The sequence below is a fragment of the Streptomyces sp. NPDC051051 genome, from assembly GCF_040682975.1.
GTDB lineage: Bacteria > Actinomycetota > Actinomycetes > Streptomycetales > Streptomycetaceae > Streptomyces.
In genome coordinates this window covers 1-110,336 of the sequence record NZ_JBFBCB010000025.1, presented here as the reverse complement: position 1 = coordinate 110,336, position 110,336 = coordinate 1, and the positions used below count along the sequence as shown (strand labels likewise).

The window sequence follows — 110,336 nt, the reverse complement described above, 5'->3', positions numbered from 1 at the left end:
ACCGGCCTGCCGTCGCGCAGGGCGCACACCCGCACCGAGTCCGTCCCGAGGTCCACGCTGACCAGCCGGCGTCCGCTCGGGTCGGCCTGGACCTGCCACAAGCGTTGACATGCCCGGACCCTGATTGGAGACCGCATGTTCCTGCACAGCCGCAAGCCCCAGCTCCCGACCCCCGAGCAGGCTCTGCCCGGCCGTACCGAGCCGGCCTTCTCCGTCCCCGACCGCCACACCGTCCTCGGCACCCCGCTGCTCGACCCCCACCCCGAGGGTCTGGAGACCGCCGACTTCGGCCTGGGCTGTTTCTGGGGCGCGGAGCGCAAGTTCTGGCAGCTCCCGTCGGGTGTGTGGACGACGCTGGTCGGCTACCAGGGCGGCCACACCGAGAACCCCACGTACGAGGAGGTCTGCTCGGGCCTGACCGGCCACACCGAGGTGGTCCGCGTGGTCTTCGACCCGGACGTCATCTCCTACGAGACCCTCCTGAAGACGTTCTGGGAGTCCCACGACCCCACCCAGGGCTTCCGCCAGGGCAACGACGTCGGGACCCAGTACCGCTCCGCGATCTACACCCACACCCCCGCCCAGTCCGCCGCGGCCGAGGCCTCCCGCGATGCCTACCAGCAGGTCCTCACAGCGGCGGGCCACCCCACGATCACCACGGAGATCCTCCCGGCGCGGGACCGGACGTTCTACCCGGCGGAGAGCTACCACCAGCAGTACCTCTCCGACGCCAAGAACCCGAACGGCTACTGCGGCCTCGGCGGCACCGGGCTGTCGTGCCCGATCGGTCTCGCCGAGGTCGAGGGCTGAGTCCTTGAATCGGTGGCCGCCCGGACCGGGCGGCCACACGCTGTACGGCAGGGAAGAACCGCGACGCCGGATCCGCGCCGTCCACACGGAGTCCACGGTCACCGTCTGCCAGGCGTACCCGCCGGAGATCGGCGTACCCGCCGCCCGCGACGGCCGCTTCCCCGCCGCGTGGAAGCGGGACCGGATGACCTGGGTCATCAAGCCGCGTTCACAGATTGCAAGGGCACGGGCTCGAGTGCTGGGTTGCGTCAACTCCGTTGGGTGGGCCCGCCGAAGCGTGGATCATGGAGCCGTGACGAAGTGGACGAAGAAGGCGGCTCCGGCCGAACAGTCGGAGCATGAGCCCGAGCTCTCGGCGTACCAGCAGGCGATGCGGAACCGGCTTCTCGCGGCCCCCGTGGTGCCCGCTCCTGAACCCTGGCGGCCCGTCTTCGAGTACACATACGGCGTCGCTGTCGGCGGACTGCTCGGGATCGGTTTCGCGACGCATCCCGACAGCGGCCACGATCTGGTGATGGTCGTCTCCTCCGGCGGTCACGGTCTCTTCGACGCCGTCACCGGGGAGAAGATCGCCAGGGACCGCGATCCCGACCCCGAGGACAGCACCCCCGACGCGGTTGCAGACCTGTCGTGCCCAGGGCTGGGACCAATTGCCGGGAGCCGCGTGCGCATTGCGGGGCTCTTCGGCGGAGGGCTGCACACCACCACCGGGGACGGCTGGACTCTGGAGGTCGTCACGCCGGCCTGGCCGAACGACCGTGTCCTACTGTCCAGCGACGGCGGGCTGCCCCACGCCGGTCCGCACGGAGAGCAGTGGTGGCACATCTTCCACTCGAACTACTCCACATTCCGCACAGCGGGCTTCTCGCCCTCCGGACAGACCATCGCCGTGGCGACGAGCAGCGACCTTTCCTTGTGGACACGTAGGCCGGACGACACCCTCTTCGGTAGCACCGGAGCCTGACCGAGCCGGCCTGCGCATCAAGTCGTGGGACCCCTCCGGCAATACGCTCTGCAATCTGTCGGCATACGTGTCTTGCGGGCAGCGATGGGACGAAGCGAGATCACACGTCGAACTGGTTCCACTCGACCGCGGCATTGGCCAGCGGGGCGAGAGCGCTGCGGTGGGTGGCGCCGGCCCAGACGCTGAAGCTGTCATCGTCTGCTGACCCCGAGACGTGCAGGACGAGCCCCGGGGCCACATAGAACTGGGTGGGGTACCAGGGGCAGAAGGGACGCAGGGGCACGCGGTGCAATCCTTTGGTGAGCAGCCGGACCTGTTGCCCCGTCGGTTCGTAGGGGAGCGCCAGATAGTCGGCGCCCATTGCGGCTTCGAAGAGGGCGAACTGGAGGAGGAAGCCGCTGAGCGGCTCCTGCTCGGCGATCGGAGGTTCGTCGTACCCCCGGAACCAGACGGTCGGATCGGCTTCTGGGCCGTCCGGTGTCTGCGGCAGTGACCAGACGAACCCTCCCTGGTTCTCCTCGCCGAAGACGATCATCTCATTCGGATCCACCCGGAGCTTGGATGCGGGGATGATCCGGTTCTGCACTCCGAGGGAAGCCGGGTGGCGCCGAGCCAGGTCGTAGAAGTGCCTCAGTCCCTCCGGCAGATCGAGTGTGGGTGCCTGTACCGATGGTTGTTCGGGAGCCTCAGACACCACGGGATGCCAGCCGGTGATGAACTGTTCGAGCGCGGTCGCTCTGTCGCCGTTCACGTTGCTCAGCCACTCCAGGCCCGGGAGAGCCGGCGGAGGGAGGGGAGGGCGCACAAGGTCCAGGCCGAGCCTGCTCAAGGGGGTGTCAAGCCGGAAGGCGCAGTCGGTGAGAACGTGCTCGGTATGACCCGGGCACAGTTTCGTTCCCGCCCGGGCCACGCTGCCGGTGCCGAGGTACACGAGGCCTTCCCGTACCCGGGCAGTCAGATGGACAGGCAGCCTCATGTCGGCTGTACCCCGCTCCCAAAGCTGATCCACAAGCCTTTGCCCGACCGGCGTCGGTGCCGGCCCGAGGAGACGGACCTCCTCGGCGTTCCACACGCTGCTCCTGTCGAGCGCGTCCCCCGCTTCCACGATGATCACTGTCCCGACGTCGCCGATGACGGCGGTGGCGCTGCCGAAGGTGTAGTCGTCCCGGGTCGCCGCGTCACCGGCGAGCCCAAACGCCTGCATGTCGTTCAGAAGTGACATGAGAGGTATCGCGGAAGAGTGATCAACCATGCGCACATCTTCCAGGACGGTCGGATGGCTCCTTCCGCTGCGTGTGCGGTTGGCTGCCCGCAGCTCGGTGAGGTTTGTCAGTGCGGCTTGACCTGGATCAAGCCATCGTTCCTGTGGATGATGTACCGCTGCGGCTGGGGCGCCGAGGCCGGGCAGGAGAAGGTCCTCGCCGTCGAGATCACCCGCGACGGCTTCGACTGGGCGCTGCGGCACGCCTGTCTGTCGAGCCATGTGCACGGAGTGCACGCCGATCGTGCCACCTGGCAGCTTCAGCTGAAGCGCGCGCCCGCTCGCGTGCAGTGGGATCCCGAGCGGGACCTGCACCTGCGGCCCCTGCCGTACCGGTCGCTGCAACTCGGCCTCGCAGGGGAGGCCGCACGGCGCTACGCGGACGCGTGACGGTCGCCGTCCGCGACGTGACCCCGCTCGCCCACGAGATCCACGCACTCGTCAGCGGTGGCGACCCGGACTCTGCGGCCCGACTCCTCCCGCCCGAACGCCCCTGCCCTGCCCCGGACGAACTCCTGGCCGGTCTGTGCGGGTGACGTGCCCGCACCGTCGGGCCGAGCCGCCCCGGTTGCCGCAGCACAGTCGAAGTGTCGGCGTCAGCGTGAGTGGGACGGAGCGGTCAGGGCCGCCCGCGCCCGCGTACCCCCGACGGGGCGGAAGTCGGGGTTCGTCACGCAGCCGAGGTTCTGGTAGATGCTGGCGTTCGTCTGGGGGTCGAGGCCGGCCCAGTGGTACTGGCACGCCCCTTCGATGAACCTGCCCTGTACCCCGCCCGGGAAGTCGATCTCCTTGTTCCACAGGTACGGCGACTGGATGCCGGTCATCCGGGCGGTGGCGTTCACGTCGATCCCGCCGGGGGCCTGGATGGCGTACACCCAGCCGTCCTTCCCACCCCCGGTGGCGAATCCCTGCGCCACCCACCGGTCACAACTGGTGCTCACGTGCGCACTGTTCTGGCCGCCGCCCCCGGTGATCCACTTCGACAGCGGCGTGAGGTCCGTACCCAGCGGGGTGAAACCGCTCCGGAAGATCACCTGCGGGTCCGGCCGGGTGTCTCCCCGCCACAGTGTGTTGTCGTCGTGCCGCCAGTACCAGCCCTCGCGCACCGCGGCGAGGTCCACCTGAGGCTTGATCGTGCGGTCCGTCGTGGTCTGCGCCCACTCCGACGGCCGGTACCCGCCGGTCGGGCCGCAGGGCCCGGTGTCGCGGATCTGCTCGGGGGTCCCCGGGAACGGGTCCGCCGATGCGGCGGCCGAGGGAACGAAGGACAACGAGGTGACAACAAGCGCAGTGGCGGAAGCGATCCGCAGCGCGGTCTTCTTGAACATGGTCGGGCCAATCCCTCACTCGGCGACACGGCTCGTGCTTCCTATCGGGTAATGCCGGGAGGCGAGGCCCGACGTTCGCAGGGGGGTCACCCGTCGGCACCACGCGTTTCACTCACCCGGCGCACGCTCCCCGCGACGGCGGCGCGCATGCCGTCCTCACCACGTCCGCCGAACCGGACCGCCTGCGCGCCCGCCACCCCGACCGGCTCTCCATCCGCCCCCGGCGGCTGCTGAACCCGTGACCCGCACCCGGCAGGGGGCTCAAAGAAATGCGGCGGCACACGGCCGCTCGTTCGTGAGTTACTGCGCAGGCAGTCGGTTCGACCACGGCTGCGTCCGCATCCATCCACGTCGTCCGTACCGACCCAGGGGAGATCCGCATGAATGGCAGCAGTGACGTGTTCCTGATCGGTGGGGGGCGGGACGAGTCGGCCGCCGGCGCCGTCTACGGCCCCTTCCTGCGCGCCGCCTCCGCGGCCGCGCCCCGGGTGCTGTGCGTCCTCGTCGACGAGGGCGACGGCGCCGACCTGTTCGCCCGCTACGACACCCTGCTGCGCAAGGCCGGCGACTGCGCCCCGGTGCCACTGCTGCTGCCGCTCGGGGAGCCGTTCGAGCCGGGGGCGCTGGCGGCGGACGTGGACGCACTGCTGGTGTGCGGCGGGCTGACACCGGCCTACCAGGAGGCGTTCGCCGGCAGCCGCGACGCGCTGCCCGCGCTGCTCGCCGAGCGGGGTGTGCCGTACGCCGGCTACTCCGCGGGAGCCGCGATCGCGGCGCGGGACGCGGTGGTCGGGGGCTGGCTGGCGGACGGGGTGGCGGTGTGTCCGCCGGACACCGCGGAGGACCTGGAGGAGATCGAGGTGCGGCCCGGACTGGGGCTGGTGCCGTTCGGGGTGGACGTGCACGCGGCGCAGTGGGGGACGCTGGCGCGGCTGGCCGCGGTCGTGGCGGGCGGGCGGCTCGCGCACGGGGTCGCCGTCGACGAGAACACCGTGGTGCGGGTGGCGGGCGGACGGGCGCGGGTCGCGGGACTCGGCCGCGCCCACTCCGTACGGCCCGCGCCGGCCGGCGGCGCGCTCGTGCGGTCGTACGGCGCCGGTGAGTCCTTCTCCGCGGGCTGAGGCCGGCCGGGCCCTCCCGGTCGGGCCCTGCCCGCCGGCGGCCCGTGTCCCGGTCCGGCCGTGCTCGCCTGCCCGTACCCCGCCGTGGTCGTCGCCGGGCGGGTGGACGACGTACGACGAGGGTCCCCGACGCCGCGTGCGGCCGGGGACCCGTCGAAGGTGACGTGGGACGTCAGATGGTCGCCGTGTCGATCACGAAGCGGTAGCGGACGTCGCTGGCCAGCACCCGCTCGTACGCCTCGTTGATCTCGGAGGCGCTGATCAGCTCGATCTCGGCGCCGAAGCCGTGCTCGGCGCAGAAGTCCAGCATCTCCTGGGTCTCCTGGATGCCGCCGATCCCGGAGCCGGCGAGGGTCTTGCGGCCGCCGATCACCGAGAACAGGTTGAGCGCGACGGGCTCCTCGGGGGCGCCGACGTTGACGAAGGCGCCGTCCGTGCGCAGCAGGGCCAGGTAGGCGTCCAGGTCGAGCGGGGCGGAGACGGTGGACAGGATCAGGTCGAAGGTGCCGGCCAGCTCCTCGAAGGTCTCCGGGTCGCTGGTGGCGTAGTAGTGGTCGGCGCCCAGCTTCAGGCCGTCGTCCTTCTTGCGCAGCGACTGGGAGAGCACCGTCACCTCGGCGCCGAGGGCGTGTGCGATCTTGACGCCCATGTGGCCGAGGCCGCCCATGCCGAGGACGGCGACCTTCTTGCCGGGGCCGGCGTTCCAGTGCTTCAGCGGGGAGTAGGTGGTGATGCCGGCGCAGAGCAGCGGGGCGGCCACGTCGAGGGCGAGGCCGTCGGGGATGCGGACGACGAAGTTCTCGTCGACGACGATCTTCTCCGAGTAGCCGCCGTAGGTGGGCTCGCCGTCCTTGCCGACGGCGTTGTACGTGCCGACGCTGCCGCCGGTGCAGTACTGCTCCAGGCCGGCCTTGCAGTTGTCGCACTCACGGCAGGAGTCGACGAGGCAGCCGACGCCCACGCGGTCGCCGACGGCGAACCTGGTCACACCGGGGCCGACCTCGGAGACGACGCCCGCGATCTCGTGGCCGGGCACCATCGGGAAGATGGCCTCGCCCCAGCCCTCGCGGGCCTGGTGGATGTCGGAGTGGCAGATGCCGGCGAACTTGATGTCGATCAGGACGTCGAACTCGCGGACCTCCCGTCGCTCGATCGTCGTGCGCTCCAGCGGAGCCTTGGCGGAGGGTGCGGCGTACGCGGCAACAGTGGTCATGCCGGGGTTCTCCTAGCAGTCGTACGCCCGGTCGGCCTTCGGACCGGGCATGGCGTCCAGCCTGCCCCGTATCGCGGCGTCCACCCAGGCCTCACCTGTGCCTACGTCCGCCGTGCCTACCACTGGCGGGGTCAGGTTCGCCTGCGTACGACCGTGAATACTGGACGCATGGACGAACAGGCCGATGCCGTACCGCAGCCCGGCGGGCGTCTGGACCGGCGTGCCGAACTCAGCGAGTTCCTGCGCACCCGGCGCGCCCGGCTGAAGCCGGGGGACGTGGGGCTGCCCGACTTCGGGCGGCACCGCCGGGTGCCGGGGCTGCGGCGCGAGGAGCTGGCGCAGCTGGCCGGGGTGTCGGTGGCGTACTACACGCGCCTGGAGCAGGGCAACGGGCGGAACGTGTCCGCGGAGGTGCTGGATTCGATCGCCCGCGCGTTGCGGCTGACCGATGCCGAGCATGCGCACCTGACCCATCTCGCCAAGCCGAAGCGGCACAAGAAGAAGCCGGCGGCGCGGGGCCGGCAGGTGCGGCCGGCGCTGCGGGAGCTGCTGGACCAGATGGACGGGGTGCCCGCGTACGTGATCGGGCGGCGGTCGGAGATCCTCGCCTGGAACCGGATGGCGGCGGCCGTGTTCGGGGACTGGGGCGAGCTGCCGGTCGCCGAGCGGAACTGGGCGCGGCTGGTGTTCCTGCGGCCCGACTACCGCGATCTGTTCGTGGACTGGGAGCAGAAGGCGATCGACATCGTGTGCGCGCTGCGGATGGACGCCGGCTGCCATCCGGACGACCCGCGGCTGTCGGCCCTGGTGGGTGAGCTGTCGGTGAAGAGCGACGACTTCCGGCGGCTGTGGGCGACCCACGACGTCAAGGACAAGGCCTACGGCGTGAAGCTGCTGCACCATCCCCTGGTGGGTGAGCTGTCCCTGAACTTCGAGGGGTTCCGGCTGCTCGGGGAGAGTGAGCAGACGATGGTGACGTATCACGCGGAGCCGGGGTCGCCCTCGGCGGAGGCGCTGCGGCTGCTGGCGAGCTGGGGGACGGACGCGAGCCGGGTGGGGGCGGGCTCCCCGTCGTCGGTGTGACGACGCCCGTGATCGGTGTGACGACGCCCGTGCCTTCCTGAGCCGGCGCGGACGGCCCGCCGGAAGCCGGTGTTCCGGGGGCCGTTCGCCCGGCGCGTCGTGTCGCGGGGGCGCCGTACCGCGTCAGGAGACGGCGTTCTCCTTGACGGTGATCCTCCCCTTGCGGATGGTGGCCACGCGCGGGGCCCTCTTCGCGATGGTGGAGTCGTGGGTGACCATGATGAAGGTCAGGCCGTGCTCCTTCCACATGGTGTGCAGTACGTCCATGATCTCGTCGCGCATGCCCTCGTCGAGGTTGCCGGTGGGCTCGTCGGCGAGCAGTACCTTGGGCTGCTTCACCAGCGCGCGGGCGATGGCGACGCGCTGCTGCTGGCCGCCGGACATCTCGCCGGGGAGGTGTCCGAGCCGCTCGCCGAGGCCGACGGACCGCAGGGCCTCGGCGGCCCGTTCGCGCCGCTCCCCGCCCTTCACGCCGAGCGGGACGAGGGCGGTCTCGACGTTCTCCTGCGCGGTGAGCGTCGGGATGAGGTTGAAGGCCTGGAAGACGAAGCCGATGTTCTCGCTGCGCACCTTCGTCAGTCTGGCCTCGGACAGTGCGGCCAGGTCGGTGCCGTCGAGGACGACCTCGCCCGCGCTGGGCCGGTCGAGGCCGCCGAGCATCTGCAGGAGGGTGGACTTGCCGCCTCCGGTGGGGCCCTGGATGACGAGCCGGTCGCCGTCCGGGATGGTCAGGTCGACCCCGTCGAGGGCGTGGACGGTGTCCTTGCCGCGGGTGTAGCGCTTGGTGACGCCTCTGAGTTCGTACATGGGGGCAACAACTCCTGGGATGGGTGGGGTGGGTTGGCTACTCGACGCGTCGCAGCGCGTCGGCCGGCCGCAGCCGGGACGCCCGCCAGCCACCGAACGCCCCCGCGATCAGACCGCCGGCGACGGCGAGTCCGACCGCGACGGCCACCGTCGTGACGCTCACCGGCGCCGTCAGCGCCACGTCGAGGGTGCGGGCCGCGGCCTGCCGGCCCGGACCGCCGAAGCCGCCGCCACCGGGACCGCCCTGGCCGCCGCCGACGGAGCCGCCCGTCTCGGCCTGGAGGGTGGGGCTGACGGCGGTCACGACGTAGGCGCCGCCGAGGCCCAGCGCGATGCCCAGCGCGCCGCCGAGGAGGCCGTTGACCATGGCCTCGCCGACGACCTGCCGGGTGACCCGGCCGGACTTCCAGCCGAGCGCCTTGAGCGTGCCGAACTCGCGCACGCGCCGGGACACCGCGGAAGAGGTGAGGAGTCCGGCGACCAGGAACGCGGCGAGGAGGACCGCGATGGACAGCCACTTGCCGACGCTGGTGGCGAGCGAGGAGGCCGTGGAGAGGGAGCCGGAGACGGTGTCGGCGAGGTCCGCGGAGGTCGTCACCGTCGTGCCCGAGACGTTCTTCTGGATCGCGGACTTGACGCTGTCGATCTTCTGCGAATCGGTCGCCTGGACGTAGATCGTGGTGACCTTGTCCTTGGATTCGCTGAGCGTCTGAGCCTGCGTCAGCGGGATGTAGACGTTGGCGGCGGACTCCCCGCTGTCGGCGGTGGCGATGCCGATGACGCTGAACTCGACGCTCTTGATGGTGACCGTCGAACCGGCCTTGAGCTTCTTCTCCTTGGCGTAGGCCGAGTCCACGACGGCGACCTTCGCGTTCGCCTCGGTGGTCTTGAAGGTACGGCCGCTGGTGATCTCGGAGGAGGTCAGCGGGCCGAGCGCGGGCTCGGTGACGTCGGTTCCGTAGACGGAGTAGTTGTCGACGTCGAAGTCGGCGCCGCCGCCCTGGACCTCGCCCTGCGGCTGGCCGTTGCCGCCGCCGGGTCCGCCCGGCCCGGCACCCTCGCCCTGCTGGAACTGGCCGCGGGTGAACTGGCCGTTGACCTTGATGACCGTCAGGCTCAGTCCGCCGACGGCGTCGGAGACGCCGCTCTGCTTGCCGACCTCGGTGACGGTGGCGGCCGACAGGGTCTGGAAGCCCTGGACCATGACGCGGTCGCTGCTCTGCTCGGTGTCGGAGTCGCCGTCCTGCGCGTCGAACCGGAACCGCGGACGTTCGGAGGTGTTGGCGGTGGGCTCGGCCGCCTTGGTGACCGTCATGTCCGTGCCCAGGCCGTAGAGGGACTGGAGGACCTTGTCCTGGGCCTTCCCCATGCCGGCGGACACGGAGGTGACGACGATGACCAGCGCGATGCCCAGGGCCAGTCCGGAGGCGACGACGAGGGCCGCTTTTCTGCGGCGGCGCAGTTCGCGCCTCAGGTAGGTGAAGAACATGGCCGCAAGCTAGGTACGGACCGTGATGAAGGCGTAAGGCTGACATAAGAGAAGCATGAGAAGGCTGTGCCCGGCCCCGGAAACACCGGTGCCGCCCCTGGGGGCGGCACCGGTGGACTGTGGGCGGGATGTGCGTCAGGCGGCCGAACCGGCCTTCCACTGCGCCCAGTCCATGTTCCAGCCGTTGAGGCCGTTGTCCGGCGAGACGGTCTTGTCGCCGGTGTTCTGGACGACGATCACGTCACCGACGATCGAGCTGTTGAAGAACCAGGCGCCCGGGGTGTTCGGGTCGTCGGCGCCCTTGGTGTCGGACAGGCCGACGCAGCCGTGGCTGGTGTTCACCGAGCCGAAGATGGACTTCGCGCCCCAGTAGTTGCCGTGCACGAAGGTGCCGGAGTTGGTCAGGCGCATGGCGTGCGGCACGTCCTTGATGTCGTACTCGCCCTTGCCGTCGTCGTCGGTGAAGCCGACCGTCGCGCCGTTCATCCGGGTCTCCTTGAACTTCTCGGAGATCACCATCTGGCCCTCGTACGTCTTGTTGTCGGGCGAGCCGGCCGAGATCGGGATGGTCCGCACGGTCTTGCCGTCCTGCGTGACCTTCATCTGCTTGGTCTTCGCGTCGACGTACGTGACCTGGTTGCGGCCGATCTTGAAGGTGACGGTCTTCTGCTGGACGCCGAAGACCCCGTCGGCACCCTCGACCCCGTCGAGCGCGAGCTTCAGCGTGACGGTGGAGTTCTCCTGCCAGTAGTCCTCGGGCCGGCAGTCCATGCGGGTGGTGCTGAACCAGTGGCAGGCGACTTCCTGACCGCTGGTGGTGTTGACCGTGATGCCCTTCTGGACGGCGGCCTTGTTGGTGATCTCCTTGTTGAAGTTGATGGAGACCGGCATGCCCACGCCGACGGTCGAGCCGTCCTCCGGCGTGAAGTTGCCTATGAAGCTGTTGTCGGGGGAGACCGTGGTGAAGGAGGAGTTCTCGTGGGCCTCCAGGCCCTTGGAGTCCTTCGCGGTCGCCGCCAGCTTGTAGGTGGTCGAGCGCTCCAGCTGCCCGCTGGGCTTCCAGCTGGTCTTGTCGGCGGACAGCTCGCCCGCGACCGTGCTGCCGTCGGCCGCGGTCATCGTCACCTCGGTGAGCGTGCCCTTGCTCACGGTGACGGTCGCGGAGTTGTTGATGGAGGCGTTGTTCGAGCCGTCCGCAGGTGTGATCTTGATCTGGGCCTCGGAGGACTTCTGGGCCGCCGCCTCGTCGGCCTGGGCCTGTGAGGATCCGCCTCCGCCGTCGGCCGCGTCACTGTCGCCGCTCGAGCACGCAGAGAGCACCAGAACACCACCGAGCAGTGCGGACGCGGTCATGAGACCCCTGCGCCGCCTACCGTCCGTCATCACACGCTTCTCCATCGTCGCCGATTCCCGGTAACCCCCGGGAGTCCCCGTCAAGACCTTCAACGCTACGACCGGTTCGTCCCGTTCCACATATGCCTGATGTGTGGGCCACACCACGTCCGCGGGCGCTCGGTCCCCCCGGGGCCCCTGGTTGCGGGTGTCGGTCAGTGCGTCCCCTGAGACGACGAAACCCCGGGCGGCGGTTGCCCCCCGGGGTCACGAATTCCCCGAGACGCTCAGCCGATGCCGCCCGCGCGGCCGTCCTCCCCGGCGTCCGCCGCGCCGTCGTGGTCGTCATCATCCTCGTCGAGGTCCCAGTCCGGCGCATCGGGGTCGTACTCGACGGGCTCGGTGGACCAGGAGGCCTGCTGGAGTTCGACGCCGGGGATCTCACCGACCAGGTCGAACGGGTCCACGAGGCAGGCGAGGGCCTCGGCCGTGTCTTCCGTCACAGCACTCTCGGCCTGCGCGCGCTCACTCTCCGGAACCTCCGGGTCCGCGGCCTCCTCCGCGAGTCGTCGCAGCGCGGCCGCGGTCAGGGCGCCCTCGTCGTCGATCTCCAGGACGAGTTCAAGACGAAGGCGGACAAAATGGGATGTCTTTTCGGTAGTCACCCCCGGAGCGTACGGCTAACGGCGCCCGCGGCTTTCCCGCGACCCACGCCGTTCATTAGCATCGGGGCACACGGCCAATTCGCCAGCGCCACAAGGGGATCGATATTCCGTGTCATCCGCTCGCCGTCCGTTGCTGACCGCCACCGCCGCGGGAACCCTGCTGGGTGCCCTGTGGTTCGTCCCGAACGCCCAGGCGACCCAGGACGAGCCCACCAGAACGGCCGTGACGACGCAGGTCACCACCCAGGCGCGGGCCGCGTCCACGGACATCACCGGCACCGCTCTCACCGACACCGCTCTCACCGGCGACCTCTCCGACGGCGCCCGCCTCGCCGACACCGGAAGCTTCGACACCACCCCGTACATCGCGGGCGGGACGACCCTGCTCGCCCTCGGCGCCGGTTTCGTGGTCTATTCCGTGCGCCGGGAACGTCTGGGTTTCTGAATTGATTTGACGCTTACTTGACCCGACCTTCATAGTCCGCTCATGAAGAGATCATCGGGGGCGCGGCTGTGCGCCACGGCCGCTGTCGGCGCACTGTCGCTCGTCCTCATCACGGGCTGCTCGGACGAGGGGTCGAAGAAGGACTCCAAGGGAGCCTCGAAGGGTTCCGGTTCCTCGGCCCCGGCCGCGAAGGCGCTGACCGCGGCCGAGCTGGAGAAGCTGTTGCTCGCCCAGGGCGAGGTCAAGGGCTACAAGGTCGACGCGGGCGACGCCAGTCTGCCGAAGTCCAAGAGCGCGGTGAAGGTCGACAAGGCCGCGTGCGAGCCGCTCGTCTACGCCATTTCCGCCCTCCCGCCGGGTGACACGGATGTGAGCGCGCGGAACACCGTCACGGAGGACAAGTCGGCCCAGGCGAGCACCAAGTCGCCGGAGGACATCAGCGAGTCGGACATCGAGGACGCCTTCAACGTCACCACCACGCTCGTCGGTCTCTCGTCCTACGAGGGCGACGGGGCCGAGAAGGCCATGAAGGCCGTCACCGACAGCGTCACGGCCTGCTCCGGCGGGTTCAGCATGACGGCCGACAGCGAGACCCAGAAGGCCACCAAGGTCACCTCGGCCAAGGCCTCGGGGCTCGGCGAGGAGTCCGCGGCCTTCACCGTGGTCGCCGACATGGACGGCGAGGGTACGGCCAACTTCCAGGTCGAGGTGGTGCGCAGCGGCAGCACGGTCGCCACGTTCTACGGCATCAACCTCGGCGCGCTGGCCAAGGGCGGGGATTCCGAGGTCCCGGCCGCCGTCTCCCAGGCGCAGGTCGCCAAGCTCAAGTAGGCGCACCGGGCCCTGCCGCAGGTGCGCACGCGCCTGCGGCAGGGCCCTCTCGTGCCGTCTAGCGGAGCGGCCCCGTCACCGTCTCCACGGCCGCGACCAGCCGTCCGTCGCGCACGACGGCGTCGGCCGCGGCGAGGTCGGGGGCGAGGAAGCGGTCCGGTCCCGGGCCCTGGACTCCCGCCCCGCGTACGGCGGCGAGGACCGCGCGGGTCGCGGGCGCCGGCGTCAGCCCCTCGCGCAGCTCGACGGCGCGGGTGGCGGCGTACAGCTCGACGGCGAGGACGCGCGTGAGGTTGTCGACGGCGGTGCGCAGCTTGCGGGCCGCCGACCAGCCCATGGAGACGTGGTCCTCCTGCATCGCGGAGGACGGGATGGAGTCGGCGGAGGCGGGCACGGCCAGCCGCTTCAACTCGCCGACCAGCGCGGCCTGCGTGTACTGGGCGATCATCAGGCCCGAGTCGACACCGGCGTCGTCGGCGAGGAAGGGCGGCAGGCCGTGGCTGCGGTTCTTGTCCAGCAGCCGGTCGGTGCGGCGCTCGGCGATCGACGCGAGGTCGGCGGCGGCGATGGCGAGGAAGTCGAGGACGTAGGCCACCGGGGCGCCGTGGAAGTTGCCGTTGGACTCCACGCGGCCGTCGGCCAGGACGACCGGGTTGTCGACGGCGGAGGCCAACTCCCGTTCGGCGACGAGGCGGGCGTGGGCCATGGTGTCCCGTCCGGCTCCGGCGACCTGCGGGGCGCAGCGCACGGAGTAGGCGTCCTGGACGCGGGGCGCGTCGTCCTGGTGGTGCCCGGTCAGCTCCGAACCGGCCAGCACGGCCAGCATGTTGGCGGCGGAGTCGCCCTGACCGGGGTGCGGGCGGATGGCGTGCAGCTCGGGCGCGAGGACCCGGTCGGTGCCGAGGAGTGCCTCCAGCGTCAAGGCGGCCGTGACGTCGGCGGACTTGTAGAGGCGGTCCAGGTCGGCGAGGGCCATGATCAGCATGCCGAGCATGCCGTCGGTGCCGTTGAGGAGGGCCAGGCCCTCCTTCTCGCGCAGTTCGACGGGGGCGATGCCGTGCTCGGCGAGCAGTTCGCCGGCGGGCCGTACGGTCCCGTCCGGGCCCTCGGCGTCCCCCTCGCCCATGAGGGTGAGGGCGCAGTGGGAGAGCGGGGCGAGGTCGCCCGAGCAGCCGAGGGAGCCGTACTCGTGGACGACCGGGGTGATGCCGGCGTTGAGGAGGTCGGCCATGGTCTGCGCGACCTCGGGCCGTACGCCGGTGTGTCCGGAGCAGACGGTCTTCAGGCGCAGGAACATCAGGGCGCGGACGACCTCCCGCTCGACGCGCGGTCCCATGCCGGCGGCGTGCGAGCGGACGATGTTGCGCTGGAGACGGCCGCGGAGTTCCGGGCTGATGTGCCGGGTGGCGAGGGCGCCGAACCCGGTGGAGACGCCGTAGACGGGCTCGGGCTTGGCCGCCAGCGCCTCGACGATCCCGCGTGCCGCGGCGAGGGCCGCCACCGCCTGCTCGGAAAGCTCGACCCGGGCGCCGTCGCGCGCCACGGCGAGCACGTCGGACGCGGTCACGCCGGACGTCCCCACCACCACAGTGTGCATATCCATATTCAGGAGCGTACGCAGTGAAGATGAAGATGTCACCAGTGGGGGCGGGCTTCGCCCCTTACCGGTGCGTCACAGCCGCTCGGCGACGTGCCGCAGCCGTTCACCGCTGCGTCGCGGCCGCTCAGTGCCGCCCGCGGAAACGCCGCCGCTCCCCGGCCGGGCCGTGCGGCGGCTCGTCGGCGAGGCGGACCACCGGGTCGTCGGGCCCCTGCCGCCCCGCGACGACCGGCCGGGCGGCCCGGACGGCCTTGGCACGGTACTGGGCCGCGTCCGCGAGCCGGAAGAGACGGCGGGCCGACCGTACCGGCCCGATCGGGTCCCCGGTGGAGGCGACCCCGCAGGCCACGCCCTCGCCCAGCTCCAACTCGGCAGCCCGGCGGCACAGTTCGTCGGCGACCTTCACCACGTCGTCGGCGGCCGGGCCGACGGCGAGCAGGCAGAACTCGTCCCCGCCGAGCCGGGCGGCCAGCCCGCCGGGCAGCATCGCCCCGCACAGCGACAGCACGGACCCGAACCGTTCCAGGAGCCGGTCGCCGACGGCGTGCCCGCAGGTGTCGTTCACCCGCTTGAGCCCGTTGAGATCGCACACGACGAGACTGACCACGTCCCCGTGCGTCCGGTGCCGCTCCACCGCCTCCTCCAGGCGTACGTCGACGGCGCGGCGGTTGGCCAGGCCGGTCAGGGCGTCCGTGAAGGCGAGCCGGCGGGCCTCCTCCAGCCGCTCGGTCTGCGCGAGCCCGGCCGCGACCACGGCCGCCAGGACGGTCGCGAAGTCGGCGTCGCCGCGGTCGAAGACGGGGGTGCCGGAGGAGCGGGCCACGTACAGCTCGCCCCACGCCCTGCCGTGCAGCACGATCGGCGCGACCACGCAGGAGCCGCGCCCACGCCGGCGCAGGGCGGCGACACGCTGGTGGCAGTAGCCGGGGCGGCCGGCGGCCGGCCCCTGGGCCGTCTCCACCCAGGCGTCGGGCTCGCCGCCCGCCATCCAGCGTTCGTGCAGGAACTCGGTGATCTCCGGGAACCGGTGCACCGGATAGGCCTCGTGGTCCGGGAACTCGTCCTCGTCCGGCGCCCGGTCCCCCACGTTCACGAGGACGCGCAGCCGCCCGAGGTCGCGCTCCCAGACCGACAGCGCGGCGAAGCCGCCGGCCAGCGCCCGGCAGGCGCCGAGAGCCGCGGCGCGCCACGACTCGCGGGGCGTGCGCGCCGCCGCCATCCCCTGCGCCAGCGCCACCACGGCCGCGAGGCGTCTGTCCTCACCCATCTCCCCAGGCTAGGGATATTCGATGACAAAGGGGACTCGGGGCGATGCCGCGAGTGACGGCCCCGCCTCCCCGGACCGGTTCACTCCCCCGGCCACTGCGGCTTCCGCTTCTCGTTGAAGGCCGCGACGCCCTCGGCCCGGTCCCCCGAGAAGGCCACCGTCCGCCAGGCCGCGTCCTCCACCTCCAGCCCCGCCCGCAGGTCCAGCCCCTGCCCCAGCCGCAGGGCCCGCTTGGCCGCCCGCAGCCCCACCGGCGAGTTCGCCCCGATGCGCTCCCCCAGCGCCAGCGCCTCCTCCCGGTCGCGCCCCTCGTCCACCAGGACGTCCACCAGCCCCAGCTCCCGCGCCTCGGCGGCCTCGACCCGCCGCGCGGAGAAGATCAGCTCGGCCGCGCGGGCCGCGCCCACCCGGCGGGGGAGCAGCTGGGTCCCGCCACCGCCCGGGATCACCCCGACCGACACCTCGGGCAGCCCCACCACGGCCGTCCGGTCGGCCACGATCACATCGCAGGCCAGCGCCAGCTCGAAACCGCCGCCCAGCGCGAACCCGTGCACCGCCGCGACCGTCGGCACGGGCAGCTCCAGCACACCGGTGTACGCCCCCCGCGCGACCGGCCGCTGCCGCACCAGTTCGGCGTCGGAGAAGGAGTTGCGCTCCTTGAGGTCGGCCCCGACGCAGAAGGCCCGCTCGTGCGTCGAGGTGAGCACGACCACCCGTACGTCCCGGTCGTCGCCCAGTGCCGCGCAGGCGGCCCCGACGGACCGGGCCATCTCGGTCGACACGGCGTTCATGGCCTTGGGCCGGTCCAGGGCCAGCTCCGCGACATGCCCGTCACCGTGCCGCCGCACCAGCACGAACTCCCCGAACCGTTCCTCGCCCATGACATCCTCCGGGTTAACGCGGGTTAACAGACCTGGCTCGCCCGATCATCGCAGCCGCGCCGCGCCGGGAAAAGGCCCGGCCTCGTCCCTCCCGCGTCGCGCTCGGCCCCCGCCCACCCGTTCGAGTGACATCCCGCCCGACTCCGCCCGCACCGCCCAAGGGAGCGCATAACGTGCGTCCGCCACGGCGCAGAGGGGGCGCGACGACATCGGGAAGGGCACGCGATGACGACCACACCGGTGAGGACCCGGACCGCAAGCGCGAGAGCGGACTGTGCCGGGGAGGCCGCGGAGGCGGCGGAGGCGGCGGAGACCCGCCTCGGGCCGCCCCGCCGCCCCCGCGGACGGCATCGCCGGCCCCGGCCCCGGAAGGCGCTGTTCGCCGCGGGCGGGTTCGCGCTGGCGGTGGGGGCCCTGAGTCTGCTGCGGCCGGGCTCGGACTCCGGTGTGGACACCGCCGAGGCCGGGCCCCGGCTCCAGCCCACCGCGGACACCAGGCCGGAGACGGCCACGGGCCACCCGGCCGGCGCGGCCGTCACGGTCTCCCCGGCACCCGGCCCGACGCCCACCGCCCCCGTCCCGATGGGCGCCTCCCCCGCCTCCCCCGCGGCCCCCGCCGCCTCCCCGACCTCCGCGGTCCACGCCCCCAGCGCCCCCTACGGCCCGCGCACGACGCCACCGGCCGGGGCGCGCCCGCGCACACCGGCACCCACGTCCTCCCGGAGCGCGACCCCCCGGCCGCCCCGCGATTCCGGGCCTTCCGGGCCCACGGCGCCCGGCCCGGCCACCGTCCCGCCGCCTCCCGGGCCGACGGGCGGTCCCGGACTCTGCCTGCCGGTCGTCGGACTCTGCGTGGACACACTGACCGGTCCGGCGGACTGAACCGAGGAGCGGGACCGGAGCCGGTCCGGCAGGTCGTACCGGAGACGCGGAACCCGGAGCCGGTCCGCCGGCTCGTGCCGGGGACGCGGGGTCCGGCACGCCTCCTCCGGACAGGTGCCCCAGCGGCGCCGTCCTCGGTCGCCCGCTCCCCCACGCCCGGTCGCGTCCGCGCGGGGGCCCCACCGCGACGGCGGGCTCGTCCGCCGCGCAGCCGGACGTACCGGGCCCCGCTCACCCGGGCCGGAAGGCGCCGCCGGTTCCTCCGGCTCGATCCGCCGGTTCACCCGACTCGATCCGCGGGGCCGGGCCTACGCGCCGCCGCCGTTGCGCCGCGTGAGCAGCCAGGGCTCGACCACGCCGAGCCCGCGCACGGGCCGCTGCCACATCGGCTGGAGCGCGAACCGGTACCCGGGCGGCTCCTCGCCCTCCTTCTCGGCGGCGGCCGCGGCCTCGGCGGCCGCCGCCTCCGAGGCGGGCGCGTCGCCGGTGCGGACCAGTTCCTCGGCGAAGGCGCTGTCCACGAGCACGGCGTCCCGGGGCGCTATCGACGTCAGCCGGGAGGCCAGGTTGACCGTCGTGCCGAAGACATCGCCCATCCGGGTGGTCACCGTGCCGAAGGCCATGCCGACCCGCAGTTCGGGCATCGTCGGGTCGTTGCTCATCGTCTCGACGAGCAGCAGCGCGATGTCGGCGGCGGTGCCGGCGTCGTCGGCCGCGTACAGCACCTCGTCGCCGAGGGTCTTGATCAGCCGTCCGCCGCGGGCCGCGACCAGGTCGGCGGCGGTGGTCTCGAAGGCCTCGACCAGTTCGCCGAGCTCCTCCTCCTCCATGCGGCGGGTCAGCCGCGTGAAGCCGACGAGGTCGGCGAAGCCGACCGCGAGCCGGCGGTCGACCATCTCCTCGTCGTCCGCGGCCTGCACGACCCGCCCCGCCGAGGCGGCGAGCTGCCGGCGCCACACGTAGACGAGGAACTCCTCCAGTTCGGGCAGCAGCAGCTCGACGATCGGATACGTCACCTCGGTGCGGGTCATCCCCGGCTCGGGCGGCTCGGTCAGCCCCTCCAGGAAGGAATCGATCTGCCACTCCGCCAACCGGGCGGTGGTCTGCCCGGTGGACCGCGCGACCTGCACCGCCATGGCCTCGCTCAGCAGCCCCGCCTCGACGAGACCGGCGAGACGGCGCAGGGCCAGCACGTCGGCCTCGGTGAGCGCCTTGGCCTGCCCGATGTCGGCGAAGCCCATGGCCCGCCAGAAGCGGGAGGCCAGCTCCATGGAGACACCGGCGCTGCGGGCCGCCTGGAAGGGGGTGTAGCGGCGCTCGGCGCCGAGGATGAGCTGCTCGAGGCGCAGGGCGAGAGGGTCGTCGCCGGGGTCGGCGGCCGGCACGTCAACCCGGCCGTCCGCGCCCTCGTCGGAGCCCGTGTCGTCGACGCTCACGCCTGCTGCCCTTCCGATCTATCGCGGTCAGGTTTCGACCGGCCCCAACTCTACGGCAGGTGTGCGCCAGCTCACTCCGTTCGGAGAGGCGGCCCGTCCCGCCACGGACCGGGTCGGTCGGCCGGCGACGGCCGGGTGTCCCGGTCCGTCCGGGGCCGTCCCCTCGGAGGAATCCGGGACGAGGCCGCCCGGGCACGGCTCACGCCGGCCGCAGGTGCACGATGTCGCCCGCGCCCACCGGCTCCCGCACCCCTTCCCCCGTGGCGATGACCAGCCGCCCGTCCCCGTCCACGGCCATGGCCTCCCCCACCACCGAGCGCTCCCCGGGCAGCTCCGCCCGCACGGTCCGCCCCAGCGTCGCGCACCCCGCCGCGTACGCCTCCTGCAGCCCGGACAGGGACGGGTCCCCGCCGGCCCGCCGCCACCGCCCGTACCACTCCTCCAGCGAACGCAGCACCGCCCGCAGCAGCGGATCGCGGTCCGTGCTCACCGCCCCGGCCAGCGCCAGCGACCCCGCCTGCGGCACCGGCAGCTCCCCGGCCCGCAGGGTGACGTTGATGCCGACGCCCACCACGACCCCGTCCGTCCCGGCCCGCTCCGCCAGGATCCCCCCGGCCTTGCGCTCCTGGCCGCCGACGGTCACCAACAGGTCGTTGGGCCACTTCAGCGCCGTGTCGACGCCCGCCGCCCGGGACAGGCCGGTGGCGACCGCGACGCCGGTCAGCAGCGGCAGCCAGCCCCAGCGCGCCACCGGCACCTCGGCCGGCCGCAGCAGTACGGAGAAGAAGAGCCCCGACCGCGGGGGCGCCGTCCAGCGCCGGTCCAGCCGCCCCCGGCCGGAGGTCTGCTCCTCCGCCACCAGGACGGTGCCCTCGTCGGCCTTCCCGGCGGCGGCGAGCGCGACCAGGTCGGAGTTGGTGGACCCGGTGCGGGGCACGATGTCGACCGCCGTCCACAGCCCGCCCTCGCGGAGGAGTCCGCGCCGCAGCGCGACGGCGTTGAGGGGCGGACGGTCCAGATCGGACCACCGGCTGCTGTCTCCGGGATTTCCTGCTGCATCTCGCGGCGTCATGCAAGCCACCCTAGGTGTGGTAAATGCCGCACTGCCGATCGGTGGGGCCGCCACTACTCTACGAATGAGTAACCGTCCCCCCTTTTGAGCAGGCAGGGAGCCGCATCCCGATGTCCGAGTCGGAAGAGATCGACATCCACACGACCGCGGGAAAGCTCGCGGATCTCCAGCGCCGCGTCACGGAGGCGACGCACGCCGGCTCCGCACGCGCCGTCGAGAAGCAGCACGCCAAGGGCAAACTGACGGCCCGTGAGCGCATCGAACTCCTCCTCGACGAGGATTCGTTCGTGGAGCTGGACGAGTTCGCCCGGCACCGCTCCACCAACTTCGGCCTGGAGAACAACCGCCCGTACGGGGACGGGGTCGTGACGGGGTACGGCACCGTCGACGGCCGGCCCGTCGCCGTGTTCTCGCAGGACTTCACCGTCTTCGGCGGCGCTCTCGGCGAGGTCTACGGTCAGAAGATCGTCAAGGTCATGGACTTCGCGCTGAAGACCGGCTGCCCGGTCATCGGCATCAACGACTCCGGCGGCGCCCGCATCCAGGAGGGCGTGGCCTCGCTGGGGGCGTACGGCGAGATCTTCCGCCGCAACACCCATGCGTCCGGGGTGATCCCGCAGATCAGCCTGGTCGTCGGGCCGTGCGCGGGCGGCGCGGTCTACTCGCCCGCGATCACCGACTTCACCGTCATGGTCGACCGGACCTCGCACATGTTCATCACCGGTCCGGACGTCATCAAGACGGTCACCGGCGAGGACGTCGGCTTCGAGGAACTGGGCGGCGCGCGCACCCACAACTCCACGTCGGGTGTGGCCCACCACATGGCGGGCGACGAGAAGGACGCCATCGAGTACGTCAAGCAGCTGCTGTCGTACCTGCCGTCGAACAACCTCTCCGAGGCCCCGGCGTTCCCGGAGGAGGCGGACCTCGCCGTCACCGACGAGGACCTGGAGCTGGACACGCTCGTCCCGGACAGCGCCAACCAGCCGTACGACATGCACACGGTGATCGAACACGTCCTGGACGACGCCGAGTTCTTCGAGACGCAGCCGCTGTACGCGCCGAACATCCTGACCGGCTTCGGCCGGGTGGAGGGCCGTCCGGTCGGCATCGTCGCCAACCAGCCGATGCAGTTCGCGGGCTGCCTGGACATCAAGGCCTCCGAGAAGGCGGCCCGGTTCGTGCGCACCTGCGACGCGTTCAACGTCCCGGTCGTCACCTTCGTGGACGTGCCCGGCTTCCTGCCCGGCGTGGACCAGGAGCACGACGGCATCATCCGCCGCGGCGCCAAGCTGATCTACGCCTACGCGGAGGCGACCGTCCCGCTGATCACGGTCATCACCCGCAAGGCCTTCGGCGGGGCGTACGACGTCATGGGCTCCAAGCACCTGGGCGCCGACCTCAACCTGGCCTGGCCGACCGCCCAGATCGCGGTGATGGGCGCGCAGGGCGCGGTCAACATCCTGCACCGCCGCACGATCGCCGAGGCGGAGTCCGCGGGAGACCTCGACGCGACCCGCGCCCGGCTGATCCAGGAGTACGAGGACGCGCTCCTCAACCCCTACATCGCCGCCGAACGCGGTTACGTCGACGCGGTGATCATGCCGTCGGACACCCGTCGGCACATCGTGCGGGGCCTGCGTCAACTGCGCACCAAGCGGGAATCCCTCCCTCCGAAGAAGCACGGCAACATCCCTCTGTAAGGAGCCTCTGTGATCAAGGTCGTACGGGGCAATCCGACCCCGGAGGAGCTGGCCGCCGCACTGGCGGTGGTGCGCGCCCGCGCCGCGGCGGCGACGGCCGAGCCGTCCGGCGCGCAGGACGCCGGGGACTCCTGGTCGGACCCCTCCCGCATCGCGGCCCGCCGCCTGCCCCGTCCGGGCCCGGCCGCCTGGGGCCGCACGTACTGGCCGGGCTAGTCCGGCCGCCCGCCCGTCACAGACGGGCGGCCACGGCTTCGGCCATCACCGCGTATCCCGCGTCGCCCGGGTGCAGGTGGTCGCCGGAGTCGTACGCGGGGTGCAGCCGGTCCGGGTCCGCCGGATCGGCCAGTGCCCGGCGCAGGTCCACGACCGCGTCGTAGGCGCCGGAGCCGCGCACCCACGCGTCCACCTCGCGGCTCACCCCGGCCGCGTGCTCGCCCCAGTGGTCCGAGCCCCCGAACGGCAGCAGGGTCGCCCCGATCACCCGCAGGCCCCGCCCGCGCGCCTGCCGTATCAGCTCCCGGTGCCCCGCGATCAGCTCGTCCGCCTCCACCACGGGGGCGGGCTTGTACGTCGGCTGCTCGTCCGTCTCGCCGAAGCCGATGTCGTTGAGGCCGAGGAGCACCACGAGGGTGTCCACGCCCGGCCGGTCCAGCACGTCGCGGCGCAGCCGGTGCAGGGCCTTCTCGCCGTACCAGGCGGAGTCGTTGAGCAGCAGGTTCCCGCCGATCCCGGCGTTGAGGACGGGTCGTCCGGTGCGCCGGGCCAGCTGGTCGGACCAGCGCCGGTCGGCGCCGGGTGTCGAGCCGAAGCCGTCGGTGAGGGAGTCGCCGAGGAGGGCGATGCCGTCCGCCCGGCCCGCGTCGGTCTCGACGGCGGTGAGGAAGTACCAGGACTCGCTCCTCGCGTCGAAGCGCTCCCCGCCCGCGTCCGCCGTGAGGTCGCCCTCGCCGCGGTGGCTGGTGGTGAAGGCCTGCGCGTGGAAGGTGGCGGGGCCGGTGACCGCGTCGAAGTGCAGGGTCAGCGTCAGCGCCTGTCCGGGGGCCACGGCGAGGGGGGCCGGGTCGCTGAGCAGGTGGCCCCGGGCCGGGATCGCCGTGGGCCCCGCGCCCCCGAAGGTGAGGTGGGTGACGGAGTCCGGCTCGACGGCGGCGCCCGCGGCCGTGCGGGCCACGGTGGCGGCGGCGACCCGGACCGGGGAGGTGCCGTAGGCGTTCGACAGCCGGATGCGCACCCGGTCGCCGCCCGCCGTCAGCCGGACGGTCTGGCGCACGGACTGGCGCCAGAAGCCCTCGCGGGACCAGTTGGGGGTGAAGCCCTCGCTGGGGAGCTGGGGCGGGGCGGTCCAAGCGGTGGTGAACACGGACGTGTCCTCTCGTCGGCCGGCACAACGCGAGCCTTAATGAAACCACAGTCCCGTTTAGAGAAGTTGAGTACGCGTACTCAGGCGTCCGGCATCGCGTCGCCGCAGGCTGGACGGCATGCTGTGGTCCGACCCCGAGAACGAACCGCCCGAGGAACTGCGCGACATGCAGGAGATGTTGCGGCGGCTCGGGGTCCTCATGGCGCTGGCCATGGTGCTCGCGATGATCGTCATCGGCCTCGGGTGACCGGGATGAACGCGGCGCGGCACGCCGATACCCTGACCGCATGACCGATCAGCCGCGCCGCCGTCTCGTGCTCGCCTCCCAGTCCCCCGCCCGGCTGGGCCTGCTGCGCCAGGCAGGACTCGACCCCGAGGTGATCGTCAGCGGGGTCGACGAGGACGCCGTGACCGCCCCCACCCCCGCCGAACTGGCACTCGCCCTCGCCGAGGCCAAGGCCTCCGTCGTGGCCGCGAAGCCCGAGGTCCGGGGCGCCCTGGTGATCGGCTGCGACTCGGTCCTCGACCTGGACGGCGAGGCCCTCGGCAAGCCCGCGGACGCCGAGGAGGCCACCGCCCGCTGGAAGTCCATGCGCGGCCGCGTGGGCACGCTGCAGACCGGCCACTGCGTCTACGACACCACGACCGGGCGCTACACCTCCGCCGTCGCCTCCACCGTCGTCCGCTTCGGCGAGCCCACCGACGAGGAGATCGCCGCGTACGTCGCCTCCGGCGAACCCCTCCACGTCGCCGGGGCGTTCACCCTGGACGGCCGCTCGGCGCCGTTCATCGACGGCATCGACGGCGACCACGGCAACGTGATCGGCATCAGCCTGCCGCTCGTACGCCGACTGCTGGCGCAACTGGACGTGGGCATCACGGAGTTGTGGGCGCCGGCGGACCGCTGACCGGGGCCGGCCCCTGGTCCTGCGGCCCCTCGTCCCGGGGCCCGGCGGCGGGCGCGGCGGGCCCCTCCCGGCGGTCGTACGTCATCAGCAGCAGCACGATGAGCGCGAGCACGACGACCATGGACAGGAACGCGGGCCACCCCACCAGCCCCCACGCGACGGCGGCCAGCAGCCCGTGCACCACCGCGGCGCTGATCAGCAGGACGCGGCCGAAGCCGGCCGGCGGCCGGTTGCGGACCGCCACCAGCAGGGCGACCAGCCCGCAGAAGGCGAAGTAGAGACCGAAGACGATCCCGCCGGCCTTCGAGGACGTCGACATCATGTCCGGATCCAGGCCCGCCAGGGACATGTCCTGACGGTCGACGACGATCCCGAGGAACCAGTTCAGCGCGGCGACGCCGAGCGCCTCCACGAAGAGCACGACCGCCACGACGACTGCCACCGGTCTGCGCACCACCGGTCCCACCCACTTTCGACCCGGCCCGTACGGGACCCCTAGTTACCCCGAGTAGCGTTCGAGACGTCGTGAACGCTACTAACGGGTAAACCCTGGGGCAAGGGTTCCGCCCGCGGCAAAGAATCATTGGGCCATTCGTAGGGACTCCACAAAGAATCGGAGTGGGCCGCAGCACGTGCTCACAGAGACCTTGGCCACAGTGGAGGGCTAGGGTTTCCGGAAGGAGTGCTGCGTACGGCGGTGCTGCAAGGGATTTCGCAATCGAGTGAGCTTGCCATCACGCTGCGTGTGGGCAAGCTCACCATCGAGGACGGGTCGATGAGTCGTGTCGGCAGTCCCTAAACTCGGCTTGTTTCAAGGAGGGAGCCTCAATCGTGCGCAAGGTGCTCATCGCCAACCGTGGCGAAATCGCAGTCCGCGTGGCCCGGGCCTGCCGGGATGCCGGTATCGCAAGCGTCGCCGTGTATGCCGAACCGGACCGGGACGCTCTGCATGTCCGCGCCGCGGATGAGGCGTTCGCCCTGGGCGGTGACACTCCCGGCACCAGCTACCTCGACATCGAGAAGGTGCTGAACGCCGCCCGCGAGTCCGGGGCGGACGCGATCCATCCCGGCTACGGATTCCTCTCGGAGAACGCCGAGTTCGCCCAGGCCGTCCTGGACGCGGGCCTCATCTGGATCGGCCCGCCGCCGCAGGCCATCCGCGACCTCGGCGACAAGGTCGCCGCCCGGCACATCGCCCAGCGCGCCGGTGCGCCGCTGGTGGCGGGCACGCCGGACCCGGTGTCGGGCGCCGACGAGGTCGTCGCCTTCGCCGAGAAGCACGGCCTGCCCATCGCGATCAAGGCCGCCTTCGGTGGCGGCGGACGCGGCCTCAAGGTCGCCCGCACCCTCGAAGAGGTCCCCGAGCTGTACGACTCGGCGGTCCGCGAGGCCGTCGCCGCCTTCGGCCGCGGCGAGTGCTTCGTCGAGCGCTACCTCGACAACCCCCGGCACGTCGAGACCCAGTGCCTCGCCGACAGCCACGGCAACGTCGTCGTCGTCTCCACCCGTGACTGCTCCCTGCAGCGTCGGCACCAGAAGCTGGTCGAGGAGGCCCCGGCGCCGTTCCTCTCCGACGAGCAGATCGCCGAGCTGTACTCCTCCTCCAAGGCCATCCTCAAGGAGGCCGGCTACGTCGGTGCCGGCACCGTGGAGTTCCTCGTCGGCATGGACGGCACGATCTCCTTCCTGGAGGTCAACACCCGTCTCCAGGTGGAGCACCCGGTCACCGAGGAGGTCGCCGGCATCGACCTGGTGCGCGAGATGTTCCGCATCGCCGACGGCGAGGAACTCGGCTACGACGACCCGGCGTTGCGCGGCCACTCCTTCGAGTTCCGCATCAACGGCGAGGACCCGGGCCGCAACTTCCTTCCGGCCCCCGGCACCGTCACCACGTTCGACGCCCCGTCCGGGCCGGGTGTGCGGCTCGACGCGGGCGTGGAGTCCGGCTCGGTCATCGGCCCGGCCTGGGACTCCCTGCTGGCCAAGCTGATCGTCACCGGCCGCACCCGCAAGGAGGCCCTCCAGCGGGCCGCCCGCGCCCTGGAGGAGTTCCAGGTCGAGGGCATGGCCACGGCCATCCCCTTCCACCGCACGGTGGTGAAGGACCCGGCGTTCGCCCCCGAGCTCACCGGCTCCGACGCCCCCTTCACGGTCCACACCCGCTGGATCGAGACGGAGTTCGTCAACGACATCAAGCCCTTCGCGGCCCCCGCGGACACCGAGGCCGACGAGGAGGCGGGCCGCGAGACGGTCGTCGTCGAGGTCGGCGGCAAGCGCCTGGAGGTCTCCCTCCCGGTCTCGCTCGGCATGTCCCTGGCCCGCACGGGCCTCGCGGCGGGCGCCAAGCCCAAGCGGCGCGCGGCGAAGAAGTCCGGCCCCGTCGCCTCCGGCGACACCCTCGCCTCCCCGATGCAGGGCACGATCGTCAAGATCGCGGTCGAGGAGGGCCAGGAGGTCAAGGAGGGCGACCTGATCGTCGTCCTGGAGGCCATGAAGATGGAACAGCCCCTGAACGCGCACCGCTCCGGCACCGTCAAGGGCCTCGCCGCGGAGGTCGGCGCCTCGATCACCTCGGGCGCCCCCATCTGCGAGATCAAGGACTGACCGGACCGTCCCGCCTCGGAACCCCGTGCCCCGCAAGAGGGCGCGGGGTTCCGTCGTCACACACCTCCCGCCGGTCGGCCAACGTCCCCCATGCCCACCCCGGAGGCGCGGGGAACTGCGCGGCCGGCCACATCAAACCGCCACCCGCCAACGCACCCTCACCGCCCACGGCGACAAGGCGCATCCTCCAGTCGCCGGAGGCAACCGCTACCGCCGTCGCATGTCCGCGACCCGCGCCCGCTCGCCCCCCGGGGCCTGCTCCCCCAGTACCGCGGCCGCCCGCAAAGCCGCCGCGGCGCCCTGCATCTGCCCCCGCCGGGGGGCCGGCAACGGTACGTCCCGACGCTGCTGCCGCCGCGCCGGGACGGCCTCACCCCCCGGGTTCCCCGCCGCCCCCGCCACGGCGATCTGCACCCCCTGGTCGGCGAGAGCCTGGAGTTCGGTGCCGGCCCGGTCCTCGTGCGCCGGCGGCTCGTCGGTCACCAGGCGGGTGATGACGTCCGTCGGCACCGTCTGGAACATGGTGTCGGTGCCGAGCTTGGTGTGGTCGGCGAGCACGACGACCTCGGCGGCGGCCTGGACGAGGGCCCGGTCGACCGACGCCGACAGCATGTTGGAGGTGGACAGACCGCGCTCGGCGGTCAGGCCGCTCCCGGACAGGAAGGCCTTGGAGACCCGCAGTCCCTGGAGGGACTGTTCGGCTCCGCTGCCCACGAGGGCGTAGTTGGAGCCGCGCAGGGTGCCGCCGGTCATCACGACCTCCACGCGGTTGGCGTGCGCCAGCGCCTGGGCCACCAGCAGGGAGTTGGTGACGACGGTGAGTCCGGGGATCCGGGCGAGCCGACGGGCCAGCTCCTGGGTGGTGGTTCCCGCCCCGACCACGACGGCCTCGCCCTCTTCGACGAAGGTGGCGGCCAGGTCGGCGATGGCGGTCTTCTCGGCGGTCGCGAGATGGGATTTCTGCGGAAAGCCGGACTCGCGGGTGAAACCGCCCGGCAGTACCGCACCGCCGTGCCGGCGGTCGAGGAGTCCTTCTGCCTCCAGTGCGCGCACGTCCCGCCGTACGGTCACTTCGGAGGTCTGGACGACGCGGGCGAGTTCACGGAGCGACACGGCTCCGTTGGCTCGCACCATTTCGAGGATCAATTGGCGACGTTCTGCAGCGAACACGAAACTGACAGTAACGCGGGCGACCGTCTGCTTTCAGCTCTTTGCGCCGAATAGCGGAAGTTGTTCGCACAGTGGCACACGAAGTGGTATACGGCCCCGGTCGTCCCGCCCGTGTCGCGCCCGCGCCACAACTCCCCGCGAACAGCGGGGAGTCGGTGCCGGCTGCCGGATCGGCCCTACGCGTCGCTGCCCGTCTTCCGGGTGTGCAACTGACGTGCCACTTCGGCGATCGAGCCCGAAAGGGACGGGTACACCGTGAAGGCGTTCGCGATCTGCTCGACCGTCAGGTTGTTGTCGACGGCGATCGAGATGGGGTGGATGAGTTCGGAGGCGCGCGGCGCCACGACGACACCGCCGACGACGATCTCCGTGCCCGGACGGCAGAAGATCTTGACGAAGCCGTCGCGGATGCCCTGCATCTTGGCGCGCGGGTTGCGCAGCAGCGGCAGCTTCACCACGCGGGCGTCGATCTTCCCGCTGTCGACGTCGGCCTGGGAGTAGCCGACGGTGGCGATCTCGGGGTCGGTGAAGACGTTCGACGAGACGGTCTTGAGGTTGAGCGGGGCCACCGCGTCGCCGAGGAAGTGGTACATGGCGATACGGCCCTGCATGGCGGCGACGGAGGCCAGCGCGAAGACGCCGGTCACGTCACCCGCGGCGTACACGCCGGGGGCGGTGGTGCGGGAGACCCGGTCGGTCCAGATGTGGCCGGACTCGCGGACCCTGACGCCGGCCTCCTCCAGGCCGAGGCCCGCGCTGTTGGGGATGGCGCCGACGGCCATCAGGCAGTGCGAGCCGGTGATGACCCGGCCGTCGGCGAGGGTGACCTCGACGCGGTCGCCGACGCGCTTGGCGGACTGGGCGCGCGAGCGGGCCATGACGTTCATGCCGCGGCGGCGGAAGACGTCCTCCAGGACGGCGGCGGCGTCCGGGTCCTCGCCGGGCAGCACGCGGTCGCGGGAGGAGACGAGGGTGACCTTGGAGCCGAGGGCCTGGTAGGCGCCCGCGAACTCGGCGCCGGTGACGCCGGAGCCGACCACGATGAGTTCCTCGGGCAGTTCGCGCAGGTCGTAGACCTGGGTCCAGTTGAGGATGCGCTCGCCGTCGGGCTGGGCGTCGGGCAGTTCGCGGGGGTGACCGCCGGTGGCGAGGAGGACGGCGTCGGCGGTGAGGGTCTCCTCGGTGCCGTCGGCGGCGGTGACGACGACCTGGCGGGAGCCGTCGAGGGCCTGCATGCCCTGGAGCCGGCCGCGGCCGCGCAGGACGCGGGCGCCGGCCCGGGTGACGGAGGCGGTGATGTCGTGGGACTGGGCGAGCGCGAGCCGTTTGACGCGCCGGTTGACCTTGTCGAGGTCGACGCCGACCACCCGGGCCGACTGCTCCAGCGGCGGGGTGTCGTCGGCGACGATGATGCCCAGCTCCTCGTAGGAGGAGTCGAAGGTGGTCATCACCTCGGCCGTGGCGATCAGGGTCTTCGACGGCACGCAGTCGGTCAGCACCGACGCCCCGCCCAGACCGTCGCAGTCGACGACGGTCACCTCCGCGCCGAGCTGGGCGGCCACCAGGGCCGCCTCGTATCCGCCGGGTCCGCCACCGATGATCACGATCCGAGTCACGTACTCCATTGTCCTGCACGGGCGGGGGTGCTACTTCCCCGGGGGGCCGGGGGAGGTACGCCCGTTGCCGGAGGGACCCCGGACGACGGCCGTGGCGTGCGGACCGGCTGCCGTAGTCTCGTCGCATGTCGCTCTACGCCGCGTACGCCGGCAACCTCGACGCGCGGCTGATGTCCCGCCGCGCTCCGCACTCGCCGTTGCGCGCCACCGGCTGGCTGAACGGGTGGCGGCTGACGTTCGGGGGCGAGCAGCTGGGCTGGGAGGGCGCGCTCGCGACGATCGTGGAGGATCCCCTCTCCCAGGTCTTCGTCGCGCTGTACGACCTGGCGCCGCCGGACGAGGAGTCGCTCGACCGGTGGGAGGGCGTGGGCCTCGGCATCTACCGCCGGATGCGGGTGCGGGTGCACACCCTGGACGGCGAGGAACAGGGCTGGGTGTACGTCCTGAACGGCTACGAGGGCGGGCTGCCCTCCGCCCGCTACCTGGGCGAGGTGGCCGACGCGGCGGAGTCGGCGGGGGCACCGCACGACTACGTGATGGAGCTGCGCAAGCGCCCCTGCTGAGGTCCCGGCCCCTTTCGCCCCCCTCCCCGCCGTCCTTGTCGGAAACGACAAGACAACGATCGCCATCCCGTGGGCTCTGTCATCTACGCGCGTAGGCCCGGACCGGCTACCCTCATCGCGTGAACGCATCTCTTCTCCCGGACGACATCCAGGGCGACCCCCACACCGCCGCCGACGCCGCAGCCGCGCGCCTGCGCGAACTGACGGGCGCCGAGACCCACGACGTCGCCCTCGTGATGGGCTCCGGCTGGGCACCGGCCGTGGACGCCCTGGGCGCCCCCGACGCCGAGTTCCAGGTCACCGAGCTGCCCGGTTTCCCGCCGCCGGCGGTCGAGGGCCACGGCGGCAAGATCCGCTCGTACCGGATCGGCGAGAAGCGCGCCCTGGTGTTCCTGGGCCGCACGCACTACTACGAGGGCCGTGGGGTGGCCGCCGTCGCCCACGGCGTCCGTACGGCGGTGGCGGCCGGCAGCAAGACGATCGTGCTGACCAACGGCTGCGGCGGCCTCCGCGAGGGCATGCGGCCCGGTCAGCCCGTGCTGATCAGCGACCACATCAACCTCACGGCGACGTCCCCGATCGTCGGCGCGAACTTCGTCGACCTGACGGACCTGTACTCGCCGCGGCTGCGGGCGCTGTGCAAGGAGATCGACGACACGCTGGAGGAGGGCGTCTACGCCCAGTTCCCCGGCCCGCACTACGAGACGCCGGCGGAGATCCGGATGGCCCGGGTGATCGGGGCGGACCTCGTGGGCATGTCGACGGTGCTGGAGGCCATCGCGGCGCGCGAGGCCGGCGCCGAGGTGCTGGGCATCTCCCTGGTGACCAACCTCGCCGCCGGGATGACCGGCGAGCCGCTGAACCACGAGGAGGTCCTCCAGGCCGGCCGCGACTCCGCGACCCGCATGGGCGCCCTGCTGACCCGGGTCCTCGACCGGCTGTAAGGGGCACCGGCCCTTGGCCCCCGGCCCGTGCCCGCACTTCCCCGTCCCGGCTCGTCGAGCCGAGAAGCGACGACGGGGCGATCCAGCCCGTCCGGCGCTCGAGGACAAGGCCCGTTCAGGGCCGACAGCGGGGACCCGGGGGCGGCAGCCCCGGATCCGGGAAGGGAAGGGGCGGCGGGGGCGAGACAACGCACGTACGACTCGAGAGGTTGACCACCCGTGCACGACGACCTGATCGCTCGCGCCCGCACCTGGCTCGCCGAGGACCCCGACCCCGAGACCCGCGAGGAACTCGCGGCCCTCCTCGACGCCGGGGACCACGCCGAACTCACCGCCCGCTTCGCCGGCACCCTCCAGTTCGGCACCGCCGGCCTGCGGGGCGAACTCGGCGCGGGCCCCCTGCGCATGAACCGCGCCGTCGTCATCCGCGCCGCCGCCGGCCTCGCCGCGTACCTCCGCAAGCAGGGCGGCCACGACGGCCTCGTCGTCATCGGCTACGACGCCCGCCACAAGTCGGAGGCGTTCGCCCGCGACACCGCCGCCGTGATGACCGGCGCGGGCCTGCGCGCGGCCGTCCTGCCCCGCCCGCTGCCGACGCCGGTCCTGGCCTACGCCATAAGGCACCTGGGCGCGGTCGCCGGCGTGGAGGTCACCGCCAGCCACAACCCGCCCCGCGACAACGGCTACAAGGTCTACCTGGGCGACGGTTCGCAGATCGTCCCGCCCGCCGACGCGGAGATCGCCGCCGAGATCGACGCGATCCGCTCCCTGGCCGACGTACCCCGTCCGGACGGCGGCTGGCAGGTCCTGGACGACTCCGTGCTCGACGCCTACCTGGCCCGCACGGACGCCGTCCTCGCCACCGGCTCGCCCCGCACCGCGCGCACCGTCTACACGGCGATGCACGGCGTGGGCAAGGACGTCCTGCTGGCGGCCTTCGCCCGGGCGGGGTTCCCCGAGCCGGTCCTGGTCGCCGAGCAGGCCGAGCCGGACCCGGAGTTCCCGACCGTCGCGTTCCCCAATCCGGAGGAGCCCGGCGCGATGGACCTCGCGTTCGCGAAGGCCCGCGAGACCGACCCCGATCTGGTCATCGCCAACGACCCGGACGCCGACCGCTGCGCCGTGGCCGTCAAGGACGGCGACCGGTGGCGGATGCTGCGCGGCGACGAGGTCGGCGCCCTGCTCGCCGCGCACCTGGTGAGCCGTGGGGCGCGCGGGACGTTCGCCGAGTCGATCGTCTCCTCCTCCCTCCTCGGCCGGATCGCCGAGAAGGCCGGCCTGCCGTACGAGGAGACCCTCACCGGCTTCAAATGGATCGCCCGCGTCGACGGCCTGCGCTACGGCTACGAAGAGGCCCTCGGCTACTGCGTCGACCCCGACGGCGTACGCGACAAGGACGGGATCACCGCCGCGCTCCTCGTCACCGAGCTGGCGTCCGAGCTGAAGGAGCGCGGGCGCACGCTGCTCGAACTGCTGGACGACCTCGCCGTGGAGCACGGGCTGCACGCCACCGACCAGCTGTCGGTGCGGGTGGAGGACCTGACGGTCATCGCCCGTGCGATGGAGCGGCTGCGCGAGAAGCCCCCGACCGAGCTGGCCGGGCTGGCGATCACCCGCGCCGAGGACCTCACCCTGGGCACGGACCGGCTGCCGCCCACCGACGGGCTGCGCTACACGCTCGACGGGGCCCGCGTGGTCGTACGCCCCAGCGGCACCGAGCCGAAGCTGAAGTGCTACCTGGAGGTCGTGGTGCCGGTCGGCTCGCCCGACGGCCTCCCGGCGGCCCGCGCCCACGCGACCGAGCTGCTCGCGGCCGTGAAGCGGGACCTGTCGGCGGCGGCCGGCATCTGAGCCGTGCGGTCGGGGTGCCGCCGGGCGGTGGCACCCCGGCCCGCGTCCGGGCCGCAAGGGCGCAGGGCGCCGCCGGGCGACCGTACCCCGACCGGCAGCCGAGCCGTAGGGGCAAGGGTTCCGCCGGGCGGCCGCGACGCACCCTGCATCCGGGCCGTAGCGGCAGGATGCAGGGTGCCGCCCGCATCCCCGCCGGCAGCTGAGCCGTAGGCACGGGGCGCCGCCGGGCAGCGGTACCCCGACCCGGCATCCCGGCCCTGGACGGAGAACGCCGTCAGACCGCGGCACTCCGCCCCGCGTCCCAACCGCAGGCACGGGACGCCTCCGGGCGATGGCAGCCCTTCGACGGATCGCGCGGGCCGCGCGCCCGGCCCTCGGCGCGCGCGTCGGCCCTGGCGGCCGAGCGCGCCACCACCCCGGTGGGGCCGCACCCCGGCACCACGAGGCGCCGACGGCGTGGCCCCGCCGCCCGGGCCGTCCGGCGCCGGGCCCCGGAGGCACGCGACGGCGCGGCCTCACTGCCGCGGCCGTCCCGCGCCGGGCCGATCAGTGGGGCGGCGCGGCAGTGCGGCCCCTGCCGTTCGGCAGGCAGGACCCCGTGCCCTCAGCCCCGCCGAGGGCGCAAGGTCATCCCACGGCCAGCAGGATCGCCAGCAGCAGGGCGCCGGCGGCGGCCGGGCCCATGATCTCCCAGGCCCAGCGCACGGTCACCTCGCCCTGCGCGGACTCCTCCTTCTGCCGCACTTCCCACAGGTTCCGCAGTTCGTCCATGGCCTTGTCGGACTCGGCGCGCGCGGGCCCCTCGGGAACGTCCGGGCCCGCGTGCGGGGACAGCCCGCCCCCGAACCCGGCCGGCCCTCCGAAGCCGCCGCGCCTGCGGCGCGGCCGCCCCTCGTGCTCGGCGGCCCGGTCCGCGGCGAGACGGTCCTGCTGCCGGGCGGCCCGCTTGCGCGCCCGCAGCGAGACCGGGATCGACCAGAGCTGGAACTTCTGCCCGGACTCGGCGACGACCTCGTTGGAGTACGCCGACCGCAGGGAGGCGACCTGCCCCCAGGGCAGCACGACCACGCGGAACGGGTTGCGCACCCGCAGCCGGTCGTCACCGGCGTACACGGCCGGCCGCAGGGTGAAGGCGGTGACCAGCGGCACCAGCAGGATCAGCATGGCGAGCGCCAGCCAGGGCGTCCGGCCCTGCCCGGCGACGATCGCGTCCACACCGAGCCAGCCGACCAGGCCGAGCAGCAGCACCCCGCCGGCCAACCCCGCGGGCGACCGGTACACCCGGTCCTTGACCCCAGCCGCCGGCACCGACCCCTGCTCATCCGAACTCGTCATACCCCCGATTCTGCCCGACCGCCCGAACCGCCTCCCCCGACGCCCCCGCCCGGCGGCCCGCCCCGGCCGCCGGGCGCGGCCCGAGCCCACCCCCGCAGCCTCGCCCCCGGCCACCGCGCCCGCCCCCTCGTCCCCACCGCCCCCGGGACCCGTCGAGGGCTGTACACCCGCTACGCGCGTAGATATGCTCGTCTGGTGACCATGCCCACCAACGCACCCGCACCCACCGCGGCACCTCCCCTCCCGGACGTCACCACGTCCGACGCCACGCTGCGCCGCTTCCTCCACGGGCTCCCCGGCGTCGACGCGGTCGGCCTGGAGGCGCGCGCCGCGGCCCTCGGCACCCGTTCCATCAAGACGACCGCGAAGGCGTACGCCATCGACCTCGCCATCTCGATGGTCGACCTGACGACGCTGGAAGGCGCGGACACCCCGGGCAAGGTCCGGGCGCTCGGCGCGAAGGCGGTCCACCCCGACCCGACCGACCGCACGACCCCCTCGACCGCCGCGGTCTGCGTGTACCCGGACATGGTCGCCACCGCGAAGGCCGCCGTCGCCGGCTCGTCCGTCAAGGTCGCCTCCGTCGCCACCGCCTTCCCGGCGGGCCGCGCCGCCCTCGGCGTGAAGCTGGCGGACGTCCGCGACGCCGTCGCCGCGGGCGCCGACGAGATCGACATGGTCATCGACCGCGGCGCGTTCCTCGCGGGCAGGTACCTGAAGGTGTACGACGAGATCACCGCCGTGAAGGAGGCCTGCGGCACGAGCGCCCGCCTGAAGGTCATCTTCGAGACGGGCGAGCTGTCGACGTACGACAACATCCGCCGCGCCAGCTGGCTCGGCATGCTCGCCGGGGCGGACTTCATCAAGACGTCCACCGGCAAGGTCGCGGTGAACGCGACGCCCGCGAACACCCTCCTGATGCTGGAGGCCGTCCGCGACTTCCGCGCGCAGACCGGCGTGCAGGTCGGTGTGAAGCCGGCCGGCGGCATCCGCACCACCAAGGACGCCGTCAAGTTCCTGGTCCTGGTCAACGAGACCGTGGGTGAGGACTGGCTGGACAACCACTGGTTCCGCTTCGGCGCCTCCTCGCTGCTGAACGACCTGCTGATGCAGCGTCAGAAGCTGGCCACCGGCCGCTACTCCGGCCCCGACTACGTGACGGTGGACTGATCACCATGGCTTCTCTGTTCGAGTACGCACCGGCGCCCGAGTCCCGCTCGGTCGTCGACATCGCGCCCTCCTACGGCCTGTTCGTCGACGGCGAGTTCACCGAGGCCGCCGACGGCAAGGTCTTCAAGACGGTGTCCCCGTCGACCGAGGAGGTGCTGTCCGAGGTCGCCCGGGCCGGCGCCGAGGACGTCGACCGCGCCGTGCGGGCGGCCCGCAAGGCGTTCGAGAAGTGGTCGGCGCTGCCCGGCCCGGAGCGCGCGAAGTACCTGTTCCGCATCGCCCGGATCATCCAGGAACGCAGCCGCGAACTGGCCGTCCTGGAGACGCTGGACAACGGCAAGCCGATCAAGGAGACCCGCGACGCCGACCTCCCCCTGGTCGCCGCGCACTTCTTCTACTACGCGGGCTGGGCCGACAAACTCGACCACGCCGGGTTCGGTGCGAACCCGCGCCCGCTGGGCGTCGCGGGCCAGGTCATCCCGTGGAACTTCCCGCTGCTGATGCTGGCCTGGAAGATCGCCCCGGCGCTCGCGACCGGCAACACGGTCGTCCTGAAGCCCGCCGAGACCACCCCCCTTTCGGCGCTGTTCTTCGCGGACATCTGCCGCCAGGCGGGTCTGCCCAGGGGCGTCGTCAACATCCTTCCCGGCTACGGCGACGCGGGGGCGGCTCTGGTCGCCCACCCGGATGTGAACAAGGTGGCCTTCACCGGCTCCACGGCGGTCGGCAAGGAGATCGCGCGGACCGTCGCGGGCACCCGCAAGAAGCTCACGCTCGAACTGGGCGGCAAGGGCGCGAACATCGTCTTCGACGACGCCCCGATCGACCAGGCCGTCGAGGGCGTCGTCAGCGGCATCTTCTTCAACCAGGGCCAGGTCTGCTGCGCGGGTTCGCGTCTGCTGGTCCAGGAGTCGATCCACGACGAGCTGCTGGACTCCCTCAAGCGCAGGCTCGCCACCCTGCGCCTGGGCGACCCGCTGGACAAGAACACCGACATCGGCGCGATCAACTCCGCCGAGCAGCTCGCGCGCATCACCTCGCTGGTGGAGCGCGGCGAGGAGGAGGGCGCGGAGCGCTGGTCCCCGGAGTGCGAACTGCCCACCTCCGGCTTCTGGTTCGCCCCGACGCTGTTCACGAACGTCACGCAGGCGCACACGGTGGCCCGCGACGAGATCTTCGGTCCGGTGCTGTCGGTCCTCACCTTCCGCACCCCGGACGAGGCCGTCGCCAAGGCCAACAACACGCCGTACGGCCTGTCGGCGGGCATCTGGTCGGAGAAGGGCTCCCGCATCCTCGCGGTCGCGAGCAGGCTCCGGGCCGGTGTCGTCTGGTCCAACACGTTCAACAAGTTCGACCCGACCTCGCCGTTCGGCGGCTACAAGGAGTCGGGCTTCGGCCGCGAGGGCGGCCGCCACGGCCTGGAGGCGTACCTCGATGTCTGACCGTTTGAGCGTCTTCAAGACCTACAAGCTGTACGTCGGCGGGAAGTTCCCGCGTTCCGAGAGCGGCCGGGTGTACGAGGTGTCGGACTCGAAGGGCAAGTGGCTGGCGAACGCGCCGCTCTCCTCCCGCAAGGACGCCCGTGACGCGGTCGTGGCCGCGCGAAAGGCGTTCGGTGCGTGGTCCGGCGCGACGGCCTACAACCGGGGCCAGATCCTCTACCGGGTCGCCGAGATGCTGGAGGGCCGCAAGAGCCAGTTCGTGCACGAGGTCGCGGACGCGGAGGGCCTGTCGAAGTCGAAGGCCGCCGAACAGGTCGAGGCCACGATCGACCGCTGGGTCTGGTACGCGGGCTGGACCGACAAGATCGCCCAGGTCGTGGGCGGCGGGAACCCGGTGGCGGGCCCGTACTTCAACCTGTCGTCCCCGGAGCCGACCGGCGTGGTCGCGGTCCTCGCCCCGCAGGAGTCGTCGTTCCTGGGCCTGGTCTCGGTGGTGGCCCCGGTCATCGCCACGGGCAACACGGCGATCGTGATCGCGAGCGAGCGGTCCCCGCTCCCGGCCCTGTCCCTGGGGGAGGTCCTGGCCACCTCCGACCTGCCCGGCGGCGTCGTCAACGTCCTCTCGGGCCGTACGGCGGAGATCGCGGCGCCCCTCGCGGCGCACCAGGACGTCAACGCGATCGACCTGGCCGGCGCCGACGACGTGCTGGCGAAGGAACTGGAGGTCGCGGCGGCCGACAACCTCAAGCGCGTCCTGCGTCCACAGCCTGTGGACGACTGGCGGGCGACGCCCGGCACCGACCGCATGACGGCGTTCCTGGAGACGAAGACGGTCTGGCACCCGACGGGTTCGCTGGGCGCGTCCGGCTCGTCCTACTGAGCCGTCGCGAGAGGCCGGAGGGCCGCGCCCTCTCCCCGTCCGGGGAGGCCGCGGCCCTCTTCCGCACGCGTGCGCTACGACCGGCCGCCCAGCAGCCCCGTCACCTGCCCGAGCACCGGGACGGACCCGATCGACTGCGCCTGCGCCACCGGCCCCGTCAGGGCCTGCGAGGTGAGCGGCCGGAAGTCGCCGAGCTGGGTGCCGACGCCGTTGTCGAGCGGGTCGACGCCGGTGCCCGCGAGCGGGTTGGGCTTGAGGTCGGCGAGCGGGCCGGTCACGTAGCCGACCGTGCCGGTCAGCGCCCGCAGGCCGGCCTGCGGGTCCACGTCGCCGAGCGAGGTCGGGCGGGTGTGCACCACGCCCGCCACCGTCTCCGCCGCGTCCGCGGACGCCGTCGTCGCGCCCGCTCCCAGCGCCACTCCGACGGTCGCGAGGGCGATCAGGGCGCGTTGGGCGGTGGGGCTGTGGGGTGAGGCGTGTCGGGCCATCGGCGATGCCACCTTCTGGTGCGCTGGGTGATCCGGTCGACACGTAGGGTAGTTGCGGTGTGATGCGCGCTGCAAAGCCGACCCGCGGGGTCGTGACCGGCCCGGCCGATGCCTCACACTGGTGTCCCGTGAGTCCCCATCCGCCCGTACCCACGCGAGTCGTGCTGCTCTGCGGCCCTTCCGGCTCCGGCAAGTCCCTCCTCGCGGCCCGCTCCGGCCTCCCGGTGCTGCGCCTCGACGACTTCTACAAGGAGGGCGACGACCCGACGCTGCCGCTGGTCGCGGGAAGCTCCGACATCGACTGGGACGACCCCGGTTCCTGGGACGCGGACACGGCCGTCGCCGCCATCGTCGACCTGTGCCGCACGGGCCGTACCGAGGTGCCCGTGTACGACATCTCGCTGAGCGCCCGCACCGGCACGGAGAGCGTCGAGATCGGACGGACCCCGCTGTTCCTCGCGGAGGGCATCTTCGCCGCCGAGATCGTCGACCGCTGCCGTGAACTGGGCGTGCTGGCCGACGCGCTGTGCCTGAGCCGCGGCCCGGTGAGGACGTTCCGCCGCCGTTTCCTGCGGGATCTGCGAGAGGGCCGCAAGTCCGTGCCGTTCCTGCTGCGCCGCGGCTGGCGCCTGATGCGCGCCGAACGCTCCATCGTGGCCCGCCAGAGGGCGCTCGGCGCCCACGCCTGCGACCGCGACGAGGCGATGGGCCGCCTGGCGTCCGCGGCGGCCGGCCACCGCGCCCCGGCGGCCCGTACGGCGGCCTGACTCCCGTCGGGCGCGGGGGGAGCCGGGAACACCCGCCCCAAGACGCGGGAAAGCGGGACTGGACGGACCCCCCGGCCCTCCAGCCCCGCTCCCCTTCGTGCTCCCCCGTGTCCCCCGGGTGGTGCTCCCCCGTGCACGTGCGCGGTACCGCTCGTTCCCCACGTCCCCCGTCGGGCCCCCCGGTACCGCTTCCCCCGTTTCCCCCGTGCACCGGCTTCCGTGACCGGAAGCCGGATCCCCCGTGCGCCTCAGGCGACCAACTCGCCGAAGGCGTCCTCCTCGTCACGGCCGAAGCTGAGGACCTCGTCCTCCCGCAGCCGGCGGAGCGACCGCCAGATGCTGGACTTCACCGTGCCGACACTGATGCCGAGGATGCCCGCGATCTCCGGGTCGGTGCGGCCCTCGTAGTACCGCAGGACCAGCATCGTCCGCTGGAGTTCGGGCAGCCGGGCCAGTGCCTGCCACAGGACCGTGCGCAGTTCGGTGCCGCGCATCGCGTCCGTGTCGCCGGCCGTCTCCGGCAGTTCCTCGGTCGGGTACTCGTTCAGCTTGCGGCGGCGCCACGCGCTGATGTGCAGGTTGGTCATGGTCCGCCGGAGGTATCCGCCGACAGCCGCCTTGTCGCTGATCCGGTCCCACGCCCGGTAGGTCGAGAACAGCGCGCTCTGGAGCAGGTCCTCGGCCTCGAAGCGGTCACCGGTGAGGTGGTAGGCGGTGGCGTACAGGGAGGCGCGGCGCTCCTGGACGTAGGCGGTGAACTCCGCTTCCGACAGCGAACGGCGCTCCCCCGAGTCCTCCCTGTACGCGGCTCCCCCGGCCGCACCCGTGGCGGCTCCCGCCGCGGGCGTCTCCCCCGTGTTCGCGTCGACCACCGTCATGAACCCGGTGTGCTGACGCCCGGTGCCGCGGGCGCACCCCCGCCCCCCGCGCTCGAAGGCCGCGCGGGAGGGACCCCCGTCGGCACCGGACCTCTCCGAACCCCGGTTCACGTCGTGCAGGCGCGTGATCACTGCGCTGGTGTTCAGGCTGTGCAGCGTGTTCATCTCGCGCCCCCCGTCGTGGACTTGCGGTGATTCGGTCTGTCGTTCCGGGCTCGGCGTCCTGCTTCCCTGCCCGTGCCGAGAAGCTTGCCGACGCCACTTCATCGCCGTGTCCGTCGACTGTCACAGACCTGTCACAGGGGCCCGTCACGGCGACACCACAGATCCCGCAAAGGCGTTGCCGGTGGCCGCGGGTGCGGCTTCGCTCGGGTCGGCGCGGGAATGCCGGCGGGGACGACCGGCCGGGCGGCGAGGGCCGGCCGGTGCTCCGCGGCCCGGCCGGACGCGTCGGTCCGCGCATGCGCGGCGCCGGCACCGCGCCCGGCCCGTGACACGTACCGCCGCCCTTGGTCCGCGCACGCCCGGCGGCTGCCCGAAACTGTTCGAACAGGCAGGTCCGCGGGCCGGCGGCGGACCGGGGCCCGGCCTCCGTACCGGCGCTCGCGGGGCGCCCCGCGAGCCGCCGCGCGCCGCGCGCGGCGCGGAAACCGCGCACCTGCGGCACCCGGGCCCGGACCACGGGTCGAACGACAGCCCCTCCATGGGCCAGAATGAGCCCGTGCCTTCCCTGTTGCTGATCGAGGACGACGACGCCATCCGCACGGCCCTGGAGCTCTCACTGACGCGCCAGGGACACCGGGTGGCGACCGCTGCGAGCGGTGAGGACGGTCTGAAGCTGCTGCGCGAGCAGCGGCCGGACCTGATCGTGCTGGACGTGATGCTGCCCGGCATCGACGGGTTCGAGGTGTGCCGCCGTATCCGGCGCACCGACCAGCTGCCGATCATTCTGCTCACCGCGCGCAACGACGACATCGACGTGGTGGTGGGACTGGAGTCCGGCGCCGACGACTACGTCGTCAAACCGGTGCAGGGGCGGGTCCTCGACGCCCGGATCCGGGCCGTGCTGCGGCGCGGGGAGCGCGAGTCGAACGACGCCGCGACCTTCGGCAGCCTCGTCATCGACCGTGCGGCGATGACGGTGACGAAGAACGGCGAGGACCTCCAGCTCACCCCGACCGAGCTGCGGCTGCTGCTGGAGCTGAGCCGGCGCCCCGGACAGGCGCTGTCCCGGCAGCAGTTGCTGCGGCTGGTATGGGAGCACGACTACCTGGGCGACTCACGGCTGGTGGACGCGTGTGTCCAGCGGCTGCGCGCCAAGGTCGAGGACGTGCCGTCCTCCCCCACCCTCATCCGCACCGTGCGCGGAGTCGGCTACCGCCTGGACGCCCCTCAGTGACACGAGCGCAAGGGGGGGTCCGCGGCTGGTCCGCGGCGCGCAAGGGACATCTTTCACGGCTGCGGTTCACCAGCCTGCGGCTGCGGCTCGTCATGGTCTTCGGGGCGGTGGCGCTGACCGCGGCGGTGTCCGCTTCGGGCATCGCGTACTGGCTCAACCGCGAGGCCGTGCTCACGCGCACCCAGGGCGCGGTGCTGCGGGACTTCGAGCAGGAGATGCAGAACCGGGCGGGCTCGCTGCCCGAGCACCCGTCGCAGGACGAACTCCAGCACACCGCCGGGCAGATGGCCAGCAGCAGCCAGCGCTTCAGCGTGCTGCTCGTCGGCGAGGACGCCACCGGCACGACCGTGTACGGCAACTCCGGGGGCCTGAACGGCTTCTCCCTGGAGGCCGTGCCCGAGTCGCTGCGCGCGGCCGTCGACAAGAAGCAGGACGCCTCCTCCGGCGACAAATCGCCGTACCACCTGTACTGGCAGCGGGTGGTCGACCACGGCACGCCGTACCTGGTGGCCGGCACGAAGGTGATCGGCGGCGGTCCGACCGGCTACATGCGCAAGTCGCTCGAGCCGGAGGCCAAGGACCTCAACTCCCTCGCCTGGTCGCTGGGTATCGCCACCGGCCTCGCGCTGATCGGCGCGGCACTGCTCGCGCAGGCCGCCGCCACGACCGTGCTGAAGCCGGTGCACCGCCTCGGCGTGGCCGCCCGGCGCCTCGGCGAGGGCAAGCTGGACACCCGGCTGCTGGTCTCGGGCACGGACGAACTGGCCGATCTGTCGCGCACCTTCAACAGAACGGCCGAGGCCCTGGAGAAGCGGGTGGCGGACATGGCGGCCCGCGACGACGCGTCCCGCCGCTTCGTCGCGGACATGAGCCACGAACTGCGCACCCCGCTCACCGCGATCACCGCCGTCACCGAGGTGCTGGAAGAGGAACTGGACGCGGAGTCCGGCAGCATCGACCCGATGATCGAACCGGCGGTCCGCCTCGTCGTCAGCGAGACCCGGCGCCTCGGTGACCTGGTCGAGAACCTGATGGAGGTCACCCGCTTCGACGCCGGAACGGCCCGCCTGGTCCTGGACGACGTCGACGTCGCCGACCAGATCACCCACTGCATCGACGCACGCGCCTGGCTCGACGCGGTGGAACTGGACTCCGGGCGCGGCATCCACGCCCGCCTCGACCCGCGTCGCCTGGACGTGATCATGGCCAACCTGATCGGCAACGCCCTCAAGCACGGCGGCTCGCCGGTACGCGTCTCGATCCGGGAGTCGGAGGACGAGGTCGTCATCGCCGTCCAGGACCACGGCCCCGGCATCCCCGAGGACGTCCTCCCGCACGTCTTCGACCGCTTCTACAAGGCGAGCGCCTCCCGCCCCCGCTCCGAGGGCAGCGGCCTGGGCCTGTCCATCGCCCTGGAGAACGCCCACATCCACGGCGGCAGGATCACGGCCGCCAACTCCCCCGACGGCGGCGCGGTGTTCACCCTGCACCTGCCACGGGACGCTTCGGAACTGGCGGAACAGTCCGAGAAGGACAAGGGGGACGCCTCATGAAGAGGGGCCGTGCACGCCGTCTGCTCGCCCTCCCCCTGCTCGCCGGGCTGCTCACCGGCTGCGGGATCCGGGCCACGGAGGTGCCGACCGACTTCGGCCCGGCACCGTCACGGGTGCGCTGCTCCCTCGCCGAGCCCGAGGCGACGACCCAGACCGCGCGGGGCGTCCCGGTCCAGGTGTTCCTCCTGTGCGGCTCGTCCCTGGTGGCCGTGGACCGCGCCCTGCGGGTGCCCGACGGTACGACGGACTCCGGACGCCGGGTCCTGGTGGCCCAGGGTCTCCTGGACGAACTGGCCGAGTCGCCGTCCGCCGCCGAGAAGGAGGCCGGCTACAGCACGGACGTGCGCGGCGGGACGAAGGTGAGCGGCCCGGCTCCCGGGGATCCCGACGACACCCTGCGCCTGAGCACCTCCCCCGGCGCTCTGACGTCGTACGCCCTGGCCCAGCTGGTGTGCACCTTCTCCGATTCGGCGGCGGCGGAGGGCGACGGCTCGGTGGTGCTGGGCGGCCCCGCGCCGGAACGCCCCCGCCGCTACGAGTGCACCGACGAGGTCCGCTCCCGCCCCGGCTCGGCGGAACCCCCGTCGACGGACGCGGCGAACAGCTGACGCCGGACGGCGTGAGGCACGCCCCTCCCGCCCCGGAACCGATCCCGCCGCCTTCCGCGTCTAGGGGAACGTGCAGCGTCAAGGCATCGGCGGCAGCGCCGTGATCCGCATCCGTGCGGCCGGGAGTGTCCTCCTGGTCGTACATCTCCTGTTCGTAGCCTGGCTCACGCTGCGCCCACTGGACGTCCCCTGGGTGATGCCGACCAACCTGCATCCCTTCGCGGGCATCCGGGCGGACCTGAGGCTGGGCCGGTCCGAGGCGGTCCGCCGCATCGGTGAGGACCTGGCCCTGCTGGCTCCGCTCGGCGCCCTCCTCCCGCTGGCGCACGGCAGGCTGGCCGTCTCCCCGCTGGCCTCCCTGGTCCGCACGGTCACGGCGGGCACCCTGCTGTCCCTGGCGATCGCCCTGCTCCAGACGGGTGTGCCCGGCCGCGTGGTCGACGTCGACTCGGTGCTGCTGAACGCGACGGGCGTGGCCCTGGCCCACGTGGCGCTGGTCCCGGCGGCCCGGTCCCGGCTGCGCCGGCGCGGTGCGCGGCGGGGGCCGTACGGCGCGGGCCCGGAGGAGCCGGCTCAGGGTCTGACCCCGACGATTCCCAGGGTCGGGATCGCCCCGTAGAGCGACGTTTCATCCGCTTCGTCTTCGTAGTGTGGTGTTCACCGGGGGCGGCCGACCAGGACCCGCCCCGGACCGACGCTCACGAAGGAGCCGCAGATGTCCAGCAGTCTCGCCCGCCCCACCCACGGCCGCATGATCGGCGGAGTGTGCGCCGCGCTGGCCCGCCGCTTCGGTACGTCCGCCACGACCATGCGCGTGATCTTCCTGCTCTCCTGCCTCCTGCCGGGCCCGCAGTTCCTGCTCTACATAGCGCTGTGGATCTTCCTCCCCTCCGAGGACAAAGCCCGCACGGCCTGGTGAGCGCGCACGCCGTCGGGGCGCATCCGGGAAACCGGATGCGCCCCGACGGCGTGCGGGCGGGGTCGGTTCAGCCCAGCGGGATCCCGTTCACCGGCAGCCCGTGCGTGGGCAGGCCCTGGAGCGGCAGACCGCCGAGCAGACCCGCGACGGGGGCGGTGGGACCTTGGGCGAGGAGCTGCTGGGCGACGGGCTGGGCGGCGGCCAGACCCGCACCCAGCGCCGGCTGGGCCTGCGTCAGCGCGTCCCCTGCGACCGGCAGGGCCTGGGCGACGTTCTCCGCCGGCAGCGTCCTGGTGACGCCGTCCAGGGTCTGGGCGGCGTCCGGTACGGCCGGCGCGGCGTTGGCGGCACCCGCGCCGGCGGCGGCGAAGGCGGCGCCGAGGGCGGCGACACCGAGGGTCTTGACAGCAGACTGCTTCATGATGAATGCGTCCTCGAATACGGGGAGATGAGCGGTCCATGACCGTAGACACGGGATACCGGTCACCGCAAACATCGAAATGCGGACGGATCGTGAAGACCCGTCCGCACGAAAAGCCCGGGGAAACGGGCGCTCAGCCCTCTTCGCCGGAAGAACCGCTGGTGGATGCGGTCTGCCGGAACAGCCATTCGGACTTCAGTTCTGCGTAACCGGGCTTGATCACGTCATTGATCATGGCCAGCCGTTCATCGAAAGGAATGAATGCTGACTTCATAGCATTGACGGAGAACCACTGGAGATCGTCGAGCGTATAGCCGAACACGTCGACAAGGTGCTCGAATTCCAGGCTCATGCTGGTGCCGGACATCAGCCGGTTGTCGGTGTTCACCGTGGCCCGGAAGTGCAGTTGCCGCAGCAGCCCGATCGGGTGCTCGGCGTACGAGGTGGCGGCCCCGGTCTGGAGGTTGGAACTGGGGCACAGCTCCAGCGGGATGCGCTTGTCGCGGACGTACGAAGCGAGCCGTCCGAGCTTCACCGAGCCGTCCGCGGCGATCTCGATGTCGTCGATGATGCGGACGCCGTGCCCGAGCCGGTCCGCGCCGCACCACTGGAGGGCCTGCCAGATCGACGGCAGCCCGAAGGCCTCGCCGGCGTGGATGGTGAAGTGGTTGTTCTCGCGCTTGAGGTACTCGAAGGCGTCGAGGTGCCGGGTGGGCGGGTAGCCCGCCTCCGCGCCGGCGATGTCGAAGCCGACGACGCCCCGGTCGCGGTAGCGGTTGGCGAGTTCGGCGATCTCCAGCGCGCGGGCGGCGTGCCGCATCGCGGTGAGCAGGGCGCCGACGCGGATCCGGTGGCCGTTCTCGCGGGCGATCCGCTCGCCGTCCCGGAAGCCCTCGTCGACGGCCTCGACGACCTCTTCGAGGGTGAGGCCGCCGTCGAGGTGCTGCTCGGGCGCGTACCGCACCTCGGCGTAGACGACGCCGTCCTCGGCGAGGTCCTCGGCGCACTCGCGGGCGACCCGGACCAGCGCCTCGCGGGTCTGCATGACGGCGACGGTGTGGGAGAAGGTCTCCAAGTACCGTTCCAGCGAACCGGAGTCGGCGGCCTCCCGGAACCAGATGCCGAGCTTGTCGGGGTCGTTCTCGGGGAGGCGGGTGTACCCGGCGTCCCGGGCGAGGTCGACGATCGTGCCGGGCCGCAGCCCGCCGTCGAGGTGGTCGTGCAGCAGAACCTTGGGCGCCCGGCGGATCTGCTCCGGGCTGGGGGCGGCGCCCTTCTGGATGCTCTGGCTCGTCATTTCCGCACTCTAACTCCTACGCGCGTAGACCGCCCGGTGGACAACTCGGTCGATACGCAACGGTGACCGCACGGCCGGGTGGAGTACACCGACGCTTCTGACACTGTTCTGTCATGGGACAGCAAGCGACGCCGCTTCGGTCGGCCAGCCTGGGGAGGGTCATCGGTCCGGAGCCGCGGGCGGTGAGCGGGGCGGTACTGCTGCTCCCCGGCGGTGAGGAAGCCTCCGGCCGCAGACCCTCGCCCCTGTGGCCGACCGCCTCCGTCCGCGCCCTCGGGCGCAAACTCGCCCGCGCGGGACGGGAGGAGGGCCTGGCCGTGCACGTCGTGCGGTACCGCTACCGCGGCTGGAACGGCAGCGAGGCCCATCTGGCCGCCGACGCCTCCTGGGCCGCCGACGAGACCGTGCGGCGCTACGGGGACGTCCCCGTGTGTCTGGCCGGCGTCGACATGGGCGGACGGGCGGCGCTGCGCGCGGCCGGCCACAAGGCCGTCAACTCCGTGCTGGCCGTCGCTCCCTGGCTGCCCGAGGAGGATGTGGCGGTACCACCCGAACCGGTGAAGCAGCTGGCGGGGCGGCGGGTGCTGATCGTGCACGGCACCAATGACGAACGGACCGACCCGGAGCTGTCGTTCCGGCTGGCGGCGCGGGCGAAGAAGGCGAACCGGGACGTGTGCCGGTTCGAAGTGCACTCGGACGGGCACGGCTTGCATCAGCACCGCGCCGAAGTGCTCTGTCTGTGCGAGGACTTCGTGATGGGGGCGTTGTTCGGGAAGGGTTTCTCCCGGCCCGTCGAGGACGCGTTCGCCGCCCCGCCGCCGCTGGGGCTCCGGATGCCGCTGGCCTCGGGGTTCGGGCGGTCGTTGCGGCGGTAGGGAGCGGGCGCCGCCAGGCCCGCAAAGACATCGCCTTCCTCGCCGTGCCTCCGGCGCAGGCCGCGCAGGCCGTCTTGAAGACATGCTTCCGGGCGTGGAAGAACTGCTGGGAGGGCCGCGCAGAGGCACCGAACTTCAAGGGCCGCCTCCGCACGGTGATGTCCGTGGACGTTCCGCAGGGCCGCGACCTGCACATCGTCCGCGTGCACCGGCGCTGGGGTATGGCCAACGTTGCCAAGGTGGGCCGGGTCCGCTTCCGGTGGACCAAGGACCTGCCCGTGGGCAGGCGTGCCGACGCGGAAAACCGGATCACCGGCGCCCGGCTGATCAGGGACGCGCTCGGCCGGCACATCGCCTTCCGTGTCCAGGCCCTGGCGCCCGAGCCCGGTCCCCACCAGGGTCCGGACGTCGGCATCGACGTGGGCGCCACCGTGCCGCTCGCCCTCCCGGACGGCGAAACGTACGAACACGGCCCATGGCTCACAGAGAAGGAGCAGGTCGAACTCCTGCACCTGGACAGCGCGCCGCCGAGCGCAAGCAGCACCGCAAGCCCGGCGAACACACCGGCCGCCGGCTGCACCGCACCTACGACCGGATCGCAGGACTCCGCGCGAAAGCCGAGCGCCGGGCCCTGGACCGGCAGCACAAGACAACCACCGCCGTCACCCGCACCTACGGCACCGTCGCGGTCGAAGCGCTCACCCTCACGAACATGGTCGAACCCGCCAGGGGAACCACCGAGGAGCCCGGGAAGAACGTCACCCAGAAATCCGGGCTGAACCGCTCCATCAGCCAGGAGGCGTGGGGCCGGACCGTCACCACGCTGACGTACAAGACCGCCCGGTTCGGCGGCACCCTGCACAAGGTCCCCGCCCCCCGGCACCTCCAGGCGCTGCTCGGCGTGCGGCATCACCACGCCCGGCGACCGGGAGTCCCAGGCCGTTTTCGTGTGCAAGAACCAGGACTGCGGCTGGTCGGGCAACGCCGACCACAACGCAGCCCGGAATGTCCTGCACCTGTACCGGATGGGCCTCGCGCTCATCCCGGCTGCCGGGAGGGCAGTCGTCAGGCGCACGAAGCGCGTCAAGCCCGCTACCGCAAGGTAAGCGGGAATCTCCCGGTTTCAGCCGGGAGAGCACTTCAAGGCAGCAGGTTGCCCCTCCTCGACAGCAGGAACTTCTTGAAGGCGGCCACCGGCGGGGTGTCGGGGTGGCCGTCCAGCCAGGCCACCCCGATCTCGCGGGCCGCCCTGGGGGCGGTCACCGTCAGTTCGACCACGCCGGGCCGGGGGACGGCGGGGGGCGGCAGCAGCGCCACGCCGAGGCCCGCGGCCACCAGGCCGCGCAGGGTCTCCGCCTCCTCGCCCTCGAAGGCGATCCGCGGGCGGAAGCCCGCCTCCTGGCAGAGGTCGTCGGTGATGCGGCGCAGGCCGTAACCGGGTTCCAGGGTCACGAAGGTCTCGTCGGCGGCCTCGGCGAGGCGGACGCGCCGGCGGGCGGCGAGGCGGTGGTCGGCGGGCACGACCAGGCGCAGCTTCTGTTCGTCGAGGCGGCGGGCGACGAGGTCGGGGGCGTCCGGCACCGGCGAGGTCAGGCACAGGTCCAGTTCACCGGCGCGCAGCCGCTCCAGCATCGCCTCGCCGTAGTTCTGGACCAGGCTGAAGCGGACGCGGGGATGGTCCGCGCGGAAGGCGTGGATCAGCCCGGGGACGGTCTCGGCGCCCATGGTGTGCAGGAAGCCGAAGGCGACCTTGCCGGTGGCGGCGTCGGCGTCGGCGCGCACCTCGTCGGCGGCGCGCTCGACCTCGGCGAGGGCGCGTTCGACGGAGGTGAGGAAGGTGCGGCCGGCGGGGGTGAGGGAGACGGTGCGGCCGCGGCGGGCGAAGAGGTCGACGCCGAGGTCCTGTTCGAGGCGGACCATGGCGCGCGACAGGGTCGACTGCGGGACCTGCATCTCCTGCGCGGCCCGTGTGACGTGCTCGGTGCGGGCGACGCCCGCGAAGTACGCGAGCCGCGGGGCGAGCAGTGTGACGATGTCTTCTGTGTCACCGGACGGTGACAGCTGCCTCTGTGACCTCTGCTGATGCGCCATGGGAACGATTATGGAGTTTCCGTGCATTGGACGGATGAGCGGGGCGGTCCGTAGGTTCGAGGCATGTCTCCCGCCAGTACCGGGGCGTCCACCACCGTGGGCGCCGTCGCGACCGTTCCCGCCGCCCCCGCCCCCGCCCCCGCCGCACCCTCCTCCCGCTCCTGCTCGCCCTCCGACTCGCGGATGGCTCCGGGCGGTCCCGGCTACCGCCGGATGAGTTTCGCCCTGTTCCTGGCCGGGGTGGCGACCTTCGCCCTGCTGTACTCCACGCAGGCGCTGCTGCCGCTGATCTCCGGTGAGTTCGGGGTCGCGGCGAGCGACGCGAGCTGGACGGTGGCGGCGGCGACCGGCGGGCTGGCCCTGTTCGTCCTGCCGATGAGCGCCCTGTCGGAGCGCTACGGCCGTCGTACGGTGATGACCGGCTCGCTGGCGGTCGCGGTCGGCCTGGGGCTGCTGGTCCCCTTCGCGCCGTCGCTGGACGCCCTGGTGGTGCTGCGCGGTCTGCAGGGGGCGGCGCTGGCCGGTCTGCCGGCGTCCGCCACCGCCTATCTCGCCGAGGAGGTCCGGCCGCGGGCCCTGGTCACGGCGATCGGCCTGTTCGTGGCGGGCAACAGCGTCGGCGGGATGAGCGGCCGGGTCATCACCGGCTGGGTCGCGCAGGAGTGGGGCTGGCGGGTCGCGGTCGCGGTGATCGGCGTGGTCGCGGTGGTCTGCGCGGTCGCGTTCCGTCTGCTGCTGTCGGCGCCGCGGCACTTCACGCCCGGTTCGCTGCGCCCGCGGGTGCTGGCCCGTACGGTCCGCGACCACCTGGCCGATCCGCTGCTGCGCCGTCTGTACGCGATCGGCGCGCTGTTCATGACCGTCTTCGGTGGCGTGTACACGGTCATCGGCTACCGGCTGACCGAGGCGCCGTTCTCGCTGCCGCAGGGCATCGTCGGCTCGATCTTCCTCGTCTACCTGGTGGGCACGGTGTCCGCGTCGACGGCGGGCCGGCTGGTCGGCCGCCTGGGCCGGCGCGGGGCCCTGTACCTGGCGGGCGGTACGACGGCCACCGGTCTGCTGGTCTCCCTCGCCGACTCGCTCCCGCTGGTCCTGCTGGGCCTGGTGCTGATCACGGCGGGCTTCTTCGCGGGGCACGCGGTGGCGTCCTCGGCGGTCGGCAAGACGGCGACGACGGGCCGCGCGCAGGCCTCGGCGCTCTACCAGTCCGCGTACTACATCGGTTCCAGCGCGGGCAGCACGGTCGGCGCGACGGCGTTCCACGCGGGCGGCTGGGCCGGCACGGTGGGCGTGGGCGTCCTGGCGGTGGCCGGCGTCGTGACGATCACGGTGCTCGGTTCGCGGGCGGCGCGCCGGCAGCCCCTGGCCGCCGCGCACTGAGGTCCGCGCGTCCGGGCCCTCCCCGGCGTTCGCCTCGCCGTCCTTCCTCCGAGCTGCGGCTCCGGCGGCTCGAGGGGCCGTTGTCAGTAGGCTGCGGTAGCTTCCGAAGTACTGGGGCGCACAGGCGCGCGACAGAACGGCCACAGGGGCGGGTGGACGACGATGAGCGACAGTACGGCGACGGTGGAGGACCTCGACGCCAGGCTGGAGAGACACCGGGTCGAGCTGACGGGGTACTGCTACCGCATGCTCGGTTCCTCCTTCGAGGCGGAGGACGCGGTGCAGGACACCCTGGTGCGTGCCTGGCGGAGTTACGACAGGTTCGAGGGCCGTTCCTCGCTGCGGTCCTGGCTGTACCGCATCGCGACCAACGTCTGCCTGGACATGCTGTCCGCGGGCAACAAGCGGGCCCGCCCGATGGACCTCTCCGAGTCCACGCCGCTCGCCCGGGCTGCGCTCTCCCCCCGCCCGGACCACACCTGGCTGGAGCCCGTGCCCGACGCGCGCGTGCTGCCCACGGTGGAGGACCCGGCGGAGGCGGCCGTCGCCAAGGAGTCGGTGCGGCTGGCGTTCATGGCCGCGCTCCAGCAACTGCCGCCCAAGCAGCGGGCCGTGCTGATCCTGCGCGAGGTGCTGGCGTGGCGGGCGAGCGAGGTCGCCGAGCTGCTGGAGACCTCGGTCGCCTCGGTGAACAGCGCGCTCCAGCGGGCCCGCGCGACCCTCGCCGAGCGCGCCGACTCCGCCGCCGACGCGGCGGTCTCCGACCCGTTGGACGAGGAGCAGCGAAAACTCCTGGAGCGCTACGTGGCGGCCTTCGAGGGGTACGACATGTCGGCGCTGACGGCCCTCCTCCACGAGGACGCCGTCATGACGATGCCGCCGTTCGACCTGTGGCTGACCGGCCACGACGACATCGCGGGCTTCATGACCACGATCGGCTCGGCCTGCGAGGGTTCGCGCCTGCTGCCGGTCCAGGTCAACGGCCTGCCGGGGTTCGCGCAGTACAAGCCGGACCCGGAGAGGGGCGGGTACACGCCCTGGGCGGTGCAGGTGCTGGAGATCTCAGACGGCCGCCTCACCGGATTCCACTTCTTCCTCGACACCCAGCGGTGGTTCCCGCTGTTCGGGGTTCCCCTCCACCTCGAAGCGGAGCCCGACCAGGTCGAGCAGGGCGAGTAGCGCCGGGTCGGGGGCGCGCAGGCGGATGCGTCCCCCGCCCCGGCCGGCCGTCAGCCGGAGCCGCGCCAGCAGGTCGACGGCCATGAGCCCCGGCGTCCCGAGCCCCGCCGCGTCGCAGACGACCACGCCACCCGCGGCGCCCTCCAGCAGAACCCGCAGGTCGTCGCAGAGCCCTGCCACCCGGCTCCGGGTGACGGGGCCGGTCAGGGTGAGTACGGGGGGTGTCGTCGCGTCCACGGGGGGTAGACCGGACGGGCGTGCGCAACTCATCGCATCGTCGGGCTACGCCATACACCTGTTTGCCTAAGCCTTTTAGGCAGATGCAGACTGGCCCCAGGTGCATGGCGAGAGGATGTGGAGAACTGTCATGGTGCGCGCAGGCCTGACCCCGGAGCGGCTGGCCCGGGCGGGCGCGGAGATGGCCGACGAGGTCGGCTTCGACCAGGTGACCGTCTCGGCGCTGGCCCGCCGGTTCGACGTCAAGGTCGCGAGCCTGTACTCGCACGTGCGGAACTCGCACGACCTGAAGACGCGGATCGCGCTGCTGGCCCTGGAGGAGCTGGCCGATCGGGGCTCCGCCGCGCTGGCCGGCCGCTCCGGCAAGGACGCCCTCACCGCCCTGGCCGACGTCTACCGCGACTACGCCCACGACCACCCCGGCCGCTATGACGCCGCCCGGTTCCGGCTCACCCCGGAGGCCGCCGCGGCGAGCGCCGGGGCGCGGCACTCCCAGATGACCCGGGCCGTCCTGCGCGGCTACGACCTCACCGAACCCGACCAGACGCACGCGGTGCGGCTGCTCGGCAGCGTCTTCCACGGCTACGTCAGCCTCGAACAGGCCGGCGGCTTCAGTCACAGCACGCCCGGCTCCCAGGAGTCCTGGTCCCGCATCCTCGACGCCCTCGACGCGCTGCTGCGCAACTGGCCCGGCCCCGACCCCTCCCCCACGACCCGTCGAAACGCAGGATGAAGCGATGCCCTCCGAGATCCACTGGATCACCACCCCCCTCACCGACGACCTGCTGCGCGGGGCCCTGGAGACCGAGCGCACCGAGCACGGCCTGCTGCCGCACCGGCTGCCCGCCCGGGCCCGCGCCCAGTGCGCCGACGGGCAGCTGGCCATGGCCGAGTCCCAGCCGTCCGGCGTCCGGCTGGTCTTCCGCACCCGGGCCACCGCCGTCGAACTGGACACGCTGCCCACCAAGCGGGACTACGTGGGCGCGCCGCCCCGGCCGGACGGCCTGTACGACCTGGTCGTCGACGGACGTCTGGTGGGCCAGGGCACCGTGACGGCCGGTCACGTCCTGACCGTCGACATGGCGGCGGGGACCTTCGAACGCCGCCCCGGCCGCCCCGGCACGCTCCGCTTCACGGACCTGCCCGAGGGCGTCAAGAAGGTCGAGATCTGGCTGCCGCACAACGAGACCACCGAACTCGTCGCCCTGCGCACCGACGCCCCCGTGGAACCGGTGGGCGCTCCGGACCGCCGGGTCTGGCTGCACCACGGCAGTTCGATCAGTCACGGCTCGGACGGCGCGAGCCCCACCCGCATCTGGCCCGCGCACGCCGCCGGGCTCGGAGGGGTGGAGCTGATCAACCTCGGGCTGGGCGGGAGCGCCCTGCTCGACCCGTTCGTCGCACGGGTGCTGCGGGACACTCCGGCCGATCTGATCAGCATCAAGATCGGCATCAACCTCGTCAACACGGACCTGATGCGGCTGCGGGCCTTCGGGCCCGCCGTGCACGGGTTCCTCGACACCGTGCGGGAGGGGCATCCCGACACGCCGCTGCTGGTCGTGTCGCCCATCCTGTGCCCCATGCACGAGGACACGCCCGGTCCCACCGCGCCGGACATGCGGGGGCTGGAGAAGGGGGTGCTGCGGTTCGTTCCCATGGGAGACGCGGCGGAGGTGCCCGGCGGGAAGCTGACCCTGCGGGTCGTCCGGGAGGAGCTGGCGCGGATCGTCGGGGAGCGGGCCGCCGACGATCCCGAGCTGCACCACCTCGACGGGCGGGAGCTGTACGGGGAGCGGGACGTCGAGGAGTTCCCGCTGCCCGACCAGCTGCATCCGGACGCGGCGACGCACCGGCTGATGGGCGAGCGGTTCGCCGCGGCCGCCTTCGGGGAGGGGGGCCCGTTCGGGTGAGGGCCGGAGCTCCGGGTCCTTTTTCCGCTCCCCGCCGCCCCGTCCCCGGGGGCTGCCGCCCCCGGGGCACCGCGCTCTCAGGCGATGCGCTCCAGCACCACCGGCGACGCCGTGTACGGCGTTCCCGCGGCGGCGATGTCGTACGAGCCCTCCACCGCCTGGAGGGCGTAGGCGAAGCGGTCCGGGGTGTCGGTGTGGAGGGTCAGCAGGGGCTGGCCCTCGGTGACGGTGTCGCCGGGCTTGGCGTGGAGTTCGATGCCGGCGCCCGCCTGCACCGGGTCCTCCTTGCGGGCGCGGCCCGCGCCCAGGCGCCAGGCGGCGACTCCGACGCCGTAGGCGTCCAGGCGGGTGAGGACACCGCCGGCCGGGGCCTTGACGACGTGCTGTTCCCGGGCGGTGGGCAGGGGGGCGTCGGGGTCGCCGCCCTGGGCGGTGATCATGCGGCGCCAGGCGTCCATCGCGGAGCCGTCGGCCAGGGCCTTCGCCGGGTCGGCGTCCTTGAGGCCGGCCGCGTCCAGCATCTCGCGGGCCAGCGCCAGGGTGAGTTCGACGACGTCGGCCGGGCCGCCGCCCGCCAGGACCTCGACCGACTCACGGACCTCCAGGGCGTTGCCCGCGGTCAGGCCGAGGGGGGTGGCCATGTCGGTGAGGAGGGCGACCGTCCGGACGCCGTGGTCGGTGCCGAGGCCCACCATCGTGGAGGCCAGCTCGCGTGCGTCCTCGATGGTCTTCATGAAGGCGCCGGTCCCGACCTTCACGTCCAGGACGAGGGAGCCCGTTCCCTCGGCGATCTTCTTCGACATGATCGAGGAGGCGATCAGGGGGATCGCCTCGACCGTGCCGGTGACGTCGCGCAGGGCGTACAGCTTCTTGTCGGCGGGGGCCAGGCCGTCGCCCGCCGCGCAGATCACGGCGCCGGTGGTGTCGAGGACGTGCAGCATCTCCTCGTTGGAGAGGAGGGCGCGCCAGCCGGGGATGGACTCCAGCTTGTCGAGGGTGCCGCCGGTGTGGCCGAGGCCACGGCCCGAGAGCTGCGGGACCGCCGCGCCGCAGGCGGCCACCAGGGGGGCCAGCGGGAGGGTGATCTTGTCGCCGACGCCGCCCGTGGAGTGCTTGTCGGCGGTCGGACGGGACAGGGACGAGAAGTCCATGCGCTCGCCGGAGGCGATCATCGCGGCCGTCCAGCGGGCGATCTCGCGGCGGTTCATGCCGTTGAGCAGGATCGCCATGGCGAGCGCGGACATCTGCTCGTCGGCGACCTCGCCACGGGTGTAGGCGTCGATGACCCAGTCGATCTGTTCGTCGCTGAGCTCACCGCGGTCCCGCTTGGTGCGGATGACGGAGATGGCGTCCATGGCCATGGGTTTCCTTCCGAGGTGCAGAAGTTTCTTCTGAGGTGCACCGGCTTCCGGGGGAAGCCGGTGCGGAAACGTGCGCGGCCCCTCTGCCCGGCGGTTCACGCGAGTCAGAGGGGCCGCACGGGAGTCACTTGGCGAGGTGGTCCGGGCCGAAGGCCTGCGGGAGCATCTCCGCCAGCGGCAGGATCCCCGCCGGCGTCTCCAGCAGCAGGTCCGGCCCGCCGAACTCGTGGAGCAACTGGCGGCAGCGGCCGCACGGGACGAGGATCTCGCCCCGGCCGTCCACGCAGGTGAAGTGCGTGAGCCGGCCGCCGCCGGTGCGCTGCAGCTCCGAGACCAGCCCGCACTCGGCGCACAGGCCGATGCCGTAGGAGGCGTTCTCGACGTTGCAGCCGGAGACGGTACGGCCGTCGTCGACCAGGGCCGCCACGCCGACCGGGTACCCCGAATAGGGGGCGTACGCGTGGCTCATGGCCTCGCGGGCCAGTTCGCGCAGGGCGTCCCAGTCGACGGTGCCGACGGCCGGGGTCACTTGCCCTGCCCCTTGCGGTAGGGCAGACCGTCGGCCTTGGGCATGCGCAGGCGTTGCGCGGAGAGCGACAGCACCAGCAGCGTCACGATGTACGGGGCCGCCGAGACGACCTGGCGCGGCACCTCGTCCACGCTGGTGTACCAGAAGAACATCACGGCCGAGATCACCGCGGTGACGACGGCGGAGACGTACTTCTTCTTCCAGGCCAGGTAGGCCGCGCCGAACACCAGCAGGATCGCGAGGAGCAGGATCAGGGCGTGCACGTTGGTGGTGCCGCCGCGCAGGTTGAGGCTGTCGGTGTAACCGAACAGGCCGGCGCCGAGGGCGAGGCCGCCCGGCATCCAGTTGCCGAAGATCATCGCGGCGAGGCCGATGTAGCCGCGGCCCGCGGTCTGGCCGTCGAGGTACACGTTCGAGGCGACGATCGACAGGAAGGCGCCGCCGAGGCCGGCGAAACCGCCCGAGATGATCACGGCGATGTACTTGTACTTGTAGACGTTGACGCCGAGGGACTCGGCGGCCACCGGGTTCTCGCCGCAGGAGCGCAGGCGCAGGCCGAAGGCGGTCCGCCACAGCACCCACCAGGTGGCGGGGACGAGCGCCACCGCGACGACGGTCAGCGGGGAGAGGTTGGTGACCACGCCGCCGACCAGGCCGGCGATGTCGGAGACCAGGAACCAGTGCTTGCCGTTGAGGGTCTCCAGCCAGCCGGACAGACCGGGGATGTCGAAGGTGCCCAGCGACTCGATCGGCGGGGACTGCTTGGAGGAGCCCTGCGGGGCCTCCTCGAAGGTGAACTTCGACAGGTAGCGGGTGGTGCCCAGGGCCAGGATGTTCAGCGCCACACCGGAGACGATGTGGTTGACGTTGAAGGTGACGGTGGCGACGGCGTGCAGGACGGCGCCGAGCGCGCCGCCGATGATGCCGAAGGCGACACCGGTCCAGGGGCCCCACTGGTAGCCGGCCCAGGCGCCGAACCAGGTGCCGAGGATCATCATGCCCTCGAGGCCGATGTTGACGACGCCCGCCCGCTCGGCCCACAGACCGCCGAGGCCGGCGAGACCGATCGGCACGGCGAGACGCAGCGCGGTGGACATCTGACCGGTCGAGGTGATGCCGTCCGCGCCGGAGATCAGGCGGACGATCGAGGTCAGGACCAGCACGCCCGCGATGACCAGCAGGAGCACCGGGAGAGACATGCGGCGGCCGCCCTTGCCGGGCTGCTTCGCCTGCGGCTTGGCGATGGTCGCGGTGGACATCAGGCCGCCACCTCCTTCTTGGCGTTGTTGTTGGCGGCCTCGGCCAGCTCGGCGCCGACCCGCTTCTGCTGGCGGCGCAGACCCCACTGGCGCACGGCCTCGTAGGAGATGACGACCGCGAAGACGATCAGGCCCTGCATGATCGTGGCGATCTCCTTCTCGTACGCCACCGGGGTGGCGTAGTCGAGGGCGGGCGAGGTCTTCTCCAGGAAGGCCCACAGCAGGGCGGCGAGCGCGATGCCGCCCGGGTTGTTGCGGCCGAGCAGGGCGATGCCGATGGCGGTGAAGCCGAGACCGGCCGGGAAGCTGAGGCTGTAGGTGTGCGCGGAGCCGAGCAGCAGCGGCAGACCGGACAGGCCGGCGACGGCGCCGGAGATCAGCATCGCGGTGAGGACCATGCGCTTGGCGTCGACGCCGGAGGCCGCGGCGGCCGTCTCGGACTCGCCGGTGGCGCGCAGGTCGAAGCCGAAGCGGGTGCGGTTGAGGACGACCCAGTAGCCGATGCCGAGGGCGATGGCGAGGAAGACCAGGCCGTAGATCTCGCCGACGTCCTGGCCCAGGTCGATGCCGGGCACCCAGCCGGAGTCCTTCATGATGCCGGTGGTGACGTTGTCGCCGACCAGGACGCCGAAGTTCTCGCGGAGGGTGAGGTAGCCGATGAGGCTGGTGGCGATCGCGTTGAGCATGATCGTCGCGACGACCTCGCTGACGCCTCGGGTGACCTTCAGGACGCCCGCGATGCCCGCCCAGAAGGCGCCGGTGAGCGCGCCGACGAGGAGCAGCAGCGGGATCTGGAGGAAGGACGGCAGCGCCACGTGGGCGCCGACCACCGCGGTCATCATCGCGGCGAGGCGGTACTGGCCGTCGACGCCGATGTTGAACAGGTTCATCCGGAAGCCGAGGGCGACCGCGAGGGCGGCGATGTAGTACAGCGAGGCCTGGTTGACGATCAGGACCTGGACGTCGGAGTAGGGGATCTGCTCCAGCATCAGCCGGTACGGCTCGAACGGGTTCTTGCCGGAGGCGATCAGCACGATCGACGTCAGCAGGATCGCCGAGACCAGCGCGATGACCGGGCCGGCCACCGCGAGGAGCAGGCGCTCCTTGTCGAACTTCTTCATCGGGCCTCGTCCTCCGGGGCGGCTTCTTCTTCGACGTGCTCGAGGTGCCCGGACACGGCGCCGGTCATGGCCGAGCCGAGTTCCTCGGGGGTGACGGTCGCCGGGTCGGCGTCGGCGACCAGCCTGCCGTCGAAGATCACCCGGAGGGTGTCCGACAGGCCGATCAGTTCGTCCAGGTCGGCGGAGATCAGCAGCACGGCCAGGCCCTCGCGGCGGGCCTCGCGGATGCGGTCCCAGATCTGCGCCTGCGCGCCGACGTCCACACCGCGGGTGGGGTGGGCGGCGATCAGGAACTTGGGGTTGTGGCTCATCTCGCGGCCGACGATCAGCTTCTGCTGGTTGCCGCCGGAGAGGGAGGCGGCGGTGACGTCGATGCCGGGGGTGCGGACGTCGTACTCCTCGACGATCCGGCGGGTGTCGGCCTGGGCGCCCTTGGGGTTGAGCCAGAAGCCCTTGGCGTTGGGGGCCTCGGTGACGTGGCCGAGGATGCGGTTCTCCCAGAGGGGGGCCTCCAGGAGCAGGCCCTGGCGGTGGCGGTCCTCGGGGATGTAGCCGACGCCGGACTCGCGGCGCCTGCGGGTCGGCCAGGGGGTGATGTCCTCGCCGAGGAAGGCGATGGTGCCGGAGTCGGCGTTCTTGGTGCCGATCAGGGCGTCGATCAGTTCCGTCTGGCCGTTGCCCTCGACACCGGCGATGCCCATGATCTCGCCGGCGTGGATGGTGAAGGTGACGTCGTCGAGGGCCTTCTTGATCACGCCGGGTGCCTCGACGAGGGAACCGGGGCCCACGGGCTCGGCCTCCACGCCCAGGGAGGCGCCGCCGCCGGCGTAGACGGTGAGGTTCTCGACCCTGATGACGGGCTGGTCGGTGACCGTCGACTCGGCCGTCTCCGGGGTGGGGAGTTCGCTGCCGACCATCATCTCGGCGAGCTGGCGGGGGGTCGTCTCGGCGGGTACGGCCGTGCCGACGGTCGTCCCGCGCCGGATGACCGTGATCTCGTCGGCCACCGACAGGACCTCGCCCAGCTTGTGGGAGATGAAGATGACGGAGAGGCCCTCGGACTTCAGTTCGCGCAGGTTGGCGAAGAGCGCGTCGACCTCCTGCGGGACCAGGACGGCGGTCGGCTCGTCGAGGATGAGGTGGCGGGCGCCGCGGTAGAGGACCTTGAGGATCTCCACGCGCTGGCGGTCGGCGACACCGAGGTCCTCGACGAGGGCGTCGGGGCGTACGCCGAGGCCGTAGCGGTCGGAGATCTCCTTGATCTTCCTGCGGGCGCCGCCGCCGATGCCGTACAGCTTCTCGCTGCCGAGCACCACGTTCTCCAGGACGGTCAGGTTGTCCGCGAGCATGAAGTGCTGGTGGACCATGCCGATACCGCGCGCGATGGCGTCGGCGGGGCTGGAGAAGCTCACCTGCTCGCCGTCGACCGCGATGGTGCCCTCGTCCGGCTTCTGCATGCCGTAGAGGATCTTCATCAGGGTCGACTTGCCGGCGCCGTTCTCGCCGACGAGGGCGTGCACGGTGCCCTCGCGGACGGTCAGGTGGATGTCGTGGTTGGCGACGACACCGGGGAATCGCTTGGTGATGCCCGCGAGCTCCACCGCGACGGTCGACGGGGCGGTGAGCGGAGGGCTGCTGGACGCGTCGATGGCGCACTCTCCTCGGGAAAGGGGTCGCTCTACGCGCGTAGCGCCCCTGCTTTAAATAGTGCCCGGATCTGATCGATCTTGATGACCGGCCTTTCGGTCAGTCTCGATCCGTTCCGAGCATTCTGCCGCGCGAACGGGGCGCGGGGAGTCATCGTCTCCGCACCCCGTTCCGAGGTCGTAACGCTGTCATTACAGCGCTTCTTTGGCCATGCCTTCGACCGTTCTCGACAGGTCTCGGCGGGCCCACGACACGGTCGTCAGGAGGTCTTCACCGTGATGGTGCCGTTCTTGATGCCTTCCTCGGCCTTCTTGACGGCGTCCTGGATCTCCTTGTTGCCCGAGAAGGTCGGGTTGGAGTTCGCCAGGCTCACACCGCCGTTGGCGAGGTCACCGCGGACCACACCGGTGGCGGGCTTGCCGTCCTCGACCGACTTGGCGAGCGTGAAGACCGCGCCCTCGACGTTCTTCATGGCGGAGGTGAGGATCGAGTCCTTGTACGCCTTGAGCGCGTCCTGCTTGTACTGGTCCGAGTCGACGCCGATGGCCCAGATCTTGTTGGCGCTGGCGGCCTTGATGACGCCCTGGCCGGAGAGGCCGGCGGCGGCGTAGACGACGTCGGCACCGGCGTCGATCTGACCGTCGGCGGCGCTCTCGCCCTTGTCCGGGCTGGAGAAGCCGCCCTCGGCCGCGGTCTCGGTCAGGTACTGCGACTTGACCGTGACGCCCTTCTTGGTGTCCGCGACGCCCTGCTTGTAGCCGGCCTCGAACTTGTGGATCAGGGGGACGTCCACACCGCCGATGAAGCCGACCACGTTGGACTTGGTCGCCTTGGCGGCGGCGACGCCCGCCAGGTAGGAGGCCTGCTCCTCGGAGAAGACGAGGTCGGCCACGTTGTCGGCCTTGGTCTGCTCGTCGTCCACGATGCCGAAGGTGGTCTTCGGGTACTTGGCCGCGGCTTCCTTGACGGCCGGCGCGTAGGCGAAGCCGACGCCGATCACCGGGTTGTAGCCCTGCTTGGCGAGGCTCTCCAGACGCTGCACCTTGTCGGCGTCGGACTCGCCGTCCTGCGGCTCGACGGCGGTCGACTTGTAGCCGAACTCCTTGTCGGCCTTCTCCATGCCCGCGGTGGCGGCGTCGTTGAAGGACTGGTCGCCCTTGCCGCCGACGTCGTACGCGAGGGCGAGGCCCAGGTTCTTGTCGTCACCGGAGGAGGACGACGTGGACGAGCTTCCGCAAGCGGAAACGGTGACAGCGAAGGCTGCGGTAGCAACACCAGCAACCGCGATACGGGACACCCGGCGCATGGAACGTGACTCCTTTGTGCAAGCGCCCATACCAGGCGCTGGTTCCGCCGCAGCGTAACGCGCGTAGACCAGACGGAAAAACCCTTCTGTCCGGTCCGTTACCGAGCTGTGGCCACAGTTTGCGCTCCAGCGTACGGACCCTGGAGCGCCACGTGCGGGAGGTCAGGGCCGCTGGTCTGCGAGGACGCCCTCGATGGGCGTAGGCGGGAGGCTCCGCGGGCGGCTCCGCCGATGACGGGGGCGCCGGGCCGCGGGCGCCTCTTGGGGCGGGCAGGCGCCCCCGGGCGGGGGCGGGGTTCTCACCCCCGCCCCCCTTCCCGTCCCGACCCGGGGGCCGGCGGTCGGCCCCTCCGGCGTTCGAGGAGCGAGGCCGGAGAACGCGGGCGGCCCCGCTCGCGCGCCCCCCGGACGGGGGCGGGCGGGCGGGGCCGCTGCCGCAACGGGTGGGTCACTTCGTGTTGACGGTGACCTTGCCGTCGATGATGTCCTGCTTGGCCTTGTCCACGGCGCCGACGACGTCCGTCATGGCCTTGTACTTCGGGTTGGTGTCGGCGAAGCCGACGCCGTCGTTGGAGAGGCTGCCGCGGACCACGCCGGCCAGGGGCTTGCCCTCGTAGACGGACTTGGCGAGGTCGTAGACCGCGCCGCCGACGTTCTTCAGCGCCGAGCCGAGGATGTAGTCCTTGTACGCGGCCAGCGAGGTCTGGGAGTACTGGTCGGAGTCGACGCCGATGGCCCACACCTTCTTGCCGGCGGCCTCGGAGATCACGCCCTGCCCGGACAGGCCGGCCGCGTGGTAGATGACGTCCGCGCCGGCCTCGATCTGGCCGCTCGCCCCCGCCTTGCCCTTGTCGGGGCTGGAGAAGCCGCCCTCCTGGGGCGTCTCGGTCAGGTACTGCGACTCGATCTTGATGGCCGGGTCGACCGACTTGGCGCCCTGGACGTAGCCGGCCTCGAACTTGTGGATGAGCGGGATGTCCACGCCGCCGATGAAGCCGATGTGCGCCTTCTTGGAGGCCTTCGCGGCGGCGACGCCGGCGAGGTAGGAAGCCTGCTCCTCGTGGAAGACGAGGTCGGCGACGTTCTTCGCCGTCACGGTCTCGTCGTCGATGATGCCGAAGGTGGTGTCCGGGAACTTCGCGGCGACCTCCTTGACGGCCGGCGCGTAGATGTAGCCGACGCCGATCACCGGGTTGTAGCCCGACTGGGCGAGCTGGGTGAGCCGCTGGACCTTGTCCGCGTCCGACTCGCCGTCCTGGGGCTCGACGTCCCGGCCGCCGATGCCGAACTCCTTGTCGGCCTTCTGGAAGCCGGCGTACGCGGCGTCGTTGAAGGACTGGTCGCCCTTGCCGCCGATGTCGTACGCCAGACCGATGCCCTTGCCGGAGTACTTGCCGGACTCCTTGGCGTCGGCCTTGGAGCCGGTGCTCGACTCGCCGCAGCCGGTGGCCACCAGGGCCACGACCGCGACGGCCGCCGCCGCCCGGACGAACCCGGTCCTTCGAGATATGAGACGCACAGCAGCACCCTTCATCCCCACGGCGCCGTCACCGGCCCGCATTCCCCAATGTGACGCCTCCGGCACGGCTCCCCAACAGGCCGTCCCGAGGGGCGATTTCGGCGCACAGTAACGCGCGTAGAAGGGGAGGGGAACGGGGTTCCCGGTGGCCGTTATCGATTCGTGCCGCCCCCGGGTCACCACCGGGTCGCGCCGGTTACGCACCGGTGACACGGGTGGACGAAGGGGCACCTTTCGGGCACCCCTTCGTCCTGGCCGTCACCGGCGTCCCGCGCTCACGCCGTCCGGGTCGCCGCGTCCAGCAGGGCCGCCGCGGTGAACAGCTCCACCCCCACGGTGATGGCGTGCTCGTCGGCGTCGAAGTCGCCCTGGTGCAGATCGCGGACGGTGCGCTCGCCCGGCGTACGGACGCCGAGGCGGGCCATGGCGCCGGGGACGCGCTCCAGGTACCAGGAGAAGTCCTCGCCGCCGAGGCTCTGCTCGGTGCTCTCCACCGCCTCCTCGCCGCGCCGGGCGATCATGGCGTCCCGGAGCAGGCCGGTGACGTCGGCGTCGTTGACGACCGGAGGGACGCCGCGGACGTAGTTGATCTCCGACTTGGCGCGGTGCAGGTTGGCGACCTCGTCGATCGCGGCGACGACGAGGTCGGCCGCCTGCCGCCAGGCCTCGATGTCCAGGCAGCGCACGGTGCCGGACAGCTCGGCGTGCTGGGGGATGACGTTCGGGGCGTGGCCGCAGTCGATCCGGCCCCAGGTCACCGCGAGGCCGGCCCGGGTGTCGACGCGGCGGCCGACCAGCGCGGGCACGTCGGTGACGACGCGGGCGGCGGCGGTGACGAGGTCGGTGGTCAGGTGCGGGCGGGCGGTGTGGCCGCCGGGCCCCTCCAGGGAGATCTCCAGCCGGTCGCAGGCGGAGGTGATGGCGCCGTTGCGCAGGCCGATCAGACCGGCGTCCACGCGCGGGTCGCAGTGGACGGCGATGATCCGGCCGACGCCCTCCAGGGCGCCGTCCGCGATGGCGTCGGCGGCACCGCCGGGCAGCACCTCCTCGGCGGGCTGGAAGATCAGCCGCACCGGACGCGGGAGCCGGCCCTCGCGGTGCAGGCCGGCGAGGACGAGGCCGGCGCCGAGGACGACCGTGGTGTGCACGTCGTGGCCGCAGGCGTGGGCGCGGTCGGGGACGGTGGAGCGGTAGGCGCAGTCGGCCTTGGTGTCGGGGATGGGCAGCGCGTCGATGTCGGCGCGCATCGCCAGGACGGGGGTGCCGTCGGCCCAGTCGCCGATGTCGCAGATGAGCCCGGTGCCGCCGGTGAGGACGCGGGGCTTGAGACCCTCCCTCTCCAGGCGCTCCTTGATCGCCGCCGTCGTACGGAACTCCTGGTTGCCCAGCTCGGGGTGCATGTGCATGTCGCGGCGGAAGGCGACGAGCTCGGCGCGCAGGGCCTCCGGCAAGCTGCCGGGGAGCACGGCTTCCCCTGAAGGATCGGCCTCGGACTCTCGGGACATCAGTTGCTTCACCCTCTGAAGGGTAGGACGCCGGGGTGGTCGACCGACCCACGATCAACAAAACTTCAACCCGTTAGGGGAAGAAAAGTTGGCCGCCCGGCGCATGGCTGGCATTCGTGCTGGGTAAACTACGCCGGTTCCAACCGAGTGGATCATGGCTTACCGGCCCGTCTCTCCATCTTCCTCCTCCACGGTTACCACGGCTCACTCGAAGCACGCCCGGCTGTCCACGGAGCGGACCGCCGGTTGACGGACGCCGGGGCGTGGAGCGGGCGCGGTGCCGGTGTGTGGAGGGGATGCGGAGGCCTGCCGCTCCGCCGGGATCAGCCCGGGATCAGGCCCGGGATCAGGCCGTGGCGACCCGGGCCAGGCGGTCCACTCCGCGGGCCGTCCCCGTGACGCCGGAGAGGAAGCTCTGGGCCCGGGGCGATGCGTTCCGGGTCAGCCAGGCCGGGTCGATGTCGCAGACCGCGACGCGGACGTCCGTGCCGGCGAGGGCCAGCGGGAGGGTGTGGACGACCGTGGAGGGGAAGCTGAGGACGGTCCTGCCGACCGGACCGCGGCGGGCGATGAGTTCGAGGGGGAGGTCGGGACGGACGACCTCCAGGCCCGTCTCCACGGCGAGGCGGTGGAGTTTCTCGGTGCTCTCGCGGCGGTGGGCGAAGTAGCGGGCGGCGCCGTGGGTCCTGGCGAGGACGCCGACGGCGTGCAGATAGCGGTCGCCGTCGACGACGCCGGTCTCGACGAGGGACGTACCGACCATGTCGGCGCCGTTCGTCACCCGGGGCGGGCCGAAGCGCTCGCGGGTCCAGGCGAAGGTGTGGGAGGTGACGGACACCCCGTCCGGGGCGTCCGTCATCGGCATGGAGGAGAAGACCTCCACGCGGCGGGCCGGGCCGGGGGTGAGGCGGCGGCGGGCCGAGGAGGACACCGGCGCGAACAGCAGGTCGCGGGGGCCGGGACGGCCGCCCTTGCGGTGCCAGCGCACCAGGCGTTCGCCGCGGGCGAGCTGGCCGACGAACTCCATGGTGGCGGTGCCGTCGTCGACGACGACGAGGTCGTGGGCGCGGGTGATGGTCAGCAGGAGCTGGACGTACCGGGAGAACGGGTCCCCCATGACGATCCGGTCGGCCCGGCGCAGTTCGCGGGCGAGGCCGCCGATGGTCTGGAAGGGGGCCGCGGGACCGCCGCGGGCCTCCTCCCAGCGGACCTCGTGGCCTTCTTGGCGGGCCAGTTCGGCCATGCGGCGCAGCTGGCCGCGGCTCATGGGGTCGGTCGGGGACAGGACGACGAGGGTGAACCCCGCGCCGGGCTCCTCCTGGGGACGCGGTCCCCGGGCGTGCGCCCACTCCAGGACGTTCAGGAGCTGCACCGGACTCTCGACGAACGCGAGGGTGTGGGGTGTGGTGCCGGGGTTCCCGGCGCGAGGGCTCATCGTCGTACGACCGTCCCGTGAGGCACTGGTAGCGGTGGCCGGAGGGGTTCCGGGGTCAGACGCCGACGGGTTCGCCGGCCGCCGCGGCGATCTCCGCCTCGGCGACGACGCCCGGGACGCGGCGCAGCTTCTTCATCGGGCCCAGCTCGGACTCGTAGACCTTCTTGACGCCGTCGCCGAGGGAGGACTCGATGGTGCGGATGTCGCGGACGAGGCGGGTGAGACCCTGCGGCTCCACGGAGGCGGCCTGGTCGGAGCCCCACATGGCGCGGTCGAGGGTGATGTGGCGCTCGACGAAGGTGGCGCCGAGGGCGACCGCGGCGAGGGTGGTCTGCAGGCCCGTCTCGTGACCGGAGTAGCCGATCGGGACGTTGGGGTACTCGGCCTGGAGGGTGTTGATGACGCGGAGGTTCAGCTCCTCGGCCTTCGCCGGGTACGTCGAAGTGGCGTGGCAGAGCAGGATGTTGTCGCTGCCCAGGACCTCGACGGCGTGGCGGATCTGCTTCGGGGTGGACATGCCGGTGGAGAGGATGACGGTGCGGCCCGTCGCGCGCAGGGCGCGCAGCAGCTCGTCGTCGGTGAGGGACGCGGAGGCCACCTTGTGGGCGGGGACGTCGAACTTCTCCAGGAAGGCGACGGCCTCGGTGTCCCACGGGGAGGCGAACCAGGCGATGCCCTTCTCCCTGCAGTGCTCGTCGATCTGCCGGTACTCGTCCTCGCCGAACTCCACGCGGTGGCGGTAGTCGATGTACGTCATCCGGCCCCAGGGGGTGTCGCGCTCGATGTCCCACTGGTCGCGCGGGGTGCAGATCTCGGGCGTGCGCTTCTGGAACTTGACGGCGTCGCAGCCGGCCTCGGCGGCCACGTCGATGAGCTTGAAGGCGTTGTCGAGGTCGCCGTTGTGGTTGATGCCGATCTCGCCGCAGATGTAGACGGGGTGACCGGGGCCGGCCGTGCGCGAACCGAACTGGCGGAGGCGGGAGTTGGTGCTCATGGGAGGGGTTCCTTATGTGGTGAGGGAGGCGGGGGAGTCGAGAGAGGGTCCGAGGATCCAGCCGGCGATCTCCCGGATCGCGCCGTCGCCGCCGGGGAGGGTGGTGACCGCGCGTGCGGCGCCGCGTACGACGTCGTGGGCGCTCGCGACCGCCACGGGCCAGCCCACGAGGGCGAAGCACGGGAGGTCGTTGACGTCGTTGCCGACGTAGAGCACGCGCTCCGGCGCGATGCCCTGCTCCTCGCACCAGTGCTTGAGTGCGAGGTCCTTGTGGTCGATGCCGTGCAGGACCGGGAGCCTGAGCTTCCGGGCGCGGGCGGCGACCACGGGGTTCTGTTCCGTGGACAGGATCAGCAGCTTCAGTCCGCTCCTGCGCAGGGCGGCGATGCCGAGGCCGTCGCCGCGGTGCACGGAGACGAACTCCCGTCCGTCGGAGTCGATCAGCACCCGGTCGTCGGTCTGGGTGCCGTCGAAGTCGAGGACGACCGCGTCGATGTCGGCGGCGGTCGGGAGCGGACCGGTGGGGCTCCCCCCGCTCGGGCGGAGCCGGGACTGGGGGAGGTCCGCGTCGAAGAGGGGGGCGAGGGCGCGGGCGCGGGCCAGGTCGTGCGGGTCGTCGATCTCCAGCACGCGGGCCGGGTCGGTGCGCACGAGGTCGGTGCGGCCGAAGAAGCGGTGGCCGTGCTCGCGGAAGCCGGCCGCGTCCATGGCGTAGGCGGCGCCGGTCTCCAGGAGGTCCTGGGGGCGGTCCTGGCGGCGTGGGCGGTACGACTTGTCGTGGTTGACGCCGAAGCCGCCGTCCGAGCCGGTGCCGGCCGAGCCGTCACCGCCGACGCTGTCGCCGGTGCCGTCGCGCCAGACGAAACCGTGGAAGGGGGCGACGGTGACGGCGGTGTCGGCACCGTTCTCGACGACCGCGGCGGCCACGCCGTCGATGTCCTCGCGGACGAGGAACGGGCTGGTGCACTGCACCAGGAGCACCGCGTCGACGGTCGTGCCGTGCCGGGCCTCGTGGGTGTCCATGGCGTGCAGGACGGCAGCCTCGGAGGTGGCGGTGTCGCCGGCGATGGCGGCCGGGCGCAGCACGACCTCGGCACCGGCCTCGCGGGCGGCCGCGGCGATGGCCCGGTCGTCGGTGGACACCACGACGTCGGTGACGAGCCGGCCGGCCAGGCACTCCCGCACGGCCCGCGCCACCAGGGGCACGCCGCCGACGGGCGCGAGGTTCTTCGCGGGGACGCCCTTGGACCCGCCGCGTGCGGGGATCACGGCGAGGACGCGGCGCACGCCCGCCTGGGAGGGGGACATGGGCGGGACTCCTTGACGGGAAGGACGGGGAGGGCGGGGAGGGCGGACGTGGTTCACGGCGCCCCCCGCACGACACGCCGACGGCGGACGACGCCACCGGCCCGGCCCGGCCGGGGCGACCGCGGGAGGACCGCGCCGCGCACGGGACCCGGGCGGCGGACGGCCGGGGGGCGGGCGTTCACAGGTCGCCCATCCGGCGGATGACAGGGGCGACGCGCTGGACGCCGTGGCGGTAGGCGCCTCGGGCGGCGCGGCGGACGATCTGGCGGACCGGTCCCGGTCCCCGGTCCGCGGCCGGGGCTCCGGGCAGCGGGCTGCCGTCTGGGCCGAGGTGGTGGCGGGCCAGGATGGCGGGGAGGTAGCCGGGGGCGGTGGCGGGTGTGTAGTAGGGGGTGAGCGGCGGCAGGCCGCCGGGGCGGTCGAGCAGCTCGGCGATGCGTTCGCGGGCCGTGTCGAAGGCGCGTTCGTACGAGCCGCCCCCGGCGGCGACGCCCTGCCGGGCCACCCATTCCTCGTCGGGGACGGGCAGGTGCCCGGCGTCGAGCTGGTCCCAGGAGGCGAGGCAGCCGGAGCCGATGAAGTGGTGGTTGCCGAGCGCCTCGCGCACCCCGAGGTCGGTGAGGACCGCGGTGGGGATGCGGCGGTGCAGGGATTCCAGGGCGGCGGTGGAGCTGACCGTGACCATGAGGTCGGTGCGGTCGAGAACCTCGCCCATGTTGCCGTACACGAGGCGGAAGTTGGCGGGCGGGTCGAGTCGCTGCGCCAGCTTCTGGTACGGCAGCTCCTCGATGTGGGTGGTGTGTTCGCCGGGCCGGGAGCGCAGCTTGAGCAGCACCTCGCGCTCGGGGTGCGACCGGGCGTGCCGGACGAGCCGTTCGAGGAGGTAGGTGCGGTCCCTGCGGTTGTCGGGCACGGAGGGCTGCGCGGCGAAGACCACGGTGCGGGGGGCGTGCTCACCGGTGTAGGGGGCGCCGCCGAGGAACGGCAGGGCGACCTCGGTGACCGAGGAGGCGTCGGCGCCGACCCCGTCGTACACGGCGCGGAAACGTTCCGCGTCCTGGCGGGAGTTGGCGAGGACGAGGTCGGCGCCGTGCCGCAGCAGCAGACCGTCGGCGAGCTTCTCGTAGACGACACCCACGTAGCCGGTGACGACGACGGGCCGCTCGGTGCCGTCCTCCCAGATCCGCTTGAGGCCGTGCAGGATCGCCTGGACGCCGCCGCCGACCAGTGCGAGGACGAGGACGTCGTACTTCTCGACCGCCATGGTGCGCAGGAACTCGACGGCCGTCACCTCGCGCAGGGAGTCGGCGCGCACGCCCACCTCGGCGAGCTGACGGGGGGTGGGGGTCGCCCGGCCGCGCAGGAGGTAGCCGTCGAGGACGGGGGCGACTTGCGCGCCGTCCCGCGGTCCGGCTTCCATGGACGGGCCCGGCTGTCCGCCCGGAGCGATCCGCCCCGCGGTCGCCGCACCCCATTTCCAGCGGGTGTCGGAGTCCGCGAGCACGGCGATCCGTGAGGGCTTCGAAGTACGTGGTGGCACGCCGAAGACGCTAGGAAGCAAAACCCAGGCTTTGTCCAACCGCGACGCAACGGAAAGTTAACAGCACGCCACCGGTTCCCGAACCGGCTCGTCAACTCCGGGGAAATACACGGGATGCACCGATCCGACACATCGAGTTCATCGCCCGTACCCTTACCGGAAATTTCCACCGCCGGGCGCGCTCCTAGGATTTCGGCGTGCCCAAGCTTTCCGTGATCGTGCCGTTCTACAACGTCCAGCAATACGCGCCGGACACCCTCAGAAGCCTTCTCCTGAACGCCCGCCCGGACTTCGAGTTCGTGCTGGTCGACGACCGTTCGAAGGACGGGACGCCCGCCATCCTCGAACGGGCCGCCGAAGAGCTGTCGAAGGTCGCCGAGGTGCGTCTGATCCGCCATGAGGAGAACGGGGGGCTCGCCACCGCACGCAACACCGGACTGGATGCCGCGCGGGGCGAGTACCTGACCTTCCTGGACGGCGACGACTGGCTCGCGCGTGGCTACCTGACCGATCTCGTCACCGCGATCGAGGAGCTGGGCTGCGACTTCGTGCGCGTCGACCATGTGCAGGCCACCGCCCGCGCCCGCACCCTGGTCCGGCATCCGCACGGGCTGCGGGGGGAGGTGCTGAACCCGCGCGAGGCGATCCTGCCCGCGGACCGCTCGACGTCGGTGGACTACCCCTACGCCTGGGCCGGCGCCTACCACCGCCGCCTCGTCGACCGCGGGCTGCTGCACTTCACCCACGGGCTGCGGACCGCCGAGGACCGGCCGTGGATCTGGAAGCTGCACCGGGAGGCCGAGTCGTTCGCCGTGCTGAACCTGCTCGGCGTGTTCTACCGGCGCGGGGTCGCCTCCTCCCTCACCCAGATCGGCGACGCCCGCCAGCTGGACTTCATCCGGGCCTTCGACCAGGTCGTCGAGGAGACCGCGCGGGACCCCGAGGCCGACCGGCTGCTGCCCAAGGCGGTGCGCACCTACTGCGCGATCATCGCCCACCACCTCGGCGAGATCGAGAAGTTCGAACCGCCGGTGGCCCGGCAGCTGCGCACGATGAGCGCGGCCGCCGTCAGGCGCCTGCCGCAGGACCTGTTCGCCGAGGTCCTGGACACGATGGACCTGGAACGCTCGTCGACCCTGCGCCGGCTGCGCCGCAGGATCACCTCCTCCCGGACCGGCACCCCGAAGGCGGCCGCCTGATGCCTCGCACGACCCAGATCTTCTGCGCCTCCACGCTGTACGGCGTCGCGACGCTGGCCGCCGCCCTGGATTCCGGCGGTTTCCCCGCCGCGGACCGCCGGGTGCTGCTGGTGTGCAACAACACGACGACCCCGGAGACCACCCCGTCGCTCGACGAGATGCCGGGCTTCGCGCCGCTGCGGAGCCGCTTCGACGCGGTGCTGTCCTGGAACGAGGCGATCAGCCCCTTCCATCCGGGCGCCTGGGCGCCGCGCCCGGACGACGTGCCGCTCCTGGAGCGCTATCTGCGGCTGCTGTGGGGTCTCGGCGAGGACCGGGTGGAGATCGTCCTGGAGTCGATCCAGGTCAACCCCGCGCAGGCCATCGCGCAGGTGTTCCCCGGAGCGCCCGTCGACGTGTACGCCGACGGGCTGATGAGCTACGGGCCGACCCGCAACAAGCTCGACCCGCTGATCGGCACTCGCGTGCGCCGGCTGCTCCACCTCGACCTGGTGCCGGGGCTGGTGCCGCTGCTGCTCACCGAGTTCGGGGTGCCCGCGCGGACCGTGCCGACGAGCGGCTTCCTGAAGGTCCTCGGCGAGATCGGCGAGGCCGCGGCGGACCTGCCCGCGCTGCCCGACGACGCCGCGCTGCTGCTGGGCCAGTACCTGTCCGCCCTCGACATCCTCACCGTGGAGGAGGAGGAGGACCTGCACGTACGGATGATGCGGGGGGCGGTCGCCCGCGGGCACCGCGCGGTGGTGTTCAAGCCGCACCCCACCGCACCGGCCCGCTACAGCCGGGTCCTGGAGGCCGAGGCCGGGAAGCTGGGCGTCGACCTCACGGTGCTGGACACCCCGGTCCTCGCCGAGGTCCTTTTCGCCAGGGCCCGGCCGGCGCTGGTGGTGGGCTGCTTCTCCACCGCCCTGTTCACCGCGTCGACGTTCTACGGGCTGCCGGTCGCCCGGATCGGCACCGAGCGGCTGATGGACCGGCTGGCCCCGTACCAGAACAGCAACCGGGTGCCGGCCGTGCTGGCGGACGCGCTGCTGCCGGACCTGGAGGGCGGCGAGGGCGAGACGCGCATCCCCGAGGAGTCGCTGGCCGATCTGGTCAGGACGGTGGGCTATGTGATGCAGGCCCAGATCCATCCGGGCCTGCGCCCGGAAGCCGAGCGCTATCTGCGCACCCTCCTCGGGCCGCGCACCAAGCGGTACTTCAAGCGCCGGCGGCTCACCGCGCTGGGCCTGCCGGGCGGTATCCCGGAGCGGCTGTCGTTCCTCCCGCACAACTCCACCGCGCGCCGGGCCGTACGACGGGCCAGAGCGCTCCGCAAGGCGGTACGCCGGACGAAGGCGGCGGGCAAGCCGGTCCGGCGGGGATGAACGGCGGGTCCGAAAGGGGCGGGCGCGGGCGGCGGGGACTTCGGGACATCCAGGCGCATCCCCGAGCACGTCGAATGTTCACCGAGAGTTTGATCCGGGTGGCCCGTTCGGGAAATCCCGGTCGTATTTCATTCACACCGTGCGCATCGCTGTGTTTGTCGAGAACCGCAATGGCGTCGGCCTCGCCTCGGAGATCCTGCGGGCCGAGGGAGCCGACGCCCACTCGTTCCACCTCCTCGGTGCCGACCGGGACGGAAAAATCGTCGGATGGACGGAGGAGGAGGCCGCCGCCCGATTCGGCGGCCGGCCGGCACGCGCTCTCTTCTCGGGCGACGAGGAGCTGAGCGACGCCGATTTCCTGGAGGAATTCGGCCACCGCATACGCGCCTTCGTCGAAAAGGAGCGCATCGACCGGCTGGTGTTCTTCGAGGACCTGTCGCAGCGCAGCCGGCGGCTGGCCGGCACGCTGGGCCGCACGCTGCCGCTCGTCCTCGTCCAGGACCGCCACCTCGACTTCCGCCACCGCAGGACCGGCACCGGACGGCGCGACCAGAGCTGGTACTACGGCTCCTCGGCCCCGGCCGCCGTCTGCGTCTGGGGCCCGGCGACCGCGCACCACCTGCTGTTCCGCTCCGCCGACGCCGACCCGCCCGTCCACATCACCGGCGCCCTCGGCCACAGCGACGACCCGGCCCTGCTGCGGGCCGCCCGCTCCCCCACCCACCGGCACGCCAAGGACCCCGGCGAGCCGCTGCGCATGGTGGTGCTCGACCAGCCGCTGGGCAAGCAGGGCAGGCTGTCCCGCGAGGAGCACCGCGAACAGCTCACCCGACTGCGCGAGGCACTGGCCGAGTTCGGCGAGGTCGAGGTCGAGCGGCATCCCGCCCCGCTCGACGGATACGATCTCGCGGTCACGTTCTTCGCCCCGGCCCACCTCCAGGCGCTGCGGGCGGGCACCCCGCTGATCCTGTTCAGCCCGCCCGCGCTGGACATCGTCTTTCCCACCATCAGCCACCCGCTGCTGCGCAATGTGGGCACGGTCGGCGAACTCGTCGACGTGGTCGCCGGCCTCAAGCGCTCGGGCGAGTTCGCGGCCAACGCGCACGGTGAGCCCGTCGAGCACTTCCTCGCCCTCCAGGACGACGTCGCCGGGCGGGTGCTGCGCGTCGTCGAGGGGGCCGCCGTACCGGCCGAACCGCCGGCCCCGCGCTGGACCCCGACGGGCGACGAGGCGGGGGCCGGCCTGTCGCGGGCCGAACGGGCGCTGCGCACCGTGCGCGGGCAGGTGGAACGGCCACGCTCGCTGGCCGTGCTGGGACTCGGCTTCGACTACGTCACCGGGGTGGCGATCCCCGTCCTCACCTACACGCAGGCGCTGCTCGCGCGCAGTCCGGTCGACATCCGCTACTTCGACCTCGAGGCCTGCGGCCGCTCCGAGGACGTCATGGCGGACCTGGGGGACGCCGAGGTCGTCCTGGTCAACAGCCTGGCCCCGTTCTGGCGTTCGCCGCTGGCGGGCGAACTCGTCACGGGGTTGAAGGAGCGGGGAAAGTCCGTGGCGCTGTACGCCCACGAGACCGAGTACGTCATGAACTTCGAGGGTTCGCGCAACCCGCTGCGGCACCAGGAACTGGTCGGCCTGCTGCCCGGCCTGAAGGTGCTGTGCGTGTCGAACGCCCAGGCCGACATGTTCCGCGGGCTGGGGGTGAGCGATCCGGTCGTGGTCTACAACACGGTTCCCCGTGACGCCCACCGCGTCCGTGCCCGGCGTACGCCCGGTGCGCGGCCGCGCATCGTGATGGTCGGTTCGATGCAGGACCGCAAGGGCCTCGACCTGTTCTCACGGGTCGCCGAACTGGCGTACGCGCAGGGGCTGCCGTGGCGTTTCGCGTGGATCGGCCGGCGGACGTGGCGCATCGGCCCCTCCACCCTGCTGTCGGACCGGGTCGAGTGGACGGGGGCGCTCTCCCGCAACCGCGTGCGGGAGGAACTGGCCGCCTCCGACGTCTTCTTCCTGTCCAGCGTCGACGACCCGATGCCGCTGTCCGTGGTCGAGGCGGTGCAGCAGCGGCTGCGCACGGTCACCTACCACCGGGTGGGGTCCCGGGAGGTCCTGGAGGGCGTGTCCGGCTACCGTTCCTTCGCCGAGTACACGCCCGACGCGGCGCTCGACGCGCTGCGCCGGGTGCTGGACGACGAGATCTCGGAGACCGGGTACCAGGACGTCGAGGAACTCTTCGACATCACGGCCTTCACCGCCCGGATGACGACGGCCCTGGGCCTGCCGGGGCCCGGTGAGCCCGTACGGCGCCCGGCCGGTGACGGCGTGCCGGAGGCCGGCGGCGAGGAGGGCGGGGACCCCGCGCCCGCGCCGTTCTCCGCGGTGGCGCCGCGGCACGGCACCTATCTCATCGAGGACTTCGTCCGGCACGTCACGGCAGGGCGTGACGACGACGCCCTGCGGGTGGGAACCGAGATCCTGCGCCACCGGCAGCCGGTGGACGTCCTCGTCGGCATGGCGGAGATCAGGGCGGGGCGCGGCGAGGCGGACGAGGCGTGCCGGCTGCTGTCCGCGGCGGCGGTGGCGGGCGGCGACCGGGCCCAGGTCTGGACGGAGATCGCGCGGGTCGCGGGCCTGCTCGGCGCGCGGGGCCGGTCCGTCCGGCAGCTCGCGCGCAGGGAGTCGGTCCGCATCCGGCTCGGCAGCCGTTCGGCCCGGCTGCTGAAGCGGAACTGACGTCGTGGTGAACGCACGACGACGGATGGACAAAGGCCGCCCTGTCGAACAAAAGACCACCTGATCAGGCTCTAGGATCCCCGTTGACGACTCTCCGGTGATCCGATCGTCTCCGGTCAGGAGCGTGCGCAAGAAGAACCCACGGGGCACTGCGAGGGATACCGGCGTGACCGAAACGGTCGTGAGCACATCGAAGTCTCAGCCCACCGCGGCTGAGTCCGTCCAGGAACCGGGTGTTCCGCTCCCGCCCGCGCCGGCACCGGCCCGCCGGGAGGGCGGCAGGCTCCGCGCGCTGGACGGACTGCGGCTGGTCGCCGCGCTGATGGTGGCGGTGTACCACTACGCCGGCCGCGGCGGTTACGTCACCGAGGCCTGGGGCACTTCGCCGAAGCACCAGTTCCCCACCCTGCACGCGTTCGCCGCCTACGGGTGCCTGGGCGTCCAGGTGTTCTTCGTGATCAGCGGGTTCGTGATCTGCATGAGCGGCTGGGGCAGGTCCCTCACGTCGTTCTTCGCCTCCCGCGCGTCCCGGCTGATGCCGGCCTACTGGGTGGCCGTCCTGCTCGTGACGGCGGTGTTCGCCCTGCCGCCGGTCGTCTACGAGGCCGTGTCGCCGAGCGACGCCCTGGTGAACCTGACGCTCCTCCAGCAGCCGCTGGGCGCGGACCGGGTGCTCGGCGTGTGCTGGACGCTATGGGTGGAGATCCGCTTCTACGCCCTGTTCGCGCTGTGCGTCGTCCTGCCGGGGGCGAACCGCCGCCGGGTCATCATGTTCTGCGCGGGCTGGACGCTGGCCGCCGCCGTCGCGCAGGCCGCGCACCAGCCGCTGCTCGACCTCGTCCTGATGCCGGAGTACGCGCCGTTCTTCATCGGCGGCATCGGCCTCCATCTCGTCCACCGCGACCGCAGGGACGCCTACGCCTGGGGCATCGTGGCCATCAGCTTCCTGATCGGCCAGCACTACGCGGTGGGCGAGCTGTGGAACGCCTCGGACCCGGACGCCTTCGCCCACCGCACCACCACCGGCATCGCCGGCGTGGTCGCGTTCGGGTTCGTCGCCGTGGCGGCGATCGCGCTCGGCCACCTGAGCTGGGCGAACTGGCGCTGGCTGACGGTGGCGGGGGCTTTGACGTACCCCTTCTACCTGGTGCACGAGCACCTCGGCTGGGTGGTCATCCGCGTCCTGCACCGCACCCTGGGCCTGCCGGCCGGGGTGACCTTCGCGCTGACCGTGACCGCGATGCTGGCCCTGGCCTGGCTGATGAACCGCTTCGTCGAGAAGCCGCTGACCCCGCGGCTGCGCGGGGTGCTGTCCCGGCCGCTCTGAGCCGGAGGGGGCGACCGGCCCGGAGTTCGGCTCACCGGATGCCGTAGCGGGCCGAGATCCCGGCGAGGACGACCTCCAGGCCCTCGCCGAAGTGCCGTTCGTAGTCGGTGAAGATCTCCGCGCCCGCCTGCGCCGACAGGGGGAACCCGCTCATCCTCCGGGCGCGTTCCTCGACGTCGAACCCTTCGTTCCGCTCGCCGGGCAGCGGCTCGACGCTCTGCTCCTCGATCACGAACCCGAGCGTGTAGAGGTACGTCGTCGAGGTGGCGCGGACCGCCTGGGCGAGGGTGAAGCCGGCGGCCGTGAACAGGCGCAGGCCGTCCTCCATCTGCTCGGCGTGCTCGATGCCGGTGAAGCGTGAGCCGCTGAAGACGCGCGCGCCGTCGCGGTGGGCGCGCAGCGCCGCGCGCAGACCGTGGTTGGCCTTGCGCAGCCGCTCCTGCCAAGTGTCCGCGGGGTCGAGGGGCACGCCGGCGACCATCCGGCGGTACATCTCGGTGGCCATCTCGTCGAGCAGCGCCTGCTTGTCCTTGAAGTGCCAGTACAGGGCAGGCGCCTTGACGTCCAGCTCACGGGCGATGGCCCGCAGGGTGAGGCCCTCCAGGCCCACCTCGTTCAGAAGCCTCAGGGCGGTGTCCGCCACCCGTGCGCGGTCGAGGGGCGCGCGTCGTTCCGTGTTCACGCTTGACAGCTTAACGGCGTTAAGGCCATCCTCGTCGCAAGCAGAACTTAACAACGTTAAGGAGACAGGGACGAATGATGACGGACAGGGACGTACTGATCGTGGGCGCGGGGCCCAGCGGGCTGGCCCTGGGCATCGACCTGGCCCGGCGCGGGGTGGACGCGCTGGTGGTGGAGAAGGCCGGGGGCCTGTTCCCCGGCTCGCGCGGCAAGGGCCTCCAGCCGCGCACCATGGAGGTCTTCGACGACCTCGGTGTCCTCGACGCGATCCGGGAGGCCGGGAGCACCTACCCGGTCGGCATGATCTGGAAGGACGGCCGTCGCGTGGGCGAGCACGCGATGTTCGACCCGGTGGAGGAGAGCGAGGACTCGCCGTACACCGAGCCGTGGATGGTGCCGCAGTGGCGCACGCAGGAGATCCTGCGGGCGCGGCTGGGGGAACTGGGCGGGCGGATCGCCTTCGGCCGCGAGCTGACCGGCCTCGCCCAGGACGAGGACGGGGTGACCGTCCGCTTCGCCTCCGGCCCCGGTCTGCGCGCCCGGTACGTGGTCGCCGCCGACGGGGGCCGCTCCACGGTGCGCCGCGCCCTCGGCATCGGCATGACGGGCGAGACGGTCGATCCGCACCCGATGCTGGTGGCGGACGTCCGGATCACCGGCCTGGACCGCGACAACTGGCACCTCTTCCCGCCGGGCCCCGGGGCCGGCTTCATGGCGGTGTGCCCGCTCGCCGGAACCGAGGACTTCCAGGTCGTCGCGCAGTTCCCGGAGGGCACCGAGGTCGACCTGTCCCCCGACGGCGTCCGCGCGCTGGTCGCCGCCCGCTCGCACCTCGCCCCCGAGGACGTGACGCAGGTGCGCTGGGCGTCCGACTTCCGCCCGCGCGCCGCCCTCGCGGACCGCTTCCGCCACGGGCGGGTCTTCCTCGCCGGGGACGCGGCGCACGTCCACTCCCCGGCCGGCGGCCAGGGTCTCAACACCAGCGTGCAGGACGCCCACAACCTGGGCTGGAAGCTGGGCGCGGTGCTGCGGGACGGGGCCGGCCCGGCCCTGCTGGACACCTACGAGGAGGAACGGCGGCCGATCGCCGCCGAGATGCTCGGGGTGTCGACGGGCGTGCACCGCGGTGAGATCCGGCGCGGTGCGGCGACCCGCCAACTGGGCCTGGGCTACCGGGAGTCGTCACTCACCCAGGAGTCGCGAACGGCGCCGGGTCCGGTCCGGGCGGGCGACCGGGCGCCGGACGCGCTGATGGACGGTGTCCGCCTCTTCGACGCCTTCCGGGGGCCGCACTGGACGCTGGTGGCGGTCGGCGCGCAGGCCCCCGCGCTGCCGGACCGGGTGCGGGTGGTCCGGGCCGGCGCGCAGGAGCCGTACGGCCGGGGGCTGTTCCTCGTGCGGCCGGACGGGTACGTCGGCTGGAGCGGCGACCGGGCAGCCGGGCTCACGGACTACCTGGGACGCTTCGGCACGGCTCAGAACGCGTCGCTGGGCACATAGGTGCCCCAGATCTCGCGCAGGGCGTTGCACACCTCGCCGACCGTCGCGCGGGCCTTGAGGGCGTCCTTCATCGGGTAGAGGACGTTGTCCTCGCCCTCGGCGGCCTTCTTCAGCTCGGCGAGGGCCGCGTCGACCGCCGACTGGTCGCGCTCGGCGCGCAGCTTCGCGAGGCGGGCCGCCTGCTGGGCCTCGATCGCCGGGTCCACGCGCAGCGGCTCGTAGGGCTCCTCCGCGTCGAGCTGGTAGCGGTTGACGCCGACCACGACCCGCTCGCCGGAGTCGGTCTCCTGTGCGATGCGGTACGCGCTGCGCTCGATCTCGCCCTTCTGGAAGCCGTGCTCGATCGCGGACACCGCGCCGCCGAGGTCCTCGACCTTGGTCATCAGCTCCAGGGCGGCGGCCTCGACGTCGTCGGTCATCTTCTCGATGACGTACGACCCGGCGAAGGGGTCGACCGTCGCCGTCACGTCCGTCTCGTAGGCGAGGACCTGCTGCGTGCGCAGCGCGAGCCGGGCCGACTTGTCGGTGGGCAGCGCGATCGCCTCGTCGAAGGAGTTGGTGTGCAGGGACTGGGTGCCGCCGAGGACGGCCGCGAGCCCCTGGACGGCGACCCGGACCAGGTTGACCTCGGGCTGCTGGGCGGTCAGCTGCACGCCCGCCGTCTGCGTGTGGAACCGCAGCATCAGCGACTTGGGGTTCTTCGCGCCGAACTCCTCGCGCATCACCTTCGCCCAGATCCGGCGGGCGGCGCGGAACTTGGCGACCTCCTCCAGGATCGTCGTGCGGGCGACGAAGAAGAAGGACAGGCGGGGGGCGAAGTCGTCGACGTCCATGCCGGCCGCGACCGCCGTGCGCACGTACTCGATGCCGTCGGCCAGGGTGAACGCGATCTCCTGCGCGGGCGAGGCACCCGCCTCCGCCATGTGGTAGCCGGAGATCGAGATCGTGTTCCACTTCGGGATCTCGGCCTTGCAGTACTTGAAGATGTCGGCGATCAGACGCAGCGACGGCTTCGGCGGGAAGATGTACGTCCCGCGCGCGATGTACTCCTTCAGCACGTCGTTCTGGATCGTGCCGGTGAGCTTGTCGGCACCGACGCCCTGCTCCTCCGCGACGAGTTGGTACAGGAGCAGCAGCAGGGCGGCGGGCGCGTTGATCGTCATCGACGTGGACACCTTGTCCAGGGGGATCCCGCCGAACAGCACCCGCATGTCGTCGAGGGAGTCGATGGCGACGCCGACCTTGCCGACCTCGCCGGAGGAGATCGGGGCGTCGGAGTCGTGGCCCATCTGGGTGGGCAGGTCGAAGGCGACCGACAGGCCCATCGTGCCGTTGGCGATGAGCTGCTTGTAGCGGGCGTTGGACTCCGTCGCCGTGCCGAAACCGGCGTACTGGCGCATGGTCCACGGCCGGCCGGTGTACATCGACGGGTACACGCCCCGCGTGTACGGGTAGGCGCCCGGCTCGCCCAGCTTCTCCGCCGGATCCCAGCCCCGAAGGGCGTCCGGCCCGTAGACCGGTTCGATGGGCAGTCCGGACTCAGACTCGCGCGCCATGGTGTGTTGCCTCCCGCTGAACGTTACTCGCCGGTTACCGGCTGGTATGGTCCGCCCCTTCGACGGACTGTAGCGGTGTGCCTCCACCCGGTGGAGGGGAGCACGCTGGGACCTTGCTCACAGACTTGCTGCGGTCCCCGTCACCACCATGCCGGGCCGTTCGCGCGGCGTCATCCGGGGGCACGTGTGCGGGGGCCGCCGACGGCTCCGACGGGCACGCCGAAGGGCGGGGCGGAGATCGTGGCGGAGGGCGTGACGGAGATCGCGGAGCTGCGCCGGCACGGGTGAGGGGCGTCGTCCCGAGGGGCCCCTGGGAGAAAGGTATGGGGCGCGGGCGGGACCGGGGGAACGTGTCCCGCCCGCGCCAGGTGCACGAGCCGTGGGTACGGGGGGAACCCCGGCTCGGTGCGAGGGCCGATGACCAGTCGGCTCACTAGTTACTGCGGCTGGGCCGCCGAAAACGTCACACCCTGCGGCCAGAAATTTTTACGGCGCACGAAGTCGCAGGTCAGAGGGCACGCGGAGGGCATCGGTTCGTCCGGCCTACGGCGCCTTGGCGCCCTTGCCGTCCTTCTTCGCCGACTCCTTCACGGCGCTCTCGTCGGCCTTCGCGGCACCCTTGCCGGTCTTCGCGCCCTTGTCGGCCTTCTCGCCCTCCGCGCTTTTCTTTCCGCCCCGGCTCTCGCTGCCCTTGCCGGTCGTCCCGCCGGACTGCCCCGCGCTCTGGCCGCCGCCCTGCTCGTCGCCGTCGCCGTCGCCCTCGTCCGTGGTCTTGCCGCCGTCCGGCCGGCCGAGGTCCTGGCCTTCGCGGTCGCCGAGGAGGCCCGCGCAGTACGCCGGTACGCGCGCGGAGCCGCCGGCGGCGCGCTCCAGGGTGCGGCGGCGCTCGGCGGCCAGCGCCCGGCCGGCGCCCTTCTCCCGGCAGGACGCGGCCAGGTCGTCGGCGCGGGCGCCGGAGTCGTCGGCGGAGCCGTCCGGGCCCGGGGCCGAGGTGCCCCGCGTACCGCCGTCGGGGGTCGCCGGGCCGGTGCCGCCGGGGGAGGCACCGGGCGTGGGCGAGCCGAGGGGGCGGTCCGGTCCGGGGGTCGCGGCAGCGGACACGGAGGCCGCCGGGCCCGGTTCGGCGTCGTCGAACGGCGTGGGCAGGAGCCCGGTGCCGGCCGCGACCGCGACCCCGCCGACCATCCCGACGGTCAGCGCGGCGGCCAGTCCGAGGCGGGCGGGGCGGCGCAGGCGGGGGCGGCGGCCGTGCGACCGGACGGGACCGCCGATGCGGACCAGGCCGGCGTCCTCGCCGGGCACGGGCGCGGGCCGGTACGGGAAGCCCGGCTCGTCGCCGGGCGCCGGCTCGCGGGCGGCGGCCCGCCCGGGAGAGAAGGCCGGGCCGGCGTCCGGCGCACGGTCCGCCCGGACCTTGCGGAACGCGGCGAGGGCCGCCGCCTCACCGGGGAGTTCCTCGTCCTCGGGGGCGGGCGGGGCCGACATCGCGGCGAGCGCGCCCAGGGTCCTGGCGAGCCGGTCGGCCTCGTGGCGGTGTGCGGGTGCGACAGCGTTGTCCGCCGTCTCCCCGTCCAGCAGGCGTTCCGCCGTCTCGCGGGTCAGCCAGCGGCCGGTGGAACGACCTTCCGCGGGGCCTGCCGGGGGTTCCGTGCCTCCGGCGTCTCCGGGGAAGACACAGCGATCGTCGGCCATCACACGTCCTTCTGCGTCGGCGCGCACGCATGCGTCACACCGCCGGATGCCACCGCGCGCCCCCTCGGTGCCCGCTGCGCCGGCAGCGCGTCGAGCACGCCCGCCGTGTCCGGGTCCTCGCCGAGCAGCTCGGCGAGCTTCCTGAGCCCGCGGTGCGCGGCCGTCCGTACGGCGCCGGGCCGTTTGCCGAGCGTCTCGGCGGCCGTCTTGGCGTCGAGGCCCACCACCACCCGCAGGACGACCGCCTCGGCCTGGTCCTGGGGCAGGCGGGCGATGAGATCGAGGGTGCGGCCGGTGGCGAGCGCCTCGATGGCCTCGCCGGCGGTGTCGGACTCGGCGGCCCGGCCGGTCAGCTCCGTCTCGTCGCCGACGGCCACGGGCCGGCGCCCCCGCATCCGGATGTGGTCCAGCGCGCGGTTGCGGGCGATCCGGGCGGCCCAGCCGCGGAAACGGTCGGCGTCCCCGCTGAACCGCTCCAGGTCGCGCGCTATCTGGAGCCAGGCCTCCGAGGTCACGTCCTCGGCGTCGAGGTCGCCGACCAGGGTGCGGACGTACCCGAGGAGCCGCGGGTGCACCGAGCGGTACACGGCACGGAAGGCCGCCTCGTCCCCGTCCTGTGCCGCAAGCACCGCGGCTGTCAGCTCCGCGTCGTCCCCCACGTCGTGGTTCCTCGGTCGATGGTGCGGTTCGCCGACCGCAGCCGGTCGGGGCCGCTGATGGTGGCGGCCGCAGTCGGTCACACTGCTCCAGCCCTTCCGCCGTTCGGCGCGAAAGGCACGTTACGACCTGAAACCACCGATCGTCCATGTCCGCACAAGCTGCAACCGACTCGTGACGCGGACGCGCGGGCACCGGGTGTGACAGAAAACGCACACACGGCGCTGTAGGAGGTACGGGTCGCCGCGCGGCCCGTGCCGCGCGACGGCCGGGGCCTCTCCTGTGGGGGGTGGCGGCTCCGGCCGTCGCTTCGGCGGCACCGCCGACCGCCGCACGGACGGCTCGTCACGACGGCACCACGGCTCCGGCCGGCTCGTCACGACGGCACCGTCGACAGGCCCGCCGGCGGGCGGTTACCGGTCCCCGTCCTCGGCCTTCGGCGTCTTCGCGGGCTGCGGCTGGCCGTTTCCGGTGTTCCCCGTGTTTCCGGAGCCTCCGGTGTTTCCGGCGGTTCCGGAGGTCGCAGTGTTCCCGGCCGTTCCGGTCCCGGTTCCGCTGTTTCCGACGGTTCCCGCGCTCGCCGCGTTCCCCGCGTTCCCCGTGTTGCCCGTGTTGCCGGTGTTTCCCGTGTTCCCGCCGGCCGGGCCGGCGGAGCCGGCGCCCTTGTCCCCGCCGCCGTTCCCGGGGGTCGCCGTGGCCGACGCGGTCTGCGCCGCGCAGTAGGCGGTCACGTTCTCCTCGCCGCCCGCGGCGGCGACCAGGCGCTGCCACGCCGTCGCGTCCATCGCCCTGCCCCGGCCCGCCACCTGGTCGTAGGCGCGACAGTGGGCTTCGGCGTCCTCGGCGGACGGCGGCCGGTCCCGGTCCGCGGCGGCGCCGGAGGACGGCGTGGCGGCGGATCCGGCGCGCCGGCCGTCCGGCGTGCTCGCCGACGACGTGCCACGGCCGGCGCCGTCCGCGGTGTCCGCCGAGGAGCCGGCCGAGCCGATCGCGGCGACCGCGACACCGCCGAGGGTGAGGCTCGCCAGGACCACGGAGAGCGTGGCCCGCAGCGAGCGGACGGTGTGCCGCTGTCCACGGGGCCGCCAGTCGTCCCGCCGCCGGGTACGGGCACGGTGCGCGCCGGCGTCCCGCGCGGCCCGGAAGGCGGCGACGGCCTGCCGTTCGCGCTCGGCGCCGCCGGAGGTGTCCCGCAGGGCACGCGCGAGCAGCGCCTCCAGCCGGGCGTGACCACCGTCCACGCCGGGTACGGGGCGGGCGGGGCGGGCGTGTCGGCGATGGACTTCCTCGCCGCCGCTCATCCGTTCACCCATGTCCGATTCCGCCTGTCGTGCTTGTGCGAGCTCTGCCTCCGGGCGCATCCGCCGCCCCTGATCCATACGGGCCGCGACCGTCACCGTTCATGTCGACTCCCCCAGCGTCCGGGGGCCGTCATCCGTCACACCTTCGCCACCGAGCCGGCGCGCGAGCCGTTTCAGGCCCCGGTGGGCGGCCGTGCGGACCGCGCCGGGGCGCTTGCCGAGGACGCGGGCCGCGGCGGGTCCGTCCAGGCCGACCACGACCCGCAGCAGGACGGCCTCGGCCTGGTCGCGCGGCAGTTCGCGCACCAGTTCCAGGGCCCGCTCGGTGGACAGGGACTCCACGACCTGGTCATGGGTGTCGTACCGTCCTGGCAGGTCGAGCACGTCCTGTTCCAGCGTGGCGGCCCGGGGCCGCACGCGCAGCCTGCGCAGATGGTCCAGGGCCCGGTGCCGGGCGATGGTCGCCGTCCAGCCCCGGAATCCCGCCCCGTCGCCCTTGAACCGCCCGAGGTCTCGGGCTATCTCCAGCCAGGCGTCGGAGGCGACGTCCTCGGCGTCGTCGCCCACGATGCCGCGCAGATAGCCGAGCAGCCCCGGTTGCACGATCCGGTACGCGACCGCGAACGCGGCCTCGTCGCCGTCCTGCGCCCGCGCTACCGCCGCGCCCAGTTCCCCGTCGTACGCCTGCGCGCGCCGGGGTTCCCCTCCCTGGCCCAAGACTGTCCTCGTTCGTGCGGAGTTCGTGGCGGGTGCGTGACGAACGCGCCGTACACCGGTCCCGGTCGCGTCCTCGCCCCCACGGTCATCAGCGTCAGGCCTCACGGAAGTGTCACAGGGCGCCGTCGTCGCCGGCTCGGCCCACCCCCGTGGGACCGTGCCGGCGCCGGCGGCGCGCCCCCGGGTCAGGCGGCCGCCCCCTTGGCGGGGGCGCCCCTGCCCGGTGTCCGCCGGGCCCTGCCGTGCAGGGTCAGGTAGAAGGTGCGCAGGGACTCCTCGGTGCCGCCCGCCTCGAAGCGGTTGACGATCTTGCCGAGGGGGTTCCAGACCCGTCCGTCCGGCATGCGCACCCCGACGGGCTGGCCGAACCAGGCCCGCTGCCGCTCGTCGAGGTCGACCCACACCGCGCCGGCCCGGCGGACCAGCACCTCCCCCACGTACGCCCCGAGTTCGACCAGCGTGTCGTGCGCCCGCTCCCGGTCGGCGCCGCCCTTGCGGAGCCCGTCGACCAGGAAGTCGACGACGCGCAGGCTGGCGACGGAGTAGTCCAGCGGCAGCCGGCCGCGTGCGCCGACGCGCGCGACGAATCCGGCCGCGCGGGCTCCCATGCCGTCCGCGTCGTCCATGGCGCCGTCCCTCCTCTCGGGTGGCGGGACCGTCGGGTCAGGCCCCTCCGCCTGCCCCAGCGGATCGGTGCGCGCAAGCATCACGGGTCCCGACTGTGTCACTGGTCACACCGGTGGTGACCAGGGGACCGTGCCGCGGGAAACCGCGGAGGCCGCTGCGGGCCGCACCGTGGTCAGGCCCGGTCCGTGAGGGTCGCGTCCCGGCACAGCAGGCGCAGGGAGCCGTGGCCGCCGAAGCAGCGGCGGGCCTCGTCGACCGGGTCCCACAGCCGGCCGTCGGGGGTGCGGACCCAGTGGTCGCCGCCCGTCGCCCACCACTCGCCGCCGGTCTCGCGGACGATCACCTCACCGCCGTACGCCCCGAGCCCGCGCAGCACGTTCTCGACGGCGCCGTACGGCGTGTCCTCGCGGCGCAGCTCGTCGATCACCCGGTCGACGCGCCACAGGCTCCGCGCCGAGTAGTCGAGGTGCAGCCGCGCGCCCTCGCGCAGCGCGGTCACGGCGTCCGCCGCCCACCGCGCCGGCCTGGCCGCGGCGGAGGGCCGGCCGGCCGGCTGGGTCTGCCCCGGCGCCGGGGCCCCCGTCACGGCGTCCGTCGCGTCCTGAGTCACATTCCACGTCACATACGGAACAGCGAGGTCCGCCCGCATTCCGTCACCGCGCGCCGGGCTGCTCCCGGAACCGGCGCAGGACCGCCCCGTCTTCCCCGCACGAGGGACACGGGAGTGACACTTCCGCCCGCCCGCGCGCTGCCGGAGTGATGAGCGCGTACTTCCACTTCCGCGCCGTACCGGCCTCGGCGCTGCGCAACAGTGCCGGCTGGCTGCGGAGACTCTTCGAAGACGACCAGGACGCGATGCGCGGCCGGATCGGACGGCACCGCGAGAAGATCCTGGACGACCGCTACCCCGACCAACAGCTCCTGTACGCCGACGCCCCGCCGGAGCACGTCGACGCCGGGCCCGGGGCCCATGTGGTCCTCGGCGGCCAGCGGGTCTACGCCACCGGCCCGAAGCAGCCGCCGTTCCTGCTGCTCACCGCGGCCCAGACGACACGGGTGGCGGCGTTCCTCGCCACGTCCGACTTCGACGACCTGTGGCGCCCGGTCCGCCCCGAGCTGCTCCCCCGCTACGGCGGCCCGGCCCAGGAGGCCCGCACCCGTGCCGCCTTCGCCTCCGCCCACGCCGACCTGACGGCCTTCTACACGACGACCGCGCGGTACGGCGACGCGGTGGTGAAGTGGCTGCACTCCTGAGCCGGCGGCCCTGCTGAGCCGAGGGCTCTCCGGAGCCCGCGGCACGCCCGGACCGATGGCACGCCCGGACCGATGGCACACCTGAACCGGCAGCCCGCCCCGCCCGCCCTGGTCAGCCCCGCCCGCGCGCCCTGCGGGAGACCACCGCCCGCAGCACCCGGCGTCCCTCGACGGAGACCTCAAGGGCCCGGCGCAGCCCGCCCGCCCCGTGCCCGGCCAGCACCTCCAGGACGGTGACCTGGCGGCGCAGTTCCGCGGCGGCCAGCGGCGGCATGTCCTCGATGCTGCCCGCGCGGCGGGAGTCGAGCGAGGCGGGGTCGTCGGCCGGGTCGAGGAGCCGGTGGATCCGGAGCGAGGCGACCGAGCAGGCGTCCGCCCAGGCCCGCAGCTGCGCGGCGGTGCGTTCGGCGGGGGCCGCCGCCAGCATCCGCCGGGCGAGCAGGACGGCCTCGTCGCCACCGTCGCCGTCCTCCTCGACGGGGTCCCCGGCGATGCCCGGCTTGCCGCGGATCTGCTCCAGCAGTCCGCCCCATTCGGCCGCGTCGGAGGCGTCCGTGAGGTTCCCCCACAGCGGGCGCAGGATCTCGTCGTCGCCCCCCAGAAGGGGCACGCACCGGTCCAAACAAGCCAGTCCGCTCGCGGCCAGTCCACGCTCGTCGGCCCGGGCGATGAGGTCCACCAGGCTCATGCACGCCTCCCTGTCCGGGGCGCCGCCCTTACGGAGCCCGCACTTCCCCTTACTGCGTGCCACAGCCGAGGAGTGTCACAGGGGAGAGGAGGGAAACTTTTCGGCCAAGCAGCGGAGGCGGCCGCGAGCAGAGCCGCGAAGGGGCCGCGGGGCTCACCCCAGGCGGTCCGCCAGTGCCTTGAACTGCGTCCAGGACAGCTTCGGTGTGCGCGGGTCCCACAGCTTCTGCACGGTCGCCCGCAGCGGCATCCGGATGCCGGCCGCGACCTGGTCCTGCGTCTGGGAGTCGGCCAGGTCGCACCAGACGGCGAAGGTCCCGCCGAGGATCTGGTCGTCGTAGCGCGCGGGCACCGGCGTCGTGCCCCGCAGCACGCGCGGGGTCCACCGCTCGTAGATCCGCTTTCCGGTGGGGTAGACGAAGGTCTGGGGCTCGCCGAGGACGTAGTACAGGTACTCGTCGTTGTAGTTGACGACCTCGCGGCCCGCGCCGAGGTAGTCGACGGGCGGGCGCGCCCCGATCTCCTTGCCGGTCCAGTAGGCGACCTGGAGGGCGGCGTCGGCCTTCACGGAGGTGCCCTTGAAGAAGCCGTCGTTCCAGGCGCGCACGGTGCGGTCGTGGGCGCGGACGGTGTCGGCGCGGTCGTCGAGCCAGCCGGTCGCGAGGTCGGCGACGCCGGCGCCGGAGCCGTACCGCTCGCGCGCGGCGGCGGCGAGCTGCGGGTAGGAGGCCTCGGGGTTCGAGACGGTCAGGGCCTGGTACTCGTCGCCGCCCAGGTGCCACTGCCCGCCGGGGAACAGCTCGGCGTACTCGTCGAGGAGGTCGTCGAGGAGGGCCGCGGAGGCGTCCTTGGAGATGTCGATCGCCCCGCGGGTGGCGACCCCGCGCGCGTTGCGCAGTTGCAGCTCGGGGTGGGCGGCGAGGACGGCGCCCAGGTGCCCGGGCGAGTCGATCTCGGGCACGACGGTGATGTGCCGGCTCTCCGCCAGATCGACGATCTTCGTGACCTGCGCCTTGGTCAGGTGTTGCTTGGAGACGATCTCGGGGTGGGTGTCGGACTCGATCCGGAAGGCCTGGTCGTCGGAGAAGTGCAGCCCGATCTCGTTGAACTTCAGGTCCCCCAGCTCCCGCACCCGGTCCTCGATCCACCCGGGCGTGAAGTTCTTGCGCGCGATGTCCAGCATGAGCCCGCGCCGCGGCTTGGCCGGCTCGTCGCGCACGACGCCCTCCGGCGCCGTACCGCCGCCGTGCACCTCCTGCTTCAGGGTGCGGGTGCCGTAGAACACGCCCGCGTCGGACGGCCCGCTGACGGTCACCCGCCCGCCGCGCACGGTCATGGTGTAGGACTCCGGGTTCGCGCCCTCGTCGTCGTTGAGCGCCAGCCGCAGGTCCCCGGCGCGCACGTCGTCCCGCTCGCCCGCGTACGTCATCCCCAGCTCACCGGCGACCAGCCGGCCCTCGTCGGCCAGGTCCGCGTCGCTCACCACGACCCGCTGCTTCGCCGCAGGCCGCCAGCCGGGACCGCGCGCGGGAGTGTGCGCGCGGACGGCGGGAATCGTCCGCGGGGCTGTGGAGAGGGCGTACGACCGGCTGGGCGCGGGGCTCGCGCCCGACGCCGACGGGGCCGGATCACCGCTCGCGCCGCCGGACGTGCCGGCGGCCCGGTCCGCCGACCCCGCGGGCGTCCCGCCGCCGTCCCCGGAGGCCCAGACGCCCACGCCCGCCCCGAGCACGACGACGAGGCCGCCGGCCAGCAGGGCCCGTCGTACGACTTTCTCCTGCGGCCTCTTCCGCGGCGCCCGGCGCCGATGCCTGTGCCTGCTCACCCCGACAACCTAAGGCCCGCGTCCGGCCGAGGCGCGCCGAGGGAGTCCACCCCCCGTTGCGAAACTCTCCCGTGCGGGTGAAATTCGGATATCCGCCGGACACGTCATGAGCACTCTCGATAGCGTGACGTCACACCTTTCACCGCATCCCCTGCCGCACCCCATGTGACGCGAGGATCCCCACTGCCTGCGCACCGTCTCTCCGACCTTCCGGACCGCGTCGTCCTGCCGGCCCTCCCGGAACAGGCCAGGACCCCTCCGCCGGCCCCCACCGCCCTGGACGGGTTCAACGGCGCGCCCGCGGCCGAGACGCGCCGCGCCCTCCTCACCTGCCTGCGCAGCCCGCGCTGGGCCCACCTCGTCACCGCCCACCGCCCCTACCCCACCCTGGACGCCCTGCTGGCGGCGTCGGACGAGGCGGCGTACGACCTGACGGCGGGGGACCTCACGGAAGCGCTGGCGGCGGAGTCCCTGCCGCCCCTGCCGGCGGACGCCTACGGGGCGGCCCACATGGCGCTCGGCGCCGCGCACGCGGCCTACGAGGCCCGCTTCGGCCACCCGTTCGTGGTCTGCCTTGACGGTGTTCCCCCGCCGGAGGCCCTGGACCACGTCCTGGCGGCCATCCGGTCACGATTGGCGAACGATCCCGAGGAGGAACGGGTGGTGACGGCGGAGGAACTCCGCCGTCTGGCGAGGCAACGGCTGACCGGGCTGCTCTGACGCCGGGAGGCCGCGGCCTCCCGGCTCACGGGGTCCCACCAGCCAGGACACGACCGCAGACCGGGACGAAGGGGGTACTCCACCCCAGATGCCGCAACGCTCGCCCATACGCGTGCCAGTTTGATCACACAAGCAGGCCCCCTGTAAGCCCCGCGCCGCCGCGTGGCTACGATGCTGGGGGCCGGTGGACCGTACCCGGCCGGGCCCGTCCGACACCGAAGCCGGCAGGCCCCAATCCCCGCTCCCGGAGGGTTCTTCCGTGCCGGCTGGAACGCTGTACCGCGGCCGGGAAGGAATGTGGTCCTGGGTGGCTCATCGAGTCACCGGCGTCCTCATCTTCTTCTTCCTGTTCGTACACGTGCTGGACACCGCACTCGTGCGGGTCTCCCCCGAGGACTACGACAAGGTCGTAGCCACGTACAAGACGCCGATCGTCGCCGTGCTGGAGTACGGCCTGGTCGCCGCCATTCTCTTCCACGCGCTGAACGGTCTGCGTGTCATCGCCGTCGACTTCTGGTCGAAGGGCACCCGCTACCAGAAGCAGATGCTCTGGGCCGTCGTCGGCGTCTGGGTCGTGCTGATGCTCGGGGCGATCTACCCCGTCCTCGGCCACGCCGCTCGTGAAGTCTTCGGGAGCTGAGACAGATGGCCACCACTGAAACCTCCGCGTCCGGAGTCGGCCCCGTCGAGGGTGCTTCCCTGTACGACGTCGACCATCCGGCCCCCCTGATCGAGGCCCCGCGCCAGCGGACCAAGAAGTCCCCGAAGTCGACCCGGGGCAACTTCGAGATGGGCGCCTGGCTGTTCATGCGCCTCTCCGGCGTGGTGCTGGTCGTCCTGGTCCTCGGTCACCTGCTGATCCAGCTGGTGCTGGACGGCGGCGTCTCCAAGATCGGCTTCGCCTTCGTGGCCGGCCGCTGGGCCTCGCCGTTCTGGCAGGTCTGGGACCTGCTGATGCTGTGGCTGGCGATGCTGCACGGCGCCAACGGCCTGCGCACGGTCATCAACGACTACGCGGAGCGCGCGAACACCCGCCTGTGGCTGAAGGGCCTGCTCTACACCGCCACGGTGTTCACCATCCTGCTGGGCACGCTGGTGATCTTCACCTTCGACCCGAACATCCGCTAGGCACGGGGCTGAGGCAACCACTCATGAAGATCCACAAGTACGACACCGTCATCGTCGGCGCCGGCGGCGCCGGTATGCGCGCGGCGATCGAGTCGACGAAGCGCAGCCGGACCGCGGTCCTGACGAAGCTCTACCCCACCCGCTCCCACACGGGCGCCGCGCAGGGCGGCATGGCCGCCGCGCTGGCCAACGTGGAGGAGGACAACTGGGAGTGGCACACCTTCGACACGATCAAGGGCGGCGACTACCTGGTCGACCAGGACGCCGCCGAGATCCTGGCGAAGGAGGCCATCGACTCGGTCCTCGACCTGGAGAAGATGGGCCTGCCGTTCAACCGCACCCCGGACGGCACGATCGACCAGCGCCGCTTCGGCGGTCACAGCCGCAACCACGGCGAGGCCCCGGTCCGCCGGTCCTGCTACGCGGCCGACCGCACCGGCCACATGATCCTCCAGACGCTGTACCAGAACTGCGTGAAGGAGGGCGTGGAGTTCTTCAACGAGTTCTACGTCCTCGACCAGCTGATCACCGAGGTCGACGGCGTCAAGAAGTCGGCCGGCGTCGTGGCGTACGAGCTGGCCACCGGCGAGATCCACGTCTTCCAGGCGAAGGCCGTGATCTACGCCTCGGGCGGCACCGGCAAGTTCTTCAAGGTGACGTCGAACGCGCACACGCTGACGGGTGACGGCCAGGCGGCGGTCTACCGCCGCGGCATCCCGCTGGAGGACATGGAGTTCTTCCAGTTCCACCCGACCGGCATCTGGCGCATGGGCATCCTGCTGACGGAGGGCGCCCGCGGTGAGGGCGGCATCCTCCGCAACAAGGACGGCGAGCGCTTCATGGAGAAGTACGCGCCCGTCATGAAGGACCTGGCGTCGCGCGACGTGGTGTCCCGGTCCATCTACACGGAGATCCGCGAGGGCCGCGGCTGCGGTCCCGAGGGCGACCACGTGTACCTCGACCTCACCCACCTCCCGCCGGAGCAGCTGGACGCCAAGCTGCCGGACATCACCGAGTTCGCGCGCACCTACCTCGGTATCGAGCCGTACACGGACCCGATCCCGATCCAGCCCACCGCGCACTACGCGATGGGCGGCATCCCGACGAACGTCGCCGGTGAGGTGCTGGCCGACAACACCACGGTGGTGCCCGGTCTGTACGCCGCCGGTGAGGTCGCCTGCGTGTCCGTGCACGGCGCCAACCGGCTGGGCACGAACTCGCTGCTGGACATCAACGTGTTCGGCAAGCGCGCGGGCATCGCCGCCGCCGAGTACTCCCAGAAGGCCGACTTCGTCGAGCTGCCGGAGGACCCCGCGTCCCTGGTCGTCGCGCAGATCGAGCGGCTGCGCAACTCCACGGGCACCGAGCGGGTGTCGACGATCCGCCGCGAGCTGCAGGAGACCATGGACGCCAACGTCATGGTGTTCCGCACCGAGCAGACGATCAAGACGGCGGTCGAGAAGATCGCCGAGCTGCGCGAGCGCTACCTGAACGTCTCGATCCAGGACAAGGGCAAGCGGTTCAACACCGACCTGCTGGAGGCCGTCGAGCTGGGCAACCTGCTCGACCTGGCCGAGGTCATGGCCGTCTCCGCCCTCGCCCGCAAGGAGTCCCGCGGCGGTCACTACCGCGAGGACTACCCGAACCGCGACGACGTCAACTTCATGCGCCACACCATGGCGTACCGCGAGGTCGGCGACGACGGCACCGAGTCCATCCGTCTCGACTACAAGCCGGTCGTCCAGACCCGCTACCAGCCGATGGAGCGTAAGTACTGATGGCTACCCCCGTTCTGGACAAGTCGGACGCGGCCCCCGAGCCGGGTTTCGCCGACTCCCCGTACATCACCGCCGTCTTCCGGATCCGCCGGTTCAACCCGGAGGTCTCGGCCGAGGCGACCTGGGAAGACTTCCAGGTGGAGATCGACCCCAAGGAGCGTGTCCTCGACGCCCTCCACAAGATCAAGTGGGAGCTGGACGGCAGCCTGACGTTCCGCCGTTCCTGCGCCCACGGCATCTGCGGTTCCGACGCGATGCGGATCAACGGCAAGAACCGCCTCGCGTGCAAGACGCTGATCAAGGACATCAACCCGGCGAAGCCGATCATGATCGAGCCCATAAAGGGCCTGACGGTCCTGAAGGACCTCGTGGTCGACATGGAGCCGTTCTTCCAGGCGTACCGCGACGTCATGCCCTTCCTCATCACGAAGGACACCAACGAGCCGACGCGTGAGCGGCTCCAGACGGCCGAGGACCGCGAGCGCTTCGACGACACCACGAAGTGCATCCTGTGCGCCGCGTGCACGTCCTCGTGCCCGGTGTTCTGGAACGACGGGCAGTACTTCGGCCCGGCGGCCATCGTCAACGCGCACCGCTTCATCTTCGACTCGCGCGACGAGGCCGGCGAGCAGCGCCTGGAGATCCTGAACGACCGTGACGGCGTGTGGCGTTGCCGTACGACGTTCAACTGCACGGACGCCTGCCCGCGCGGCATCGAGATCACCAAGGCGATCCAGGAAGTCAAGCGGGCGCTGATCACCCGCCGCTTCTGATCCCGGCGACTCGGGCCCGGGCCGTCCCGGTCCGGGCGACACGCCGAGGGCCCCGCTCCGCGCAGCGATGCGCGAGCGGGGCCCTCGGCGTTGAGCGGGCGGGGATCAGCCGCGCAGGACGCGGCCCTGGGCGTCGGTGCGGTCGTTGCTCGTCAGGAACAGGATGCCGTCGATGAGCGCCCAGATGCCGAGGCCACCGCAGGTGAGGAGCTGGGCGACGCCCACGCCGACGGAGCCGACGTAGAAGCGGCCGATGCCGAGGTAGCCCAGGAAGAGCTGGAGGATGCCCGCGACGATCTTCGACTTGTCGGAGTACGGACGGCCCAGCGGGTCGACGCCGTAGGGGGCTTCGGGGGTGGGGACGGTCATGAGAACTGCTCCTGGATTGCTTCGTGTTGCGGCGATCCCGGAACTGGTTGCTCCGGGACGGGGAGTCCAGGAGGGATGCGAGTTCTACGTACGCCGAGCTTGCGCCGACCGTGCGTCGGCAACGTCCGAGCACGCTTTTCAGCCGTGCGGACGTCCCCCCTGTGAGCCGTGAGCCTAGAGAACGCCGAAGGTAAGAAGGGAGTAGGAACGAACGATCGTTCCTATTCCGTGATCAATTCCCGCCAATCGCCGGGTATCCGGAAGGTTTTGCGCACCGTCGTCCGGGCGGCGCGGGGCGGGGTCAGGCGGGGTCAGGCGGGGCGCTCTAGAAGACGTTGCGCGCGACGGTCCACGTCACGGCGAGGCCCAGGATCACGGCCTGGACGCGCGGGCTGAACGCGGGTCGCCAGCGGCGGCCGCGCAGCCCCTCCCACATCCAGCGGCCCAGCAGCACGAGGGCGAAGGGCGAGGCGAGGAGCAGGGCCCGGTTGTCCAGCCAGGCGGCGCCGAGGTGACCGTGCATCAGGTCGTACGTCATGCGGGTGCCGCCGCACGCGGGGCACAGCAGGCCGGTGACGAAGCGGAACGGGCACCGGGGCAGCAGGTGCCCGCCCTCGTGCGGGTCGGTGACGTACAGGTGGGCCGAACCGGCCAGACCGGCGGCGAGCACCGCGAGGGGTGCCGCCGCCGGGTGTCGCAGGAGGGAGCCGGGCTCCCCGCCCACCACGTCAGCCACGCAGGATCCGGCCCTGGGCGTCGGTCTTGTCGTTGCTGGTGAGCAGGATGATGCCGTCGATCAGCGACCAGATACCGAGGCCACCACAGGTGAACAGCTGGGCGAGACCCATGCCGACGTGGCCGGTGTAGAAACGGCCGACGCCCAAGGTACCGACGAACAACTGGAGGACCCCGGCGATGATCTTCGACTTGTCGGAGAGAGGCCGGCCGTAGGGGTCGTAGCCGTAGGGGGCGTTGGGGTCACCGGTGTAGGCGCCGGGCGGGACGGCACCGGGGGGCGGGTAGCCGCCCTGCTGGTAACCGGCCTGCGGGTAGCCCGGCTGCTGGTAGCCGGGCTGCTGGTAGCCGCCCTGCTGCTGTCCGCCCTGCGGGTACCCGTAGGGGCCGGGCTGGCCGGCGTTGGGGTACCCGTAGCCGGGCTGGGGCGGCTGCTGGGGCTGCTGGGGCTGCTCTGTCACGGTGGGTTCTCCCCCGAAGTCACACGATCGATCGGATGCACGTCATCTTGCATGACACGACGTGCCCTGAAGAAGTCAGGTGGTCCATCGTCCTACGCGGTGGCGAGTTCGCACCACACGTACTTCCCCCGGCTCCCGGATCCCCCCGACGGCTGCCACCCCCAGACCTCGGAAGAGGCCCGCACCAGCCCGAGCCCGCGCCCCTCCTCCCCCTCGCCGAAATCGTCCGACTCCGCCGGAAACCGGGGCGGTTCGGGGTCCGCGTCCCACGCCCCGATCCACAGCACCCCCTCCGCCCACCGCACGCGCAGCGCCGCGGGCCCCTCGGTGTGCCGTACGGCGTTGGACACCAGCTCGGCGGCGAGCAGCTCGGCGGTGTCGACGAGGCCGATCAACCCGTGGAGGGTGAGGACCAGCCGGAGCGTGCGGCGGCAGACGGTGACGGCGCGGGGGTCACGGCACGTGAGGCGGCAGCACTGCTCAGGACCGGGCGGGTGCAGATGAGCCACATCGAGTCCGGCCTGACCGGCGTGAGCGAGGAACGACTGCGCCGCCTCGCGTCCCACTACTCCTGCACGGAGACCGATTTCGTCGACGCGCTGGTCGCCATGGCCACCGACCGGACACGCGGCTGGTGGGAGGAGTACAGGGGTCTGCTGCCGACGCCGTTCCTGGACCTGGCGGAGTTGGACCACCACAGCTCGTTCCGTCAGGAGGTGGCCATCCTGTTCGTACCGGGCCTCCTGCAGACGGAGGACTACGCACGCGCGGTCTTCTCTTCGCGGGTTCCCGAACTGACGGACACCGAGCTTGAGTTGCGCATCCGGCACCGGATGACCCGGAGCGCGGTGATCGGAGACTCCTCGCCCATCCCCTACGACGTGGTGATCCACGAGGCGGCACTTCGGATCCAGGTCGGCGACCGCGCCACCACGCGGGCTCAACTCGCCCGGCTCCTCGAACTGTCCGACGCGGAACACATCGCCCTACGGATCATCCCCTTCGATCTGGAGGGCTTCGCCAGGGCCTCGAGCACCATGATGTACATGGGCGGCCCCCTCCCCAAGCTGGACACCGTCGTGCGCGACGCACCCCATGGCTCGGTCTTCATCGATTCCGAGGCACAACTCGGCACCTATCGAACGCGCTTCCGTAAGGTGGAGGAAGTGTCACTCGCACCCGACCGTTCGCGTGACTTCATCCACAGACTGGCCAAGGAACTGTGAGGCGCCCCGTGACCACTCCCCACAACTGGCGGAAGTCCTCCTACTCGGGCGAGGGTGACGGCAACAACTGCGTGGAGATCGCCCACTCGACCACCCAGGTCGCCGTCCGCAACTCCAAGGCCCCCGCCCGCGCCACCCTCACCTTTTTGGCGCCCGCCTTCGCCACGTTCGTCGAGACCCTGAAGAAGAACCCGGCCGCCTGACCCGGAACAGCCGGGTGCGGCCACCTGCGTGGCACGCACCGGCGGCAGCGATCGCATGAAGCGGCGTCGACAATCACGGTTTCGTGCCCGTTTCCCACCTATTCTGACGTTATGTCAGACGACCAGTCCTACGAACTGCTCGGGTTCGACAACGTCCTGCTGCCCGTCGGCGACCTCGGCGAGGCCGTCGAGTTCTACGAGCGGGCCGGGTTCTCGGTGGCGTTCCGGTTCGACGAGGCGGGGATCGCCTTGCTGAAGGTCGGGGGCGAGACGCCCGGCATCCTGCTGCGCGTGGAGGAGGCGCTCGGGCACCGGCCGCCGCCGTGGGCCTCGCCGCGGCTGTGGCTGGAGGTGCCGGACGCGCGCGCGGCGGCCCGCGCGCTGGCGGACGCCGGCATCCAGCCCCTGGACGAGCCGTTCCCGGTGGCCACCGGCTGGACCGCCGAGGTCGCCGACCCCTGGGGGAACGTCCTCGGCCTCACGGACTACTCCAAGCGGCCGGAGCTGGGCCGCCGGACGTGACACGGGGCGGGGCGCGGGGCGGGCGGCCCCGGTGCCGCTGGGCGGGCTGACCGCCGTACCACCCGGCGCGGGTCCTGGGCCGCGCGTCCCCGCCGGTGACGGCGGTCCTCACCCTCACTGGTTAGGCTCCCTCCCGTGCCCGCGAACAACGACGGCCCCGCCGAGGCCGCTCCCCCGACCCGGTCCTCCGAGGCCGTCGCCCCGACCAAGTCGGAGCAGACCCGCGCGCGGATCCTTCAGACGGCGATGCGGCTGTTCCAGGAGCGCGGCTACGACCGGACCACGATGCGGGCCATCGCGCAGGAGGCAGGGGTCTCCGTCGGCAACGCGTACTACTACTTCGCCGGCAAGGAGCACCTGATCCAGGGCTTCTACGACCGGCTCGCCGCCGAGCACCGGGCGGCGATCGGGGAGCTGCTGGAGCGGGAGACGGAGCTGGAGGCGCGGCTGGCGGGCGTGCTGCGGATCTGGCTGGACGTGGCCACGCCATACCACGAGTTCGCGGTGCAGTTCTTCAAGAACGCCGCCGACCCGGACAGCCCGCTCAGCCCCTTCTCCCCGGAGTCGGAGCACGCGCGCAACGAGGCCATCGGGGTCCACCGGACGGTGCTGGCCGGTTCGAAGGCGAAGGTGCCGGAGGAACTGCGGGAGGTGCTGCCCGAGTTGATGTGGCTGGCCCAGATGGGTCTCGTCCTGTACTGGATCTTCGACCGCACCGAGGGCCGCGAGCGCAGCTACCGGCTCGCCGAGCGGGGCGCGCGCCTGACCGCGCGCGGTGTGGCGCTGGCCCGCTTCCGGGTGCTGCGGCCGCTCGTCCACGAGGTGCACGAGCTGTTCACGGACTTCCTGCCCGGCATGACGAAGGCCCTGCCGGACCCGGCGAAGAAGCAGAAGGAGCAGCCGCCGGGCCCGGCCGACCGGGAGGACTGACGTCCGCGGGGGCGTCCCGCGTCAGCGCGGCGCGTCCACCTCCCCCGGCTCCAGTTCCACGTCGACGGCCAGCGGCTCGCCCGCGACCAGCACCTGCCGGGCGCACGAGGCGTACGAAGGTGCCGTGGTCGCCAGCAGGTACGTCCCCGGCGCCGGGACCGAGAGGATGTAGGAGCCGTCGGCGAGCGAGACGACCCGGTCCACCTGGCGTCCGCCCTTCGACATCAGGGTGACCGCCGCGCCCTCGACGGGGTCGCCGGCCGGGTCGCGGACGTAGCCGTGGACGGCCGAGGCGGGGCCGTCGGCGTGCGGGACGGCCCCGCCGGCCTCCTCCCGCGGTTCCACCGCCAGGTGCGGCAGCCGCTTGTCCAGCCAGGCCGGCAGCCACCAGTTGGACGTGCCCAGCAGGTGCATGACGGCCGGGACGAGGGCCGTACGCAGGATGAACGCGTCCAGGGCGACCGCAGCCGCCAGGCCCACGCCGGCCATCGCGGCGCCCGAGTCGCCGCTGAGGACGAACGCGAGGAACACGCAGACCATGATCAGGGCCGCGGAGTTGATGACCCGGCTGGTCTCGGCGAGGCCGACGCGCACCGCGCGGGCGTTGTCGCGCGTGTGCACCCACTCCTCGTGCATCCGGCTGACCAGGAACACCTGGTAGTCCATCGACAGGCCGAACAGCAGCGACAGCATGATGATCGGCAGGAAGGCGTTGATCGGGCCCTCCTTGCCGAGGCCGAGCAGTTCCAGACCCCAGCCCCACTGGAAGACCGCGACGAGCACGCCGAAGGAGGCCGCCGCCGCGACCAGGTTCATCAGGGCCGCCGTCAGCGGCACCATCAGGGAGCGGAAGGCCACCAGCAGGAGCAGGAAGCCCAGGCCGATGATCGTCGCGACGAACAGGGGCAGGCGGTCCCCGGTGACGGTCGCGAAGTCCTTGGAGACCGCGGTGACCCCGCCGACGTGCGCCTCGACACCGGCCCCCGGGATCACCTCGTCGCGCAGCCGGTCGATGAGGGTGTCCGTCTCCGCGGACTGCGGTGAGGTCGTGGGGATCACCTGGACGACGGTGACGCCCTGGGCGGGCGGCAGCGCGGTGACCCGGGCGACCCCCTCGGTGCCCTCGACGTCCTTGACGAGGGCGGTGGTGTCGCCGTCCGACACGACCACCTGGAGGGGGCCGTTGAAGCCGGGGCCGAAGCCCTCGGCGAGCAGGTCGTAGGCCTGCCGGGTGGTCGTGGTGCTGTCGTCGTTGCCCTGGTCGGTGGCGCCCAGGCGCAGCGAGAGCACGGGCAGGGCGAGGACGGCCATGACCGCCAGGGCGAGCGCGGCGATCCGCCACGGCCGCCGCTGCACGCCCGCCGACCAGCGCAGGGCGAGCCCCGTCGCCTTCTCCGGCTCGGGGCCGGTCGTCGCGAGCATGCGCCGCTGCCTGCGGCTGAGCACGCGCGGGCCGAGGAAGCCGAGCAGCGCCGGGAGCAACGTGGTGGCGGCCAGGACGCTGAGGACGACGGTGAGGGAGGTGCCGATGACGACGCCGTCCAGGAAGCGCAGGTTCGTCACCAGCATCCCGGCGAGCGCGATGCACACGGTGCCGCCCGCGAACAGGACGGCCCGGCCCGAGGTGTCGAGGGCGGTGACCGTCGACTCCTCCGGGTCCATGCCGCGCAGGACGCCCTTGCGGTGCCGGGTGACGATGAACAGGGCGTAGTCGATGCCGACGCCCAGGCCGATCAGCGAGGACAGCAGCGGCGCCAGGTCCGGGATGTCGGTGACGTGGCTGAGCAGCTGGGTGGAGAACATGCCGGTGCCGACGCCGAAGACGGCCACGCCGATCGGCAGCAGCATCGCGAACAGCGAGCCGAAGGCGAGGAACAGCACGACCGCCGCGGCGGCCAGGCCGACCATCTCGGCGAGGCCGGTCGGCGGCTCCTGCACCCGCTGGACGGCCTGTCCGCCCAGCTCGACGTCGAGTCCGTCGCGCCGCGCGTCCCGCGCGGTGTCGACGACGTCCTGGACGAGTTCCTTGGGCACCGCGTTCGCCTGGTCGGTGAAGGTGACCTGGGCGAACGCGATCCGCCCGTCCCGGCTGACCTGGGCCGCGCCCTCGGGGCCCGCGTACGGGCCGGTGACGCCGCCGACGCCCTTCATGCCGGCGATCTCCTCCAGCGCGGGCTGGATCCGGGCCCGTACCTCCGCGTCCCGGACCGAGCCCTCGTCCACCTTCCAGACGACCGTGTCGGTGTCGCCCGCGCGCGCGGGGAACGCCTTCTCCATCAGGTCGTACGCCTTCTTGGAGTCCGTGTCGGGGAGGGAGAACACGTTCGCGTAGTCCGTGCCCGCGGACGAGGCCGAGAAGCCCAGTCCGAACAACGCCCCCACCCACAGCAACAGGACCACCAGCCGGTGCCGATAGCACCATCGCGCCAATGCCGCCACGCTCGAGCTCCTTCGTCGTCGGTCGGTCCCCCAGGTCCTGGCCACCAGGATCGGTGCCACCGCCCGCGCGTGGCGGTCGACTGCCCCGACTCTCAGGAAACTCCAAAGCGGGAACCGGCCCCGTCGTCGGCGGCCGCGCCGATACTGGGGGCATGACGACGGCCCCCGGCACCGTGCTGGTCGTGGAGGACGAGCCGAGCATCGCGGACGTCCTCGCCATCGCCCTGCGCTTCCACCGCTTCGAGGTCCTGACCGCGGGCACCGTCCGCGAGGCCCTCGCCCTCGCCGGCCGCGTCCGGCCCGATGTGGCACTCCTCGACGTGATGCTGCCCGACGGCGACGGTCGCGCCCTCGGACGGGAGCTGCGCGCGCGGCGGCCGGAGCTGGCCCTGGTCTTCCTGACCGCGCGGGACGCGCCCGCGGAGATCGTCGGCGCCCTCGGTTTCGGCGACGACTACATCACCAAGCCGTTCGACATCGACGTGGTCGTCGCCCGCGTCACGGCGGTCCTGCGCCGCACCCGGCCCGCCGACGTCCTCCCCCCGCGCCCGCCGCTGCGCTACGGCGACCTGGAACTGGACGAGGCGACGTACTCGGTGCACCGCGCGGGCCGCACCGTCGAACTGACCCCCACCGAGTACGCGCTGCTGCGCTTCCTGGTGCGCAACGGCGGCCGGATCGTGCCCAAGGAGCAACTCCTGCGCCACGTCTGGCAGTACGAGCACGCCCCGGCCGAGTCGACCGTCGTCGAGACGTACGTCAGCTATCTGCGGCGCAAGCTCGACGCGCTGGGACCGCCCGTGATCACCACGCGGCGGGGCGTGGGGTACGGGCTGGCGTGAGGCGGCTGCACCGGCGCGGCATGCACTCCCTGCGCGTGAAGCTGACCGCGGCCAACGTGGCGCTGCTCGCGCTCGGCATCGTCGCCGCGACCGCCTTCAGCCTGATGACCATGCGGCACTACCTGCTGGACCAGGCCGACTCCGAACTGACCAAGACCCGTGCCTCGCTGAGCGGTTCGGGCCTCACGCTGCGGAAGATCGACTCCCTGAGCGTGCTCGGTTTCGTCCGCGACCGGCTGATGCCCGAGCGGTCCGGGGAACTGCCCACGCCCGACTCCGTCTTCGTCGTGATCGGCCGCGACGGAGCGGCGGTGGCCGTCCTCGGCGTCGAGCCGACCGACACCCAGAGGGGACTGGCGCGGGCCGTCGAGGACCCCGCCGCCCTCGCCCGCGACCCGGAGCCGCACGACGTCACCGTGGACGGCGCCGCCTACCGGGCGACCGCGATCCGGCTCTCCGACGGCACCTGCATCCTGCTGGCCGTCTCCACCGACGCCGTGCACAAGGGCATGGTCAAGGCGCTCAAGCTCGACCTCGCCGTGGGCTCCCTGCTGCTGGCGCTGCTGGCCTGTCTGACGCTGTTCAGCGTGCGGCGGCGGATGCGGCCGCTGGAGGACATGGTGGAGACCTCCTCGGCGATCGCCGAGGGCGACCTCACCCGGCGGGTGCCCTCCCGCCACGACCCCACCCAGGAGGTCGAGCAACTGCGCCTGGCCCTCAACTCGATGCTCCACCAGGTGGAGACGGCGTACCGCACGCGCGAGCGCAGCGCGGCCCAGCTGCGCCGGTTCGTCGCGGACGCCTCGCACGAGCTGCGCACCCCGCTGTCCGCGATCCGCGGCTACCTCCAGCTGTACGACCAGGGCATGCTGCGCGACCCGGCCGAGCGGCGGCGTGCCTGGGACCGGATGAACGGCGAGGTGGACCGCATGGGCCGGCTCGTCGACGAGCTGCTCACCCTGGCCCGTCTCGACCAGCGGCCCGAGCTGCGGCTGCGCAACGTGGACGTGAGCCGGCTGGTGCGGGACGCGGCGGAGGACCTGCGGGCCCAGCAGCCGGACCGGCCCGTCACGGTCGACGCGGCCGGGGCGGTCCTGGTGCGGGCCGACGAGTCGGGGCTGCGCCAGGTCCTCGGCAACCTCCTGGCCAACGTCCGCACGCACACGCCCGCCGACGTGCCGGTCCGGCTGGCCGTGACGCGCGCCGACGACGTCGTGCGGCTGTCGGTGCAGGACGAGGGGCCGGGGCTGGCCGCGGAGGACGCGGCGCGGGTCTTCGACCGCTTCTTCCGCGCGGGCGGCGGCGCGGGCAGCGGGCTGGGCCTGGCGATCGTGCAGGGCGTGGTGGACGCCCACGGCGGCGAGGTGGGCGTCCGCACGGCGCCGGGCGAGGGCCTGACGGTGACGGTACGGCTGCCGGGCCGCCCGGCGGAGTGCGGCTAGCCGCTCCGCCGGGCGGTCGTCAGGCGGTCGTCAGGCCTGCTTCGACGCCAGTTCGATGACCGTGATGTCCGAGGGGGCGCCCACGCGCGTGGGCGGGCCCCAGGCGCCTGCGCCGCGCGAGACGTACAGCTGGGTGTCGCCGTAGCGCTCCAGGCCCGCGAGGGTCGGGTTCGTGGCGGCGGCGAGGAGGTTGCCGGGCCAGAGCTGGCCGCCGTGGGTGTGGCCGGAGAGCTGGAGGTCGACGCCGTGCTCGACGGCGTCGTGGATCTGCACGGGCTGGTGGGCGAGGAGCACGCACGCGCGCGTGCTGTCCCGGCCGCCGAGGGCCTTCGCGAAGTCGGGGCCCCGGCCCTCGCTCTCGCCCGCGACGTCGTTGACGCCGGCCAGGTCGAACCACGGCAGTTCGGTCCGCGCGTTCTCCAGGGGCAGCAGGCCCAGCCGCCGCACCTCCTGGACCCACTGCCCGGCGCCGGAGAAGTACTCGTGGTTGCCGGTGACGAAGAAGCTGCCGTGCCGGGCCCGCAGCTGCGCGAGCGGGGCCGCCGCCGGGCCCAGGTCCTTCACGCTGCCGTCGACCAGGTCGCCGACGACCGCGATCAGGTCGGGCTGCGTGCCGTTGACGGTGTCGACGACCTTCTGCGCGAAACCGCGGCCGAGGACCGGGCCCAGGTGGATGTCGCTGACGACCGCGATCCGGTAGCCGTGCGCCGCGCGCGGCAGTCTGGCCAGCGGGACGGTGACCCGCTTCACCCCGGGGCCCCGCAGCACGCCGTAGGTGCCGTGGCCGACGGTCCCGGCGGCGGCCACGGCCGCGGCGCCGCCGATGACGCGGGACACGAACAGGCGGCGGGAGGGGGCGGCGGGGCGCGGGGGGCCGGTGTCCTGCGGGGGCCGCGGCTCCTCGGGCGGCGCGGGCGTTCCGGGTCCGGGCGGGGACGACGGCACGGTCTCGGGCTCCTCGTCCCGCGCCTCCACCGGCACCGGCACCCGGGCGGCCGCCCGCCGCTCCAGGACGCGCCGCAGCAGGGGGCGTACGGCCTCGCCCGCCAGGACCGCCAGCAGCAGGTACACCGACAGCGCGAGCCACAGGAAGCCGGGCCAGGCCAGGACGCGCTGGAGCCAGAAGGGGGCGCCGGCGCGTTCGGCGACGAGGGCGCCGACGGCGAGGGCCCAGCCGCCCGCGATCAGCACCGCGCCGCCGCGCCGGACCCGGCCTGGGGCGCTGGTCGTGTCGCGGAACAGGCGGCGCCACAGGTACCAGTTGGCCCCGACGAGAACCGCCAGGGCGAGCAGCACGAAAAGGATGGCCACGGTGTTCGTATCCCCGCTGTGGGCTCAGGACGTCGGGCTGCCGGCGTCGGAGGTCGGGCGTCGGGCGTCGGGCTATGAGGTTCGGCGCAGTGCGCGCAGTCCGCGCAACCCGATGGCCCCGACGACCGTCCCCAGTACGAAGGAGACGACGGCGAGCGTCAGATGGACCCAGAAGTAGGCCGTGGGGTCGCCGTCGTCGAACGCGAGCCCGCTGCTGTCCTTGATCAGGTTTTTGACGAAAGTGACCCAGATGACCCAGCTCCACACCCCGAAGGCGAGAAGGAACCAGGACACCGGACGGCTGAGCTTCATGCGTTCAGTATCGCCGCCCGCTGTCCGGTTCCATGACGGGGGTGGGGAGGGGGGCGGGACTTCCCGTCGTCTGCCAGGTACTTTCTCCGTCGTGCCCGCACCCTTGAAGCAGACCGCCAGGCGAACCCTGCTGGTGACCTCCGCGACCCTCGCGTCCCTCGCGCTGACGGCGCCCGTGTCCCTCGCCGCGCCGACCCCGTCGCCCTCGGCCCCGGCCTCCGGTTCGCCGTCCGCCTCCCCCTCGGCTTCGGCTTCGGCTTCGGCTTCGGCTTCGGCTTCGACCAGTGCGTCCGCCACTCCCCCGGCGAAGATGTCGTCGCTGGGCGGCGCCCGCCTCGGGCAGGCCGGGACACAGGTCCAGCTCGCCGGCGGCGCGCCGGTGCTGCCGAAGGACCTCACCGCGCGGTCCTGGATCGTCGCGGACGCCGAGTCCGGCGAGGTGCTCGCCGCGCACAACGCGCACTGGCGGCTGCCCCCGGCGAGCACCCTGAAGATGCTCTTCGCCGACACCGTCCTGCCGAAGTTCCCCAAGGCCACGCAGTACAAGGTCCAGCCGGAGGACCTGGCGGGCGTGGGCGCCGGCTCCAGCATGGTCGGGATAAAGGAGGGCGAGACCTACTCGGTCCACGACCTGTGGCTCGGCGTCTTCCTGCGCTCCGGCAACGACGCCGTGCACGTCCTGTCGTCCATGAACGGCGGCGTCGCGGCCACCGTGCAGCAGATGAACGACCACGCCGACGAACTGCAGGCCCTGGACACCGACGTGATCTCGCCCGACGGGTACGACGCCCCCGGCCAGGTCTCCTCGGCCTACGACCTGACGCTGATCGCCCGCTCCGGCCTCCAGAAGCAGGACTTCCGCGAGTACTGCTCGACGCTGACCGCGAAGTTCCCGGGCGCCACGACGAAGAACAAGAAGGGCCGGACGGTCCGCGAGACCTTCGAGATCCAGAACACCAACCGGCTGCTGACCGGCGACTACGACATCACCCAGTACCAGGGCATCGCGGGCGTCAAGAACGGCAACACCACCGACGCGGGCGCCACCTTCACCGGCGTCGCCGAGCAGGGCGGGCGGGTCCTGCTGGTCACGGTGATGAACCCGGAGAAGGACGACCACAACGAGGTCTACAAGGAGACCGCCGCCCTCTTCGACTGGGGTTTCCAGGCGGCCGGCAAGGTGGCACCGGTGGGCGAGCTGGTCCCGCCGCGGAGTGCCGCGCAGGCCAGCGCGCAGCCCGGCGCGAACTCCGGCGAGGGCGGGGAGGCCGGCGGCGTCGGCAACGTGTCCGAGCGGCCGGTGGCGGGCGCGGTCGCGAAGAACGGCTCCGGTGGCGTCGGGATCGCCATGGCGATCGCCGGCGGGGCGCTGGTGCTGCTCGCCGGTGCGGCGTTCCTGGTCAACCGCCGGTGGCCGCTGCCGGATCTGGTGCGCCGCCGCCGCTGACCCTGTCCGGGGCGCCGGTTCCGGTGTCGGACCCGGTGTCGGTCCCTGCGTCGGCGCCGGTGTCGGCGCCGGCGGATCCCGTCGCGGTCCACGCGGCGCAGAACAGGACCAGTTTCGCCGTGAAGTTGATCCACAGCAGCAGGGCGATGGGCACGCCGAAAGCGCCGTACATGCTCTTCGTGGCCACGCCCTGCAGGTAGCCGCTGAGCAGCAGCTTCAGCAGTTCGAAGCCGACGGCGCCGGTGAGCGCCGCCACGGTCAGGCGGCGGCGCGGCGGCTCCACGCCCGGCAGCAGCGTCAGGACGTACAGCAGGAGCAGGAAGTCCGCGAGGACGGCGACGAGGAACGCGGCGACGCGCAGCAGGATGCCGCCCCAGCCGGACTGGTCGATGCCCGCCTGCTCGATGATCCAGCCGACCATCGCGGAGGCGACGGTGGAGATGGCGAGGGTGGCGAGGACGGCACCGCCGAGTCCGAGGAGGATGCCCAGGTCCTTGAGCTTGCGCAGGAGCGGGTTCTCCTCCTCGTCGGGCATTTCCCACACCGCGCGCAGGCATTCGCGCGCCGATCCGGCCCAGTTGACGCCGGTGAACAGCAGGGCGGCGCCGGCGATGAGGCCGACGGTGCCGGCGTTCTGCACCAGGCTGTCGATGTTCAACCGGTCGGAGATGCCGGGCACCTGGTCGGTGATCCTGTCCTGGAGTTCCTTCTGCCGCTCGGGACCGAGGGTGGCGGCGCCGATCGTGGCGGCCACGGTGAGCAACGGGAAGAGCGCGACGAAGCTGGTGAACGTCATCGCGGCGGCCAGCATCGTCCACTGCACCCGGTCCAGCCGCTCGTACGACCGCCACGCGTGCGTGGCCGCCACCCGCGTGATCCACGGCCCGATTCCGGGGAGCTTTTTCAGCCAGTCCATGATCCGACTCCCCTGGTGAGATGTGCGCGGTGCTCCGGCCGGGCACGCGTGCCCGTTCTTCTACCCCCGAATACCCCCGAACCCCCGAACCCCGGGACGGTGGCCGGCGGCGGGGCGGCGTGTCACCAGTCGGCCACCGCCAGACCGTACATGGTGAGCCAGGCCAGGCCGATCAGGGCGAGGGCGCGGTCGCCGAGGACGACCTCCTCGGGTTCGCCCGCGGTGCCGCGGTCGGCGAAGACGGCGTAGCGCAGCACGGCCAGGACGAAGGCGACCACGGACAGCTGGCGCCAGGGCAGCACGCTGGTGTGCGGGACGCCGCCCTCCTCCAGCGCCCACAGGCAGTAGCCGAGCACGGCGACCCCGGCCGCGAGCTGCCAGACGAAGCGCAGGTAGCCGGTGGTGTACTCGGTGAGCAGCGCGCGGGTGGCGCCCGGCGTCCCGGCCATCTGCACGGCCTCGGAGTAGCGCTTGGCCGACACCATGAACAGCGCCCCGAAGCCGGTGGTGATGAGGAACCAGCGCGACAGCGGGATGCCGAGCGCGAGCCCGCCGACCACGGCCCGCATCAGGAAGCCGGTGGTGACGACGACGAGGTCGACGACGAGGACGTGCTTCAGGCTGACGCAGTACGCCAGTTGCATGCCCAGGTAGGCGGTGAGGAGTCCGGCGACGGCGGGTGTGGTCAGCCAGGCCGCGAGGGCCGGGGCCAGCACCGCGAGGGCGCCTCCGACGGCGTAGGCGACGGGGACGGGGACCTGTCCGGCGGCGACCGGGCGGTGCCGTTTGGTGGGGTGGGCGCGGTCGGCCGCGGCGTCACGGGCGTCGTTGACGAGGTAGACGGCGGCGGCGCAGCCGGTGAACAGGGCCAGGACGAGGGCGAGTTCGGTGAGGGCGTGGACGGTGAACAGCTGCCCGGCCGCGGCGGGGGCGGCGACCACCAGGACGTTCTTGACCCACTGCTTGGGGCGGGCGGTGCGCAGCAGGCCGGCCGGGAGGGAGCCGGTGGGCGCGGTGCCGCCGGGGTGCGGGGCGGGGTCGGGGGCCGCGCCGGGGCGGGGTCGGGTGCGCCGGCCGGGGAGGGCGGCTTCCGGGGGGTGCGGCTCGGCGCGGCGGTGGGTCCCGGTGAGGGGCGCGGCCTCAGTCACGGACGCCTCCCCCGATCCGGTGCGCGCCGGCCTTCATCCAGGGGGTGCCGATGCGCGCCGCGAGTGCTCCGAGGGCCGCTCCCGCGGCCACGTCGGAGGGGTAGTGCACGCCCACGACCAGGCGCGACAGGCACATCGCGGCGGCGAGCGGGGGCACGGCGTACGCCCCCAGTGCGCCGTAGGCGACGGCGGCGGCCGCGGCGGAGGTCGCGTGCGAACTCGGGAAGGAGTGCCGCCCTGCGGCGCGGACCAGGGGCGCGACGTGTGTCGGGCGCGGGCGGCGCACCATCCGTTTCACGCCCATGCTGGCGAGGTGGGCGCCCGCGGTGAGCGCGGTGGCCCGCAGCCAGGCGCCGCGCCGGGCGCCGTCGAGGGCGGCTCCGGCGAGGCCCGCCGCGAGCCACAGGGCGCCGTGCTCGCCCGCCCTGGACAGGGCGCGCGCGGCGGCCGCCAGGCGTGGATCGGCGCCGCGGGCGTGGACCGCCGTGAGGATGCGGTGGTCGATGCCGGTCTCCACGCCGTCCGCCCCGTCGATGCCGTCCGTGTCGCCCATGTCATCCATGTCGTCCATGTCGTCCATGTCGATTCACTGTTCACGCCGGGCACGCCGGATCCCGGGCAATATCGAGCGACATACCATTAATCACCCATTCCGGGGAGGGTGGAATGTTTGAAAACTAATCACCCACACAGGGGCGATACGGTCACCGACATGCCTGCCGAGACCGTTTCCGTCACGGGGTGGGGCCGCACCGCTCCCTCCACCGCCCGCCTGATCCGTCCCAGGACGTACGAGGAGGCCGTGACCGCCGTCCGGGACTGCGGGGCGCGCGGAGGCATCCCCCGGGGCCTGGGACGGGCGTACGGGGACGCGGCGCAGAACGCCGGCGGGACGGTGCTCGACATGACGGGCCTCGACCGGATCCACGTCGTCGACGTGGCCGGCGGCAGCGTCCTGTGCGACGCGGGGGTCTCCCTGCACCACCTCATGGAAGTCCTGCTGCCCCTGGGCTGGTTCGTGCCGGTGACCCCCGGCACCCGCTACGTGACCGTCGGCGGCGCGATCGGCGCCGACATCCACGGCAAGAACCACCACGTGTCCGGCTCCTTCTCCCGGCACGTCGTGTGCCTGGAACTGCTCACCGCCGACGGCACGGTCCGCACGGTCCGCCCCGGCACCGCCCTCTTCGACGCGACCGCGGGCGGCATGGGCCTGACCGGCGTGATCCTCACCGCGACCGTGCGGCTGCGGCCCGTCGAGACGAGCCTCATGTCCGTCGACACCGAGCGCGCGACCGACCTCGACGACCTGATGGCCCGGCTGACCGCCACGGACCACCGCTACCGCTACTCGGTCGCCTGGATCGACCTGCTCGCCCGCGGCGCCGCCACCGGCCGGGCCGTCCTGACCCGCGGCGACCACGCCCCCCTCGCCGCCCTGCCCGCCCGCGCGCGCCGGGCCCCGCTGTCCTTCCGCCCCGCCCGGCTCCCGGCCGCGCCCGCCTGCTTCCCCGACGGGCTGCTGACGCGCCGGACCGTGGGCCTCTTCAACGAACTCTGGTACCGCAGGGCGCCGCGCGCGCGTACCGGCGAACTCCAGCGGCTGTCCGCCTTCTTCCACCCCCTCGACGGGGTCCCGCACTGGAACCGCGTCTACGGCCGCGGCGGCTTCGTGCAGTACCAGTTCGTCGTCGGCCACGGCCGGGAGGAGACCCTGCGCCGGATCGTGGACCGCATCGCGCGGCGCCGCTGCCCGTCCTTCCTCGCCGTCCTCAAGCGGTTCGGGGAGGCCGACCCCGGCTGGCTCTCCTTCCCCGTGCCCGGCTGGACGCTGGCCCTGGACGTCCCGGCGGGCCTGCCCGGCCTCGGCGGCCTCCTCGACGGACTCGACGAGGAGGTCGCCGCCGCCGGCGGACGCGTCTACCTCGCGAAGGACTCCCGGCTGCGGCCGGACCTGCTCGCCGCGATGTACCCGCGGCTGGACGACTTCCGCGCGCTGCGCGCGGAGCTGGACCCCCGCGGGGTGTTCGTGTCCGACCTCGCGCGCCGACTCACCCTCTGACCCCCCCTCCAGAACCCCAGGAGCAGTCGTGAAGGACGCCTTCGGCCTCCCCCAGTCCCTTCTCGTGCTGGGCGGCACGTCCGAGATCGCGCTGGCCACCGCGCGCCGGCTGGTCGCCCGCCGCACCCGCACGGTCCATCTGGCCGGACGCCCCTCGCCCGCCCTGGAGTCGGCCGCCGCGGACCTGCGCGCCCTCGGCGCCGACGTGCGCACCGTCGCCTTCGACGCCCTCGACCCCGAGGCGCACGAGAGCGTGCTGGGCAAGGTGTTCGCGGAGGGCGACGTCGACCTGGTGCTGCTCGCCTTCGGCGTCCTCGGCGACCAGGCCCGCGACGAGCGCGACCCGGTGGCCGCCGTGCGCGTCGCGCAGACCAACTACACGGGCGCGGTGTCGGCGGGCCTGGTCGCCGCCCGCGCGCTCCAGTCCCAGGGCCACGGCTCCCTGGTCGTCCTGTCGTCCGTCGCCGGCGAGCGGGCCCGCCGCGCCAACTTCATCTACGGCTCCAGCAAGGCCGGCCTGGACGCGTTCGCGCAGGGACTGGGCGACGCGCTGCACGGGACGGGCGTCCACGTCATGGTCGTACGCCCCGGGTTCGTCCGTACGAGGATGACCGCCGGGCTGGCGGAGGCGCCGCTGGCGACCACCCCCGAGGAGGTCGCGGCGGCCGTCGAACTGGGGCTGCGGCGGCGCTCGGAGACGGTGTGGGTGCCGGGGGTGCTGCGCGTGGTGATGTCGGGCCTGCGGCACCTGCCGCGCGGACTGTTCCGCAGGCTGCCGGTCTAGGGCAGGGTCTAGGGCGTGTTTCGAAAGTCCCGTCTGCCCGGCGACGCCTGGCACGCACGCTCGCCGCGTTGTCGGGATCGCCCCGATACAACCAGTATCGGG

At 72.5% G+C, this 110,336-nt stretch carries 103 protein-coding genes and 4 pseudogenes; 51 read left to right on the top strand and 56 right to left on the bottom strand.

Features of this window, described 5'->3' with window-relative positions:
• Positions 1 to 95 (bottom strand): annotated as a pseudogene (locus AB0N31_RS20405) (beta-propeller fold lactonase family protein); the annotation flags it as partial.
• Between the two features lie 40 nt (positions 96 to 135).
• On the opposite strand from AB0N31_RS20405, the gene msrA reads away from it, so the two are divergent.
• The 3 genes and pseudogenes from msrA (at position 136) to AB0N31_RS20390 (ending at position 1,774) form a co-directional block, all read left to right on the top strand.
• Positions 136 to 810, top strand: a complete 675-nt coding sequence (msrA, locus tag AB0N31_RS20400; RefSeq protein ID WP_366059769.1) for a peptide-methionine (S)-S-oxide reductase MsrA — start codon at positions 136 to 138, stop codon at positions 808 to 810.
• 40 nt (positions 811 to 850) lie between these two features.
• A pseudogene (locus AB0N31_RS20395) lies at positions 851 to 1,015 on the top strand (DUF4291 family protein); the annotation flags it as partial.
• Between the two features lie 87 nt (positions 1,016 to 1,102).
• Positions 1,103 to 1,774 carry a hypothetical protein gene (locus tag AB0N31_RS20390; RefSeq protein ID WP_366059780.1) on the top strand — a complete coding sequence of 224 codons (672 nt, stop codon included), beginning with the start codon at positions 1,103 to 1,105 and terminating at the stop codon, positions 1,772 to 1,774.
• 100 nt (positions 1,775 to 1,874) lie between these two features.
• Here AB0N31_RS20390 and AB0N31_RS20385 read toward each other — a convergent pair whose 3' ends face one another.
• Positions 1,875 to 2,996, bottom strand: a complete 1,122-nt coding sequence (locus AB0N31_RS20385; RefSeq protein ID WP_366059768.1) for a hypothetical protein — start codon at positions 2,994 to 2,996, stop codon at positions 1,875 to 1,877.
• A 54-nt stretch (positions 2,997 to 3,050) separates the two neighbouring features.
• Here AB0N31_RS20385 and AB0N31_RS20380 point away from each other — a divergent pair.
• Positions 3,051 to 3,571, top strand: a pseudogene (locus AB0N31_RS20380) (DUF4291 domain-containing protein).
• Between the two features lie 60 nt (positions 3,572 to 3,631).
• Here the strand turns inward: AB0N31_RS20380 and AB0N31_RS20375 are convergent.
• Positions 3,632 to 4,363: a hypothetical protein gene (locus tag AB0N31_RS20375; protein ID WP_366059767.1), complete on the bottom strand. Its 732-nt coding sequence runs from the start codon at positions 4,361 to 4,363 to the stop codon at positions 3,632 to 3,634.
• Positions 4,364 to 4,743: 380 nt separating this feature from the next.
• On the opposite strand from AB0N31_RS20375, the gene AB0N31_RS20370 reads away from it, so the two are divergent.
• On the top strand, positions 4,744 to 5,484 hold the full coding sequence (locus AB0N31_RS20370; protein ID WP_366059766.1) for a Type 1 glutamine amidotransferase-like domain-containing protein: 741 nt from the start codon (positions 4,744 to 4,746) through the stop codon (positions 5,482 to 5,484).
• A 172-nt stretch (positions 5,485 to 5,656) separates the two neighbouring features.
• Here AB0N31_RS20370 and AB0N31_RS20365 read toward each other — a convergent pair whose 3' ends face one another.
• Positions 5,657 to 6,697: an NAD(P)-dependent alcohol dehydrogenase gene (locus AB0N31_RS20365; protein ID WP_366059765.1), complete on the bottom strand. Its 1,041-nt coding sequence runs from the start codon at positions 6,695 to 6,697 to the stop codon at positions 5,657 to 5,659.
• A gap of 168 nt (positions 6,698 to 6,865) precedes the next feature.
• Here AB0N31_RS20365 and AB0N31_RS20360 point away from each other — a divergent pair, with 168 nt between their 5' ends.
• Positions 6,866 to 7,780 (top strand): helix-turn-helix transcriptional regulator, encoded by a 915-nt coding sequence (locus AB0N31_RS20360; protein WP_366059764.1) that lies wholly within the window; start codon positions 6,866 to 6,868, stop codon positions 7,778 to 7,780.
• 123 nt (positions 7,781 to 7,903) lie between these two features.
• Here AB0N31_RS20360 and AB0N31_RS20355 read toward each other — a convergent pair whose 3' ends face one another.
• The 4 genes from AB0N31_RS20355 to AB0N31_RS20340 form a co-directional block, all read right to left on the bottom strand.
• Entirely contained in the window at positions 7,904 to 8,587 is a 684-nt protein-coding gene (locus tag AB0N31_RS20355; RefSeq protein WP_366059763.1) for an ABC transporter ATP-binding protein, read from the bottom strand.
• A 37-nt stretch (positions 8,588 to 8,624) separates the two neighbouring features.
• Entirely contained in the window at positions 8,625 to 10,076 is a 1,452-nt protein-coding gene (locus AB0N31_RS20350) for an ABC transporter permease (protein ID WP_366059762.1), read from the bottom strand.
• 135 nt (positions 10,077 to 10,211) lie between these two features.
• Positions 10,212 to 11,459 carry an Ig-like domain-containing protein gene (locus AB0N31_RS20345; RefSeq protein ID WP_366059761.1) on the bottom strand — a complete coding sequence of 416 codons (1,248 nt, stop codon included), beginning with the start codon at positions 11,457 to 11,459 and terminating at the stop codon, positions 10,212 to 10,214.
• 236 nt (positions 11,460 to 11,695) lie between these two features.
• Complete coding sequence (locus AB0N31_RS20340; protein WP_366059760.1) at positions 11,696 to 12,073, bottom strand: hypothetical protein; 378 nt, start codon at positions 12,071 to 12,073, stop codon at positions 11,696 to 11,698.
• A gap of 109 nt (positions 12,074 to 12,182) precedes the next feature.
• Here AB0N31_RS20340 and AB0N31_RS20335 point away from each other — a divergent pair, with 109 nt between their 5' ends.
• Both AB0N31_RS20335 and AB0N31_RS20330 read left to right on the top strand, forming a co-directional pair.
• Entirely contained in the window at positions 12,183 to 12,518 is a 336-nt protein-coding gene (locus tag AB0N31_RS20335; protein ID WP_366059759.1) for an LAETG motif-containing sortase-dependent surface protein, read from the top strand.
• A 42-nt stretch (positions 12,519 to 12,560) separates the two neighbouring features.
• Positions 12,561 to 13,349 carry a hypothetical protein gene (locus AB0N31_RS20330; RefSeq protein WP_366059758.1) on the top strand — a complete coding sequence of 263 codons (789 nt, stop codon included), beginning with the start codon at positions 12,561 to 12,563 and terminating at the stop codon, positions 13,347 to 13,349.
• Between the two features lie 58 nt (positions 13,350 to 13,407).
• On the opposite strand, the gene hutH is transcribed toward AB0N31_RS20330, so the two are convergent.
• The 5 genes from hutH to AB0N31_RS20305 all read right to left on the bottom strand — a co-directional run bounded on the left by hutH (position 13,408) and on the right by AB0N31_RS20305 (position 20,487).
• Positions 13,408 to 14,946 carry a histidine ammonia-lyase gene (gene hutH / locus AB0N31_RS20325; RefSeq protein WP_366059779.1) on the bottom strand — a complete coding sequence of 513 codons (1,539 nt, stop codon included), beginning with the start codon at positions 14,944 to 14,946 and terminating at the stop codon, positions 13,408 to 13,410.
• 127 nt (positions 14,947 to 15,073) lie between these two features.
• Positions 15,074 to 16,216: a GGDEF domain-containing protein gene (locus tag AB0N31_RS20320; RefSeq protein ID WP_366059757.1), complete on the bottom strand. Its 1,143-nt coding sequence runs from the start codon at positions 16,214 to 16,216 to the stop codon at positions 15,074 to 15,076.
• Between the two features lie 80 nt (positions 16,217 to 16,296).
• Positions 16,297 to 17,097: an enoyl-CoA hydratase-related protein gene (locus tag AB0N31_RS20315; protein WP_366059756.1), complete on the bottom strand. Its 801-nt coding sequence runs from the start codon at positions 17,095 to 17,097 to the stop codon at positions 16,297 to 16,299.
• A 1,190-nt stretch (positions 17,098 to 18,287) separates the two neighbouring features.
• A complete protein-coding gene (locus AB0N31_RS20310) occupies positions 18,288 to 19,415 on the bottom strand; it encodes an adenylate/guanylate cyclase domain-containing protein (protein ID WP_366059755.1) in 1,128 nt (375 codons plus the stop codon).
• A gap of 199 nt (positions 19,416 to 19,614) precedes the next feature.
• Entirely contained in the window at positions 19,615 to 20,487 is an 873-nt protein-coding gene (locus AB0N31_RS20305; protein WP_366059754.1) for a biotin--[acetyl-CoA-carboxylase] ligase, read from the bottom strand.
• Between the two features lie 110 nt (positions 20,488 to 20,597).
• Here AB0N31_RS20305 and AB0N31_RS20300 point away from each other — a divergent pair, with 110 nt between their 5' ends.
• Together AB0N31_RS20300 and AB0N31_RS20295 are read left to right on the top strand one after the other, a co-directional pair.
• Positions 20,598 to 22,190, top strand: coding sequence for an acyl-CoA carboxylase subunit beta (locus tag AB0N31_RS20300; RefSeq protein ID WP_366059753.1), 1,593 nt, complete (start codon positions 20,598 to 20,600; stop codon positions 22,188 to 22,190).
• Positions 22,191 to 22,199: 9 nt separating this feature from the next.
• A complete protein-coding gene (locus tag AB0N31_RS20295) occupies positions 22,200 to 22,406 on the top strand; it encodes an acyl-CoA carboxylase epsilon subunit (RefSeq protein ID WP_366059752.1) in 207 nt (68 codons plus the stop codon).
• A 16-nt stretch (positions 22,407 to 22,422) separates the two neighbouring features.
• On the opposite strand, the gene AB0N31_RS20290 is transcribed toward AB0N31_RS20295, so the two are convergent.
• The gene (locus tag AB0N31_RS20290; protein WP_366059751.1) at positions 22,423 to 23,553 is read right to left on the bottom strand and encodes an SGNH/GDSL hydrolase family protein; all 1,131 of its coding nucleotides are present in this window, start codon (positions 23,551 to 23,553) and stop codon (positions 22,423 to 22,425) included.
• 118 nt (positions 23,554 to 23,671) lie between these two features.
• Here AB0N31_RS20290 and AB0N31_RS20285 point away from each other — a divergent pair, with 118 nt between their 5' ends.
• Positions 23,672 to 23,800, top strand: a complete 129-nt coding sequence (locus AB0N31_RS20285; RefSeq protein ID WP_366059750.1) for a hypothetical protein — start codon at positions 23,672 to 23,674, stop codon at positions 23,798 to 23,800.
• 40 nt (positions 23,801 to 23,840) lie between these two features.
• Positions 23,841 to 24,461, top strand: a complete 621-nt coding sequence (locus tag AB0N31_RS20280; RefSeq protein ID WP_366059749.1) for a nucleoside triphosphate pyrophosphatase — start codon at positions 23,841 to 23,843, stop codon at positions 24,459 to 24,461.
• On the opposite strand, the gene AB0N31_RS20275 is transcribed toward AB0N31_RS20280, so the two are convergent.
• Positions 24,430 to 24,918, bottom strand: a complete 489-nt coding sequence (locus AB0N31_RS20275) for a hypothetical protein (protein WP_366059748.1) — start codon at positions 24,916 to 24,918, stop codon at positions 24,430 to 24,432. The genes AB0N31_RS20280 and AB0N31_RS20275 overlap by 32 nt on opposite strands.
• Positions 24,919 to 25,292: 374 nt before the next feature.
• Between AB0N31_RS20275 and AB0N31_RS20270 the strand changes: the two genes are divergently transcribed.
• Complete coding sequence (locus AB0N31_RS20270; protein WP_366059747.1) at positions 25,293 to 27,065, top strand: biotin carboxylase N-terminal domain-containing protein; 1,773 nt, start codon at positions 25,293 to 25,295, stop codon at positions 27,063 to 27,065.
• Positions 27,066 to 27,272: 207 nt separating this feature from the next.
• Here the strand turns inward: AB0N31_RS20270 and AB0N31_RS20265 are convergent, their stop codons facing one another.
• The gene (locus AB0N31_RS20265; protein WP_366059746.1) at positions 27,273 to 28,235 is read right to left on the bottom strand and encodes a DeoR/GlpR family DNA-binding transcription regulator; all 963 of its coding nucleotides are present in this window, start codon (positions 28,233 to 28,235) and stop codon (positions 27,273 to 27,275) included.
• A gap of 176 nt (positions 28,236 to 28,411) precedes the next feature.
• Positions 28,412 to 29,860 (bottom strand): NAD(P)H-quinone dehydrogenase, encoded by a 1,449-nt coding sequence (locus AB0N31_RS20260; protein WP_366059745.1) that lies wholly within the window; start codon positions 29,858 to 29,860, stop codon positions 28,412 to 28,414.
• A gap of 116 nt (positions 29,861 to 29,976) precedes the next feature.
• On the opposite strand from AB0N31_RS20260, the gene AB0N31_RS20255 reads away from it, so the two are divergent.
• From AB0N31_RS20255 to AB0N31_RS20245, 3 genes are all read left to right on the top strand, one after another.
• Positions 29,977 to 30,414: a gamma-glutamylcyclotransferase gene (locus AB0N31_RS20255; RefSeq protein ID WP_073496227.1), complete on the top strand. Its 438-nt coding sequence runs from the start codon at positions 29,977 to 29,979 to the stop codon at positions 30,412 to 30,414.
• A gap of 119 nt (positions 30,415 to 30,533) precedes the next feature.
• The gene (locus AB0N31_RS20250) at positions 30,534 to 31,358 is read left to right on the top strand and encodes a purine-nucleoside phosphorylase (RefSeq protein WP_363091319.1); all 825 of its coding nucleotides are present in this window, start codon (positions 30,534 to 30,536) and stop codon (positions 31,356 to 31,358) included.
• A 219-nt stretch (positions 31,359 to 31,577) separates the two neighbouring features.
• Positions 31,578 to 33,209, top strand: coding sequence for a phospho-sugar mutase (locus AB0N31_RS20245; protein ID WP_366059744.1), 1,632 nt, complete (start codon positions 31,578 to 31,580; stop codon positions 33,207 to 33,209).
• A 627-nt stretch (positions 33,210 to 33,836) separates the two neighbouring features.
• Here the strand turns inward: AB0N31_RS20245 and AB0N31_RS20240 are convergent.
• On the bottom strand, positions 33,837 to 34,544 hold the full coding sequence (locus tag AB0N31_RS20240) for a PH domain-containing protein (protein WP_366059743.1): 708 nt from the start codon (positions 34,542 to 34,544) through the stop codon (positions 33,837 to 33,839).
• A 201-nt stretch (positions 34,545 to 34,745) separates the two neighbouring features.
• Here AB0N31_RS20240 and deoC point away from each other — a divergent pair, with 201 nt between their 5' ends.
• The 3 genes from deoC to AB0N31_RS20225 are packed head-to-tail and all read left to right on the top strand — an operon-like array spanning position 34,746 to position 38,036.
• Positions 34,746 to 35,714 carry a deoxyribose-phosphate aldolase gene (deoC, locus tag AB0N31_RS20235; protein ID WP_366059778.1) on the top strand — a complete coding sequence of 323 codons (969 nt, stop codon included), beginning with the start codon at positions 34,746 to 34,748 and terminating at the stop codon, positions 35,712 to 35,714.
• A gap of 5 nt (positions 35,715 to 35,719) precedes the next feature.
• Positions 35,720 to 37,156, top strand: coding sequence for an aldehyde dehydrogenase family protein (locus tag AB0N31_RS20230; RefSeq protein WP_366059742.1), 1,437 nt, complete (start codon positions 35,720 to 35,722; stop codon positions 37,154 to 37,156).
• Positions 37,149 to 38,036 carry an aldehyde dehydrogenase family protein gene (locus AB0N31_RS20225; protein WP_366059741.1) on the top strand — a complete coding sequence of 296 codons (888 nt, stop codon included), beginning with the start codon at positions 37,149 to 37,151 and terminating at the stop codon, positions 38,034 to 38,036. The genes AB0N31_RS20230 and AB0N31_RS20225 overlap by 8 nt, the downstream gene beginning before the upstream one ends.
• 74 nt (positions 38,037 to 38,110) lie before the next feature.
• Here AB0N31_RS20225 and AB0N31_RS20220 read toward each other — a convergent pair whose 3' ends face one another.
• A complete protein-coding gene (locus AB0N31_RS20220; RefSeq protein ID WP_366059740.1) occupies positions 38,111 to 38,524 on the bottom strand; it encodes a hypothetical protein in 414 nt (137 codons plus the stop codon).
• A gap of 59 nt (positions 38,525 to 38,583) precedes the next feature.
• On the opposite strand from AB0N31_RS20220, the gene AB0N31_RS20215 reads away from it, so the two are divergent.
• A complete protein-coding gene (locus tag AB0N31_RS20215; RefSeq protein WP_366059739.1) occupies positions 38,584 to 39,291 on the top strand; it encodes a uridine kinase in 708 nt (235 codons plus the stop codon).
• Between the two features lie 248 nt (positions 39,292 to 39,539).
• On the opposite strand, the gene AB0N31_RS20210 is transcribed toward AB0N31_RS20215, so the two are convergent.
• Positions 39,540 to 40,334 (bottom strand): SigE family RNA polymerase sigma factor, encoded by a 795-nt coding sequence (locus AB0N31_RS20210; RefSeq protein ID WP_366059738.1) that lies wholly within the window; start codon positions 40,332 to 40,334, stop codon positions 39,540 to 39,542.
• Between the two features lie 556 nt (positions 40,335 to 40,890).
• On the opposite strand from AB0N31_RS20210, the gene afsQ1 reads away from it, so the two are divergent.
• The 5 genes from afsQ1 (at position 40,891) to AB0N31_RS20185 (ending at position 44,648) form a co-directional block, all read left to right on the top strand.
• Positions 40,891 to 41,568: a two-component system response regulator AfsQ1 gene (afsQ1, locus tag AB0N31_RS20205; RefSeq protein ID WP_366059737.1), complete on the top strand. Its 678-nt coding sequence runs from the start codon at positions 40,891 to 40,893 to the stop codon at positions 41,566 to 41,568.
• Entirely contained in the window at positions 41,565 to 43,121 is a 1,557-nt protein-coding gene (locus AB0N31_RS20200; protein ID WP_366059736.1) for a HAMP domain-containing sensor histidine kinase, read from the top strand. The genes afsQ1 and AB0N31_RS20200 overlap by 4 nt, the downstream gene beginning before the upstream one ends.
• Positions 43,118 to 43,729 (top strand): hypothetical protein, encoded by a 612-nt coding sequence (locus AB0N31_RS20195; RefSeq protein ID WP_366059735.1) that lies wholly within the window; start codon positions 43,118 to 43,120, stop codon positions 43,727 to 43,729. Before AB0N31_RS20200 ends, AB0N31_RS20195 begins: the two co-directional genes overlap by 4 nt.
• A 70-nt stretch (positions 43,730 to 43,799) precedes the next feature.
• Positions 43,800 to 44,348, top strand: coding sequence for a VanZ family protein (locus AB0N31_RS20190; RefSeq protein WP_366059734.1), 549 nt, complete (start codon positions 43,800 to 43,802; stop codon positions 44,346 to 44,348).
• 96 nt (positions 44,349 to 44,444) lie between these two features.
• Positions 44,445 to 44,648, top strand: a complete 204-nt coding sequence (locus tag AB0N31_RS20185) for a PspC domain-containing protein (RefSeq protein WP_365470621.1) — start codon at positions 44,445 to 44,447, stop codon at positions 44,646 to 44,648.
• Positions 44,649 to 44,715: 67 nt separating this feature from the next.
• On the opposite strand, the gene AB0N31_RS20180 is transcribed toward AB0N31_RS20185, so the two are convergent.
• On the bottom strand, positions 44,716 to 45,069 hold the full coding sequence (locus tag AB0N31_RS20180; protein ID WP_366059733.1) for an ATP-binding protein: 354 nt from the start codon (positions 45,067 to 45,069) through the stop codon (positions 44,716 to 44,718).
• Positions 45,070 to 45,202: 133 nt separating this feature from the next.
• Positions 45,203 to 46,366, bottom strand: coding sequence for an adenosine deaminase (locus AB0N31_RS20175; RefSeq protein WP_366059732.1), 1,164 nt, complete (start codon positions 46,364 to 46,366; stop codon positions 45,203 to 45,205).
• 113 nt (positions 46,367 to 46,479) lie between these two features.
• Here AB0N31_RS20175 and AB0N31_RS20170 point away from each other — a divergent pair, with 113 nt between their 5' ends.
• Both AB0N31_RS20170 and AB0N31_RS20165 read left to right on the top strand, forming a co-directional pair.
• On the top strand, positions 46,480 to 47,241 hold the full coding sequence (locus AB0N31_RS20170; RefSeq protein WP_366059731.1) for an alpha/beta hydrolase: 762 nt from the start codon (positions 46,480 to 46,482) through the stop codon (positions 47,239 to 47,241).
• An 11-nt stretch (positions 47,242 to 47,252) separates the two neighbouring features.
• Positions 47,253 to 48,347 (top strand): annotated as a pseudogene (locus AB0N31_RS20165) (transposase); the annotation flags it as partial.
• A gap of 34 nt (positions 48,348 to 48,381) precedes the next feature.
• Here AB0N31_RS20165 and AB0N31_RS20160 read toward each other — a convergent pair.
• Positions 48,382 to 49,332: a LysR substrate-binding domain-containing protein gene (locus AB0N31_RS20160; RefSeq protein WP_366059730.1), complete on the bottom strand. Its 951-nt coding sequence runs from the start codon at positions 49,330 to 49,332 to the stop codon at positions 48,382 to 48,384.
• Between the two features lie 63 nt (positions 49,333 to 49,395).
• Here AB0N31_RS20160 and AB0N31_RS20155 point away from each other — a divergent pair, with 63 nt between their 5' ends.
• Positions 49,396 to 50,712 (top strand): MFS transporter, encoded by a 1,317-nt coding sequence (locus AB0N31_RS20155; protein WP_366059729.1) that lies wholly within the window; start codon positions 49,396 to 49,398, stop codon positions 50,710 to 50,712.
• A 162-nt stretch (positions 50,713 to 50,874) separates the two neighbouring features.
• Positions 50,875 to 51,891 carry a sigma-70 family RNA polymerase sigma factor gene (locus AB0N31_RS20150; protein ID WP_366059728.1) on the top strand — a complete coding sequence of 339 codons (1,017 nt, stop codon included), beginning with the start codon at positions 50,875 to 50,877 and terminating at the stop codon, positions 51,889 to 51,891.
• On the opposite strand, the gene AB0N31_RS20145 is transcribed toward AB0N31_RS20150, so the two are convergent.
• Positions 51,775 to 52,161: an STAS domain-containing protein gene (locus AB0N31_RS20145; RefSeq protein WP_366059727.1), complete on the bottom strand. Its 387-nt coding sequence runs from the start codon at positions 52,159 to 52,161 to the stop codon at positions 51,775 to 51,777. The two genes, AB0N31_RS20150 and AB0N31_RS20145, sit on opposite strands and share 117 nt — an antisense overlap.
• Before the next feature lie 97 nt (positions 52,162 to 52,258).
• Between AB0N31_RS20145 and AB0N31_RS20140 the strand changes: the two genes are divergently transcribed.
• Both AB0N31_RS20140 and AB0N31_RS20135 read left to right on the top strand, forming a co-directional pair.
• Complete coding sequence (locus AB0N31_RS20140; protein WP_366059726.1) at positions 52,259 to 52,861, top strand: WHG domain-containing protein; 603 nt, start codon at positions 52,259 to 52,261, stop codon at positions 52,859 to 52,861.
• 4 nt (positions 52,862 to 52,865) lie between these two features.
• Entirely contained in the window at positions 52,866 to 54,038 is a 1,173-nt protein-coding gene (locus AB0N31_RS20135; RefSeq protein WP_366059725.1) for a GDSL-type esterase/lipase family protein, read from the top strand.
• A 77-nt stretch (positions 54,039 to 54,115) separates the two neighbouring features.
• Here AB0N31_RS20135 and AB0N31_RS20130 read toward each other — a convergent pair whose 3' ends face one another.
• The 12 genes from AB0N31_RS20130 to AB0N31_RS20075 all read right to left on the bottom strand — a co-directional run bounded on the left by AB0N31_RS20130 (position 54,116) and on the right by AB0N31_RS20075 (position 69,562).
• Positions 54,116 to 55,393, bottom strand: a complete 1,278-nt coding sequence (locus tag AB0N31_RS20130) for a thymidine phosphorylase (RefSeq protein ID WP_366059724.1) — start codon at positions 55,391 to 55,393, stop codon at positions 54,116 to 54,118.
• 130 nt (positions 55,394 to 55,523) lie between these two features.
• On the bottom strand, positions 55,524 to 55,928 hold the full coding sequence (locus AB0N31_RS20125) for a cytidine deaminase (RefSeq protein WP_366059723.1): 405 nt from the start codon (positions 55,926 to 55,928) through the stop codon (positions 55,524 to 55,526).
• On the bottom strand, positions 55,925 to 57,187 hold the full coding sequence (locus AB0N31_RS20120) for an ABC transporter permease (RefSeq protein WP_366059722.1): 1,263 nt from the start codon (positions 57,185 to 57,187) through the stop codon (positions 55,925 to 55,927). The genes AB0N31_RS20125 and AB0N31_RS20120 overlap by 4 nt, the downstream gene beginning before the upstream one ends.
• A complete protein-coding gene (locus AB0N31_RS20115; protein ID WP_366059721.1) occupies positions 57,187 to 58,308 on the bottom strand; it encodes an ABC transporter permease in 1,122 nt (373 codons plus the stop codon). The genes AB0N31_RS20120 and AB0N31_RS20115 overlap by 1 nt, the downstream gene beginning before the upstream one ends.
• The gene (locus AB0N31_RS20110; protein ID WP_366059777.1) at positions 58,305 to 59,957 is read right to left on the bottom strand and encodes an ABC transporter ATP-binding protein; all 1,653 of its coding nucleotides are present in this window, start codon (positions 59,955 to 59,957) and stop codon (positions 58,305 to 58,307) included. The genes AB0N31_RS20115 and AB0N31_RS20110 overlap by 4 nt, the downstream gene beginning before the upstream one ends.
• Positions 59,958 to 60,214: 257 nt before the next feature.
• Positions 60,215 to 61,261, bottom strand: a complete 1,047-nt coding sequence (locus AB0N31_RS20105) for a BMP family ABC transporter substrate-binding protein (RefSeq protein WP_366059720.1) — start codon at positions 61,259 to 61,261, stop codon at positions 60,215 to 60,217.
• A gap of 448 nt (positions 61,262 to 61,709) precedes the next feature.
• Positions 61,710 to 62,795, bottom strand: a complete 1,086-nt coding sequence (locus AB0N31_RS20100; RefSeq protein ID WP_366059776.1) for a BMP family ABC transporter substrate-binding protein — start codon at positions 62,793 to 62,795, stop codon at positions 61,710 to 61,712.
• 260 nt (positions 62,796 to 63,055) lie between these two features.
• Positions 63,056 to 64,285: an amidohydrolase gene (locus AB0N31_RS20095; RefSeq protein ID WP_366059775.1), complete on the bottom strand. Its 1,230-nt coding sequence runs from the start codon at positions 64,283 to 64,285 to the stop codon at positions 63,056 to 63,058.
• Between the two features lie 346 nt (positions 64,286 to 64,631).
• Positions 64,632 to 65,720 carry a hypothetical protein gene (locus tag AB0N31_RS20090; protein ID WP_366059719.1) on the bottom strand — a complete coding sequence of 363 codons (1,089 nt, stop codon included), beginning with the start codon at positions 65,718 to 65,720 and terminating at the stop codon, positions 64,632 to 64,634.
• Between the two features lie 55 nt (positions 65,721 to 65,775).
• Positions 65,776 to 66,714, bottom strand: coding sequence for an N-acetylneuraminate synthase family protein (locus AB0N31_RS20085; protein ID WP_366059718.1), 939 nt, complete (start codon positions 66,712 to 66,714; stop codon positions 65,776 to 65,778).
• A 12-nt stretch (positions 66,715 to 66,726) separates the two neighbouring features.
• A complete protein-coding gene (locus AB0N31_RS20080; protein WP_366059717.1) occupies positions 66,727 to 68,022 on the bottom strand; it encodes an N-acylneuraminate cytidylyltransferase in 1,296 nt (431 codons plus the stop codon).
• Between the two features lie 178 nt (positions 68,023 to 68,200).
• Positions 68,201 to 69,562, bottom strand: a complete 1,362-nt coding sequence (locus AB0N31_RS20075) for a DUF6716 putative glycosyltransferase (RefSeq protein ID WP_366059716.1) — start codon at positions 69,560 to 69,562, stop codon at positions 68,201 to 68,203.
• Between the two features lie 197 nt (positions 69,563 to 69,759).
• On the opposite strand from AB0N31_RS20075, the gene AB0N31_RS20070 reads away from it, so the two are divergent.
• The 4 genes from AB0N31_RS20070 (at position 69,760) to AB0N31_RS20055 (ending at position 76,189) form a co-directional block, all read left to right on the top strand.
• Positions 69,760 to 70,761, top strand: coding sequence for a glycosyltransferase family 2 protein (locus tag AB0N31_RS20070; RefSeq protein ID WP_366059715.1), 1,002 nt, complete (start codon positions 69,760 to 69,762; stop codon positions 70,759 to 70,761).
• Complete coding sequence (locus AB0N31_RS20065) at positions 70,761 to 72,125, top strand: polysialyltransferase family glycosyltransferase (protein ID WP_366059714.1); 1,365 nt, start codon at positions 70,761 to 70,763, stop codon at positions 72,123 to 72,125. Before AB0N31_RS20070 ends, AB0N31_RS20065 begins: the two co-directional genes overlap by 1 nt.
• Positions 72,126 to 72,264: 139 nt before the next feature.
• Positions 72,265 to 74,862, top strand: a complete 2,598-nt coding sequence (locus AB0N31_RS20060; protein ID WP_366059713.1) for a glycosyltransferase family 4 protein — start codon at positions 72,265 to 72,267, stop codon at positions 74,860 to 74,862.
• Positions 74,863 to 75,028: 166 nt separating this feature from the next.
• Positions 75,029 to 76,189: an acyltransferase gene (locus tag AB0N31_RS20055; RefSeq protein WP_366059712.1), complete on the top strand. Its 1,161-nt coding sequence runs from the start codon at positions 75,029 to 75,031 to the stop codon at positions 76,187 to 76,189.
• Positions 76,190 to 76,220: 31 nt separating this feature from the next.
• Here the strand turns inward: AB0N31_RS20055 and AB0N31_RS20050 are convergent, their stop codons facing one another.
• A complete protein-coding gene (locus tag AB0N31_RS20050; protein WP_366059711.1) occupies positions 76,221 to 76,871 on the bottom strand; it encodes a TetR/AcrR family transcriptional regulator C-terminal domain-containing protein in 651 nt (216 codons plus the stop codon).
• A 74-nt stretch (positions 76,872 to 76,945) separates the two neighbouring features.
• On the opposite strand from AB0N31_RS20050, the gene AB0N31_RS20045 reads away from it, so the two are divergent.
• Entirely contained in the window at positions 76,946 to 78,370 is a 1,425-nt protein-coding gene (locus AB0N31_RS20045) for an FAD-dependent oxidoreductase (RefSeq protein ID WP_366059710.1), read from the top strand.
• Here AB0N31_RS20045 and AB0N31_RS20040 read toward each other — a convergent pair.
• From AB0N31_RS20040 to AB0N31_RS20010, 7 genes are all read right to left on the bottom strand, one after another.
• Positions 78,346 to 79,926, bottom strand: coding sequence for a methylmalonyl-CoA mutase family protein (locus AB0N31_RS20040; RefSeq protein ID WP_366059709.1), 1,581 nt, complete (start codon positions 79,924 to 79,926; stop codon positions 78,346 to 78,348). The genes AB0N31_RS20045 and AB0N31_RS20040 overlap by 25 nt on opposite strands.
• 543 nt (positions 79,927 to 80,469) lie before the next feature.
• Complete coding sequence (locus tag AB0N31_RS20035) at positions 80,470 to 81,618, bottom strand: hypothetical protein (protein WP_366059708.1); 1,149 nt, start codon at positions 81,616 to 81,618, stop codon at positions 80,470 to 80,472.
• The gene (locus tag AB0N31_RS20030) at positions 81,618 to 82,277 is read right to left on the bottom strand and encodes an RNA polymerase sigma factor (protein ID WP_366059707.1); all 660 of its coding nucleotides are present in this window, start codon (positions 82,275 to 82,277) and stop codon (positions 81,618 to 81,620) included. The genes AB0N31_RS20035 and AB0N31_RS20030 overlap by 1 nt, the downstream gene beginning before the upstream one ends.
• A gap of 411 nt (positions 82,278 to 82,688) precedes the next feature.
• Complete coding sequence (locus AB0N31_RS20025; protein WP_366059706.1) at positions 82,689 to 83,588, bottom strand: hypothetical protein; 900 nt, start codon at positions 83,586 to 83,588, stop codon at positions 82,689 to 82,691.
• An 87-nt stretch (positions 83,589 to 83,675) separates the two neighbouring features.
• The gene (locus AB0N31_RS20020; RefSeq protein WP_366059705.1) at positions 83,676 to 84,293 is read right to left on the bottom strand and encodes an RNA polymerase sigma factor; all 618 of its coding nucleotides are present in this window, start codon (positions 84,291 to 84,293) and stop codon (positions 83,676 to 83,678) included.
• Between the two features lie 185 nt (positions 84,294 to 84,478).
• Positions 84,479 to 84,919 (bottom strand): hypothetical protein, encoded by a 441-nt coding sequence (locus AB0N31_RS20015; protein WP_366059704.1) that lies wholly within the window; start codon positions 84,917 to 84,919, stop codon positions 84,479 to 84,481.
• Between the two features lie 173 nt (positions 84,920 to 85,092).
• A complete protein-coding gene (locus tag AB0N31_RS20010; protein ID WP_366059774.1) occupies positions 85,093 to 85,506 on the bottom strand; it encodes a hypothetical protein in 414 nt (137 codons plus the stop codon).
• 173 nt (positions 85,507 to 85,679) lie between these two features.
• Between AB0N31_RS20010 and AB0N31_RS20005 the strand changes: the two genes are divergently transcribed.
• Positions 85,680 to 86,174 (top strand): DUF1877 family protein, encoded by a 495-nt coding sequence (locus AB0N31_RS20005; protein WP_366059703.1) that lies wholly within the window; start codon positions 85,680 to 85,682, stop codon positions 86,172 to 86,174.
• Between the two features lie 112 nt (positions 86,175 to 86,286).
• On the opposite strand, the gene AB0N31_RS20000 is transcribed toward AB0N31_RS20005, so the two are convergent.
• Entirely contained in the window at positions 86,287 to 86,862 is a 576-nt protein-coding gene (locus AB0N31_RS20000) for a hypothetical protein (protein ID WP_366059702.1), read from the bottom strand.
• Between the two features lie 153 nt (positions 86,863 to 87,015).
• A complete protein-coding gene (locus tag AB0N31_RS19995) occupies positions 87,016 to 88,614 on the bottom strand; it encodes a glycoside hydrolase family 20 protein (protein ID WP_366059773.1) in 1,599 nt (532 codons plus the stop codon).
• 237 nt (positions 88,615 to 88,851) lie between these two features.
• On the opposite strand from AB0N31_RS19995, the gene AB0N31_RS19990 reads away from it, so the two are divergent.
• The 5 genes from AB0N31_RS19990 (at position 88,852) to AB0N31_RS19970 (ending at position 93,085) form a co-directional block, all read left to right on the top strand.
• On the top strand, positions 88,852 to 89,406 hold the full coding sequence (locus tag AB0N31_RS19990) for a 2-oxo-4-hydroxy-4-carboxy-5-ureidoimidazoline decarboxylase (protein ID WP_366059701.1): 555 nt from the start codon (positions 88,852 to 88,854) through the stop codon (positions 89,404 to 89,406).
• A gap of 259 nt (positions 89,407 to 89,665) precedes the next feature.
• Positions 89,666 to 90,046 (top strand): succinate dehydrogenase, cytochrome b556 subunit, encoded by a 381-nt coding sequence (gene sdhC, locus AB0N31_RS19985; protein WP_366059700.1) that lies wholly within the window; start codon positions 89,666 to 89,668, stop codon positions 90,044 to 90,046.
• Positions 90,047 to 90,051: 5 nt separating this feature from the next.
• Entirely contained in the window at positions 90,052 to 90,534 is a 483-nt protein-coding gene (locus AB0N31_RS19980; RefSeq protein ID WP_366059699.1) for a succinate dehydrogenase hydrophobic membrane anchor subunit, read from the top strand.
• Between the two features lie 23 nt (positions 90,535 to 90,557).
• A complete protein-coding gene (sdhA, locus tag AB0N31_RS19975; RefSeq protein WP_366059698.1) occupies positions 90,558 to 92,312 on the top strand; it encodes a succinate dehydrogenase flavoprotein subunit in 1,755 nt (584 codons plus the stop codon).
• Positions 92,312 to 93,085, top strand: coding sequence for a succinate dehydrogenase iron-sulfur subunit (locus AB0N31_RS19970; RefSeq protein ID WP_366059697.1), 774 nt, complete (start codon positions 92,312 to 92,314; stop codon positions 93,083 to 93,085). Before sdhA ends, AB0N31_RS19970 begins: the two co-directional genes overlap by 1 nt.
• 105 nt (positions 93,086 to 93,190) lie before the next feature.
• Here AB0N31_RS19970 and AB0N31_RS19965 read toward each other — a convergent pair whose 3' ends face one another.
• From AB0N31_RS19965 to AB0N31_RS19950, 4 genes are all read right to left on the bottom strand, one after another.
• Positions 93,191 to 93,454 carry a TM2 domain-containing protein gene (locus AB0N31_RS19965; protein WP_366059696.1) on the bottom strand — a complete coding sequence of 88 codons (264 nt, stop codon included), beginning with the start codon at positions 93,452 to 93,454 and terminating at the stop codon, positions 93,191 to 93,193.
• Positions 93,455 to 93,779: 325 nt separating this feature from the next.
• A complete protein-coding gene (locus AB0N31_RS19960; RefSeq protein ID WP_366059695.1) occupies positions 93,780 to 94,190 on the bottom strand; it encodes a DUF2752 domain-containing protein in 411 nt (136 codons plus the stop codon).
• Complete coding sequence (locus AB0N31_RS19955) at positions 94,183 to 94,650, bottom strand: TM2 domain-containing protein (protein ID WP_366059694.1); 468 nt, start codon at positions 94,648 to 94,650, stop codon at positions 94,183 to 94,185. Before AB0N31_RS19955 ends, AB0N31_RS19960 begins: the two co-directional genes overlap by 8 nt.
• 92 nt (positions 94,651 to 94,742) lie before the next feature.
• On the bottom strand, positions 94,743 to 95,150 hold the full coding sequence (locus tag AB0N31_RS19950) for an ATP-binding protein (protein WP_366059772.1): 408 nt from the start codon (positions 95,148 to 95,150) through the stop codon (positions 94,743 to 94,745).
• Here AB0N31_RS19950 and AB0N31_RS19945 point away from each other — a divergent pair.
• From AB0N31_RS19945 to AB0N31_RS19930, 4 genes are all read left to right on the top strand, one after another.
• Positions 95,049 to 95,876, top strand: coding sequence for a helix-turn-helix transcriptional regulator (locus tag AB0N31_RS19945; RefSeq protein ID WP_366059693.1), 828 nt, complete (start codon positions 95,049 to 95,051; stop codon positions 95,874 to 95,876). The genes AB0N31_RS19950 and AB0N31_RS19945 overlap by 102 nt on opposite strands.
• Positions 95,877 to 95,884: 8 nt before the next feature.
• Complete coding sequence (locus AB0N31_RS19940) at positions 95,885 to 96,079, top strand: DUF397 domain-containing protein (RefSeq protein ID WP_366059692.1); 195 nt, start codon at positions 95,885 to 95,887, stop codon at positions 96,077 to 96,079.
• A 111-nt stretch (positions 96,080 to 96,190) separates the two neighbouring features.
• The gene (locus AB0N31_RS19935) at positions 96,191 to 96,601 is read left to right on the top strand and encodes a VOC family protein (RefSeq protein ID WP_366059691.1); all 411 of its coding nucleotides are present in this window, start codon (positions 96,191 to 96,193) and stop codon (positions 96,599 to 96,601) included.
• Positions 96,602 to 96,736: 135 nt separating this feature from the next.
• Positions 96,737 to 97,531: a TetR family transcriptional regulator gene (locus tag AB0N31_RS19930; protein WP_366059690.1), complete on the top strand. Its 795-nt coding sequence runs from the start codon at positions 96,737 to 96,739 to the stop codon at positions 97,529 to 97,531.
• 21 nt (positions 97,532 to 97,552) lie between these two features.
• Here AB0N31_RS19930 and AB0N31_RS19925 read toward each other — a convergent pair whose 3' ends face one another.
• A complete protein-coding gene (locus tag AB0N31_RS19925; protein WP_366059771.1) occupies positions 97,553 to 99,961 on the bottom strand; it encodes an MMPL family transporter in 2,409 nt (802 codons plus the stop codon).
• A 161-nt stretch (positions 99,962 to 100,122) separates the two neighbouring features.
• On the opposite strand from AB0N31_RS19925, the gene AB0N31_RS19920 reads away from it, so the two are divergent.
• Positions 100,123 to 100,812 (top strand): response regulator transcription factor, encoded by a 690-nt coding sequence (locus tag AB0N31_RS19920; protein WP_366059689.1) that lies wholly within the window; start codon positions 100,123 to 100,125, stop codon positions 100,810 to 100,812.
• A gap of 20 nt (positions 100,813 to 100,832) precedes the next feature.
• Positions 100,833 to 102,254 carry a HAMP domain-containing sensor histidine kinase gene (locus AB0N31_RS19915; protein WP_366059688.1) on the top strand — a complete coding sequence of 474 codons (1,422 nt, stop codon included), beginning with the start codon at positions 100,833 to 100,835 and terminating at the stop codon, positions 102,252 to 102,254.
• A 30-nt stretch (positions 102,255 to 102,284) separates the two neighbouring features.
• On the opposite strand, the gene AB0N31_RS19910 is transcribed toward AB0N31_RS19915, so the two are convergent.
• Positions 102,285 to 103,565 (bottom strand): metallophosphoesterase, encoded by a 1,281-nt coding sequence (locus AB0N31_RS19910; RefSeq protein ID WP_366059687.1) that lies wholly within the window; start codon positions 103,563 to 103,565, stop codon positions 102,285 to 102,287.
• A 72-nt stretch (positions 103,566 to 103,637) separates the two neighbouring features.
• Positions 103,638 to 103,877, bottom strand: a complete 240-nt coding sequence (locus AB0N31_RS19905) for a hypothetical protein (RefSeq protein WP_366059686.1) — start codon at positions 103,875 to 103,877, stop codon at positions 103,638 to 103,640.
• Between the two features lie 91 nt (positions 103,878 to 103,968).
• Here AB0N31_RS19905 and AB0N31_RS19900 point away from each other — a divergent pair, with 91 nt between their 5' ends.
• A complete protein-coding gene (locus AB0N31_RS19900; protein ID WP_366059685.1) occupies positions 103,969 to 105,324 on the top strand; it encodes a D-alanyl-D-alanine carboxypeptidase in 1,356 nt (451 codons plus the stop codon).
• Here the strand turns inward: AB0N31_RS19900 and AB0N31_RS19895 are convergent.
• The 3 genes from AB0N31_RS19895 to AB0N31_RS19885 form a co-directional block, all read right to left on the bottom strand.
• Positions 105,278 to 106,240, bottom strand: coding sequence for a YihY/virulence factor BrkB family protein (locus AB0N31_RS19895; protein WP_366059684.1), 963 nt, complete (start codon positions 106,238 to 106,240; stop codon positions 105,278 to 105,280). The genes AB0N31_RS19900 and AB0N31_RS19895 overlap by 47 nt on opposite strands.
• Before the next feature lie 122 nt (positions 106,241 to 106,362).
• Complete coding sequence (locus AB0N31_RS19890; protein ID WP_366059683.1) at positions 106,363 to 107,388, bottom strand: decaprenyl-phosphate phosphoribosyltransferase; 1,026 nt, start codon at positions 107,386 to 107,388, stop codon at positions 106,363 to 106,365.
• On the bottom strand, positions 107,381 to 107,941 hold the full coding sequence (locus AB0N31_RS19885; RefSeq protein ID WP_366059770.1) for a phosphatase PAP2 family protein: 561 nt from the start codon (positions 107,939 to 107,941) through the stop codon (positions 107,381 to 107,383). Before AB0N31_RS19885 ends, AB0N31_RS19890 begins: the two co-directional genes overlap by 8 nt.
• Before the next feature lie 159 nt (positions 107,942 to 108,100).
• On the opposite strand from AB0N31_RS19885, the gene AB0N31_RS19880 reads away from it, so the two are divergent.
• Positions 108,101 to 109,450, top strand: coding sequence for an FAD-binding oxidoreductase (locus AB0N31_RS19880; protein WP_366059682.1), 1,350 nt, complete (start codon positions 108,101 to 108,103; stop codon positions 109,448 to 109,450).
• A gap of 28 nt (positions 109,451 to 109,478) precedes the next feature.
• Entirely contained in the window at positions 109,479 to 110,234 is a 756-nt protein-coding gene (locus AB0N31_RS19875) for a decaprenylphospho-beta-D-erythro-pentofuranosid-2-ulose 2-reductase (protein ID WP_366059681.1), read from the top strand.
• Positions 110,235 to 110,336 lie beyond the last annotated feature (102 nt).

Excerpts from the sequence above, each read along its gene's own strand:
- AB0N31_RS20320 (WP_366059757.1), bottom strand. The coding sequence starts at position 16,216 with ATGGGTGAGGACAGACGCCTCGCGGCCGTGGTGGCGCTGGCGCAGGGG.
- AB0N31_RS20005 (WP_366059703.1), top strand. The coding sequence starts at position 85,680 with ATGAGCGCGTACTTCCACTTCCGCGCCGTACCGGCCTCGGCGCTGCGC.
- AB0N31_RS20300 (WP_366059753.1), top strand. The coding sequence starts at position 20,598 with ATGTCCGAGTCGGAAGAGATCGACATCCACACGACCGCGGGAAAGCTC.
- AB0N31_RS20280 (WP_366059749.1), top strand. The coding sequence starts at position 23,841 with ATGACCGATCAGCCGCGCCGCCGTCTCGTGCTCGCCTCCCAGTCCCCC.
- AB0N31_RS20240 (WP_366059743.1), bottom strand. The coding sequence starts at position 34,544 with ATGACGAGTTCGGATGAGCAGGGGTCGGTGCCGGCGGCTGGGGTCAAG.
- hutH (WP_366059779.1), bottom strand. The coding sequence starts at position 14,946 with ATGCACACTGTGGTGGTGGGGACGTCCGGCGTGACCGCGTCCGACGTG.
- AB0N31_RS19895 (WP_366059684.1), bottom strand. The coding sequence starts at position 106,240 with ATGGACTGGCTGAAAAAGCTCCCCGGAATCGGGCCGTGGATCACGCGG.
- AB0N31_RS20000 (WP_366059702.1), bottom strand. The coding sequence starts at position 86,862 with ATGAGCCTGGTGGACCTCATCGCCCGGGCCGACGAGCGTGGACTGGCC.
- AB0N31_RS19980 (WP_366059699.1), top strand. The coding sequence starts at position 90,052 with ATGGCCACCACTGAAACCTCCGCGTCCGGAGTCGGCCCCGTCGAGGGT.
- AB0N31_RS20345 (WP_366059761.1), bottom strand. The coding sequence starts at position 11,459 with ATGACGGACGGTAGGCGGCGCAGGGGTCTCATGACCGCGTCCGCACTG.
- AB0N31_RS20305 (WP_366059754.1), bottom strand. The coding sequence starts at position 20,487 with ATGACGCCGCGAGATGCAGCAGGAAATCCCGGAGACAGCAGCCGGTGG.
- AB0N31_RS20160 (WP_366059730.1), bottom strand. The coding sequence starts at position 49,332 with ATGGCGCATCAGCAGAGGTCACAGAGGCAGCTGTCACCGTCCGGTGAC.
- AB0N31_RS20350 (WP_366059762.1), bottom strand. The coding sequence starts at position 10,076 with ATGTTCTTCACCTACCTGAGGCGCGAACTGCGCCGCCGCAGAAAAGCG.
- AB0N31_RS20220 (WP_366059740.1), bottom strand. The coding sequence starts at position 38,524 with ATGGCCCGACACGCCTCACCCCACAGCCCCACCGCCCAACGCGCCCTG.
- deoC (WP_366059778.1), top strand. The coding sequence starts at position 34,746 with ATGCCCACCAACGCACCCGCACCCACCGCGGCACCTCCCCTCCCGGAC.
- AB0N31_RS20035 (WP_366059708.1), bottom strand. The coding sequence starts at position 81,618 with ATGGCCGACGATCGCTGTGTCTTCCCCGGAGACGCCGGAGGCACGGAA.
- AB0N31_RS20180 (WP_366059733.1), bottom strand. The coding sequence starts at position 45,069 with ATGAAGCAGTCTGCTGTCAAGACCCTCGGTGTCGCCGCCCTCGGCGCC.
- sdhA (WP_366059698.1), top strand. The coding sequence starts at position 90,558 with ATGAAGATCCACAAGTACGACACCGTCATCGTCGGCGCCGGCGGCGCC.
- AB0N31_RS20315 (WP_366059756.1), bottom strand. The coding sequence starts at position 17,097 with ATGGGCGAGGAACGGTTCGGGGAGTTCGTGCTGGTGCGGCGGCACGGT.
- AB0N31_RS20105 (WP_366059720.1), bottom strand. The coding sequence starts at position 61,261 with ATGCGCCGGGTGTCCCGTATCGCGGTTGCTGGTGTTGCTACCGCAGCC.
- AB0N31_RS20025 (WP_366059706.1), bottom strand. The coding sequence starts at position 83,588 with ATGGGTGAACGGATGAGCGGCGGCGAGGAAGTCCATCGCCGACACGCC.
- AB0N31_RS20260 (WP_366059745.1), bottom strand. The coding sequence starts at position 29,860 with ATGGAGTACGTGACTCGGATCGTGATCATCGGTGGCGGACCCGGCGGA.
- AB0N31_RS20150 (WP_366059728.1), top strand. The coding sequence starts at position 50,875 with ATGAGCGACAGTACGGCGACGGTGGAGGACCTCGACGCCAGGCTGGAG.
- AB0N31_RS20145 (WP_366059727.1), bottom strand. The coding sequence starts at position 52,161 with ATGAGTTGCGCACGCCCGTCCGGTCTACCCCCCGTGGACGCGACGACA.
- AB0N31_RS19920 (WP_366059689.1), top strand. The coding sequence starts at position 100,123 with ATGACGACGGCCCCCGGCACCGTGCTGGTCGTGGAGGACGAGCCGAGC.
- AB0N31_RS20140 (WP_366059726.1), top strand. The coding sequence starts at position 52,259 with ATGGTGCGCGCAGGCCTGACCCCGGAGCGGCTGGCCCGGGCGGGCGCG.
- AB0N31_RS20065 (WP_366059714.1), top strand. The coding sequence starts at position 70,761 with ATGCCTCGCACGACCCAGATCTTCTGCGCCTCCACGCTGTACGGCGTC.
- AB0N31_RS20365 (WP_366059765.1), bottom strand. The coding sequence starts at position 6,697 with ATGACCACTGTTGCCGCGTACGCCGCACCCTCCGCCAAGGCTCCGCTG.
- AB0N31_RS19885 (WP_366059770.1), bottom strand. The coding sequence starts at position 107,941 with ATGGGCGACACGGACGGCATCGACGGGGCGGACGGCGTGGAGACCGGC.
- AB0N31_RS20255 (WP_073496227.1), top strand. The coding sequence starts at position 29,977 with ATGTCGCTCTACGCCGCGTACGCCGGCAACCTCGACGCGCGGCTGATG.
- AB0N31_RS20155 (WP_366059729.1), top strand. The coding sequence starts at position 49,396 with ATGTCTCCCGCCAGTACCGGGGCGTCCACCACCGTGGGCGCCGTCGCG.
- AB0N31_RS20090 (WP_366059719.1), bottom strand. The coding sequence starts at position 65,720 with ATGAGCCCTCGCGCCGGGAACCCCGGCACCACACCCCACACCCTCGCG.
- AB0N31_RS20015 (WP_366059704.1), bottom strand. The coding sequence starts at position 84,919 with ATGGACGACGCGGACGGCATGGGAGCCCGCGCGGCCGGATTCGTCGCG.
- AB0N31_RS20120 (WP_366059722.1), bottom strand. The coding sequence starts at position 57,187 with ATGTCCACCGCGACCATCGCCAAGCCGCAGGCGAAGCAGCCCGGCAAG.
- AB0N31_RS20185 (WP_365470621.1), top strand. The coding sequence starts at position 44,445 with ATGTCCAGCAGTCTCGCCCGCCCCACCCACGGCCGCATGATCGGCGGA.
- AB0N31_RS20045 (WP_366059710.1), top strand. The coding sequence starts at position 76,946 with ATGATGACGGACAGGGACGTACTGATCGTGGGCGCGGGGCCCAGCGGG.
- AB0N31_RS20040 (WP_366059709.1), bottom strand. The coding sequence starts at position 79,926 with ATGGCGCGCGAGTCTGAGTCCGGACTGCCCATCGAACCGGTCTACGGG.
- msrA (WP_366059769.1), top strand. The coding sequence starts at position 136 with ATGTTCCTGCACAGCCGCAAGCCCCAGCTCCCGACCCCCGAGCAGGCT.
- AB0N31_RS20080 (WP_366059717.1), bottom strand. The coding sequence starts at position 68,022 with ATGTCCCCCTCCCAGGCGGGCGTGCGCCGCGTCCTCGCCGTGATCCCC.
- AB0N31_RS20370 (WP_366059766.1), top strand. The coding sequence starts at position 4,744 with ATGAATGGCAGCAGTGACGTGTTCCTGATCGGTGGGGGGCGGGACGAG.
- AB0N31_RS20175 (WP_366059732.1), bottom strand. The coding sequence starts at position 46,366 with ATGACGAGCCAGAGCATCCAGAAGGGCGCCGCCCCCAGCCCGGAGCAG.
- AB0N31_RS20210 (WP_366059738.1), bottom strand. The coding sequence starts at position 40,334 with ATGAACACGCTGCACAGCCTGAACACCAGCGCAGTGATCACGCGCCTG.
- AB0N31_RS19970 (WP_366059697.1), top strand. The coding sequence starts at position 92,312 with ATGGCTACCCCCGTTCTGGACAAGTCGGACGCGGCCCCCGAGCCGGGT.
- AB0N31_RS20360 (WP_366059764.1), top strand. The coding sequence starts at position 6,866 with ATGGACGAACAGGCCGATGCCGTACCGCAGCCCGGCGGGCGTCTGGAC.
- AB0N31_RS20130 (WP_366059724.1), bottom strand. The coding sequence starts at position 55,393 with ATGGACGCCATCTCCGTCATCCGCACCAAGCGGGACCGCGGTGAGCTC.
- AB0N31_RS20100 (WP_366059776.1), bottom strand. The coding sequence starts at position 62,795 with ATGAAGGGTGCTGCTGTGCGTCTCATATCTCGAAGGACCGGGTTCGTC.
- AB0N31_RS20230 (WP_366059742.1), top strand. The coding sequence starts at position 35,720 with ATGGCTTCTCTGTTCGAGTACGCACCGGCGCCCGAGTCCCGCTCGGTC.
- AB0N31_RS20170 (WP_366059731.1), top strand. The coding sequence starts at position 46,480 with ATGGGACAGCAAGCGACGCCGCTTCGGTCGGCCAGCCTGGGGAGGGTC.
- AB0N31_RS20225 (WP_366059741.1), top strand. The coding sequence starts at position 37,149 with ATGTCTGACCGTTTGAGCGTCTTCAAGACCTACAAGCTGTACGTCGGC.
- AB0N31_RS20355 (WP_366059763.1), bottom strand. The coding sequence starts at position 8,587 with ATGTACGAACTCAGAGGCGTCACCAAGCGCTACACCCGCGGCAAGGAC.
- AB0N31_RS19935 (WP_366059691.1), top strand. The coding sequence starts at position 96,191 with ATGTCAGACGACCAGTCCTACGAACTGCTCGGGTTCGACAACGTCCTG.
- AB0N31_RS19965 (WP_366059696.1), bottom strand. The coding sequence starts at position 93,454 with ATGACCGTCCCCACCCCCGAAGCCCCCTACGGCGTCGACCCGCTGGGC.
- AB0N31_RS20330 (WP_366059758.1), top strand. The coding sequence starts at position 12,561 with ATGAAGAGATCATCGGGGGCGCGGCTGTGCGCCACGGCCGCTGTCGGC.
- AB0N31_RS20285 (WP_366059750.1), top strand. The coding sequence starts at position 23,672 with ATGCTGTGGTCCGACCCCGAGAACGAACCGCCCGAGGAACTGCGCGAC.
- AB0N31_RS20095 (WP_366059775.1), bottom strand. The coding sequence starts at position 64,285 with ATGTCCCGAGAGTCCGAGGCCGATCCTTCAGGGGAAGCCGTGCTCCCC.
- AB0N31_RS20375 (WP_366059767.1), bottom strand. The coding sequence starts at position 4,363 with ATGTTCAAGAAGACCGCGCTGCGGATCGCTTCCGCCACTGCGCTTGTT.
- AB0N31_RS20135 (WP_366059725.1), top strand. The coding sequence starts at position 52,866 with ATGCCCTCCGAGATCCACTGGATCACCACCCCCCTCACCGACGACCTG.
- AB0N31_RS20085 (WP_366059718.1), bottom strand. The coding sequence starts at position 66,714 with ATGAGCACCAACTCCCGCCTCCGCCAGTTCGGTTCGCGCACGGCCGGC.
- AB0N31_RS20115 (WP_366059721.1), bottom strand. The coding sequence starts at position 58,308 with ATGAAGAAGTTCGACAAGGAGCGCCTGCTCCTCGCGGTGGCCGGCCCG.
- AB0N31_RS19880 (WP_366059682.1), top strand. The coding sequence starts at position 108,101 with ATGCCTGCCGAGACCGTTTCCGTCACGGGGTGGGGCCGCACCGCTCCC.
- AB0N31_RS19905 (WP_366059686.1), bottom strand. The coding sequence starts at position 103,877 with ATGAAGCTCAGCCGTCCGGTGTCCTGGTTCCTTCTCGCCTTCGGGGTG.
- AB0N31_RS20385 (WP_366059768.1), bottom strand. The coding sequence starts at position 2,996 with ATGTCACTTCTGAACGACATGCAGGCGTTTGGGCTCGCCGGTGACGCG.
- AB0N31_RS20195 (WP_366059735.1), top strand. The coding sequence starts at position 43,118 with ATGAAGAGGGGCCGTGCACGCCGTCTGCTCGCCCTCCCCCTGCTCGCC.
- AB0N31_RS19915 (WP_366059688.1), top strand. The coding sequence starts at position 100,833 with ATGCACTCCCTGCGCGTGAAGCTGACCGCGGCCAACGTGGCGCTGCTC.